Source organism: Yersinia sp. SCPM-O-B-9106 (C-191) (assembly GCF_026183365.1).
GTDB lineage: Bacteria > Pseudomonadota > Gammaproteobacteria > Enterobacterales > Enterobacteriaceae > Yersinia > Yersinia rochesterensis.
Genome location: NZ_CP110791.1, coordinates 2,477,157 through 2,591,351, shown reverse-complemented (window position 1 = coordinate 2,591,351; position 114,195 = coordinate 2,477,157). Strand labels below are relative to the sequence as shown.

Here is a 114,195-nt window from a genome sequence, read left to right as displayed (position 1 = left end):
TGCTAGTGGCTCGGCCTATTGGCTCCAAAATATATTGCGTCAAGAGTTAGGGTTTGAGGGCATCATTTTCTCTGATGACTTGTCGATGGAAGGGGCGGCTATCATGGGCAGCTACGCCGAGCGTGGGCAAGCTTCTCTGGATGCTGGCTGCGATATGATTTTGGTTTGTAATAACCGTCAGGGCGCAGTGAGTGTGTTAGATAACCTGTCTCCAGTCAAAGCAGACCAACTTACACGATTGTATCATTCTGGACAGTTTGACCGTCAGGCGTTGATGGCATCATCGCGTTGGCAGCAGGCGAATAAGGCATTAACGGCACTCAGCGAACGTTGGGATGCACATAAGTCGCGAGGATAAAAATGATCATTTATCTACATGGTTTTGATTCCAACAGCCCTGGCAATCACGAGAAAGTCCTGCAATTACAATTCATTGACCCGGATGTGCGTTTTATCAGCTACAGCACTTTGCATCCTCGCCATGATATGCAGCATTTACTGAAAGAAGTGGATAAAGCTATTCAGCAGGGCGGAGATGCCAAATCATTGATTTGTGGCGTGGGGTTAGGGGGCTTTTGGGCTGAACGTATTGGTTTCTTGTGCGGGATCCGCCAGGTTGCATTTAATCCAAATCTTTATCCGCAAAACAATATGAACGGCAAAATTGATCGCCCGGAAGAGTATGTGGATATTGCTGGTAAGTGTGTCAGTGATTTCCGTGAGAAAAACCGTGACCGGTGCCTGGTGGTGCTGTCGCGCAATGATGAAATGCTCGATAGCCAAGTGACCGCTGGCGATCTGCACCCTTATTATGAAATTGTCTGGGATGAGAAACAGAGCCACAAGTTTAAAGATCTTTCTCCTCATCTTCAGCGGGTCAAAGCATTTAAAACATTGGGTTAATGATAACCTCATTAACCGGTGTTTTGTTAAAGATTGGTTAATTGAAAAACTCATGATTCTGTGCAATTTGGCCTGAAAAAAGAGTGTCATCTGCTTTTTTCAGGCCATTTTTATGACTAAAAATCGCAAAATAGCGCTTTATCGCCCCTCCAATAGAAAATTTATAAATTGTGACTAAGCGCTAACTATTTGAATCTTATTCCAGAAAAAATCCCTATGCTGGCACTTTAATCAAAAAAAATTGATATATATCAATTTTGGTATGACCAAATAACCCTGCATGATATTCTGAGGTTAGTTTATTGAATTAGCATCAGTGAACCCTATGTTATCTAAGGATATTATTCATTTACCCTTAGCTAACAATTGGTTCACATTTAGGGGGTCATTTTGACAACGCCGAAGAAAAAAATCGTTATTATTGGTGGTGGTGCTGGCGGTCTTGAGTTAGCGACCAGTCTGGGCCATAAACTGGGCCGCAGCAAAAAAGCCGAGATTGTGCTGGTTGATCGCAACCACAGCCATCTGTGGAAACCACTGCTGCATGAAGTCGCGACCGGTTCTCTGGATGATGGTGTTGATGCATTGAGCTACCTGGCTCATGCGCGTAACCATTACTTTAATTTCCAATTGGGTTCATTAACTAACATCAATCGTGAAACTAAAACCCTTAGTCTGGCGGAAATTTGCGATGAACACGGCGATGTGCTGGTGACCCAACGCGAATTAACCTATGACATTTTAGTGGTCGCGCTGGGCAGTACCTCGAATGATTTCGGTACACCGGGTGTGAAAGATAACTGTATTTTCCTTGATAACCCGCATCAGGCGCACCGTTTCCATAATGAAATGCTTAACTTGTTCCTGAAGTATTCAGCACAACCAGGTGACAAAGGCAAAGTTAATATCGCGATTGTTGGCGGTGGGGCCACCGGTGTGGAACTGTCTGCTGAGCTGCATAATGCGGTCAAACAGTTGCATAGCTATGGTTTTGAAGGCTTGGACAATCAAGCGCTGAATGTCACATTGGTGGAGGCGGGTGAACGTATTTTGCCAGCATTGCCGCCACGTATTTCGGCTGCCGCGCATCAGGAACTGATTAAACTTGGCGTCCGGGTATTGACCAAAACTATGGTTACCAGCGCTGATGAAAAGGGCCTGAATACTAAAGACGGCGAGTTTATTAATGCAGATCTGATGGTCTGGGCGGCGGGTATCAAAGCACCTGACTTTATGAAAGATATCGCCGGGCTGGAAACCAACCGAATTAATCAGTTAGTGGTGGAGCCGACACTACAAACCACCCGTGATCCGAATATATTTGCTATTGGTGACTGTGCTTCTTGCCCACAACCTAGTGGTGGTTTTGTACCGCCGCGCGCGCAGTCGGCCCATCAAATGGCCAGCCGCTGCTACAGTAATATTCTGGCATTGCTTAATGAGCAACCTTTAAAGCCATACATTTATAAAGACCATGGTTCACTGGTATCGCTGTCTAAATTTAGCACTGTCGGTAGCTTGATGGGTAACCTGATGCGCGGTTCTATGATGGTGGAAGGCCGTGTTGCCCGTATTGTTTACATCTCGCTGTATCGGATGCATCAAGTGGCATTGCATGGCTATACCAAGACGGGCTTGATGATGCTGGTGGGCGGGATTAACCGCGTGATTCGCCCGCGTCTGAAGCTCCACTAATTCTCCTTCGTCCTTGACGTTGCAGCTGTGTTAGCGGCGCTAGTTACTCGGCCCGTCCATGGGCCTCGCCTCTGCGAGGCCGCTGCAAGCAGCGTTCAAATCGGTTCCTGACCGATTTGTCACCCGAATCACTTACTTATGTAAGCTCATCGGGATTTGCTCGCTTGCTGCCTTGCTGAAACGCCAATGATTTTGGAGAATGTTTAGATCTTTAATTTGCCGCTGCCCGTTAATACGGGTGGCGGTTTTTTTTGGCGCTAATCTAGCGCACGTTTTGCTCAAGCCATTCGCACGTAATGCTAAATTTACAGTATAAAATTCTGTAGCAATCAATCTCGCTAGTCGGATTCCTCCTAAACACATCCATTCACACCTATTATCTGAATGTTTCGTCCATTTATCTTATTGCTCGTTCGACGGACATTGTGCAGACTTCTCGATGTTTACAGATCAATGTTTACAGATCAATGTTTACAGACGGCGAGTCACGCACGCCGTCGTCCGCAAATAAGGGGCAACCCTCATGGAGGATGCCGTCAGGTTTTCGCTGTTAATGTGGGCGTCTGGGGCAAAAGCTGCGTGGTAATACTTTTAATTCGTTATTGACCTTCAGGAGGATGTCCTGTGAACAAATCAATGTTAGCAGGTGTGGGTATCGGTATTGCGGCTGCTCTGGGAATTGCCGCTGTCGCGAGTATGAATGTCTTCTCCGGCGCACCGCAATATGCACAAGTTCTTGCTGCGACACCGATTAAAGAGACGATTAAAACGCCTCGTCAGGAATGCCGCAATGTGACAGTGACGCACCGTAAGCCGGTGCAGGACGAAAATCAAATTGCGGGTTCAGTCTTGGGTGCTGTTGCGGGTGGCGTTCTGGGCCATCAGGTAGGTGGCGGCCGGGGTAAAGATATTGCGACAGTTGCTGGCGCGCTGGCAGGCGGATATGCCGGTAACCGCGTCCAAAGTAATATGCAGGACAGTGATACTTACACCACCACCCAACAACGTTGCCAAACTGTTTACGATAAGTCACAGAAAATGTTGGGATATGACGTAACCTACAAAATTGGTAATCAGCAGGGAAAAATTCGCATGGATCGTGATCCAGGCACGCAGATTCCAATCGATAAAAATGGTCAACTGATACTGAACAAACAAGCATAATACAAAATCTGTTGTCCAAGACCTTGTATCAAAAACCCGCGGTATAGTGTTAATTCTGATCGCTTAACATGATTTTTAAGCGAGTGGCATTAACATTAGCGCGGGTTTCTCACATCTGAAACCCGCGCTAACATTTTGATATTAAGCCACTCGATGCTGAGCAAATGCCGCCAGCAGTTCACTGATAAACTTCAACCGCTGTGTCCGATCACTTAAATCCTGGATAAATTTCAGTTTGGTTGGCCCTTCCAGACGGTATATCTGTGGTTGGCGTTGCAGCAAACCAATCAAATAAACCGGGTCCACTTTGTTCTTCTCACCAAATTCGATAAAACCACCGCGCTCATTACCTTCAATGCGCTTGATACCCAACTTCTGGGCCTGTTGGCGCAATTCTGCAGTATGTAACAGATAGCGGGCGGCATCGGGCAGTTTACCAAAGCGGTCAATCAGCTCGACTTTCAACTCATCAAGTTCAGTTTCATTGCGAGCGCTGGCGATTCGCTTATAAAACGAAAGCCGGATATTCACATCAGGAATAAAGTCTTCCGGCAGCAGCACCGGCATACGCATTTCAATTTCAGTCTGATTGCTGGTCAAATCTTCCAGCGACGGCTCTCTGCCTTCTTTCAGCGCATCCACCGCGCTTTCCAGTAACTCCATATACAGAGAGAAACCGATGGTGGTCATTTGGCCACTTTGATCTTCGCCTAATAGCTCACCGGCCCCACGAATCTCAAGGTCATGAGTTGCCAGGGCAAAACCAGCACCGAGATCTTCCAGTGACGCAATAGCCTCTAGCCGTTTTTTGGCATCGGTGGTCATGGCTTTCGGGTTCGGTGTGAGCAAGTAAGCATAGGCTTGATGGTGGGAACGCCCAACCCGGCCGCGCAATTGGTGCAACTGCGCCAGACCAAAATGATCGGCGCGTTCGATGATAATGGTATTGGCGCTCGGAATATCTATACCGGTTTCAATAATGGTGGTACAGACCAACACGTTAAAACGCTGATGATGGAAATCATTCATCACCCGCTCCAGATCCCGCTCACGCATCTGGCCGTGGCCGATGGCAATGCGCGCCTCTGGCACTAATTCCGCGAGCCGCTGGGTGGCTTTTTCGATATTTTCCACGTCGTTATACAGGTAATAAACCTGCCCGCCACGGAGAATTTCGCGCAGAATCGCCTCTCGCACCACCAAGCTATCATACTCACGGACAAAGGTTTTTACTGCCAGACGGCGCGCGGGCGGGGTGGCAATAATGGATAAATCGCGCATGCCGCTCATTGCCATATTCAGTGTGCGCGGAATTGGCGTGGCGGTGAGTGTCAAAATGTCGACATCGGCGCGCATCGCCTTGATTCGCTCTTTGTGGCGCACCCCAAAGCGGTGTTCTTCATCGACAATCAACAGCCCAAGATCTTGCCAGTGCAAGTCAGTTTGCAGCAATTTGTGGGTGCCGATAATAATATCGACTTTCCCTTCCGCCGCTTGTTCCAAAATCACTTGCTGCTCTTTGGCGCTGCGGAAGCGGGACATCATTTCAATCCGCACCGGCCAGGTAGCAAAACGGTCGCGGAAGTTGTCAAAATGCTGTTGCGCCAGCAGGGTGGTCGGCACCAATACCGCCACTTGCTTATTATTCGCCACCGCCAGGAAAGCCGCTCGCATAGCCACTTCGGTTTTACCGAAACCAACATCCCCACACACCAGGCGGTCCATGGCCAGTGGCCGGCACATATCACTGAGCACCGCATTGATGGCCTGTTCCTGATCCGGTGTGGTTTCGAACGGGAAGCTTTGGCAAAACAGCTGATATTGCTCTTTATCCAACTTGAACTTAAAGCCCGATTTAGCGGCGCGCTGCGCATAGATATCCAGCAGCTCGGCGGCCACATCACGCACTTTCTCGGCGGCTTTCTGCCGTGCGCGGCCCCAAGCCTCTCCACCCAATTTATGCAGCGGTGCATTATCATCTGCTCCGCCAGAATAGCGGCTGATCAGGTGTAATGAGGAGACCGGTACATAGAGTTTATCTTCACCGGCATAGGTCAATATCAGGTATTCAGCTTTAATGCCGCCCGCTTCTAAGGTGGTCAAGCCCAGATAGCGGCCAACACCGTGCTCCAGATGCACCACCGGCTGGCCGGGGCGCAACTCCGCCAAATTGCGGATCAAGGTATCGGTGTTGATGGTGCGGCGATTATCTTGACGGCGGCGGCTCACGCGCTCGCCCAGCAAGTCACTTTCGCAAATCAGCGCTAATTGTTTTTCGCTGTCGAGGAAGCCGCGTTCAGCGGCACCAATCATCAGATAATGGCCGGGTGCGCTGGCCTGAGGTAGCTCGGTTATCAACGTCGGGCTGATTTTTATCCGCGCCAGCAGGTCTTGCAGGGTTTCGCGTCGGCCCTCGCTTTCCACCGAGAACACGACGCTACCGCTGAATGACTCAATAAAGCGCCGCAGATTATCCAACGGTGCTTTTTGCTGCGCCTGTACCGCTAAATCGGGTAGCGCTTGATAATGTAAGTTGGTATTGGCAGTTTTTGCCGGTAATTCTGTCGTTTTAAACTGAACTCGTGGCCACTCTTTTAGCTCACTGAAGAGTGAATCAACCCGTAACCATAAGGTTTCTGGGGCCAGCAATGGGCGCATCGGGTCAATACGGCGGCTTTCATAGCGCTGGTTAACATCCAGCCAGAAACGCTCTGCCGAGCTTTCCAAATCACCGGTATTGATCAATAAGGTATTTTCAGGCAAGTAGCTAAAAAGTGTCGGTAAGGGCTGGCTGAAGAACAGCGGCTGCCAATATTCAATACCGGCAGGCCAAATACCTTTGCTCACTTGCTGGTAAATATGTTCTGCATCGCGGCGCACTTCAAACTGTTCCCGCCATTGGCTGCGGAATAATTCAATGGCGGCTTTATCTATCGGGAATTCATGGGCGGGCAGTAAATTTATTTGCTCGACTTCTGACAAAGTGCGCTGTGAATCCACATCAAATACACGCAAGCTATCAATGTCATCATCAAAAAAATCAATGCGATAGGGTTCTTCACTGCCCATCGGATACAAGTCAAGCAAGGCCCCACGGGTAGCGAATTCACCGTGTTCCATAACCTGATCGACACTGCGATATCCCGCTTGTTCAAGCTGAGCACGCAACTTATCCCGTGATAGATGCTGGCCTTTTTTCATCACCAAAGCATGGCCATGCAGGAATGCGTGCGGGCAAACCCGTTGCATCAAAGTATTAATCGGGAGAATAATAACGCCGCGTTCCATGGTCGGAAGGTGATACAAACAAGAAAGGCGCGCCGAAATAATATCCTGATGAGGAGAGAAACTGTCGTAAGGCAGTGTTTCCCAGTCGGAGAGGGTGTTCACCGGACGAGGGGAAAACTGCTGAATCTCATCACGCAGCCGCAGCGCCGTTTGCATATCCGGGGTAATTAACATTACCGGGCCATCATGGCGCTCAATGATTTCTGCACACTCGACGGCGCAAGCGGAACCCGTCAACTGGCCTAACTGGCGGGTATCGCCACGGCGCGTCGGCAATGAATAACGATGTTGTTGGGACATAAGCAGTTAAACAGTCTCTTTATCAGGACGAATTATCTCGGCGGCTATCCTAGCACGTGAGAAGACATAGCCACAGATTGGCGCTCTGATTTGCAATAAAAGCCGGAGATATAGGCGGTTAATGGTTCCATAAAGCGGTAGTACCCTTTATTATCCTCGATCACTTTGCTTTAGCAACAGGATCTAAACAGATTTCATGTATCAACCTGTCGCATTATTTATTGGCCTGCGTTATATGCGCGGGCGTGCATCTGACCGCTTTGGTCGGTTTGTTTCATGGCTTTCTACCATTGGCATCACTCTGGGAGTGATGGCATTGATCACCGTGCTATCTGTGATGAATGGTTTTGAGCGCGATCTGCAGAATAACATTTTGGGGCTGATGCCACAGGCGCTAATTACCACGCCACAAGGTTCTCTTGACCCGAACAAAATGCCTGCTTCATCACTGCAATCACTGACTGGCGTCACTGATGTCGTGCCATTGACCACCGCCGATGTGGTGTTACAAAGTGCGCGCAATCTAGCCGCAGGGGTGATGCTGGGCGTTGATCCTAATCAGCATGAGCCTCTGAGTGACTACCTGGTCAATGTGCACCTAAAGGATTTACAACCGGGGAGCTACAATATCATCCTCGGTGAGAAATTGGCCGGTCAATTGGGGGTTAAACGCGGTGAAACACTGCGTTTGATGGTGCCGAGTGCCAGTCAATTTACCCCTATGGGGCGTATTCCCAGCCAGCGCTTGTTCAATATTATTGGAACATTCGCCGCTGACAGTGAGGTGGATGGCTATCAAATGTTGGTTAATCAGCAGGATGCATCACGTCTAATGCGCTACCCCGCGGGTAACATCACTGGCTGGCGTTTATTCCTTTCACAGCCGCTGACCGTCGATAGCTTGAGTCAACAAGCTTTGCCCGAGGGAATGGTATGGAAAGATTGGCGCGAGCGTAAAGGCGAGCTTTTCCAAGCAGTTCGGATGGAAAAAAATATGATGGGGCTGTTACTTAGCCTGATTATTGCTGTCGCGGCCTTTAATATCATTACCTCGCTCGGCCTGTTAGTGATGGAAAAACAGGGCGAAGTGGCGATTTTACAAACCCAAGGGCTAAGTCGCCGGCAAATTATGCTGGTGTTTATGGTGCAGGGGGCTACCGCTGGGGTGATTGGTGCCTTGCTGGGTGCTGGGCTTGGCATCTTACTTGCCAGCCAATTGAACACCATTATTCCGGTTCTCGGCTTATTGATTGATGGTGCCAGTTTGCCGGTCGAGATTAACCCGATTCAGGTGACCGTGATTGCTTTATTAGCGATGGCGATTGCTTTGCTTTCAACGCTTTACCCTTCCTGGCGCGCTGCCGCCGCACAACCTGCCGAGGCTTTACGCTATGAGTAATCATCCTTTATTACAGTGCTTAAACCTGTGTAAACGCTATCAGGAAGGCCAATTGCATACCGACGTATTGCGCAATGTGTCGTTTACCATTGAAGCCGGTGAGTTGATGGCGATTGTCGGCAGTTCTGGTTCGGGTAAAAGTACCTTATTACATTTGTTAGGCGGGCTGGATTCCCCCACCTCCGGCGAAGTGATTTATCAAGGGCGCTCACTGAATCAAATGTCCTCTACCGCAAAAGCTGAGTTGCGCAATCGCGAATTAGGTTTTATCTATCAATTCCACCATTTACTACCTGATTTTACCGCCTTGGAAAATGTGGCGATGCCGCTACTGATTGGCGGTGCGAAACCGAGTGAAGCACAGGATAAAGCCCGTGCCATGTTGGCGGCGGTGGGGTTGGAAAAACGCAGCAAACATCGCCCGTCGGAGTTATCTGGCGGTGAACGCCAGCGGGTGGCGATTGCGCGTTCACTGGTTAATAATCCGTCGCTGGTGTTGGCCGATGAGCCGACCGGTAACCTTGATCAGCGGAATGCCGATAGCATCTTTAATTTGTTAGGTGAATTGAATGTTCGTCAAGGGACGGCATTTTTAGTCGTCACCCACGATCTGCAATTGGCTAAACGCATGAGTCGCCAGTTAGAAATGCGTGATGGTCAGCTACAGCAACATCTGACGTTGGTGGGGGCGCAATAGTGGCGATGGGCATGGGCGTTTCGCCACTTTCACTGTTAATCGGTTTACGTTTTAGCCGTGGTCGCCGTCGCGGCGGCATGGTATCACTGATTTCGGTGATATCTACCTTGGGTATTGCTCTGGGTGTTGCGGTGCTGATCGTCGGCTTAAGTGCAATGAACGGCTTCGAACGTGAGCTAAAAAACCGTATTTTGGCGGTGGTGCCTCATGGTGAAATTGCTGTCGTCAATCAGCCATTTAGCGGCTGGGCACAAACTTTACAGCGGATTGAAAAAGTGCCCGGCATTGTGGCGGCGGCACCTTATATCAAATTCACCGGCTTGATTGAAAATGCCACTCAATTACGTGCGGTAGAAGTCAAAGGGGTTGATCCTGAAAGCGAGCAGCATCTCAGTGCATTACCCAGTTTTGTCCTTGACCATGCTTGGGATAATTTCAAGGCCGGCCAGCAGCAGATTATTTTAGGCAAAGGTCTGGCCGATGCGCTGGGCGTGAAGCAGGGGTCATGGCTGACGGTGATGATCCCCAATAGCGACCCTGAGATGAAATTGCTGCAACCTAAGCGCATTCGCTTGCAGGTAGCGGGCGTTTTTCAATTGAGTGGGCAACTGGATCATAGCTTGGCATTGGTGCCTTTAATTGATGCCCAGCAATATCTGGATATGGGTGACAGTGTCGCTGGTATAGCCATCAAGGTCGATGATGTCTACAACGCCAACCAACTGGTGCGCAGCGCCGGTGAGGCTTCCAATGCTTATGTGTATATCAGCAGTTGGATTGGCACCTATGGCTATATGTATCGCGATATTCAAATGATCCGTACTATCATGTACTTAGCCATGGTTCTGGTGATTGGTGTGGCCAGTTTTAACATTGTCTCCACACTGGTCATGGCCGTTAAAGATAAAAGCAGCGATATTGCAGTTCTGCGCACATTAGGGGCTAAAGATGGCCTCATTCGCGCCATTTTTATGTGGTATGGCTTGCTAGCGGGGCTTATCGGCAGTGTTAGCGGGGCGGTGGTGGGGGTGATTGTTTCTTTGCAATTAACCAATATTATCCGTGGGCTAGAAAAGCTGGTGGGGCATCAATTTTTGTCGGGCGATATATACTTCATCGACTTTTTACCGTCAGAATTACACTGGTTTGATGTGGCCTGTGTGCTGGCAACCGCGTTGGTGTTGAGCTTAATTGCCAGTTGGTATCCGGCTCGTCGTGCCAGCCGTATTGATCCGGCGCGGGTGTTGAGTGGGCAATAGTTGAGTGGGCAATAGTTGAGCGGGCAAGAAAAATCTAAAAATAAGTCAAACTAACAATAATTTCTCTGAACAATCATTTCTCTGAACAATAATGGGTAAGGGCAAACTTATGTATTACGGTTTTGATATGGGTGGCACCAAAATTGAGTTAGGTGTTTTTGATGCTAACCTACAACGAATCTGGCATAAGCGGGTCCCTACGCCGCGTGAAGATTATCGACAACTACTGCAAACGTTGCAGGATTTAACGCTGGAAGCCGATGAGTTTTGTGGGGTTAAAGGCAGTGTAGGCATTGGTATTCCCGGTTTGCCAAATGCGGATGATGGCACGGTGTTCACGGCGAATGTGCCCGCAGCAATGGGCCAATCCTTACAAAGTGACCTTTCCACATTAATTGGGCGCGAAGTTCGCATTGATAATGATGCCAACTGCTTTGCACTGTCTGAAGCCTGGGATCCTGAGTTCCGTGGTTATCCTACGGTATTAGGGTTGATTCTTGGCACGGGTGTTGGCGGCGGTCTGATTGTGAATGGCAGCATTGTCAGTGGGCGGAACCATATCACCGGCGAATTTGGTCATTTTCGTTTGCCGGTAGATGCACTGGATATTCTGGGTGCCGATATTCCACGGGTGCCTTGTGGCTGTGGTCATAACGGCTGTATTGAGAATTACATTTCCGGGCGCGGCTTTGAATGGATGTATAAACACTTCAATCAGCAATCCTTGCCCGCGACTGAAATCATTGCTAACTATAATTGCGGTGAATCTAAAGCTGTGGCGCATATTGAGCGCTTTATGGATGTGCTGGCGGTATGCTTGGGCAATTTATTAACCATGCTAGATCCCCATCTGGTGGTCATTGGGGGGGGATTATCCAATTTTGAGCAAATTTATCAGGAACTTCCAAAACGTTTACCCCAGCATTTATTGCGAGTAGCCCGATTGCCACGCATTGAAAAAGCGCGTTATGGTGATGCGGGCGGCGTTCGTGGGGCGGCGTTCCTGCATTTGTCTGAGCGGTAGTTAATCAATAGCAAATAACAATACCTAAAATAGAGGCAAAAGGTTATGCGCATACGCCATCGGTTGTGTCGGTTTCGTAAGAATAAACACTTGCGGCATCAACGTTTTCGCTCCCGTATTTTTCATCGAGACAGTGCTGCAACTTCAGAAATGAAGAAGCCGTTTGTGGTGGTTCTGACGGGGGCTGGCATCTCGGCTGAATCAGGTATTCGGACTTTCCGTGCGGCGGATGGTTTGTGGGAAGAGCATCAGGTGGAAGATGTTGCGACCCCGGAAGGCTATCGCCGTGACCCTGAACTGGTTCAAGCTTTTTATAATGCACGCCGTCGCCAGTTACAGCAGCCCGACATTGCGCCGAATGCCGCCCATTTTGCACTCGCTGATTTGGAAGCGGTGCTGGGTGATAACTTTGTGCTGGTTACTCAGAATATAGATAATTTGCATGAGCGGGCGGGTAGTAAGCGCATTATTCATATGCACGGCGAGCTACTGAAAGTCCGCTGTACGCAGTCTGGTCAAGTGCTGGACTGGCCGGGTGACCTCAGTGCAGACGAGCGCTGTCATTGTTGCCAATTCCCATCGCCCTTACGCCCACATATTGTGTGGTTTGGTGAAATGCCAATGGGAATGGATGAAATTTATCAGGCGCTGGCTGAGGCTGATTTCTTTATTTCGATTGGCACCTCCGGGCATGTCTATCCCGCTGCCGGGTTTGTTCATGAATCTAGCTTGCACGGCGCTCATACCGTCGAGTTAAATCTGGAGCCTAGCCAGGTTGAGAGTCAGTTTGATGAAAAACACTACGGTTTAGCCAGCAAAGTGGTGCCAGAATATGTGCGCGAATTTTTAACCACCCGTGGCGAGAATCGCGAAGGCGACTAATTACCCTGCTTAATTGGTGCCGCAGCGTTGCTAGCGGCACTTAATCATTAATTCAAACACTCAGTGTCGTACCTATATTGCTTTTTTATTCTGACTTAAGTTTGTCTAAAACTGACCTGACGCAATATTTGATGGTGATCACTTCCCCATAATGATATTCACTATTATGAAGGTGGGAACCATGGACAAATTACTCGACCGCTTTTTCAACTATGTCTCTTTTGATACTCAAGCAAAAGCCAATGTAAAATCCGTGCCGAGCACTGAAGGGCAGCGCAAGCTGGCTCTGGCGTTGCAACAGGAGTTGCAGTCGCTGGGTTTTTCTCAGGTTAATTTGAGTGACCACGGCTGTGTGATGGCAACATTACCCGCAAATGTTTCCTGGTCGGTCCCCACGGTTGGCTTTATTGCTCATCTCGACACCTCACCCGACTTCTCGGGGAAAAATGTTAATCCACAGATTGTAGAAAACTACCGTGGTGGTGATATTGCTTTGGGAATCGGTGATGAGGTTCTGTCCCCGGTCATGTTCCCCGTCCTGCATCAATTGCTTGGGCACACCTTGATTACCACTGACGGCAAGACCCTATTAGGTGCGGATGATAAAGCGGGTATTGCAGAAATCATCACCGCCATGGTGCGCTTAAAGCACAATAATGTTCCTCATGGGGATATCCGGATCGCATTCACGCCAGATGAAGAAGTGGGGAAAGGGGCGCGTTTCTTTAATGTGGCTGAATTTGATGCCCAATGGGCTTATACCGTGGATGGCGGCGGTGTCGGCGAACTTGAGTTCGAGAATTTTAATGCGGCTTCGGTGACAATAAAAATTGTCGGTAACAATGTTCATCCTGGGAGTGCTAAAGGGGTGATGGTGAATGCACTGTCGCTGGCAACCCGTTTCCATCAGGAATTACCGGCGAATGAAACCCCTGAATGTACAGAGGGTTATGACGGATTTTATCATCTGCAAAGCATTAAGGGCACGGTTGAACGGGCAGAAATGCACTATATCGTGCGCGATTTTAACCTCGATGGATTTGAAGCTCGCAAGAAAAATATGGTGGATATCGCCAAGCGGGTTGGTAAAGGTTTACACCGTGACTGTTATATCGAAATCGTTATAGATGATAGTTATTACAATATGCGTGAGCATATTATTAAGCATCCACATATCATTGAGATAGCACAACAGGCGATGCATGATTGCGATATCACGCCTATTATGAAGCCAATTCGCGGTGGCACTGATGGCGCTCAGTTATCTTTCATGGGCTTACCTTGCCCCAATATCTTTACCGGTGGCTATAATTATCATGGTAAACATGAGTTTATAACCTTGGAAGGAATGGAAAAAGCGGTGGCGGTTATCATGAGAATTGCTGAATTGACAGCAAAACGGGCTAAAGAGTCATAAGATTATCCATCACACAAAAATGTTGAGATTAATGACAAAGCTATTGATCACGCAATGAGTGAAAGGGTAACCGCACCTCGTAGCTCTCCGGCAACTTACGTCGCCACGACCCCAATAGCACGTTTCCCTTTCATTTGACTTTGTCAGCAGTCTGATGCCCCGTTTATCGGGGCATTTTGTGTAATAAGACCGAAATATTAGTCATTAAAATACCAATAGCCGCTGTTCACCAGTGCGGTCAGCATGGCAAGGAAAGACGGATCTTCCAGCGCATCACCCAACTTCTGCGCATCAACACTGAAGTGTTGGCATAATGCATCGGCGGCTGATAAGTGCGGTGTATTAATCAATTCACCATTAGCAAAACATTGGTCACCAATACGCAGAACACGCAGGCCGGCAAGACGTTGTAATTCTTCACCTTGTTGGAGTAATTCATAGACATCCCCTGCTTGATAAGGGGGTTCTGGTGGGGCGATATCCAACTCATGGCGTGATTGAGAAATAAATTCGCCAAACCAGTTTTGGAACTCTTCCGGTTGCTGGACTAAATCGAGCATCATAGTGCGAAGTTTATCGACTTCTTGTGGCAGCACTTCAGCAGGGTGGTCCCGCAATTGCAAGTCCGGATCACTGTAACGGTAACTGCCCAACTCGCGAGAAAGCACATAGTCAGCAAAACCGCTGACCAGTTCACGGCCATTAGGTGCACGGAAGCCGACCGAATAATTCAATGCATTTTCAAGAGCATAGCCTTCATGAGGGAAGCCCGGTGGGATATAGAGAATATCGCCCGGTTCCATTTCTTCATCAATAATGGCGTCGAATGGGCCGACTTGCAGCAGGTCTGGATGGGGGCAATGCTGCTTCATTTCCGTTTTCTCACCGACCCGCCAGCGACGACGGCCCGTGCCTTGAATGATAAAAACGTCATATTGGTCAAAATGCGGGCCAACACCCCCACCAGGGACCGAGAAAGAAATCATTAAATCATCCATCCGCCAGTCAGAAAGCTTGCGGAATGGGCGCATTAAGGCGGCTGCGGGTTCATGCCAATGATCAACCGCCTGTACCAACAGCGACCAATTAGTTTCACCTAAGTGATCAAAACTCTCAAATGGGCCATGACTCACTTGCCAGCGACCCTCTTCATGGCTCACCAGGCGACTATCGACTTCATTTTCCATTGCTAGACCAGCAAGCTCATCAGGCGAAAGAGGATCAATAAAGTTTGTAAAGCCACGTTTGAGGAGGACGGGGCGTTTCTGCCAATAGCGCTGCAGAAAATCGGGCCAATCGAGATTGATTTGGTAATCCATGTTTATTCCAGGATAGGGGGTGAACTTGCCTGTGATTATAACGGATGCCTGCCATTAGTATCAGGGGTTGACGGGCAAATTTTATTAATCAGCGTGATAATCATTTTGCTGGCCAAAGGTCACCATCATCCGTGCTCCACCTAAGTGGCTTTCAGTGATGGTTATCTTACCTTGATACTGTTCAATAATTTCAGCTGCAACAGACAATCCAAGCCCTTGCCCCGGGCGTAAAGTGTCTACACGTTGGCCGCGTTGGAAAATTAATTGCCGTTTACTTTCAGGGATGCCCGGCCCATCGTCGTCAATGACAATAGTGAGCTGCTTCTCTGAGTGGAGGGCGGTTATCTCGACAAATTCCAGGCAATATTTGCAGGCGTTTTCCAGAACATTGCCCATCACTTCCATGAAGTCATTCCTTTCGCCCAGGAAAGTCACTTCAGGCGAGATATCCAACGTCAATACCACGCCTTTGCGTTGATACACTTTATTCAGCGCACTGCACAAGCTATCGAGTAGGGCAGGAACAGAATGAATTTCACGAATCAATACGTTATGTTCAGAACGCATGCTGGCCCGATGCAGATAATAACCAATTTGCTGAGAGATACGACTTATCTGCTCGAGCATGATAGGTTCAACCTCTTCAATAGTTGTTTGCTTACCGGTGCGTAAAGAGCGCAAAGTTGTTTGCAATACTGCCAGAGGCGTTTTTAGACTATGAGTCAGGTCTGAGAGTGTAGTGCGGTATTTGGTATAACGCTGGCGTTCATTGGTGAGCAAGATATTAAGATTTCGCACCAAACTTAGTAATTCACTAGGAGGATTCTCATCTAATTGTTCGCGCTCACCTTTTTCTAACTGATTGATCTGGCTGACCAGCGCCTTAATCGGTCTTAGGCTCCAATAGGCAGCAAGCCAAAGCAAGGGAACAACCAACAGTAAATTCGCTAGTAAGACATAGCTAAACCAGTTCCAAACCAAGTCTGAGCGCTGTAATTCCTGCGGGATAGTATCGACAACTACAATGGTGAGTTGCGGTAAGCGGGATGTCGCGGGATAAGTATTAACGGATATGGAGTGAGTCAACGCGCTGCTGTCAGTATCGTCATATTTTTTGAGTTGGTCTTGTGCTTTCGGATTATCACCCAGCATCATGCTACTGATATGTGTTCCGGTATCCAACTCATAAAATCCCGGTTTTTGTAACCAGCTTTTTTCGATATGAGACTCAAGTTCTGGCACATGCCGCTGACGCCACAGAATATTGCCATCTTTATCATAAATCAGAACCAGCGTTGGGATATTCAGCTCAAGCTCTGGTGGCACTGAGATACTAAGCTTATTATTTTGCCATTGGGCCAGACTGAAAAATAAGTTACTTTCGCCGCGATGTGCTCTGAATGTATTTTTATCAAAACTGACAATATAGCCGACGACGGCGACCATACCATAAGATAACGACAGCGCCAGAATGACGCCCGCTGTCGCCATAAGAAACCGTGCGCGAAGAGAGAAGGGTTTGTTATTTTTCCTGAGCATGATGTCTAGTTGGCGTCAAAACGGTATCCCTGACCACGGATGGTCGTAATCACCTCTCCTTCATGTTTTGCCTGCATTTTTTTACGCAAACGCCCCATTAATACGTCAATAGTGTGGCTTTCACGTAGTTCTGCATCAGGATAGAGTTGCAGCATTAATGTATCTTTGCTGACGACTTTTCCAGCATTACGAATAAGGGTTTCAATGATAGTGTATTCGAAAGCGGTGAGTTTAATCTGTTGCTGATTGACGCACAACTCTCGCCGTGAGAGATCAATCTGAAACGGAGGGAATTCAATCACCTGAGAGGCTAAACCAATATTGCGCCGCATTAATGCCTGCATTCGCGCAATGACTTCCTCCAGATGAAAAGGTTTGGTCACGTAATCATCGGCACCAGCTTCCAGCACTGCAACTTTATCTTGCCAACTTTCCCGTGCTGTTAGCACCAGAATCGGCAGGTTCGTCTGATGGCTGCGCCAGCGACGGATAAGGCTCAACCCATCTTCACCCGGTAAACCAAGATCAATAATGGCGATATCAGGAGCATGCTCTTGCAAGAAATAGTCTGCTTCTTTGGCGTCTTCTGCGGCGTCTACCTGATGGCCCATCTCACGCATTTGCACGGTAAGATGGTGACGCAACAAAGCATTATCTTCGACAACTAAAACTCGCATACCACATTCCTCGATAAGACATTAATCGGGTAATTTAATATTACCCGACAAATAAAAATTAAAACAGTAAGTTAGAAAGCGTAACGCAAACCTACTTGCATTGCCTGATCACTGACTTTCCAGTTATGGTAGGTATAACCCACTTCAGCCGCGAGGCTTTTTGTTAGAGCATAGCCTGTGGTTACCCGTGCTTCATGGAAGGCGCGGTCGTCATATCTGGCCAGACGGTAGGCAATGTCCAGGCTAATATCTTGTGATAATTGACTTTTGATTCCAACTTCACCGGTAGCGCTATTGTAACTATTAGTTTTTTCACCGTTTTTGCTGGCATCAAATACCATGGCGCGGCGACTGCCGCCGACCAAAGTATAAAAATCAATATTAGGTGAGAATGTCCAATGGTAGCCCAGGCCTAATACGGCCTCCGCAAGACCCCGATCACTATTGGCAATGCTGCTTATACGGCCATCAATAAACAAATCGTTATCAAAACCATAGCCACCATTAAGATAAATGCCACCCATGTCACGGTCGCCGATCTGGCTGTAATTACTCTGATTAAATTGCTTATCAAAACGTTCATTACTACTGATTGAACCATACTGCAGGCCACCCGCGACATAAGTGTAATCAGCGGCAATAGCAGTAGTACAAGTCCCTATCAGGGCGAGAGAAAGTAGTGTTTTCTTCAACATAATGAGAATAGCTCCAGTGATTGTAACGTCCTTTTGACATCATCAGTATTATCAATGACAACAGCTAAACCGGGGCTAAACAGGGGCAGTACGCGGGGAATAAGAAAAATAGGGGGTTATACAGGTGGCGTTGATTCACCACCTGTATTTGAGATTAAAGCATTACTTCAATTCATCAACCATCGTCGTGGCGCGGCCAATATAATTAGCCGGGGTCATGGCTTTCAACCGGGTTTTTTCTTCTTCCGGCAGTGCGAGACTGTCGATAAATGTTTGCATACCAGCAGCATCAACACGTTTTCCGCGAGTCAATTCCTTTAATTTTTCATAAGGTTTTTCAATGCCATAGCGACGCATGACGGTTTGGATAGGTTCAGCCAACACTTCCCAGTTATGGTCCAGTTCTTCCAACAGATGCGCTTCGTTGACTTCCAGCTTACTAATGCCTTTCATCGTCGCCTGATAGGCAATGGCGGCATAGCCCAGCCCAACACCCAAGTTACGCAGCACTGTAGAGTCTGTCAGGTCACGCTGCCAGCGCGAAACCGGGAGTTTGCTGGCTAAATGACCCAGTACCGCGTTGGACAGGCCCAGATTGCCCTCTGAATTCTCGAAATCAATAGGGTTCACTTTATGTGGCATGGTGCTGGAACCAATTTCGCCAGCGATGGTTTTTTGTTTGAAGTGATTCAAGGCAATATAACCCCAGATATCACGGTCAAAATCGATCAGAATGGTATTGAAACGCGCTATACAGTCGAAAAGTTCAGCGATGTAATCGTGCGGTTCGATTTGTGTGGTGTAGGGGTTCCAATTGATACCCAGTGAAGTGACAAAACTTTCACTGAACTGGTGCCAGTCAACTTCAGGATAAGCCACGATGTGAGCATTGTAGTTACCCACTGCGCCATTGATTTTGCCTAAAATTTCCACTTGTGACAGTTGGCGGAACTGGCGCTCCATACGGTAAGCTACGTTCGCAAACTCTTTACCGATGGTGGACGGTGTTGCCGGCTGGCCGTGAGTACGGGAAAGCAGCGGCAAATCACGATGTTGGTGAGCCAGCGCTTTAATCGAATCAATAAGCTGACGCCACATCGGCAACACCACATCCTGACGGGCGGTTTGCAGCATTAGGGCGTGCGACAGGTTATTGATATCTTCTGAAGTACAAGCAAAGTGGATGAATTCTGACACTGCATGCAGCGCTGGAACACTCTCCACTTTCTCTTTCAGGAAGTATTCGACCGCTTTTACATCATGATTCGTAGTGCGCTCAATGGTTTTGATGCGCTGTGCATCCTGTTCATTGAAATCTTGCACTATCTTATCGAGGTAAGCGTTTGCGTCGGCATCAAAAGCCGGGACTTCTTTGATTTCTGCACAGGCGGCCAATTTTTGCAGCCAACGTACTTCGACCTGCACACGGAATTTCAGCAAACCGAATTCGCTAAAGATTGGGCGCAGTGCGCTGACTTTATCGCCGTAGCGCCCATCAATAGGGGAAACGGCAGTCAGTGAGGATAATTCCATTGGTGGCAACTCCTGATAAAGAATGTCAATTATGAGCAAGAATACTCTGCGCCTGCTTAAACAGACGATTTCGCGAGAACATTAACTGCAAGCGGCTTCCGCCGACTTGTTGCCAAAGCACGGCTGAGCGGATCCCCGCCAGCAGGGTGGCACGAATTTTTGCCTGCACCAATGTGCTTTGTAAAATAGCCGGAGAGCCAATAACTTGAATGCGTGGGCCGAGAGGGCTGATAACATCGGTATAAATAGCCGCCAGCGAACTCATCATGGTTTCAGATTCGAGATCGAAATGCGCCAGTTGGCGATCAAGCTGACTGATACGGTCACCTAAGGTATTCATGGCCGATTTATTGGCATTGAGTTTTCTTTCAAGCACCATGAGGCTCAGGGTATAGCGAGTCAGCTCAGCTGCCGGCCCCTGTCGGTTGGCGTTTAACACACTTTGCAGTGTTTCCAGCCCCATTTTTAGGGATTGCTCATTACCGCCATATACCGCCAAAGTTGACGGTGGATTGGTTTGCAACAACCCACCCAGCATGGTGCTCAATGCATCATTATCGCATTGGCCTTCATGAGCCAATTGTTGAACCAAGCGAGCTGACTGGCAGATTCCTGCCAATGCCAACGTAATATCATAATAGTTTTTCGCCACGGTTACTCCTGTAAACATTCTGGTTCACGTATGGGTTGAATTAGTTTGCGGCTGAACCAATCAGCGGGTAACGCTCTTCAATAATACCGCCACCGAGGCAAACTTCGCCTTGATAGAAAACAGCCGACTGACCGGGTGTTACTGCCGCCACGGGTTCATCAAACCGAACCTCAACACGCTCGTCATCCAAAGGTGTCACGGTGCAAGGAATGTCCTGTTGACGATAACGGGTTTTCACCACACAGCGGAAAGCGGCGGTGACCGGTTCTCTATCCACCCAATGCAACTGTTGAGCAATCAGACCGACAGACATTAAACGCGGATGTTCGTGCCCCTGTGCTACCAACAGGATGTTATTGGCAACATCTTTATCTACGACATACCATGGGTCATCGCCACCTTCTTTGGTACCGCCAATACCTAAACCTTTGCGTTGGCCCAGCGTGTGATACATCAAACCCTGATGTTCACCCACATGTTGGCCATCTACGGTCATGATTGGGCCGGGTTGAGCGGGCAGGTAGCGGCCGAGGAAATCACGGAATTTGCGCTCACCGATAAAGCAGATGCCGGTAGAGTCTTTTTTCTTGGCGGTGACCAGGTCAAGTTGTTCAGCAATGCGGCGAACTTCAGGTTTTTCTAATTCCCCAACGGGGAACAGGCTCTGAGCAAGCTGTTCGTGACTTAAGGTGTAGAGGAAATAGCTTTGGTCTTTATTGCCATCAAGGCCACGTAGCAAACGGCTTTTACCCTCAACATCCTGACGACGGACATAATGACCGGTAGCAATATAGTCCGCGCCCAAGTCTTCGGCGGCGAATTCCAGGAAGGCTTTAAATTTGATTTCTTTATTACACAGAATATCGGGGTTGGGGGTACGCCCAGCTTTGTATTCTTCAAGGAACAATTCGAACACGTTATCCCAATATTCTGCGGCAAAATTGACGGTGTGCAACTCCATGCCCAGTTTGTCGCATACTGCTTGAGCATCGGCCAGGTCGGTCGCTGCAGAGCAATATTCTTCGCCATCATCCTCTTCCCAGTTCTTCATGAACAAGCCGGCAACTTGGTAGCCCTGTTGCTGAAGCAGGTAGGCGGAAACGGAAGAATCGACACCGCCGGACATACCGACGATTACTTTTTTCTGGCTGTTATCTGACATGGGAGTCTCACTAACGTAAATACCTAAAGCCCCTGCGATGGCGGTGGCGGATGATATTATCCGACTCATTGCTCAGCGCGGGTGAGGCATTATAAAAACAAGCGCCGGATTTTATCACGTTGTTTGCTTCACTGCATGGTTGTTTGCTTCACAGCATAGTTCATCCTCAGCCTGAACAAAATTAGCTGAGTAAATCAAATCTGCTGTTTATAGTGGCCAGTTAAATGAGCCAACCAGATCAAGCGAATAGCGCTCGGGCTGTTGGTAACACCGGATACTCTCAGCAACCAGTGGCGAGCGTAAATTATCTGATTGCAGTATTTCATCCGCAGTGAGCCAGTGGCAGCAGTCGATATCGTCATCTTGCGGCGCTGTGGCTACGGGCTCTTTCAGCTCAATCACAAAAGCAAAACGGAGGAACGGGGTTTTATCCGGCGCAATCCACTGATGCATACGCAAAAAAGATTGCGGGTTGGCCCGAATGCCGGTTTCTTCCCACAGTTCCCTTTCTGCGGCCTGCACCAGGGTTTCATCGGCCTCTAAATGACCCGCCGGTTGATTCCATAACTTTTTGCCGTTGATAGTTTCCTCAACAACTAAAAATTTCCCGTTAGCATGCACGACACAAGCCACAGTAACATGAGGCTTAAACATAGTTTATCTCCTTCCATTCGCCGGGCTGTAGGTCGCCTAAGCTTAAATTTCCCATACTAAAACGTATCAGACGCAGGGTAGGGAAGCCAATATGGGCGGTCATTCTGCGAACTTGCCGGTTGCGACCCTCAAAGAGGGTTATTTTTAGCCAGCTAGTGGGAATGGCTTTGCGCTCTCGAATCGGCGGATTACGCGGCCATAACCACTCGGGTTCGCTGACTAATTCGGCACCTGCGGGTAAAGTGGGGCCGTCTTTTAAGGTTATCCCGGCCCTTAACTGATTGAGCGCACCATCGCCCGGCACCCCCTCGACTTGTACAAAATAAACTTTACCGGTTTTCTGGGCGGGCTGGGTGAGCCTGGCTTGCAATTTGCCATCATTGGTTAAGACCAGCAAACCTTCGCTATCACGATCGAGTCGGCCCGCCGCATAAACATCACCAAAAGGGATAAATTCCTTCAAAGTTGAGCGCCCAGACTCATCAGTAAATTGCGGTAACACATCAAAAGGCTTGTTGAATAACAGTACGCGACGTGGGGCAATAGGCTTGACTTGTTTCGCCAGTGTCTTGGTGCTGAATCGGTTAACTTTGTGATTTTTAACAGAGAATTTATTCATGATTATTGCGATTCCGAATGATTAGCGCATTATACCTCAATCTGTTTCGGATTGGCGTGGAACGAATATTCAAGTAGTATTGACACGAATCTTACAAGGCATTAACAAAATTGCGCTGAAGGAGAGGTTGATGGAAAGCAAAGTAGTGGTTCCGGCAGAAGGTAATAAAATTACTGTCGATGCTCAGGGTAAACTGGTTGTTCCGCATAATCCGATCATTCCATTTATTGAAGGTGATGGTATTGGCGTCGATGTGACCCCAGCCATGATCAACGTGGTAGATGCTGCGGTTAAGAAAGCCTATAAAGGTGAGCGTAAAATCTCCTGGATGGAAATCTATACCGGTGAGAAATCAACTCATGTTTATGGCAAAGATGTTTGGCTGCCAGAAGAAACATTGGATCTGATTCGTGAATATCGCGTTGCTATTAAAGGTCCATTAACCACGCCAGTGGGCGGCGGTATTCGTTCTCTGAACGTTGCTTTGCGCCAACAACTCGACTTGTATGTGTGTCTGCGCCCAGTGCGTTATTACGAGGGGACACCAAGCCCGGTAAAACATCCTGAATTGACCAATATGGTGATTTTCCGCGAAAACGCTGAAGACATCTATGCGGGTATCGAATGGAAAGCGGGTTCACCAGAAGCTGAAAAAGTGATTAAGTTCCTGCGTGAAGAGATGGGTGTGAAGAAAATCCGTTTCCCTGAACAATGTGGTATTGGTGTGAAACCTTGTTCAGAAGAAGGGACTAAGCGCTTGGTTCGTGCTGCCATTGAGTACGCGATTACCAACGATCGTGAATCAGTCACTCTGGTTCATAAAGGCAACATTATGAAATTCACCGAAGGCGCATTTAAAGACTGGGGTTACCAGTTAGCGCGTGAGGAATTTGGTGGTGAGCTGATCGATGGTGGCCCATGGGTTAAAATTAAGAATCCAAACAACGGTAAAGACATCATTATTAAAGATGTTATTGCCGATGCTTTCCTACAACAAATTTTGCTGCGCCCAGCAGAATATGATGTCATCGCCTGTATGAACCTGAACGGCGATTACATTTCTGATGCTTTAGCTGCACAAGTCGGCGGTATCGGTATTGCCCCTGGCGCTAACATTGGTGATGAATGCGCCTTGTTTGAAGCAACCCACGGCACCGCACCAAAGTATGCGGGTCAGGATAAGGTGAACCCAGGTTCTATCATTCTGTCCGCAGAAATGATGCTGCGTCACATGGGTTGGTTCGAAGCTGCTGATTTGATTATCAAAGGCACCGAGGGCGCTATCCAGGCCAAGACGGTAACTTATGATTTCGAACGTTTGATGGAAGGCGCTAAGTTACTGAAATGTAGTGAATTTGGCGATGCCATTATTCAACACATGTAATTCAGCAAGTTAAGCTATATCTCACGGGGGCGTCCGCTTCCGTGAGTTTTTGTTCCCCCTCAATTACCTCACAAACTCTGCTGCAGTAAATTCAGCTAATTCTGCAACTTTGTGGATAAATCAATGAGTGAGCTGTGACCCGCCATAATAATATGAAGAAAATATTTGACTGGTCAGGTTAACTCTTTATCCTTTACGGCAAAGTTATTTAGCATATGTATTTCATTTAATCACCAGAACTTAAGAAACTATAAATATTTTTTTATTTTCTCTCTTAAAACAGAGGTTTATATTGTGACGAAGGATGTAGAAATCGTTAAAGCACGGCATCCGTTAGATAAGCAGCATATCAAACTGACTTATGTAACCCATTTTTACTGTAATCAGGGAAATATGGATTCCGTTGAGTCTTTGTTGAAGGAATATGAATCTTACCCTGACGATATTAAGGATGCGGTAGAGTTTGTCATTGTCGATGATTGCTCTCCCTTAGAGTATGAAGTAAAAGATTATGATTTGAATTTCACGTGGTTAAGAATAACCACTGATATCCCGTGGAACCAAGCGGGTTCCCGTAATCTGGGTGTCACTTATGCTAAATCTGATAAAATCATCATTACTGATTTAGACTGTTTGCTGCCAGAAGATACGCTGCGTTATCTGGTTAATGCGCGTAACCCTGGGCGCTCACTGTATCGTATCTACCGTACAGATGAAAAAACCGGCAAAGCCTACCGCGGTCATCCCAATTTATTCTTCATGTCCAGAGCTAGATTCTTCAGACTTTATGGCTATGACGAAGAGTTTGCCGGCCATTATGGTTCAGAAGATTATCGTTTTGTGAAGTTCCATAAAGATCATGGCACCACACCTCGCTATCTGCCGAAGCAATATCGCTGTATTGAGCGTAATGTTGATAGGAAGAAAAGCTACCATTCTCTGGATCGTGATTTGACGCACAATGCGCCTATTGATGATCGCAAGAAGAATGAAATTGCTCTCTTTGGTGCGGAATATGGTCATAGCCGAATATTCCTTAACTTTAATTGGGAAATCAAAAAAGTGCATTCACGCCCACCAACAGTCCCCGAACGTAAGGGCTGGTGGCGGCCATTATGGTGGTTCCGTTACCTGTTCCGTTCACTCGCGGCATAACGGCATTTATCTAAAATATTTCTCATAGCCAGTCAGTGTATACTGATTGGCTATGTCATAGATTAGGGCTGCGATACTGGGTACCAGTGTGTCACGCGGCTTCTCTTGGTTATTAATCTGAAGTGAGTGACTTATGATTTCTCCTGCTACCTTGCCCAGTTCACCGCCAGCGCATCGCTATGTTGGCATGTTATCTTGTGTAACTGCATTTTTATTAGGTATTGGTGTACCCACTTCTAATTTTATAATGAACTTGTCGATGGTATTGGCTTTAATCTGTTTACTGCTGAGCCGCGATACACGTTATGTGAAAGTTTTAGTCAAAAACCCGCTGATTTGGTTACCGGCAATTATGTTTTTGCTGCTGGCAGTATCTTTGCTATGGCAGCACAATTTGTACGGTAAAGTGATGGTCGGAAAATATTCCAAGCTGTTGTATATCTTGCCATTAGCGATGTTTTTTATTCTTTCTCGCCCACTTGCCCGCTATTTTGCCAAAGGTTTTTTATTGGCCAATGCCGTGATCCTGGCCGCCAGTCTCTGGGTCGGTGTCCTTCATATGCCGTTGGGTCATATTGACCCCTTAAATCCGACAGTATTTAAGTTACAAATCACACATAACTTCTTTATGGCATTAGCTGCGGTGATATGGCTTTCTTTAGCATTCCGCAGCCATGGGCTTAAGCGCTGGGGCTATGCGCTACTGGTGTGTCTGGCGGTCTATAACATTGTGTTTATGGTGCAGGGCAGAACCGGCTATGTTGCCTTGGTGGCTGCTTTTGGGGTGTGGGCGCTGCTGTCATTATCAACCCGTCAGCGTTTGGGGATGCTGGTGGGCGCATTTATCATCGCAGCGATCGTGCTTGTGGTGCCAAACCGTGCAGTTGAACGGCTACAGCAAGGTGTCACAGAGGTTCAAACCTGCTTGTCAGCCACCCACGAGGAGGATAAAAAATCTTGCGACAGTTCGATGGGAATGCGCACGTCATTCATACTTGAATCTGTAAGGCTGATAGAGTCAGCGCCTGTTTTAGGGCATGGCGCTGGGGGCTTTTGGCTCAGTCTTTCACAAAGCGAATATAGCATAAATCCGCATAATGAATATTTAATGCAAACTGTGCAATCCGGAATCGTCGGTTTAGCTTTATTCCTCGGGTGGATGTGGTGTTATTTCCGTTCTGCCTGGCGTTTACCAACACAGATTAGAAATGTGTTGGTGGCTTTGCTCTGTGCTTATTTGGCTTGTCACCTATTTAATTCCTTCTTACTCGACTCTTCAGAAGGGCACTTATTTATCATCCTTACGGCGATTGTGGCCAGTTATTCAGCACTGCCGCCTAAAGAACGCGAAGAAATAGAGCAAACAGAATAAAACTCGGAATAAAGAGTGTGTTAAATCTAGAGAGCAGGTGCCCACAGTGGCACCTGTTTTTTATCCATTTAGTTTGATACTTCCTGCGGCGAGCTAAAGTTTAAGTTGTTGTATCCCTCTTGAAAACCAAACAACTCAAACAACTCATAAGCCGTTGAATACATATGATAGGGCGAAAAAAACAACCAGGCAAAAAGTGAGAATAAAATCATAATGACAACCAGTAGGATTTTATCAAGTAGCACTTTTCCTCCTTATATTATTTGAGCCAATAAACTTGTCACATTGACTCATTATGTCAACTGCGCACTGTTGCATAACAATAACGTAAAACCATATTAAACGCATGGGCAGGGTTAACGAATGTTAAGTGATCTTCGTCACGAAATTGAATTGTTAACGTTAACATTGGTGATTAACATCACGAAATACACGAGATATTGTATCAATATAGAGGATGAAAAAGAGCCGAAACCAAAACGACTTTTCTGTTATGGGCATAACAGAGCTGCGTTGGCATTAAGTGGATGCTCGCTCCAATAATGGGCAAGGCAATCGGTGTATTAATCGTGATTCCCGCCTTTCAATTAAATGAAGGGCAGCTTCCCGACCAATATCATAATGAGGCTGTTGCACCGTAGTCAGTGGCGGCAGAAATAGCTCTCCGATACCGGCCATATTGTCATACCCCACTACCGCAACTTGCTGTGGGATGGTAATACCTTTCGCTAAAAGCACTTGGTAGGCCAGGAAAGCGATGCGGTCATTACCACAAATAAGCACATCAAAATCAGGTTTCCCGTTAGGGCAGTTGCGCTCTAAGAGAGAAATAACATCCTGATAATGCTCATCTCCCCACGCCAAGTGGTGCTGACGTAACTGCTCCAGTGGTAAGGTAGATTCTCGCCATGCTTTTTCCACGCCCGCGCGCCGAGCTTTTCCCGCCAGCGAACTCTCAGGAAGATAGAGACACAATGGCCGCTGATAACCTCGGCGCAGCAGCAATTTCAGCGCCTGATATTGACCATCAAAGTCATCAGGAATGTAGCTGGGGATTGTATTATTCTCGCTGACACAATTAGCTAGCACAATATTCTTATCCCGAAGACATTCAGGGACAGTGACCTGTTGTAGCCTCATTGAGGCAAAAATAATGCCATCGGGGCGCTGGGCCAGCAGTTGGTTGACCGCGCGTTCGCTGTCTTCGTGTGAAGTTAGATTGACCAGAAAGCTATTCCAGCCAAATTCGCGTGCCGTCAACTCAATGGACAGTAATATCTCGACCGAAAACGGAGTGGTGGCGGTATCGCGCGCAAGCACGGCGAGAGTCGAGGTTTTGGTGGTGTTGCCCCGCATTTTTCGGGCAAAGAAATCAGGTACATAATTCAGAGTTTCAATGGCTTGCATGACTCGCTGATAAGTTTCTGGTCGCAATTGTTCTGGGGCATTGATTGCCCGAGAAACCGTCATTAATGAAACTGACGCCAGATTTGCCACTTCTTTCAGCGAAACCATTACTTTCCTCGATAGATTATATTACCGCTTTGATTGGTTGATGATGGCTACCTGTCATTATTGATTAATAGGAGCGGCGGTATTGGCTGGTTCTATCAATAAAAAGCCCTCATGAGTGAGGGCTAGAGGCTAACAGTTGGCTTTATCATCAGCCTCATCAATCAGACCGTTGGCTATCTTGCTCGCATCAAGATAACGGGAAGAACTTAAAATCTGATTAAGTGTTTCTCGAACACTGAACAAAAATTGATCATTGTCTGACTCGTTAGCACATTCAACCATTAATGCGATAAGCAAAGCTTCATGGGCGATCAAATGATCTTCACCAGGTAAGTTTGCATCAGTGCTACCTTGCTGGGCGCGAACAGATGTTTGATTAAGTGATGACATAAAACTCCTTATTTAATAATTGAATAACCACCCGCCCACTATAGCGGGGTTTCTGTTTATTGCTATGACAGATGAATACTTTGTCATAGCATCCATAACAGATAATGTGCTGGTGGTACTCAATTGTTCAATTTATTCGTGCTGTTTCAAAGGGATATTATGGATAAGGCCCCTTATTTTACCGGGCGATAAATACGGACAGCCGCAGTTAGGCGCAAGGTACGATGAGCGAGCTCTTCTGCCGCACCGGCATATTGTTCCACCATGGCGGAATTTTGATGCGTCATTTGGTCTAATTGACCAATCGACTGGCTAATTTGGCCAAGAGCTTGTGTCTGTTCATGGGTTGAGGTGCTAATTTCACGGATTAAAGTAGAAACCTGACCGGCCTGTTGCACAATATTATCCATGGTCGCCCCGGCGTTTTGGACTAATTTACTCCCATCGCGAACCCGCTCTACGCTAGTTTCAATGAGGTGCTTAATTTCTTTTGCCGCAGTGGAGGAGCGTTGGGCCAAATGGCGAACTTCACTGGCAACCACGGCGAAGCCACGGCCTTGTTCACCGGCTCTTGCCGCTTCAACCGCCGCATTGAGTGCCAAAATATTGGTTTGGAAAGCAATGCCTTCAATCACACTGATAATATCGACAATACGATGGCTGGAATCATTAATCGTGCCCATGGTATTAATCACCTGGTGCATTAACTCACTACCACGTTCCGCCGCATGGCTGCTCATAGCAGCTAATGATGTCGTCTCATTGGCACTATTGGCGCTGTTTTGGACGGTTGCGACGAGTTGTTCAGTCGCACTGACAATATGTTGTAGATTGGCGGTAGCTTGTTCGGTCCTAACTTTTAACTCACGATTCCCTGCCGCAATTTCACTGCTGGCAGTATTAATACCATCAACCTGGCCACTGACGTCGTCTGTCAGAGAGCGGAGGTTCAATCCCAACTGATTGACGCTACGCATTAAATAGCCAATTTCATCAACACGGTTCAGTTGCACATAATCACCGGCTTGTCCTGAGGAGACATCTTGTGCTTGCTGCAAAATCGCGGCAATTGGGCGGGCGACCTGGCGTTCCAACCAAAATGAGGTGATCAAGCTACTGAAAAGGGTGGTTATTCCTAGCCCCAGCAAGGGCAAACCGGTCACTCCTATCCCCATCGCCGCCAAAGTCGGTAGCAGTGCGGCAGTCAATAATGCACCGCGCAAACGCCAACGCAGGGGCAGAGTTTGAAACAATGAAAGGAAAGATAACACGCCAGTGCGGACAATTAGCCCGCGATACAATGCAATGCGGCGTTGCTTAGCTTTGCCAGAGTTAAAATCGGCATACAGTGCTTCCGCTTGTTTAACTTCTTCGCGGGTTGGCGCAATTCGTACTGAAATATAGCCGGTCAAACGGTCTTTATGGAGCAGCGGGGTGGCATTGGCGCGTACCCAGTAATAGTCACCATTTTGACGACGATTCTTGACCAATGATGACCAAGATAAACCCGCATTCAAAGTCCGCCACATATCAGCAAAGGCCGCGGGGGGCATATCCGGGTGCCGCACCACATTGTGAGGTTGGCCCAGCAAGTTCTGATATTCAAAGCCACTGGCCTGCACAAAGGCAGCATTGGCATAGGTGATATTACCTTGAATATCAGTGGTAGACTGCAAGGTGGTATCGCGATCAATAGGATACTCCTGCCGGCTGACAGGTTTGTTCACTCGCATAATAACCTCAGTAAATGGGGGAGTTCATTTATACCGTCATACTTCAACGTTACATGTGCGTTGGCTGTTCTCGCTCACCCGAATGACTTACTTGAATAAGCTCATCGGGATTTACTCAATTGCCGCCTTCCTGTAACTCGAATTATTTAGGAGATATAACAATGGAATACAATAATTACTGAGAGTCATCGGCAGTCGCAGAGAAAACTTTATGGCATTCTTAATATAAAACATCAATTCCCTATAAAGGTGCTTTTATTCGTCTCATTGCTCTTATTTAGTGCGTTTCACTATTTATGAAAAATATGAATTTTACTTAATTCATTATTTAACCTTAATGTTAATTTGGTATTTAAAATAGCGAAATTGTAAATATATATCATATAAAACAGTTGGTTATGTTGTTTTTTGTTGAGTTGCTTAATGTTCAATTGGTGAATTTTTTAAATGAGTGTTTGTTTGCTTTTATATTTGCCTGTAATTGAGATTAAATATGTATGATTTTTATTTAAAGGTTACACGATGTGATGTTTTTTGGTGGTTTGATTTGCAATATTTGTTAATTATGAATATTACAATAATTATTTGTTACAGTTGCCCGACATATCAATCTGAGTAATATTAATTAGGAATAAAAATCCCCGCAGATGCAGAGCTAGAAAAGCTAAAAAGCGATAATGATGGCTGAATCAAAAATCATTTAAAATTAAATGACTCTTTTTTAAGTTTTCTATTTTCATCAGAAAGTCATAGATAGGTGAAAGTCGGTTAAAGTCTTTGCTCAAAATATCAAGCAGTTGCACGAAAATTTTGGGCGGAAGAGTTGATTAAGCCGCCATCGTCGATGTTGTTAACTGTTCCAGACGTTACAGTGCAAAATGAGTCTAGTCTATTCCGGGAGCTAGTTATGCTCCCGGATAATATAGCCAAGAAGGGGTTATAAACCGCGTTTTTCCATTAACAAAGCAAGGTCAATGAGGCGATTCGAAAATCCCCATTCGTTATCATACCAAGCTAGGATTTTGACCAGTTTTCCACCAATGACCAGTGTTGAAAGGCCATCAATAATAGATGACCGCGGATCGCCGCGATAATCACTTGATACCAGAGGTTCTTCGCTGTAGCCCAGAATACCCTTTAACGGCCCAGATTCACTAGCTTGACGAAATGCAGCATTAATTTCGTCAACCGTCGCTTCACGTTTAAGGTTTACGGTTAAATCGACTATAGAGACCACTGGCACAGGAACGCGCAGGGAATAGCCGGTCATTTTACCTTCAAGTTCAGGGATAACCTTACCGATTGCTTTAGCAGCACCGCTGGAGTAAGGAACAATAGAAACAGCTGCTGCACGTGCTCCTCGTAAGTCTTTTTCTGGTTGGTCATGGAGTGCTTGGCTGTTGGTATATGCATGGGTGGTATTCATAAGCCCATGTTCAATGCCAAATACCTGATGTAAAACTTGTGCCGCAGGAGCAAGACCGTTAGTGGTGCAGCTACCGTTACTGACGACTTTGTGCTTGGCTGCATCATATTTATCATCATTGACACCCATCACAATGGTCATGTCGTCGTTTTTAGCTGGAGCGGAAATGATGACACGCTTTGCTCCACCTTGGGTGATATGGACTTCTGCTTTGGCCTTTTCAGTAAAGAATCCGGTGGCTTCTATGACAATATCAACACCGACGCTACTCCACGGAATTGCAGCTGGGTCTCTTTCTGAAAAGACGCGAATTGCATGTCCATCAACCAAAATTTGGTTTTCACTCGCTTTAATATCAACATTTAACGTACCGGAGAGTGAATCATATTTAAGGAGATGAGCGAGAGTTTTGCTATCAGTGAGGTCATTAATGGCGACCACCTGAAAATCATGACGTCCCAATGCTGCACGAAGGACATTTCGACCAATTCTGCCGAATCCGTTAATACCCACTTTAACCATGATAAAAACCCCTTTATTGACTGAATTGAATTAATAATAGCTCTCAGAAAAGGGGGCGTAAATGACAACAAAAGATCAATTTATGCCATTTTGCGAGAATGGAAATGTTCACGATATTCTGTTGGCGTCAGCTGTAAGTTGCGTTCAAAAACTCTGCGTAGATTTAGACCGCGACCAAACCCAGTGACCACCGCAATTTGCTCAATACTGTTGGTTGTCTGTTCAAGGTGCTGTCTGGCAGCATTTAACCTGACTTCTTCAATATACTTTGCTGGTGTAAGACCGGTCTCCCGAGTGAATACTCGAGTAAAGTTACGCGGACTCATGGCCGCTCGTTCTGCCAGATTTTCGACGGACAAATTATGGGTGAGATTATTAGGCAACCATGCTTGAAGATCACGGATCACCCCATCATTGGCTTGATTCAGTAAATACCGACTAAACTGTATTTGTCCGCCAGGACGGCGCAGAAACATCACGAGGTCTTGCGCAATCTCTCTGGCGATATTAAATCCTTGGTCGTCTTCGACCAAAGCGAGAGTCAGATCAAAACCTGAACTGACCCCCCCAGATGTCCAGACCATGCCATCTTGAACATACAAAGGACCGCGTTCCACCATTATCCGTGGGTATTGGGTTTGCAGGGTATCAAGCAACCGCCAGTGTGTAGTGGCATGCCGCCCATCCAGTAAACCGGCCTTGGCCAGTAGAAGTGCGCCCCCACAGATCGAAACTATTCGTTCGGCATGTGGCGCTGCCAGCTTAAGCCAACTGACAACATTGCTACTTTCATCCTCTGTCAGCCCTTTGCCAGTGACCATTATTGTGTTGCGGGAAAGTGTCGGATCCAGGTCGGAAAGCCGCTGGTCAGCAAGCAAGTTTAGACCTGAAATGCCGTTTACCACGCGATGCGGTTGTGTTGTTGCAACAGTGACCTGATAGGGTGGGTTAGGAGTATCCGTTGTTCGCAGGCGATTAGCATGCATAAGAATATCGGTGACCCCTATTGCTTCAAACAGCATTCCCCCATTAGGGATGATAATCAAGAAAGTGTGCATGGCATTAATTGTTCAGTTAGCATGATATGCGACAAGTGTATCACTGGAGTGGACATGGTTGTAAATAGCGGACAGTGATAGGTTGATGCTCTATCTATTTAGTTAAGGGGGCAATACTCCCTAAGTGAAAATGACCACTTTGTTGTGACAAACCCACTCCGCATAATGACATTTAGATTTAAATTATCCTTCAAATTCATCGTGTCAGCCCGACATGATTAGATTCCCTCGTAAATGCTCCTAAATGCGAGAACAAGAAGAAAAGATAACTTGCCATTCAGTGCTGTTTATATATACAGTATTTAACAATGAAGACAGACAGCAAGACACCAATCTGCTTTTTTAATCAGATGATTGGTTTGTAAGAAGAGAAAGTTAGTGGGATAGAAAAATACAGGGAAACGGCGAAGAGTGATGGAGGACTTAGTCGGGGGAAGTCGATAATTTTTAATTATAATTAATAACTAAATAATTGTTTTTTTCATATATGTATCGTTCATTAATTCCTCTATTGTGAATTCCTTAATATCGTCTATCGCAAGTAAATTGTTGGTCTAGTCAGAGGCGCAGCATCATAAAGCGCCAGTCCGTAGCTATCGACCAGTTCATAGCTATTGATATTGTATCTATAACAAGGATTAAAAATGAAATTAGAAACATTATCTATTCATGCAGGCTATTCACCAGATCCCACCACCAGAGCGGTTGCTGTTCCCATTTATCAGACTTCCTCTTTTGCCTTTGATGATACCCAGCATGGTGCCGATTTATTTGATTTAAAAGTCGCGGGCAATATTTACTCACGAATCATGAACCCCACCAATGATGTGTTGGAACAACGGGTTGCAGCGCTGGAAGGGGGGATTGCTGCCCTGGCAGTTGCATCCGGTATGGCCGCGATCACCTATGCTATCCAGACACTTGCTGAAGCTGGGGATAATATCGTGTCAGTAGCGAAGTTGTATGGCGGGACTTACAACCTGCTGGCCCATACTTTGCCGCGTTACGGGATCGAAACTCGATTTGCCGACCATGATGATATTGAAGCATTAGAAGCATTGATTGATGACCGGACAAAAGCGGTTTTTTGTGAATCAATTGGTAATCCAGCGGGCAATATTGTTGATCTGAAAAAATTGGCTGATGCCGCCCATCGGCACGGGGTGCCATTGATTGTCGATAATACGGTCGCGACACCTATTCTTTGTCGGCCATTTGAACATGGCGCGGATATTGTGGTGCATTCATTGACCAAATATATCGGCGGCCACGGTTCCAGCATTGGTGGCATAGTGGTGGATTCCGGTAAGTTCCCGTGGGCACAATATCCGAAGCGTTTTGCTCAATTGAATACGCCCGATCCGTCTTATCACGGTGTGACTTATACCGAGCAATTTGGCGCGGCTGCGTATATTGGTCGCTGCCGAGTGGTACCGCTGAGAAATACCGGCGCGGCACTGTCGCCATTCAATGCCTTTCTGATCTTACAAGGGCTAGAAACTCTGGCTTTGCGCATGGAGCGCCATACTGAAAATGCATTGAAAGTTGCCCATTACTTGCAGAATCACCCACAAGTTAGCTGGGTTAAATATGCCGGTTTACCTGACCATCCTGAACATGAATTAGCCCAACGCTATTTTGGTGGTAAACCTGCCGCTATATTGTCATTCGGTGTTCATGGCGGGCAGGCGGCGGGGGGGCGATTTATCGATGCGCTGAATTTGATCGTACGGCTGGTTAATATTGGTGATGCCAAATCATTGGCGTGCCATCCAGCCTCCACAACTCACCGTCAGCTCAATGATGAAGAGCTTATTAAGGCGGGTGTACCACGGGATATGGTGAGGTTGTCGATTGGTATTGAGCACATTGATGACATCCTCAATGACCTTGCCCAAGCATTGGATGCGGCTAAATCATAAGACAGACGCTGAATGTGACCGGTAGCCCGAGGGTACCGGTCAAGAGTCATAGCGGAAACAATGATGGTGAAAAATTAAAGTGTAGCCAGTGTTGCAGCAATCACTTTGGCATAGGGGGTTGTTGGGCGGCCAATAAGTTTGCTCAAGGTATGGCTATCATCAAAAAGCCCACCTTTAGCCGCACCCGCATCAGAATCGGCCAGCAGGCTGGCAAAACCGTCAGGTAAACCGGCTCCAATCAGCGCTTGCTTGAAGTCAGTCTCAGATAGATTTTTGTATACGACTGGTTTGCCGGATTGGCGGGCAATTTCTGCTGTGAATTCGGCCAATGTATAGCTGTCATCACCAGCTAATTCGTAAACTTTACCGGCTTGATTTTCTTGGGTCAGCACTGTGGCGGCGGCCTCGGCATAGTCTTCACGCGCGGCAGAGGCGATACGGCCATCAGCGACCGCGCCGATGAATGCACCATGGGCTAACGCCGGTGCAATACTTGCAGCATAGTTTTCGGTATACCAGCCGTTTCTCAAGAGCACCACCGGCACGCCTGAGTCGCGCAGAAGTTCTTCTGTGGCACGGTGTTCTTCACCTAATCCCAAAGTGCTTTTATCGGCATGCAGCAAACTGGTATACGCCAACAATTTGACGCCTGCTTTTTTGGCGGCATTGATTACCGCAGTATGTTGAGCAATACGTTGTCCCACTTCACTCGATGAGATTAACAGCAGTTTATCAACCCCTTGGAAAGCAGTTTCTAATGTCGCGGGTTGGCTATAATCAGCTTTAAGTACCTGAACGCCTAACGCTGCTAAATCACTGGCCTTCTCCGGGCTGCGTACGGCGGCAATAATTTCACTGGCTGGGACTTTTTTAAGTAATGCATTGATAACAAGGCGGCCTAGTTGGCCGGTAGCTCCGGTTACTGCGATCATTATGATGCTCCAAATGTGATGTTATGCCTTTCGTACTTGAAATAGCTGGGGTTAGCTAGATTCTCGTACCCGAATCACTGACCTGAGTCAGAGCTGCGCGGTTTATTCACTGGCTACCTACCACACTAATGACTTTGGGCAAGTAGTCAGGTGACAAGCTGTTTTAAGGGACAAAAGATAATATTCGCTAAAAAACCGCTCTTGAGATCATCATATGCAATATACTAACTTTAAGTAAGTACGCACAAAAAGGTTAGTATGAAAATAATAGAATCGCCAAATTTGCCTGACACTATTTCATTTCCGGAACAAGTCCGGCGGGGAGAGTTGCTCAATGTAGATTGCCCATCAAGAGAAGTGCTCAAGCGAGTTACTAGTCGCTGGGGGGTTTTGGTACTCATTGCGTTGAGTAATGAAACCCTGCGTTTTAGTGCTCTGAGAAGAAAGATTGGTGGTGTCAGTGAAAAAATGCTGGCGCAAACATTGCAGAACCTCGAAGAGGACGGGTTTGTTGAACGTATCGCGTATCCGGTTGTGCCACCGCATGTGGAATATAAGCTAACCCCATTGGGCAAAGAGGTTCAGGAGCAGGTTGAGGGGCTGGCTCTCTGGCTTGAGGAGAATTTTCACCGCATTATGGCGAAACGACAGCAGCAGGCTGCATCATAATATTCAACATTCTCTGGTATTCAACATTCTCTGGTATTCAACAACAGCCATAGCATCGGCTCTGGCTGCTATTATTTGATATCAATCCATTACAGCGTTTTTAATGCATCAACTGACTCGATAGCCATAGAGGGGACAAACTCAGTCACACTATAATGAGCTACCGCAGTAAAAGGATCTTCTGACAATATTTTATCCAACTCTTCACGAGCGATACTTTTCACCAAAATGATACCGCCAGTACGCGGGACTTTACGGCCAGAGGCAATAAAAACCCCCTGTGCATAATACTTCTTCAACCAATCTTTATGGCTTTCGGTCAATGCTTCAACTACGTCAATAGGTTGATGATAAGTTAGGCTGACAATAAACATGCGGAGCTCCTCCAAGGGCGTATCTGTTAAAGATAAATGTCCATTCAATATAGCGTTTTGGCGCATGGCAAGCATGACTAAAGTGATAAATTCACGAAGTCAGTTCTTTAATAGCTAAATTTTGCATATTGAAAGTAATAATGATTATTTCATTTATTGTGTAGTTCGGCGTTTACTCTTAATACATTAGTTTGACTCAGTTTGCTCGATAACGTGGAGATGACAATGGCTAAGATTATTGCATGGCTTACTGGATTACCTGGGTGGCCGCTAGCATCTTTGCCTGAGAGTGATGCTACTTTTTCTCAGGCAGATGGGGCGCACTTACTGGAAACAATAAATGCGATTGGCGGGCTATATGGCATTGAATTTATTCATCATTAAATACAATCTCTATTATTCCCATACTCGGCAATTCCTTAACTTGCTGAATGATTATTAAGTGATATCTGCTTAAACCAGGATTGTACCCAGCCGGGTTTGGAGAACATAACCAAACTACCCAATGGTGGCGGCTGCTTATCATATTGCCCAGTGAAAAGCCGTAAGTCCCTGGCAAGCTCAGGCCAATTCCTTTCAATAATTCCGGTGCTATTTGAGCCGCGGTAAGATCTTGTCAGAATAGGGCAACAATACCTATCATTCCCAAAATACTGGCGCTCAGCAGTGCCGCGACTTTGCTGATGACTCATCTACTCAAAAATTATACTCAGTTGCAGTGGGCAATACCCAGCATTCGTGGTGGTTTAGCCCCGGAAGTATTAAAACGAGTAAAGGAGTATATCGGCGATCACCTTGCGCAGCCGCTGTTATTATCAGGTCTTGCTGAACAGGCGGGGCTGAGTGAGTTCCATTTTGCGACAACGTGAATTATAGCGAGTGTGTATCTCTGAGTGATATTACAGCGGGCAACTTAAATCACCTTCAGGGCAGTTGAGGAATGATTTCAATTGTGCGGTGCGTTCTTCGGTTTTATGGGTCAAGCAAGCAGAAATAATCATTGGATGTACTGACCCCCCCTCGGTGGCTGATGACTGGAAAGTACAATCCGCATCACGGTATTTTATCCAGGTCAGTTGCGCACTTTTTAATAATGGCCTTTGGCCGACAGATGTTTTGGCAAGAACATCCTTGTAAGTGCGATTAAGTTCGGCATCGGCTTTTTTATAATCTGAAGTTGCACATTGATTCATATCTTGCTGTGTTACCGCGTTTTGACAATTAAGAGCCAAAGTTTGACCGAGTGGTAATAGCAATAACGATACCAACATAATCTTCTTCTTTAGCATCATGACTCCAAAATAAGAATAACCAAAAGTAACAGACAGCCCCTCCTCGTTAAGGCGGGGCTTTGAATGATATGACATTTATTTCTTGGCCGCTGCCATAATATCTGTTTTTACAGCGGACACTTTTTTATCAGGCGACTTTTTACAGATATCAATGACTTTTGGGGTGTATACAGTATCGACCTCCTGAAAGTCTACATTGTCCCCTTTTTTATACTGTGTATCCTCATTCAGTATCCAGAAAGCCACCGGAGTCATGCTCTTTGGATTAAGATCAAGAAACTCTTTGCAGGTCATCTCTGTTGGGGTCGTGGAGGAGGCAAATACTGGCGTCATGGTGGTCAGTAGCAGTGTTGCAATGGCTAAGTTAGGTAATGATTTATAGAGCATGATTATTTCCTTATTGGGTTGTTATACTTCACAGGGTGTTATTGGTGCATAAGGATGATATTTTCTCGTTATTTAGCATGGCCTATAAATTTATATCTTGCCAATTTTATGTCTTGTTTAATAACTTAATTTAAAATTTATGCTATTATTAATTTTCATGGTACTCTTATTATCTAACTGATTTTTATGATAATATGGTTTTTTTGTTATTTTTAGATTATTACTCTGTTGTGTGGGTTGAAGATTATTAATAATCTCATTATAATAAATTATTGCATTGCAATATGCGGGCTAATAACAAGCAGGTAAATAGAAGCATATTATTCCTACAAGGATGGAGACTGCTTGTAGAGCACATTAGGCCAGATCTACACTGGGCTATTACCATGTGTTATAATTAGCTATGTTACTGTTTATACTGAGATTTAAGTTAATTATAGTTTTATTTCCATGCTGAATAACAGGTGATTTATCTTTATGTCTATACTTTCTTTTTATCATAACTGTCTGGGTTCTTTTGCCAAGAAAGTCTTTGGTAAGCGCCCCGAAGGTGAACCAGTGGAGAGAGAGAATGGGAAGAGTGAATTATCTAATCTTCAACTGGATGTATTACTGAATGCCGAGAAGCAAGTCGCTATTATTACAACCGACTTAGATAATTGTGTCACGATATATAATGTGGGCGCAGAACGAATGTTTGGTTATTCTAAGGATGAAGTCATCGGTAAGCCTATTTCTGATATATTACATATTCCAGAAAATGGTGAATTTCAAATTAAGCTGGATTATTTATTACTTAACCGCCGTGAAGCCAGTGAGTGGTATTATCAACGTAAGGATGGCGAACGTTTCTGGGGGGCGCTGAGCGTCCATGAAATAACATCCGAGAGTGGCAGTATTGTGGGTTATATCAGTGTGATTGCGGATGTTTCGGAAAGAAAAGCCTTATTGATAGAACTGGAAAAAAGCCAACAAATGATGGACAAGTTAACTAAAAACTTGCCAGCGATGATCTATGCATATTATTTAAATTCTAATGGAGAATCGTATTTTAGTTATTGCAGTGAGGGAATCAGGAAAATATTTGACCTTGTACCTGCCGATGTTTTGCATGTGCCTCAAGAGAAAAATCCATTATTTAGCCGTATTCATACCGATGACATGGAGATGTTAAAACAAGCGGTTATCACATCCCAGCAGAATTTATCCGTTTGGAGTTGTGATTTCCGTGTTGTGCTACCAGGGAAAGGAACACATTGGCTTCATGGTGAGTCTTTCCCCATGCGGCAAGATGATGGTTCGGTTATCTGGTATGGTTCGTTTTTTGATATTACAGAACTTAAACAGTCTGAATCGATCCTCAAAGCATTGTCACAAACTGATGTGCTGACGGGGGTAGCAAATCGCCGTCACTTTGATGACATCTATCAGAGTCTTTGGCTGAAAAATCAAACAGAAGGTGGCAGCCTATCAGTCTTGATGATTGATTTTGACAATTTTAAAAGCTTTAACGATCTGTATGGGCATGCCATGGGTGACGTGTGTCTTAAGTCTATTGTCGAAACATTGGCAAAGTCTATTCGTGGCGATTCAGATATTCTGGCTCGTTATGGTGGTGAGGAGTTTATTGTCTTACTCGCCCCAAGTACTCTGGCAGATGCGACCGCGGTTGCTGAGCGTATGCGTCATTCGATTGAGGAACTGGATATTCCGCACGGAATGTCACCCCATGGGCGCGTGACTATCAGTGTTGGTGTGGCCTCAGTTTCTGAACCGGGTGAACATCTGTCGGCGAAAAATTTGTCAGATGCTGCGGATAAAGCGCTATACCGAGCGAAAACTGCGGGGAAAAACCAGGTTAAAGCGGTAGAACTAAGTTGATTCGTAACATACATATGAAAAAATGTGGGGCAGGAAGATATTACTGCCCCACAAATACACATTGACGATATGATTATCGCCGATGTGATTATTACTAATATTAAAAAGCGATATCTCGCTTAGTTTGTATGGTCTTGAGCTTCCCGCAGACGTTCTTGCTCTTCAGCGATAACCGCCTGAATTTCCTCTAGTACACCATCAACATCAACGGCTTGAGTGCTTTCTGCAAACTCACCAGTCAATGGGGTTTCAGGATGCAACTTGCCATCTTCATAGAGCGCCCACATTTCTTTGGCATATTTACGGTCAAGTAATTCAGGGGCGTATTGACCATAATAATGCGTCATATTCGCCACATCTCGCTCCAACATGGCTTTAGCGTGATTATTGGCTGCAGCATTAACGGCTTGCGGCAAATCGATAATCACCGGGCCGTCTTTGTCGATTAAGACATTAAACTCTGACAAGTCACCATGAACCAGGCCCACACACAGCATCCGAACCACATAGCGGATCATTATTTCATGGTCAATCAGAGCTTGCTCTTTGCTAAAGGGAACATCACTAAGGCGAGGGGCGGCGAGGCCGTCTTCATCGGTGACCAGCTCCATAAGAAGCACGCCATCAAGACAAGCATAGGGCTGTGGCACGCGAACACCTGCATTGGCTAGCAGATACAACGCATCGACCTCGGCAGTTTGCCAGGTTTCTTCTTGCTGCTTGCGGCCAAATTTGGAACCCTTCGCCATAGCACGCGCATCACGGCTATTACGAACCTTACGACCTTCTTGATATTGAACCGCTTGCTTGAAGTTGCGGTTCTCTGCTTCTTTGTAAACTTTAGCGCAACGGATATCCTGCCCACAACGGACAACATAGACATCAGCTTCTTTGCCACTTTTTAAACGACGGATGACTTCGTCAACCAAGCCGTCATCAACCAGCGGTTGGATTCGTTTTGGAATTTTCATGGCGTCCTTGTACCCTATTTAAGCCCGCGATGGAATGGCTTTGGCTGAATTTTCCTCCAGTTTACCATTCGAGCCCATCTGCGGGTGGGTTTTTACTGTGAATCAGGCTGCATTGAACTGCGCATTATGCAGTTTGGCATAAGCCCCTTTGCGGGCGAGCAACTCGTGATGGTCACCTTGTTCAACAATACCTTCTTTATCGACCACAATAATGCGGTCGGCGTTTTGAATTGTGGCTAAACGATGAGCAATGACTAAGGTGGTTCGCCCTTGTGATAACTCAGTCAATGCCAACTGAATAGCTTGTTCTGTGGCCGTATCCAATGCAGATGTCGCTTCATCCAAAATAAGAATTGGTGGGTTTTTCAAGAAGATACGCGCAATAGACAAGCGTTGCTTCTGGCCACCCGATAATTTAACTCCGCGCTCACCAACTACAGTATCAAGGCCATCAGGCAGACTTTCAATCAGCTCATCCAAGCGAGCTTGCTGTGCCGCCGCCATAATTTCGTCATCGCTGGCGTCCAGTTTGCCATAAGCAATATTCTCACGGATAGAGCCGCCGAATAAGAAAACATCTTGCTGAACAATACCAATATTATTGCGCAATGATTGTTGGGTCATATCACGGATATTGATCCCATCAATAGTAATTGCACCGCCATCAAGCTCATAGAAGCGGGGGAGTAATGAGCATAATGTCGTTTTCCCTGCACCTGAGGGGCCGACAAATGCCACGGTTTCACCCGCACGGATTTGCAGGTTTAAGTCAGTAAAGATTTTGTTATGTGCAGAATAACCGAAACTGACATTTTGATAACAAATATCCCCCCGCAGGTGGCCCACCGGGCGTGCATTGGGCTGATCGACAATGTCGGGTAATGTATCAATCAGTTGAGTAAATCGTTTAAATCCAGCAATTCCTTTCGGATAACTTTCCAGTACCGAGGTTATTTTTGCCACCGGGCGGAAAAAGACTTCGACTAACAACAGAAAACCGACAAAACCGCCGTAACTAAGCTGGTCATTAACCACATACCAAGTGCCAACCACCATCACGATCAACTGAACCAGGCGGGTGCTGAGGTAGCTCATGGCCATGCTGGTGGTCATAATGCGGTAAGCCCGCAGTTTAGTGGTGCGGTAATCTTCGTTATCTTTGGCGAATAATTTTTTCTCATGGGATTCGTTTGCGAAAGCTTTTACGACACGGATCCCCCCAATGCTTTCTTCAATTCGGGCATTAAAATTCCCCACTTGACCAAACAATCGACGCCAGGTTTCCGTCATTTGTGCGCCATAACGGCTGACCAGATAGGTCATAAACGGCACAATAAAGATAGTGAGCATCGCCAGTGGCAGATGAACAGAAGCCATCAGGATAAAAGCGCCAATAAAAGTCATCACCGCAATGAAAAGATCTTCTGGGCCGTGATGGGCAATTTCCCCAACTTCCTCAAGGTCTTTTGTGACATGGGTGATGATATGGCCGGTCTTCATATTGTCGTAATAGCTAAATGATAACTTTTGCAGATGGCTAAATGCTTGGCGGCGCATATCGGTTTCGATGCCGACACCGAGAGCATGTCCCCAATAGTTGACTATTGCCATCAGCGCGGTATTGAGGAGATAAATCATTAGCAGGCCCGTAGCTGCCCAGACTATTAACACCCAATCTTGATTAGGGAGCAGCTTATCAATGAACAGTTTTACAGCCATCGGGAAGCTCAGTTCCAGCAGACCGGCCAAAATAGCACAACCAAAATCCAGATAGAAAAGCCCTTTATACGGGGTGTAATAAGAAAAAAAACGGCGGAGCATTAGGCATCCTTACAATTACAGAGGGAAATTACAAAACGAAATAAGAAAAAGTGATTTTCGACATTATAAATCTAAATAGTTCTTAATAGCATTTATTTTGCAGTTATTAACCGATAATAAAATTCTCATCTGTGCGAATATGCCAAAAAAAAGATAAAATCGAGTTGTGTCAGTGATTTCATAGCGAGGAGGAATGACAATGAAGTTGATGATGACGGATACCCCAGCGGCTGAAAATGTGGCAGAAGTTATGGCGGGGTTAAAGGCCTTTAACCGCAAATTTGTCGGTGATAATGGTCGAAAACCATTAGCTGTTTTTATAACGGGTGAACACGGCGAAACGTTAGGGGGGATTACCGCCTATACATTAGGCAATTACCTGAGTATAGAATTGTTATGGGTATCAGATACATTACGTCATTCAGGTGCGGGCAGTAAATTGATGCAGGCTGTAGAGCGGGAAGCAATACAACGCGGATGTAAATTTGCCCAAGTTGATACATTCAGTTTCCAGGCGAGGCCATTCTATGAAAAGCATGGCTATCAATTGCAAATGGCGCTAGAAAATGTCGTGGATGAGTATCATCGCTATTATTTGACGAAAAAATTAATGAGCTAAATTGTATTGAAATAGGGTGATAACGTTCAACTTTCATGTGGTTAAAACACTTATCGAATAGATCCCGGCTCAACTAATGTCAATCGCCTACAAATGCACGGCACCCTCTTCATAATGACTTCGTGCATTATTTATCTTGTTATACTCAAATGATGAATATTCAGCTTTTGACGGAAGCTCACATTTTCGTCGAATAACCTCTATAGGACTTAATCTTTTATTAGGTTAATCTGTTTTACATTGGATTAACTTATGTAAAGGGACACGAATATGGCGGCCTCTGCAAATAAAAAATTGTCACTGTGGTCATTAACTTCTCTAGTTGTCGGCTCAATGATAGGTGCTGGTATTTTTTCTCTGCCCGCGACGTTTGGCCGTGCTACCGGGGGCTTTGGCGCATTAATCGCCTGGATTATTGCGGGTGGGGGGATGCTGACACTCGCCTTTGTTTTCCAGACATTGGCGCAACGTAAACCCGACCTTGACTCAGGCGTTTATATTTATGCTAAAACCGGGTTTGGCGACTATGCTGGTTTTGCGTCGGCAATAGGTTTTTGGGCTGGGGCGTGTATTGGTAGTGTTTCTTATTTCGTGTTGATCAAATCAACACTGGGTGCATTCTTCCCGCTATTTGGTGACGGAAATACGCTATCCGCTGTTTTAATTGCTTCATTAATCTTATGGAGCTTCCATTTTATGGTGTTACGCGGCATCAAAGAAGCTGCGACGATTAATACCATTGCCACTTTTGCTAAAGTTATTCCGATATTTATTTTTATTATTGTTTTGGCGTTTTCATTTCACACCGATACGTTCGCTTTAAACTTCTGGGGGACTCAGTCTTTAGGGGCTGTGGGGGATCTCTCACATCTGGACGATTATGGCTATGCCGGACATGCGGCATTAGAAATAAGTGCGGGTTCTGAAACTTTGTTTTCTCAAGTTCGTAGCACAATGTTGGTCACGGTATTTGTTTTTGTTGGTATTGAGGGGGCGAGTGTTTATTCCCGCTACGCTAAAGAAAGAAAACACGTCGGTATCGCGACCGTTTTAGGTTTTATTGGTGTTTTATGTTTGTTGGTGTTGGTCACTATGCTCTCTTATGGCGTGCTGCTGCGCCCTGATCTGGCTGCATTGCGTCAACCGTCAATGGCTGGCGTGTTAGAGCATATTGTAGGGCGGTGGGGCGCCATATTTATCAGTATTGGATTGATTATTTCAGTTATGGGAGCCTATTTATCATGGACTCTACTGGCCGCCGAAGCACTCTATAGTGCAGCAAAAAGTAATATTATGCCGAGTATCTTGGCTACTGAGAATAAACACGGGGTGCCCTCGGCTGCGGTGTGGATGTCGAATATTTTTATCCAGTTATTCTTAATTGTTACGCTTTTCACTGAATATGCTTTCCAACTTGCACTTGAGTTAACCAGTTCATTGGTTCTCATCCCCTATCTCCTGGTTGCAGCATATGGATTGAAATTAGTCTGGACCCGCGAGACTTACTCTGTGGGCTCGAAAGACCATAAAAAAGATTTTATCATTGCCTTAATTGCCACGGTATATGCCATATTGATGGTATATGCGGGTGGTTTGAAATACATATTATTGTCGGCAGTGATATATGGGCCAGGAACCCTGCTATTCATTATTGCTAAACGCGAGCAGAAGAGGTCAGTATTTTCCCCCCTTGAAAAGTGTTTCTTTGCCGTGGCGCTCATTGCCGCTATCACAGCGTTATACAGTCTTGCGACCGGCATAATTACCCTGTGATAAGGTGACGATATTGAGTGATAATAGTCTGGGAACCCTAAGACTTGACTATGACTTGCAATACATTACCTATATTAATGTGTATGGGCGAGCGCCTTATTTTTACAATGGATGGGCTTGATCTATAACACAGACTACGACAGGATCGCGTTGAAAAAGCCTGCTATCAGGTTAGCGTTAGTATGATTTTTGCTAATGTTGTGCCCAATAAAACGCGATTTTTCTTATGCAGGGTCACGGCTGGTGTGTTTTCACCAGTAGGTATTGATTTGAAAAAACAACAAAATACTACCCAGAATAGTGATTATTCAACGGGAATTGGCGATGCGCAATTTGCGCTTGTAGTTTTACTGACAACATCATGTTTGCTGATTGCAATAACGTTGATTGTGATCCTATGGCTCATTTAATGCGCTATAGAAAATAGGGGAATGTATGGAAAAGAGCTTGTTTGATGACAATAAAGTTATTGCATTGATTGGTTTATTGTCGGCGGCGCTGATTGTGGTTAGCTCGATGTTTGTGATGACTTACATGGCGGATCGCCAACGCAACGAAGTACAAACCATTGATGTGCAGAATTGCTACAAAAAAGATTGAGAGAAGGTATTCGCCGGATAGCGCTCATATGCATTCAGGCGAATAATTATATTGTGGTGATTACGCTAACTTCTGATGAATAGCATGCAAGGGCAAGGCGATATTGAGGTCAATATCGGTATTTTGCCGGAAATCATAGGGGGTTATGCCGTAACGTTTTCTGAACATGTAAGTAAAGTGTGACTGTGAACCAAAGCCAAAATCCAAAGCAATATCAAAAATGGTGCTATCACTGCTGCGCAGTTGATAGACGGCACCCGCTAAACGCCTTTCCCGAATGTATTTACCTAATGATACCCCGGTCACTTCTTTAAATATTTTCTGCATATGCCAAAGCGAGTAGCCAGAGTACACCGCTAACTCTTCAAGGTAGATGACCCGCCCCAGATGGGTTTCGACCCATTTACTGAGGGCGCAGACTAACGCGAGATGATTTTCTTGTGACATTATTTAGTCTGTTTTTTCTGGTTGGGAGTAGTGCAGTATACACAACTTGAATCTAACAACACAAAACACCAAATTGGCTTCGATTGTCGAAAATCTATCATAAAGACTTTTCAGCGTGTGTTTGCAAAAGAGCTTTCTAGTGCCATAGTAAAGGAGAGAGGGGGATCTCGAAGATAAAGGCTGAGTTTGGAAAAATAGAAATTAAAAGTGATGAGGTGATCGCATGTTGATAACAGTGATTATGACTCTGATAGCGGTTGTGGGTGTAACCGTTTTTCTAAAAATGCCAGTAATGGTTCTGCACAAAGATAAAAGCGTAGGAGGTGATAAACTGTGAGACTAGGATTATTGTGATCAATATATGTAATAGCATATCCCCGAACCAGGTGATTGATAACTATCAAACCTGGTTTTTTTACGCTTTGTTCTTATCCCAATAAACTTTTCATATTCTGATTCAATGCACTGACCTGTCTATATAGGTTGTTTATTAGCCACAGGCAAGGCTCGGAATCCTTAGCAATAAAATCATTGGCATGACACGGTCGGCTAAAGAAATATGCCTATGAGCGTGATATCCTCTCACAATATTATTGTGAAGGAATTATTCATGTCTGAAATGTTCACTAATGATCAAGAATTGGTTTCTGATCTGGTTGCCTGCCAATTGGTTATCAAACAAATTCTTGATGTGATTGATATTATTGCGCCAACTGAAGTGCGGGATAAAATGTCCCATCAACTTAAAGCGATTGATTTCTCTTCACATCCTGCTGGCACTGACCCGGTCACTAAGCGCGCCATTGAGAAAGCTATTGCTTTGATTGATATGAAGTTTACACAGGAATAAATTGCCATCTGTTGTATTTTGGTCTGTACGTTCAGCACAGACCATATCCTGTGGGGTGAGCCGGGCTGGCGGTGGGTTATTCAAATACATTATTGCCAATTTTTTTCACCAATGGGCAATTGCTGACGCCAATGATGCCATTCTCTCCGTTTATAAATTGAGCGGTCGAAATGCTTCTGGCTGTTAGATATTGGCATTGTAAGCCGATGCCCGCAGCGTTTTTCTCACTGCCAATTAGCACGCCATAGCCTGAAAAGAGCAAACCTAAGTATATGATTGCTACTACTAAGAGAAGTCTGAATAAACTCATATGGTCACTTCCTGTAATTAGTTTTACTTATTATATAACAGATATGTTTAACAATTTAACTTGTAATAATGAGCAGTTTAATAGTAAAAATCCTAAACATTATTGATTTATAAAGCGAATCTGTAAAATAATCAGTAAAATAGGTTTTTAACACGGTGTCAAACATAAGTTAATGACATCTTGGCTATAAATGGTTGATGTTTAGTACAGTATAATTTAAAAAAAATGTTGAATAAGGTGCCTGATTTGAACATTAAGAAACTTGTTGCAGCGGTAGGGGTCATTGCCGTTTGTTGCTTGTTTTATCTGTTAGCCCTTGATAGCTATTGTGACCAAGGGGGAACTTTCTCTGCTGGTATTTGCACCATTACTTCGATTATTCCATGGTAAGAATAACCTATTATTCATATATATAATAACTAATGAAAACTATTTACATTGGTTATATTTATTGATTGTTAATCGTTTACCTAGGTTGATCTTTGTTACGTGGAGAGTGATAAGATAGTGCTTTCGTCATGCATGTAATAGGGTAGTCAATGTTAGATACAAATATGGGCGCAATGGGTGTTGTCCCAATTGCTTTTTCGCTGTTTACCGTCATTTTTTTCTTGATAGTTTGGTTCTTTTTGAGCCGTGCCAGCGTGCGAGCCAATGAACAAATCCGCTTGTTACAAGACATCGCCGAACAACAAAAACAGCAAACAGAATTACTAAAAGCGTTGCTAGCAAACGCAACCGGCGTCAGTGATTTTCAAAGTGACAGTGATATTGTTTCTCCTCTCGATTTTAAGGGCGTTATTCCGGAGAGATAAACTCACCGACTCTGGCGCTGCTGTCCTGCAGTGTCAGAGTGACACTAACCTCCACCTGTCATGCTTCTTTTCTCTCCGTTCCTTCGATACTCTGCTTAGCACCTCGGTGCCAGGTCACTCTTTTATTGGACAAAAATAAACTACGTTGATTGTCATAAATGTGTCTTAATTTCGCCGTAATGTAGCCTGAACTTAACAGGAGAACGGTGATTCGGATGATTAAATGGTGTGAAGAAAGTGACAGCGAAGTGAACAGAAGTATTGCGTTACTTAGCGGTGAAGATCCCGACAAGTGGTACCCGTATGGAGGCATTAAGGGTAAGGATTACTGCAAGAACCCCTCTGATGCTTGGCCTATCATCTATGCCAATAAGATTGGCCTCTATTCACCCGAAATTGATGATAATAATCAGTGGAATGCCAAAATTACCAATCCGCAAGGAGAATGGCAAGCTTATAGCCAAAGCCCGCTGCGTGCAGCGATGATCTGCTATCTACTCAGCCAGGACGTGTGATAATCCATCCCGATAATTTTCAGCAAAAGTGAATATCCCGTGAAACTCGTATAGCGGGAATGATAAACGGTAAGAAGTTTTTTGACTGCTTTCGTGGAGCTGATGATGAAACGTATCATTAAAGGTGATTCAAATTTGTCACACTTGGTTATTGCCCATGCAGCGATTGACCACCATCAAAAATCCTACGGCGAGCGGCGTCAGGGCTGGCCTTCAACTTATCTTATTCGCTACAAAAATAATCGAGTTGCCGTCGAAGTGGTCACCCGACGTCAGTCTTATGTGGCCACATTAATGATTGGCGCTCGAAATTTAAGCAAGTTATGTGGTATATCGGGATTACATCTTTGAGAGATATTCATAGTTTCAGTCAATAATACATTCTACATATATATAGCTGGCCGATTGATTTTTATCTTGTCGCCCACTAATGACCTTAATCCTTGCCGCCATCAGGTTTAAGTGTTAAAAAAACGCCGCAGATTCATTTACGAAAGGCGCTTTTTAACACGATAGTGAGTAAAAGTGCGGCAGAGGACAGGATGGAACAGCAGTTGCAGGATTCAACATTAAAACGCGGTTTAAAAAACCGACATATTCAGCTGATTGCTCTGGGTGGAGCGATCGGCACTGGGCTATTTCTTGGGATAGCACAAACTATTAAGATGGCTGGCCCCTCAGTGATACTGGGCTATGCTATCGGCGGTTTTATTGCATTCCTTATTATGCGTCAGTTGGGTGAAATGGTTGTTGAGGAGCCAGTAGCCGGTTCATTCAGTCATTTTGCCCATAAATATTGGGGTGATTTCGCCGGATTTTTGTCTGGCTGGAACTACTGGGCGATGTTTATCTTGGTCGGTATGGCCGAATTGACGGCAGTAGGTATTTATATTCAATATTGGTGGCCGGAAATCCCAACATGGGTTTCAGCCGCAGTATTCTTTGTCCTGATTAATGCCATCAACCTTGTTAACGTGCGTATGTATGGCGAAACTGAGTTCTGGTTCGCTATCATCAAGGTTGTTGCCATCATTGGTATGATTGTCTTTGGGGCGTATCTGCTGGCATCGGGATCGGGCGGGCCAAATGCTTCTGTGACTAACCTTTGGGCACAGGGCGGCTTTATGCCTCATGGCTTTAGTGGGTTGGTGATGGCGATGGCCATTATTATGTTTTCTTTCGGCGGGTTAGAAATGGTCGGCATTACTGCCGCAGAAGCTGAAGACCCACATCACAGTATTCCTAAAGCAACCAATCAAGTTGTCTACCGTATCCTTATTTTTTATATCGGCTCATTGACGGTGCTTTTATCTCTTTATCCATGGGGCAAAGTCGTGGACGGAGGGAGTCCTTTTGTGATGATTTTCCATGCCTTGGATAGCCATCTGGTAGCAACAATCCTGAATGTGGTGGTTTTGACCGCGGCATTATCGGTCTACAATAGCGGGGTTTACTGCAATAGCCGCATGCTATTTGGCTTGGCATCGCAGGGGAATGCGCCCAAATTGCTCACCAAGGTTAATCGGCGTGGTGTGCCAATTTTATCCATCGCGCTTTCAGCATTGGCGACCTCAGCCGGTGTGGTGATTAACTATGTTATGCCGGGAAAAGCGTTTGAATTATTGATGGCGCTGGTGGTATCTACCCTGGTTATCAACTGGGTCATGATTTGCCTGGCTCATTTGAAATTCCGAGCGGCTAAAGTGCGAGAGGGCGTTGAACCGCGTTTCAAAGCATTATGGTATCCCTACGGCAATTATCTGTGTCTGGTGTTTCTGATGCTGATTTTGGTCATTATGTATTTTACTGATGGGATTCAGATCTCGGTGCTGATGATGCCCGCATGGATTGCACTGTTGTGGTGCGGTTTCATGCTAACTCGCCGCAAAGGTAAGACTAATCCAGCGACAGTGACACAGTCTGATTAGGCTGTGAAATAACGCTAAAATCGCTGGGCAGAAACAAATTATGCCCAGCGATTGCTTTCTTTCGTATTACTCATGGCGCTATCTATCGTTTAAATTGTCAGCAATAAATAAGATAGGTAACGACAGTATTATAATAGCTAGAGACTATTGTTTCTTTCTGGAATCACCAAGCTAATTGAGATTAATTCTTAATAACCCAATATAACCATTTTGGAAATGTGGTTAAATGCGTTGGGAAATATATTCAATCAAAACTGCCAACGCATCCAAGTAAACAACACATTACCATTATTATAAGTGCCGGGAATATAGGTGGTTTGTAGGGCAAATTTATTATATTCAATAGACAGCAGCGGCAAGGGTAATGGAATTGGAATGTAATGATATTCATGACGTGCGGTAACACTGACAGTAAAACCGACCCCAAAACGCCAGCCGTCCATCTCCCCCGGAATCCACATCTTTTGATAGCCATAACCTATAATTGGCTCTACTTCATTGTGTGAGTCCATAAAGGCCATCGCATATACTGAATGCCAGTTGTTATTCTCATCATAGCGATACTTACCATAACCGATGCCCCAAGGACGTTCATTGTATGACTCGATCTTGTCATCATCATAAGTCCAGCGGTTGTGCCACGTATTCAATGGGATATACAGCTCTTGGTTGGGCGAATCCCACGCGAGAGAGATATTGCGCATCAGGCGTTGCCACAGATTGTCATTATCTACAGACGCTATGCTTTGTTGGTCTATGCCGGTATTGGTAGCGGGTGATTTATCTTCTGCCAGAACTGCGTTAGCCTGGCCCAGCCATAGGTTACTCAGAAAGAGCACGTTAACAATGTATTTATAATTCATGGTATAACTCTCTGATGCTGATAAGGTGAAATAAGATTTCCTTGCATCAGATAATCCTTATACCTATCAAAATTAATCACTAATAAACGTTATTCAAATGCGTAAATGTTATAGCCTAAAACCTAAACAGTTCTATAACGAGGAGGTAATACAGCATTTTAAATTGTCTTCAGAGCAGTGTAAATGTAATTCATAAAACCAAGAAATATCTTAATTTATTTTTATGACATAATGCTCTATCAGATTGAGTGATATTCCGTTGTCATAAGTTGACTAAAATGGCACGATTTTTCTTATATTTATCCGCGTTGAAGAGTGAGGGGTTTTAGTTCTTAGATGATTTTTTCTTCGTGTTTAAAATATTATTTTACTTGACATGATATGATGAAGTTTTATTAATATTTCCATTTCTCATACTTATGAATGTGTATTTATATTGGTTTTGTTTTTTTAGCATCTTGATATTTTTTTATTGTTTTTTTAGATCTCATTCTTCTTAAGTATTAAGTTAGTAAATAAGATATTTATGTATTTTATGTACAAATGGTTTTTTGTACATAATCTGAGGCTAAGTAAGGGGTTAGTCTCGTAATCTAATGGGTAATGATATCGTGGCGAGGCCGGAAAAGCAGCAAAACGGAAGGTGAGTATATTCAATTATTATATATTTAATACTAATAAATTTTATACTAACTCTGCTTTAGGTCACTGGATAGAGATGGAAACCAAGGTTTTTTTGCGTAAGAAGTATTATAAAAAGAGTTAGCTAAAATGTTAAAAACCAGTAAGAAAGCGGGATAAGACAGTATACGAAAATAGAGCAGAAAATACGATGACCTTCAACAAATTTTAGCATATTCACGCACTCTTTATGAGCAACCGTTTCAAATATGTGCGACAGGTTCACCCTTCATTAAAAATGGCTTGCCATCGAATACAGAGTATGTGATAACGCATATGGGTAAAACGAGGTACAGTTCTGTATATGTGTGGCATTTTCAGTAAAGAAGTTCTGAGTAAAGACGTTAGCGTTGAATACCGCTTCTCTGCCGATCCTTATCTTAGTGCCTCAAGCAGTAACGACTCTAGTTTGTCTATGTAAATGCCTACGGGCAAGTTAAACAATCCAAAGGAAATACTCAAGATGGCAAAGATCAAAGGTCAAGTTAAGTGGTTCAACGAGTCTAAAGGTTTCGGTTTCATCACTCCAGCTGACGGCAGCAAAGATGTGTTTGTACACTTCTCTGCAATCCAGGGTAATGGCTTCAAAACCCTGGCTGAAGGCCAGAACGTAGAGTTCGAAATCCAAGACGGTCAGAAAGGTCCGTCTGCAGTAAACGTTACTGCAATCTAATCAGCTCTTTTGCTGTTAAAAACCCGCCTTTGTGCGGGTTTTTTTGTTTCAGATGCCGCTCCGACCAAGCCGTAAGCTAAGGTAAAATAATTAATCCCGAATACTGATTACGGCCTTTGATACCAGGGTGGGTGGGATCAATTGCCTGCTGTTGGCTGGTACGGCGGAAACTGGTGTATTTGAAATGATGCTGAGCATCATCTCCACCATGTGGTGCGGCAGTACAGATAGTACAACCGCCGACCCTATCAATTTGATGAATGCCCGCGTCGCGCAACTGGTGCTCAGCTATAGCGGCCAAATTAAGGTGGCGAAATCGGGGTGAAATAATATTTTCTGCCAGTGGCAATTCGCTAACAAACCGTTCCACCAGTTCTTCATTGACCTCATAACAGCAGGAGCGGGCGGCTGGCCCAATGGCGGCAACCCAATTTGCCGGGTCGTCATCGCGGGCAATGCGCTCAACCATCCTTAAGATAATGCCATCTAACAAACCGCGCCAACCGGCGTGAACCACTGCAATGCCTTTTCCGTGCTGTTGACTGAAAATCACGGGTAAACAATCCGCCGTCAAAACGGTTAATAGAATGCCAGATTGAGTGGTGTAGAGCCCGTCAGCTTCGCCACACTCTTGTCCCGGATGTGTTACATCGACAATTGCCGTGCCATGAACCTGTTTTTTGTTAGCTTGTGATGTTTGATAGGGCCGGAGGTTATCAGGTAATAGGGCCGATTTATTGCCAAAACCATGGCAAATAGCGGAAATTCGGCTGAGTTGTGGTGAAAAATCAGTCATAGGGCTTACCTAAGGAAAAAAGATGCTGTTCAGTGTAAGCCGTTTTTTAACTTATTGACCAGCCGCCTTTTCTTTTAAATCGCTGTTAGCGAATTGTTGCAAAATAATGCATCTTGTATCATTGTTTTGGCACCTATTGATGTAATGGATAGGGTTTAATGGCTGCTATAACTCAAGCGACCATCCAGGATTGATCTCCGTGATTTCTAAACCCAAAAATGACGCCAGCAACTTTATTCGTTGGCGCTTTAGCTTGCTATGCGGCGGTATTTTACTTTCATTTTTTGGTTTACTCGCCAGAGTTGCTTGGTTGCAAATTATTGAACCTGATCCACTGGTAAAAGAAGAAGATATGCGCTCAGTGCGGGTGGTGGCCACACCGAATACACGCGGCATGATAACCGACAGAAATGGACATCCTCTGGCGGTCAGTGTGCCGGTTGAGGCTATTTGGGCTGATCCCACCAGGGTGCTGGAGAAAGGTGGCGTCAGTGTTTCGGCGCGTTGGCAGGCATTGGCTCAGGAACTCAACATACCACTTGACCAACTCAATCGCCGTATTCATCAAAATCCTAGCGCCCGTTTTATCTATCTTGCCCGGCAAGTGGAGCCGGATGTCGCTGAATATATTCAACGGCTGAAATTGCCCGGTATTGCCATAAAAGAGGAATCACGGCGTTTTTATCCTTCGGGAGATATTGCCGCGAATCTGGTGGGTTTCACCAATATTGATGATCAGGGCATTGAAGGGGTTGAAAAGAGTTTTAATTCACTCCTCTGCGGGACTGCCGGCAGCAGGGTGGTGCGGAAAGACCGCTTTGGCCGAGTGGTTGAGGATATTTCCTCGACCGATAGCCATCCAGGGCAAAATGTTGAACTCAGTATTGATGAACGGCTGCAGGTGGAAACCTCCCACGCGTTGAGCAATGCAGTGGTGTTCAATAAGGCAGATTCCGGCTCTGCCGTGGTCATTGATGTTAATACGGGTGAAGTTTTGGCGATGGCCAATTATCCGACCTTTAACCCCAATAATCGGGCTGACACTCCGGAAGAGAATTTTCGCAATCGGGCAATTAGCGATATTTTTGAACCCGGTTCGACCGTCAAACCTATGGTAGTCATGACTGCGTTACAACGTCACTTGGTTAAACCTGATGCGGTGCTGGACACTCGCCCCTATATATTAAGTGGGCATTTAATCAAAGATGTGGCGCTTTATCCTGCGCTGTCACTGACCGGCGTGTTGCAAAAATCCAGTGATGTGGGGGTGTCGCGGTTGGCACTGGCGATGCCCGCCTCTGCATTGGTACAGACCTACACCAAGTTTGGTTTGGGCCAATCGACTCAGTTAGGGCTAACGGGGGAAAGCAGCGGGCTGATGCCGCATCGGCAGCGCTGGAGTGATTTAGACCGCGCAACTTTCTCGTTCGGCTACGGTTTAATGGTGACGCCGCTGCAATTGGCCCGCGTTTACGCCACTATCGGGAGTTTCGGTATTTATCGGCCATTATCGATTACCAAGGTTGATCCACCGGTGCTGGGGCAGCGGGTATTCCCTGAAGTGCTGGTGCGCCAAGTTGAGCATATGATGGAAAGCGTGGCATTGCCCGGTGGTGGGGGGGTGAAAGCGGCGGTGCGGGGATATCGGGTGGCGGTTAAAACCGGGACAGCCAAGAAGATTGGGCCAAATGGCCAATATATTGATAAGTATGTGGCTTACACCGCCGGTGTTGCTCCCGCTAGCCAACCGCGCTTTGCTTTAGTGGTGGTGATTAACAACCCGCAGGGCGGCAAATATTATGGGGGCGCGGTGTCAGCCCCGGTCTTTAGCGATATTATGGGGCAAATTTTGCGAACTATGAATGTGGAGCCGGATGCAATCCCCGCCAATGTGATTCGGCATAGCTAATTCACGGAGTTAAACCGTGGCTTGCAACCCTATCAGCGCTTCTTTAGACTAATGCCGCGTCTGCCGGCATTTCTGGCGGTTATTAATCAGTTATCTGGGATCCAACCATGTCTTATCAGTGCCCCCTTTGTCATCAAGCCTTGCAGCAAAGTCCGCAACAGTGGCGTTGCAGCAATAATCACCAGTTTGATTGTGCCAAAGAGGGTTACGTCAATTTAATGCCGGTGCAGCATAAAGGTTCGAAGCAACCCGGTGATAGCCCTGAGATGATGCAGGCCCGGCGGGCCTTTCTGGATGCGGGTTATTACCAACCTTTGCAGCAGCGGATCTGTGAAATTCTGGATAAGGCGCTCCCACTGGATGCCACCATGCTGTTAGATATTGGTTGTGGCGAGGGCTATTATACCGCCGCAGTGGCAGACCGGTTAAATCGGCAGCGGCAGATGTCTATTTTCGGCTTAGATGTCGCCAAAGTGGCGGTAAGATACGGAGCAAAACGCTATCCTCAGGTCAGCTTTTGTGTTGCATCCAGCCATCGGTTGCCTTTTTCCCATCAAGCCTTGGATGCGGTATTGCGTATTTATGCCCCATGCAAAGCTACCGAATTAGCTCGCACCGTGAAGCCCGGTGGAATTGTGGTTACTGTCTCTCCCGGCCCACGTCATCTCTATCAGTTAAAAGCACTGATTTATGCTGAAGTACAACTTCATGACGATACGCCCGAGCATTTAGACGGTTTCTCTCTGGTCAGCAGTGAAAAATTGGCCTACGACATGAAGTTAACCGGTAAACAGAGCTTTAATTTATTGCAAATGACACCTTTTGCCTGGCGCGCATCAATTGAAACCGGACAAGGGCTTGCCGCACTGCACTCCTTTGTCTGTGAAACAGATTTTGTTATCGCGGTTCATCGCCGCCGAGAAGATCTTGAGAGTCTGGTGTTAAGCAATGACGAGAAAGAAATATAAGTGGCCGCTCGTTATTTAATAATATTCAAATAAATGACGAGCGCATAACTCCCCTGAGGGGAATGTTATTTTAATAGATATTGTAATAATTCCCTGGTGTGGGATTGATAATTAACTTAAGTCAAATTTTTAGAATATTATATTTATAATGAAAAAATTCATTTTAGATCTAAGTTTCGCCAGGTTCTTCCACCTGATTCAGTCACCAAAATAGAGGGGATAAACCGTATTTTTTCAGCAACTTGTAGCGCTAAATCAGCAACTTCCTGCTTATTCAAGATACCACTCCCGTAATTGAATTCTCCTTCAGGTAATTTATAAATTTTCTCCCTGCCGATATGGCGAGTAAACCCTGCATCAATCATTTTCTTATTAAGGGTCTCGTAATCGCCTTCCACCGCATTGTGCAAAACGACACTGACCGTAAAGTACGGCATAGTTATTTTTCCAGTTAACCAGATGATGCTATTTATATATCATACTGTTGATGCCGATATTTTGACCGGGGTCTAATTGCTGGACATACCGCTAATATAACGTTGTCGGTATCATTAGAGGAGCAGGTGACGGCGGAGGTCACCTGCGAAAGAACGCGGGTTATAGGGCAAGAGATAAGCGGTTACGGCCGGAATGTTTTGCTGCGTAACAGGCAATATCGGCCTGACGCATAGCTTGTGCCGCCGTTTCTGTTTTTTGGGTCAATGATACGGCCCCTAAACTGGCGGTAAAGGAATAAGATTGACCGTGCCAATGGAATTGGATTGAAGCTATGTCGGCGACCACTGTTTCGAGCACCTCTGTCGCGGCCTTGTTTGGGCAATTTAACAGCACGATAGCAAATTCATCCCCGCCTAAACGCGCCACAATGTCATTTTCACGCACGGCCTGTTGCATGGTTTGAGCCACCATTCGCAGCACCATATCGCCAGCTTCGTGACCCGCACTGTCATTAACATCCTTGAAATAGTCTAAATCGACATAACAGAGAATATGCTGCTCATCCTTGCCCAATTGGGTGATAGCCTGATTAAGCCGCTCTTCCAATCTTCGCCGATTAATCAAACCGGTCAGCATGTCATGATTGGCTTGATATTGCAGTTCCCTTTGTTCATGGCGCGCGCGGGTGACATCCTGGAAGACTACAACGGCACCCGTGAGTAGATTGTCACGATCGCGAATCGGTGAAATAGAACAGCGAATTTCTTGGCGTTCCCCCTGGCTCGACAACAGCTGGCTGCCCTCGGGCAATAAGGTATTACGCCCTTGAGTTAGGCACTGATTGATAGCAACTAATTGATTTTTATCTTGTAAAGGGGACCATAAAATAAAAATTTCTTCAATGGGTAAGCCGCAGGACTCATTCTGGCTTCGGCCCGTCATCTCTTCGGCTTTGGGGTTCATTAATACAACGCGCCCCTCAGTATCGAGAGAAATAATTCCCTCCTGAATGGATGACAGCACACGATGCAGTTGCTCGCGCTCTTCATAGCGCGCAATTTCACTGGCTCGCAGAGCATCTTCGCGCTGTTTCCGCTCGCTCATATCCCGGATTATTTTGGCATACCCCAGCAGTTTTCCGCTGTTGTCATGCACCACAGTAATGATGGTGACGGCCCAAAAACGGGTCATATCCTTACGAACCAGCCAGCCCTCGCGCTCCACTCGGCTGGAGGAGGCTGCCGTTTTCAGTAATTTTTCCGGTAGCCCAGCGGCGATATCCTCAGGTAAGAAGAAACAGCCGAAATGCTGGCTAATTATTTCATTGCTGGCATAGCCAATATTGCGTTCTGCGCCGTGGTTCCAGGTGGTTACCCGACCCCAGGGATCAAGCATTAAAATGGCATAGTCTTCGACGGTATCGACCATAAGGCGAAAACGTTCTTCACTGATCCGTAAAGCTTCTTCGCGCTGACGCCGTTCGGTTAAGTCACGGACAATTTTAGTAAACCCCAGCAGCTTCCCACTATCGTCATGCATGGGGTTAATGGCTACGCTGGCCCAATAGCGGATGCCATTTTTACGCACATGCCAGCCTTCAGTCTGGAAATTGCCCTCTGCAATAGCTTTCGCCAGTGATTTCTCTGGCAGGCCCGCAGAAATATCTTCGGGGGTAAACAGCAGGGCAAAATGTTCACCAATGATTTCATCACTGGTATAGCCTTCATGGCGCTCTCCACCTTTATTCCAAGTCAGAATTCGCCCATTGGTGTCTATCATGTAAATGGCGTAATCTTCGACTTCACTGATCAGATGGCGAAACTGCTCTTCACTTTTGCGCAAAGCATTTTCCCGCTGCCATTTGTCGGTCAGGTCGCGTGTAACATGTACAAAACCCTGCAAATTATTGTCTGAATCGTGCAATGCGCTGAGGGTGAGGTGGCCCCAAAAGCGTTTACCATTCTTGCGAACTCGCCAACCTTGAATCTCATAATGGCCAAACTGATTGGTGTGGCGCAGGCCCTTTGCGGGTAATTCATTGGCTAAATCTTCGGGGGTGTAAAACAGTTCGAAAGATTGGCCAATGATCTCTTCGGCGTTATAACCCGTATTGCGTTCAGCGCCATTGTTCCAGGTGAGGATATGTCCTTGGGCATCAATGATATATATGGCGTAGTCATCTACGGCTTCGATTAATAGCCGAAAAAGATGATCATCAAATGATGCCGGATGCAAAGCCATTCCTGTATTCCTTGAATTTTTTATTGAGTAGTCTGTCGCTGCACAACCCAGACGGTTTAATCTGTTATCGCGATAAATGTGATGCGCTAGTTTATCGCTAACATCGAAAATTAGGTAATAAGATTTTTATTATTATTAATAAATCTAAGGAATTCAAAAGCCTAATAGTAGTAGCGCCTATTTTCAGTAAGGCCACGGTTGATGGGCCTTGTGGCGGTCTTTTTGAAGAGTGCTATACAGTGATGAATAATGGTTTACCTCATTAATAATAGGGGAAATCAGTATGTAAATTGTATAAACAAATGACTTAAGTAGGGAATTCAGAATTAATCTCGCGTTATATAAATAAATTCTCAGAATAATTTCACTTTAGTTTCTTTCTCTACGCCTCGGACAATAACGCTACCACCAGAGATCATGTTTATCACACAATCCACCTGATTTTTTTACGAGATAAAAAATAATCTCCTCGAAGTACAGAAATGCTTGCATCGACAAGGGTTATCCGGATAATTCCGAATCCTTATAATAAGCATTCTCATTAGTAAATGATTTGTTAAAATCAGGGGTATCAATACAATGAATAAAATAACCTCCACTTGCGGGCATCAGAACCGGCTTGCCCCGCGTCTTTTGTTCGTCATGATCGGTGTCGCATTAGGGACTTTATCTGCTTCCTCATGGGCGGCCACCGCAACCAATACGGCAGCTGAAAACGTCAAAAAAACCAGCACAATCACTGACACTGCAAACACCGATGAGAGCAAAAAAAATGACACCATCACGGTCGTTGGGACGCAGGATACTTTCCGTGCCGGTGGTAATGATTTAATCCCAACCTATTTGGATGGTCAGGTCGCTAATGGTGGCCGCATTGGCTTCCTTGGGCAGCAAGATGCGCGCAATGTGCCATTCAACGTGATTAGCTATACTTCAAAAATGATTGAAGACCAGCAGGCTAATACTATTGCTGATGTGGTCAGAAACGATGCTTCAGTACAAAATGTGCGCGGTTTCGGCAATCCATCACAAAACTACCGCATTCGCGGCTATAACCTTGATGGCGATGATATCTCATTTGGTGGTCTGTTCGGCGTTTTGCCACGTCAGATTGTTTCTACCAGCATGGTTGAGCGGGTTGAAGTGTTTAAAGGTGCAAATGCCTTTATTAACGGTATTTCCCCGAGCGGCAGTGGTGTCGGCGGGATGATCAACCTCGAACCTAAACGTGCCGGTGATACTCCGTTGACTCGCGTTACGGTGGATTATGGTTCAGCATCACAAGTGGGCGGGGCGCTGGATGTGGGTCGCCGTTACGGTGACGACGATCAATTCGGTGCTCGAGTTAACGTATTGCATCGTGAAGGTGAAACGGCCATTAAAGATGAGAAGAATCGCCTAACCGCACTTTCCACCGGGCTTGATTACCGTGGTGACCGCGCTCGTACCTCATTGGATATCGGCTACCAGAAGCAAACTATTCATCATATGCGCACTAGCGTTGGTATTGGTAGCGCGACTGAGATTCCAGAGCCGCCATCATCTACTCTGAATTATGGTCAGTCGTGGGTGTATACCGATCTGGAAACGACCTTTGGTATGCTGCGCAGTGAATATGATGTTAGTCAGGATTGGACAGTATATGGCTCCATTGGTGCCAGCCGTAATGAAGAAACGGGCCAGTATGGTTCGCCAACCCTGACTAGCGCCAATAATGGTGATGCCACCATTTTTCGTATGTATGTGCCGTATGTGGCCGATTCTATTGCTGGCTTAGGAGGGGTTCGTGGCCACTTTGATACCGGTTTTATTACTCATAAAGTGAACTTGGGTTATGCGGCTAATTACCGTACGACCAAATCGGCCTATAATTACTCAGATTCCGTCAATACAAATATTTATAATCCGGGCGTAATCCCTTTCCCACCAACTGGGAGTGGCCCATATTCTGCTAGCGCTAGCCAAGATCCACAACTGACCAGCCAAGTGCGGGCATCCGGCCTTTCATTGTCTGATACCTTATCAATGATGGATGACAAAGTGTTGGTCATGTTAGGGGTACGCCGTCAGGAAGTGAGCATTCGTAACTTCGACAGTGGGGTGCCAAACAGTGCAGGTTCACTGGATGCAATGAAAGTCACGCCGATTTACGGTGTGATGGTGAAGCCGTGGGAAAAGGTTTCTCTGTATGCCAACCACATTGAAGCATTAGGGCCGGGTAAGGCTGCACCGAGTGTATTTAATGGCAAACCTGTGGTTAACAAAGGCCAAATTCCAGGAATTATTCATTCAAAACAGAATGAAATTGGCGTGAAGTTTGATAACCAGCGCTATGGTGGCACGTTGGCTTTGTTTGAGATAACCCGCCCGACTGGCACGGTTGATCCTGTCACTAACGTCTATGGTTTCTATGGTGAGCAGCGTAACCGCGGTGTTGAGTTGAATGTGTTTGGTGAGCCGGTCTTTGGTACCCGTCTGTTAGGGAGCGCCATTTGGTTGGATCCTAAACTGACGCAAACTCAGAATGGCACCCATAATGGTAATGATGCAGTGGGGGTGGCGCGTTATCAGTTAGTCTTCGGTGGCGAGTATGATATCCCAACAGTTGAAGGCTTGACGGCGACCGGCACTGTAGTACGTTCGGGTTCACAGTATGCCAATGAAGCCAATACCTTGAAGCTGAAACCTTGGACTCGTTTGGATCTGGGCGTGCGTTATACCATGCCAATGAAAGATAGCACTCTGATCTGGCGAGCAAATGTAGAGAACGTCACTAATGAACGTTACTGGGAGTCGGTTGAGGACGCTGGTGTCTATATGTATCAGGGCGACCCACGGGCATTGAAACTATCCGTCTCAATGGACTTCTAATCAGCGGTTGATGTCCGCCCGCTAAGTGGTATTTAAACCAAAAAAAAACCGCAATTCTTTTTGAATGCGGTTTTTTTTTGCGTTTTAATCTGGACGGCTTTATTTCACGAGAAAAATAAAATTGGCCGCTTATTATGCCGCGACGCGATACATATGCTCGTAAAGAATATTAAAGCCGATGCCTATTAGCACGATACCGCCGATTATTTCTGCACGTTTACCTAACAGCGGGCCAATATAACGGCCAATCAGCATCCCGAGCGTGGCCATAATCATGGTAGCTAACCCAATAGCCATGGCGGTATGAATAATATTGACTTGCAAGAATGCCAGACCAACACCAATGGCCATGGCATCAAGGCTGGTGGCAATTGCGGTCATGACCAAAACCCAAAAACTGTGACTGCGCATTTTTTCGGTTTCTTCGACTTGCTGCTTCGCACCTTCAAAAATCATCCGACAGCCCAGAATGAACAGCAGACTAAAGGCAATCCAGTGATCCCACTCCAGAATATATTGACTGGCGTATAGGCCAATGCACCAACCAATTAGCGGAGTAATTGCTTCTATCACACCAAAGATAAGACCGGTGCGCAGCGCTTCTCGAAAACGGGGTTTATGTAGACTGGCGCCTTTACCAATAGATGCAGCAAAGGCATCCATAGACATAGCAAAAGCAAGCACTAATGTTGCAGATAAATTCATAGAAATAGTCTCGGCCGGGCGGCTCCATATACACGTAACCCACCCCCAACCTAACGACGGAGCTACGTGTCTATGGTCTCGCCAACCTTACCTGGCTGCCCGTACCACGTTTCAAAAAAATGAAACGAGTATGTTGATACGGGCGTTTCTGCTTATCAATATATCGGCTAATAAATTTACTTGCTGACATATTGCACAAAAACCGGCTACTCCCCATGAACGGCGCAACCTTAACATATAAATTCCAGGACAGACAACCCCAAAAAGAATATGGCGACCTGACTGTTATTGATAATGATTTTCATTATCGAGATTTCAGAGGAAATAGCCGATATAAGCATCAGTAATGGTGTGGAAATAAGCAGGAGACGATTAGATAAGATGTGTCGGGAAATTAATCAGTTAACTGAATAATCAAAAGATTCATTTCCCCGGAATATTCTTTATGATTGATTTTCAAGGAAAAAGTTATAAATTTTTTCTAAATCATCTAATTGGTTAACCTGGATAAGTAATCTACGCTGCTCTAGCTCAATCACCAAAATACCATCTTCAGATAAATTCATACTTTTTATTCGATTATATTCAATAAAAGCATTGGCGTAGAAGAACCCGGTATTTTTAAACAGCAATTTTGGCCAGCGAATATAAGAGATATAAAATGCGATTAATGCTAAACCCACTAATAAGTATGTGGTTAAAGGCTCGCCATTCGCCATCACGTTATTGTAAACAAGAATGGCAATCAGCCCGACAAAAATTGCGCAGTCGATTTTGTTTTTACGTTTCAGGTGAATTTGTAGCCGGGTTTTGCCTTTCATTATATTCATGATGAATTCATCATAAATAGCATAAGCAAGCAGTAGGGCAATAAAAACAATGAGAATAAGATCTGTAACCGACATGCAAACACTCCCGAAATAAAAAACCGGGAGTAAACCCCCGGTTTTCGTTAAATCTAATCAGACAATTATGGTGCCAGGAAGCCAATCCAGTAACCGAAGATACCGATGGCGAAGAAGCCCATAATAATCCACAGCGCGTTAACTTTGCGGCGTAACAACCACATACAACCAAAAGTTAACAGTAAAGGTACCAAGCCCGGCATCAACTGATCCAGAATGGTTTGCACTGTGGTAACTGTGGTCTCACCCGCTTGGTTGGTTATCTTGGACACCACCACCGGTATATTGACGTGCGTCCATTTGTTAACCAAGGCCCCCATAACAAACAGGCCGAGAATAGACGCCCCTTCCGTCAGTTTTTGCAGCAGACCACCGTCCATATCACTGACGATATTGACACCTTTTTTGTAGCCATAAGCAACACCGTAATAACGGGTCAGCAAACGTACCAGGTTAAACAGAACAAAGAACAGCAATGGGCCAAGTAAACTCCCGCTCATCGCGATACCGGCACCAAGAGCTGCCAATACCGGGCGCACAGTACCCCAGAATATCGGGTCACCCACACCGGCCAACGGCCCCATCAGACCAACTTTGATCCCGTTTATTGCCGCGTCGTCAATCTCAGCACCATTGGCTTTCTGCTCTTCCATCGCCAGCGTGACACCCAAAATCGGGGCGGCAACGAAGGGTTGGGTGTTGAAGAATTCCAAATGGCGTTTGATTGCCTGCTTGCGCTCTTCTGAATTCTCCGGATACAGGCGACGAATTGCCGGTACCATTGAGAAACAGAAACCCAGCGCCTGCATACGTTCGAAGTTCCACGACCCTTGGAAGAGGTTAGAGCGGATAAACACACCGCGGATATCGGCGGGCGTGAGTTTCTTTTCACCTGTAGTTGTTTTATCAACAATCGTTGTATCAACCATTTCTCTCACCTTTTCCTAGTCTAATTCGTTATCAAGATCGTTATTGGACGGGCCAGACTGTACAACCTGAGATTTGTTGTATTTCGGGCTGAGCTGGATATACAGCAGTGCCATAACCACGCCGATAACACCGAGAGCTACCAGGTTGAAGTTGGTGAAAGCGGCGGTCACGAAACCTAAATAGAAGAATGGCATCAGGTAGCCAGCACGCATCATGTTGATAACCATGGCGTAACCGACTACGACGATCATACCACCGGCGATGTTCAAGCCACTGGTAACCACATCAGGAATCGAGCTGAGCAGCATCTGAACTTCGGATGTCCCAACAGACAAAGCAACGATCAGGGCAGGGATAGCGATACGCATCGCCTGCAAGAACAGGGCAGAAATGTGGATCCAAGTTATCGCTCGTAGGCTGCCACGTTCGGCAGCACCATCGGCGGCGTGCTGGAAAGCCACGGTAATGGTACGCACGATAATGGTTAATACCTGACCGGCGGCGGCCAGCGGGATAGCCAGTGCAATACCGGCACCGATATCTTGACCACCAGCAATAACCAGAATGGTCGAAATAATTGACGCCAGCGCGGCATCAGGTGCTACAGCAGCCCCGATGTTCATCCAGCCAAGCGCGATCATTTCTAAGGTACCACCGATAATAATACCGGTTTTCATATCACCTAAAACCAAACCTACCAAGGTACAGGCGACGAGGGGGCGGTGAAATTGGAACTCATCCAGAATGGAACCCATCCCGGCGATACAGGCAACGATGAAAATCAGCACAATCTGAAGAGTTGTGATCTCCATTGTACTTCTCCTATGACCAAAAAAGCTGTGCAAAGATAACCGAGTCCTGAAACAGAACAGGGCATAACCTTTCTATACCCGCCATACTTCAAGCTGCATGTGGTTGGCTGCTCTCACTCACCCGAATCATTGACTGGCTGCCCACTCATCGGGACTCATTCGATTGCCGCTATCCTGCAACTCAAATTATTTAAGGTGTCCGTAGTTTTCAGTAAAGCTATTTATTAAGTTTGTTAATTAAATCCATCATTTTGAGCCGGCTATCCGAAGAGACTTTTCGAACTTCCAATTCAATACCGCGAGCATTTAATTTATTAAAAGCTTCAATATCTTTTTCATCAACGGAGACGGCGTTATTCACTTGGGTTTTACCCTGACGGAATGCCATACCACCGATATTGACTGACTTAATATCCACGCCACCCTCAACCATACGCACGACATCAGTTGGGTTGGTAAATAACAGCATGACCCGGTCTTTGGCATATTTCGGATTGTTATAAACGCGAATAGCTTTTTCAACATCAACTACGTGTGCGGTTACGCCGGGAGGAGCAACCTGTTTAAGCAAGGTGCTACGCATTTTGTCAGCAGCGACTTCGTCACTGACAACAATAATGCGGCTTACGTTGGTTTCTTTGGTCCAGCGCGTTGCGACCTGACCATGAATTAAGCGGTCATCAATACGCGCCAACCCGATTTTCATATGATCATTCGGGCCTAAAGCGACGGCCGGGGCCTTGGCTTTTGGTGCAGGAGCTGTTTGTTGCGTCTCGGGCTTATCACTCTTAGTTTCAGGCGCTTTTAGTGCTTTTACGCCCTCACGACCGGTTTCTACGGCGACTGCGACCAGTTCAGCAAATGATGGATTATCATCACGCGCCATAAAGGTTTCAGCCAGCATCGGAATGTTAACCCCGGTGACGACCTCATAATTCTCTTTATCAATAGCAATTCGACTGGCGGCGTTAAACGGGCTACCACCCCAGGTATCAACCAGGAATAAGACACCTTTGCTGGTATCAAGCCCGGTCAATTTACCGTTGTATTTCTCAATCAACGTTTCGGCATTCTCACCTGGGACGAAATCGATATAAGCGACATTACTTTGCTCGCCTAAAATCATTTCAGCTGTTTTCAGCAGTTGTTCTGCTGCAGCCCCATGTGTGCCAATGATAATAGCTATACTCACTCGCTACCCCCTCTGTTAACTCAGAATTGAGTTCTCGCACGTAACAGAAAACCAGTAATCACCAACCACACTTCAGTACATATTGAATCTATTATGATAGTCACAATATCAGCGTACTGCTGACGATTTATTCGTAACGACAATGAATCGATTCAGGAACATATCTAAATGTGCTGGATGTGATTTATTTTAGTCAGTGAAAAAATAAATTATGTGACGTTGCTCAGTTATTGAGACATGTTATGAATGATTTTGCTTGTTTGGATAATTATTAAACAATCACATCAATGATATTGATAGGTTATCCGCTAACTCATTCATAGCAGTATGATTATTGTGCTTAATATTTGTGCGATCCGTGTGAATTTTGACTGATAATCTACTTTTGGCAGGGAACAAATTTTAGCCATAAAAATAAGTATTCTGATGGCTGACATCACTTAACTTGCTGAAATTTGGTTTTATCGCGTGTCAGGCCCTAAATCCGACTATGCTGTTAAAAAGATTCCTGATAAAGTTAACGGCTCTATTAATTGTCAGGAGTTAAGGGCCTCAGCTCTCCCTATGGACTGTCACCGAAGTTACTGTTTCTCTAGCGTTAACACCCAACCAGTGGGTTTAAATCTGGTTATCCAATCACGCACATTTACTGCGTATAATTTCACCCGATCTTTCTGCGTATCTATACTGACAACCGTACTGCGGCGTTTTGCTGCGTCTGTTGCCAGTCGCACATCACCTAAATCGTGTTCTTATTATCGGAGTCTGACATGGAATTTCTAATGGACCCCTCAATCTGGGCAGGGTTATTGACGTTGGTGGTACTGGAAATTGTTCTGGGTATCGATAACCTGGTATTTATTGCCATTCTGGCCGACAAACTACCGCCTAAACAAAGAGATAAAGCTCGAATTATCGGGTTATCTCTGGCATTAATTATGCGTTTGGGGCTGTTGTCGGTTATCTCCTGGATGGTCACGCTGACCACGCCACTGTTTAGTGTCGGCAGCTTTAGCTTCTCCGGGCGAGATCTAATTTTGCTGGTGGGGGGGCTGTTCTTGCTATTTAAAGCCACCACCGAGCTACATGAACGGCTGGAGGGTAACCAGCACGATGACAGTGCAAGCCGCGGATATGCCAGCTTCTGGGCAGTGGTTGCGCAGATTGTGGTGCTGGATGCGGTCTTCTCCCTTGATGCGGTGATTACTGCCGTGGGGATGGTCAACGACTTGGCCATCATGATGACGGCGGTCATTATCGCCATGGTCGTGATGCTGCTGGCATCGAAAAAACTGACGCAGTTTGTTAACGCACACCCGACAGTCGTGGTGCTGTGTCTGAGCTTCTTGTTAATGATTGGCTTGAGCCTGATTGCGGAAGGCTTTGGTTTCCATATTCCGAAAGGCTATCTGTATGCCGCCATCGGATTCTCTATCCTGATTGAGCTGTTTAACCAGATTGCGCGCCGTAACTTCATTAAGCAGGAGTCCCGCTTGCCACGGCGTCAGCGCACGGCGGAAGCTATTATCCGTCTGATGGGCGGTCGTCAGCAAGAGCCGCAACATGGTGATGCGCAGTTGGCATTGCCAGCCGAGGCCTTTGCTGAAGAAGAGCGCTATATGATTAGCGGCGTGCTGACATTGGCCTCCCGATCATTGCGCAGTGTGATGACTCCGCGCACAGAAATCTCTTGGGTAGATTGTAATCGTTCACAAGCTGAAATCCGTGAACAATTATTAGATACGCCACACAGCCTGTTCCCTGTCTGTCGTGACTCATTGGATCAGATAATCGGTGTGGTGCGAGCTAAAGATTTGTTAGTGGCGATTGAACGCGGTGGCTCTATCTGTGAGTTTGCTGCACAGACACCACCAATAGTCGTGCCTGATACCATGGACGTGATTAATTTGCTGGGCGTATTGCGCAAAGCAAAAGGGCGCTTAGTGGTAGTCAATGACGAATTTGGTGTGGTGCAAGGGCTGGTTACACCGCTGGACGTGCTGGAAGCTATTGCCGGTGAATTCCCTGATGAAGATGAAACGCCAGATATTATTGCCGATGGTGATGGCTGGTTAGTGAAAGGGGGGGCTGATTTGCACTCTCTGGAGCAGGCGCTGGATTGCCAGGAGTTGGTCAGCCCGACGGCTGATTATGCTTCATTAGCGGGCATGTTGCTGTCTCACTCCGGGCATATGCCAACGGCGGGGGATGTGGTTGAACTGCATAACCTGCGCTTTGAGATTATCGAAGTCTCAGATTACCGCATTGAATTAGTGCGTATTACCAAGCTGAGTAATGAATTGGAAGAGTAACACTCTGACAACTAAAAGAGTTTCAGCTAATGCGGGTCATCTTAAGGTGGCCCGCATTTTTTAATGGATATTCCAACGCTTTGTCATCCGTTTATTTTCATTTCATAATAATCAGCTTGAAATAATTATCCAGACAAATAACACGCATCATAATATTTGTTATATTTATTGTTTAATGTGCGAATATTCAGTTATTTATATTTCACATGATTTAAATTAAATAAATATATAAAACTATAAAAATCACAGTGATAAGAATAACAGTAAATAATGATATTTATCATAAACATGAAGTGCAGTTAAATTGCTTAATAATCAAAGTGTTGTGTTGTTGTTTTCGTATGAATTGGAAAATAAAAATATAATTATCCAAAATGGAAATGCCAACTTGATAAGTTTGGTTTATGCTTAAATTCACTTAAGTAAGGAGGTGCTCAAACAGTCATATTAATATTTACCGTGAGCTTGGGTGCATCTAAAAATCCTAATATTGCTCTGATCTATTTTGTTTGGTCTGTTATTCAAAATAGAAATTCATTTTCTGCTTTTGACACCGCACAACCTATATTTTTGTAGCACTCTACCTATTAGTGATGGAGGTTTTATGAAAAAGATAGTTTTTGTTCTTGTGTTAATGCTGTCTTCATTTGGAACATTCGGCCAAGAGACAGCTTCGAGGCAGTTTGGTGATGCATTCTCGACACCTATCGCCGCTGAGGTAAACAAAAAAGCGTGCGATACTGAATTGCCGCCCTCTGATTGGTGCTGTGAGGTATGCTGCAATCCCGCGTGTGCTGGTTGCTAGGCATAAAAATCATTACTCATCTTTCACTGTGCATAAGGGGAGCCGTAGCTCCCCTTAATGAAAACGATTTTTCAATACAATAAATTAATTACATTGCACTTTAATGGCTAAACCACCACGGGAGGTTTCGCGGTATTTAGCATTCATATCTTTACCGGTCTCAAACATGGTTTCGATAACCTTATCCAGTGAAACGCGCGGTTCACTGGTGCGGCGCATGGCCATCCGTGCAGAGTTAATGGCTTTTACCGAGGCAATCGCATTACGCTCAATACACGGCACTTGCACCTGACCTGCAACCGGGTCACAGGTCAGACCCAGATTATGCTCCATGCCAATTTCAGCGGCGATGCATACTTGAACCGGGCTTGCGCCCAGCAGCTCGGCTAGGCCAGCAGCCGCCATTGAACAGGCAACGCCCACTTCACCCTGGCAGCCCACTTCAGCACCAGAAATCGACGCATTCATCTTGTACAAAATCCCAACTGCGCCGGATGACAGGAAATAGCGGATAAAGATTTCAGGGGTAACAGGCTCGATAAAGTGGTCGTAATAGGCCAAGACTGCTGGCACGATGCCACAGGCACCATTGGTCGGCGCAGTAACCACGCGGCCACCCGCGGCGTTTTCTTCGTTAACCGCCAGTGCGAACATATTGACCCAGTCAATAACATTCATTGGGTCGCTGGACAGTTTATCCGAGGAAACTAACAGACGACGTAATGCTGAGGCGCGACGCGGCACCCGCAGCGGGCCTGGTAGAACCCCTTCGGTATTCAGGCCACGATCAATACAGGCGCGCATGGTTTGCCAAATCGCCGTAAAGTAGGATTCAATCTCTTCTTTGCTGTGCATCGCCAGCTCATTCTGCATTACCATGCCGGAGATCGACATACCGGTTTGCTCGCAGTTAGCCAGGATTTCTTCAGCGGAATTGAATGGATAAGGCATGCTAACGGCATTAACCGCGGCTTTACCGAAATGCTCTTCATCAACGATAAAACCACCACCAATTGAATAATAGGTCTTGCTAAGCACCTTTTCATCACCGGCATAGGCGTGGATCTGCATACCATTCTCATGCAATGGTAAATTATCACTGCGGAATACCATCCCGCCTTCGCGCGGGAAGTCAACTTCATGCAACCCATTGGCCAGCATCAGTTTTTGACGTAATTCCACATCCCGAATAAACGCTGGAATACTGTCGATATCCACGGTATCGGGCATGTTGCCCGCTAACCCCATAATAATGGCGATATCAGTATGGTGGCCTTTCCCGGTCAGTGACAGTGAGCCATAAACATCGACGGCTACGCGCGTGATCGACGGCATTAACCCTTGAGTGACCAGCAAATCAGCAAACTCTTTGCCGGCTTTCATTGGCCCAACAGTATGAGAACTGGAGGGGCCGATACCAATCTTGAACATATCAAAAACGCTAATCACGCTAAAACTCCTTAACAAAGCTTTTTGTTATTCCCGGTGCATATGAATGTGGCCGAGAATATCTGTATCAAGTAAAGAACCCAGTAGATAGCTGCAGGTTACTTCGTATTAAGTATTGCTATCACCGGGCCGTGTAAATTGGGTTTCTACTGGTGTTGGCGCTATCAATTTGATATCGCAACCATGACATTTCGCTACCAATGAATCATTATCACTATCAGCTTTTAACCTTACATTTTTAGTGGTTTATAGTGATGAAAGATATTTTACAGATATTTCATAACGCTGACAGGTCAGTTTACAGTTTTTTTAAAATGGTTGTGCAGAGAAAGTAGAGTAAAAATCGAGATGATGGGGTGATAGGGATCGCTTTATGCTGTAATTCAGCTTTTTTAACCGTCATGCTGTGAAGCGGGTCACTCATTACCCGCGCTATTCATATGCCTATTAGTGTCAAATACTGACCTGCTGTGCCAGACGGCGAATAATTGCCGCAGTCAGCCCCCAGATAAATTGGCTTTCATACCATGAAAGATAGACCCGGTGATTGATTCCCCCGCGATGAATATCCAGTGAATAGTAGCGCGACAATCTGAGAGCTTCACGTAAGGGAATTTCAAATAACCCGGCGACTTCTTCTTCATTACCCTGAAAGGCGATATTGGCGGGAACCAAACCGACGACCGGTGTAACCTGATAACCGCTGGAACTGTCGAGCGGAGCCAATTGCCCTAAAACATGTACCGCGGAGGTAGGGATCGCCACTTCCTCTTCTGCTTCTCGTAGCGCGGTATCAATCAGTGAAAAATCTTGTGGGTCGGCTTTGCCTCCGGGGAAAGCGACCTGGCCGGCATGTTTGCGTAAATGATCGGAGCGCCGGGTGAGCAGCAATGTAGGTTCTGGTCGGCAAACAATAGGAATTAATACCGCAGCATGGCGGCCATTGGCAGAAAAACTGCCAGGTTGAGGCCGTTGCAGCTGGAATCGGCTAATAAAGTCAGACAAAGTTTGCCCCGATTGGCTGACAAATTTGTCATTCACAAGCGGGTCATTCATCAACTTATCATTCACAGACATAGCACTCACAGAATCCACTCATTCATAAATTAACTCTTTCCCAGTAAGGGTAATATTCGGGCGATTTTATCAAATGTCTCTTGGTATTCAGCTTGTTCCTGACTGTCAGCCACAATTCCGCCGCCAGCAGAACAATATATTTTGCCGTTTTCAGTCAGTAGAGTGCGGATGGTGATATTGGTGTCCATCGTGCCACAGCAACTAATATAGCCAATGTTGCCGCAATAGGCGTTGCGGCGCTGGGGTTCCAATTGTTCGATGATTTCCATGGCCCGAATTTTCGGCGCACCCGTTATCGAGCCGCCGGGGAAGCAGGCGCGCAATAATGCGGTTGGCGGTGATTCGGTGGGCAGAATTGCGGTAATGGTGCTGACCAAATGATGCACCGCCGGGAAAGGCTCGACCACAAACAGCTCCGGTACCTGCACGGTGCCCGGCTGTGCAACTCGGCCAATATCATTGCGCAGCAGGTCAACAATCATCAGGTTTTCAGCGCGATCTTTAGTGGAATTAGCCAACCGCTCCGCTTGCAAACGGTCTTGTTCGGGGTCATCCAGCCGCGGCAAAGTACCTTTAATCGGGCGGGTTTGAATATGATGATTTTCCAACCATAGAAAACGCTCCGGTGACACACTCAAAATTGCATTTTTTTCTAAGCGAATAAAAGCCGAAAAAGGCGCTTGATTACTGCGGCTCAATGTCAGAAAAGCTTGCCATTCATCACCCTGATACTCCGCACTGAATCTTTGGGCCAAATTAATCTGATAACAGTCGCCATTGTGCAAATATTCCTGAACTTGCCGGAATTTTTCACCATATTGCTCTCGCGACATATTGGCTTGCCACCGGCTGGTTAACTTAAATGGCAAAGTGGCTTCGGGGTTTCTTTGTTGCAGCAACCACTGCAAGCGCTGTTCAGCATCGCCATGACAGACCAGTGTCAGTTTTTGCAAATGATGATCGGCAATCAAGGCCCAGTCATACAGGCCGACGGCCATGTCTGGTAAGGCGATATCTGGCTCGGCCAGCACCGGTAGTGTCTCAACCCGTCGGCCCAAATCATAACCAAATAGCCCTAATGCTCCGCCCAAAAAAGGTAGGTCAGGGTGGGGCGAAATAGCGGGAGAAAACTTATCCAATTGCTGCTGCAATAAAGAGAATGGATCTTCGAGGGAAAGCTCCTGGCCTTGCGTACTGATAATTTCTGTTTGCTCGCCCCGCGTGGTGAGAGTGACTTGCGGGTCGGCGACCAGAATATCAAAACGGTTATGGGTGTGTTCAGCAAATCCGGAGTGCAGCAACATGGCCCAAGCTTGATGGGCAAGGGGGGCGAATTGCTGGAGCAGGGCATCTGGTTGATAAGGCAAGGTTTTGCAGGTCAGGGTTTTCACACTCATGAGTCACGATTCTTTTCTTTCGGCTGAACATATTAGGCGGTAGAAAGGTATTTTCACCACCAAAGTTGGGCAAGATTAGCATAAATTACCCAGTGTTTGGGGGCTGTTCACCAGTGGCAGTCAATCCACCGTAAATAGCGATTCACTTTAAATAACAATAAACAGGTATACTGAATCAATTATATGCAGGAGATAAATCAATGTTAGCGGGTATGCCTTCACTTTCTCATGAGGAACAGCAAGAAGCTGTCGAACGTATTCACCAATTCATGTCGGAAGGAATGAGCAGTGGTGAGGCGATTGCTTTGGTCGCCGCAGAAATTCGCGAGCGGCACGAGAATGATCCACAAGCCATGCCTATCTTTGAAGATTCTGACTTTGATGAGAGTGATGAGTCTGATTATCGTCGTGATAATGAGCAGGATGCGGACGAAATAGAAGATCCGTACGAGGGATAAGCTCCGGTTTTGTGCTATTCAATGCCAATAAACCCGCCGTGATGGCGGGTTTATTCATCAGTGCCAGATTATTTACCTGTCACAACTATTTACCTGTCACAACTATTTATCAGTCACGACGACTGCGCTTGCGGCACGTTTTGCCACTTCAATCGCGCTATCAATATCATCCGCTACCGCCAACGCCACGCCCAACCGCCGTTTACCCGCAATATCGGGTTTACCAAATAAACGAATTTGCGTGTCACCGACCAAGGCGGTTTCCAACCCATGGTAAGCAATATTATGGCTGGTCAATTCGGGTAAAATAACCGCCGATGCCGCTGCGCCATACTGACGAATGGTGCCAATGGGCAAGCCCAAAAATGCGCGCACATGCAAGGCAAACTCAGACATATTTTGCGAAATCAACGTCACCATGCCGGTATCGTGAGGGCGCGGTGAAACTTCACTGAAAATAACCTCATCGCCACAGACAAACAATTCCACCCCAAATAGCCCGTAGCCACCTAGCGCCGTGACCACTTGGGAAGCAATTTCTTTCGCCCGCGCCACTGCAATATCACTCATCATTTGTGGCTGCCAGGACTCACGGTAATCGCCATCTTCCTGACGATGACCAATAGGCGCACAAAAGTGGATGCCATCAACCGCGCTGATGGTCAGCAAGGTGATTTCAAAATCAAAGTGTACCAATCCCTCGATAATCACTTTACCGCCGCCCGCGCGGCCACCTTGCTGCGCGTAATCCCATGCGGCCTGAAGTTGCTGTTCATTGCGAATCAAACTCTGGCCTTTACCGGAGGAACTCATCACCGGTTTGACAATGCACGGGTAACCTATCTCACTGACCGCCTGGCGGAATGCACTCTCGGTAGCGGCAAAGCGGTAGCTGGAGGTGGGCAATTGCAGCTTTTCGGCAGCCAGACGGCGAATACCTTCGCGGTTCATGGTCAAACGAGTGGCTTCGGCGCAGGGCACAACCTTCTGGCCCATATTCTCTAACTCAACCAGCATATCTGTGGCGATAGCTTCAATTTCTGGCACGATATAGTGAGGTTTTTCCTGCTCGACCAACTGCTTGAGCGCTGCGCCATCCAGCATGTTAATCACATGGCTGCGATGAGCAACATGCATCGCGGGTGCATCGGCGTAGCGATCAACCGCAATCACTTCCAGCCCCAGCCTTTGGCATTCAATCGCCACTTCTTTACCCAGCTCTCCAGAGCCAAGCAACATGACACGGGTGGCATTCGGGCGCAGAGCGGTTCCAATAGTCAGCATAGTTAGGTACCTACATCAGTGGGAAATTTTGACACGCGATGAATTTTACGGGCATGAGTATAAGGCAAAATGGCGACGAAAACGATTGCGTATTGGCTCTTAAGCAGAGAATCAGACCATTTTATCGGTATTGATGCGGTATAGTTCCGGCAATAGCCCTATATCTGGTATTATCGCGCCAAAATCTTGCGCTCGCCTTCAGGCCATCGCTGCCATTCCATTCCGTTATAAGAGTTACTGCCGTGAGCACAACGTCCTTTTCTTCCCTGACACTGCCTGCTGAGCAGTTGTCCAATCTTAATGAACTTGGCTATACCGAGATGACACCGGTACAGGCCGCAGCATTACCGGCCATCCTCAATGGGCAGGATGTTCGGGCAAAGGCCAAAACTGGCAGTGGTAAAACTGCGGCTTTCGGCATTGGTTTGCTGGACAAAATTGCTGTGGGTGAGTTTGTGACTCAAGCTTTGGTGCTGTGCCCAACACGTGAACTGGCTGATCAGGTCAGTAAAGAATTGCGCCGGTTAGCGCGATTTACTCAAAATATTAAAATCCTGACCCTGTGTGGCGGCCAGCCGATGGGCCATCAGTTAGATTCTCTGGTGCATGCCCCGCATATTGTCGTCGGCACTCCGGGCCGTATTCAGGAGCATTTGCGCAAGAAAACGCTGGTGCTGGATGACCTCAAAATTCTGGTGCTGGATGAAGCCGACCGCATGCTGGATATGGGTTTTACCGATGCCATTGATGATGTCATTGCCTATACCCCACCGCAGCGCCAGACATTGCTGTTCTCGGCGACTTATCCGGCGGGTATTGAGCAAATCAGTGCGCGGGTTCAGCGCCAGCCAGTCAATGTTGAAGTTGATGATGGTGATGAAGCGCCCGCGATTGAGCAGGTATTTTTCGAAACCACACGCGAAAAACGTTTGCCGCTGTTGATCTCCGCCCTCAGTCATTATCAGCCCGCTTCTTGTGTGGTGTTTTGTAACACCAAGAAAGATTGCCAGAGTGTCTATGAGGCGCTGGAGTCCCGTGGCATCAGCGTGTTGGCCTTACATGGCGATTTAGAACAGCGCGACCGTGATCAAGTGCTGGTGCGTTTTGCCAACCGCAGTTGCCGGGTATTAGTCGCAACTGATGTTGCTGCGCGGGGTCTGGACATTAAAGACTTGGAACTGGTGGTCAATTTCGAACTGGCATTTGATCCCGAAATTCATGTGCACCGCATCGGCCGTACCGGGCGGGCAGGGATGAGTGGTCTGGCGGTGAGCCTGTGTACCCCACAGGAAATGACCCGCGCCCATGCCATTGAAGATTATATGCAAATGAAACTGAAATGGACGCCAGCCGAGCAGGTAAGCCGCAGTGCTAACACCATGCTGGAACCTGAAATGGTCACCTTATGTATTGATGGTGGCCGTAAAGCTAAAATTCGCCCTGGCGACATTTTGGGGGCTTTAACGGGTGAAGCCGGTCTGACCGCCGCGGATGTGGGGAAAATCGATATGTTCCCGGTTCATGCCTATGTTGCTATTCGCAAGGCGAGTGCCAAACGGGCTCTTCAGCAGTTACAGCAAGGCAAGATCAAAGGCAAAAACTGCAAAGCCCGTTTATTAAAATAATCACAGTAGAGGGCGATGGTGGTTGCATCGCCCCGACAAATCACATTATACTGTGATTATGTACAGTAATCTGTAAGTGAAGAGGACGCGTATCAATGGCCGTTGAAATAAAATTCGTCGTGGTAAGACAGGGTGAGGAAAAAATGACTTTCACAACCAAAAAAGAAGCCGATGCCTACGATAAAATGCTGGATTTGGCTGACAATTTGTCTGAATGGTTGGCACAGTCACCTTTAACACTTGAAGAAGATCAACGCGAGGCTCTGAGCTTCTTCCTTGCAGAGAACAAAGATGCATTAGGGCAAATTCTGCGGGGTGCCCAGCCAGCGGCCTCCGCCGAGGGGCAGCCAAAAGCGAAAGTTGAAAAAATCGCATCAGAGAAAAAATCCAAACCTGATGAAAATCAAGCGGCTTAATCTGCCTGATTTCGGCAGGAAGTGAAAAAGGGATCTAAAATGAATCGTGAAATCACCTTCTTTCGCCGGTTTGAGGCGGATATTCTGGCCGATCGCAAAACGATCACTATCCGGGATAGCAGTGAATCCGATTTTCGCCCAGGGGAAACCCTGCGCGTATGTCGCAATGAAGACGGCGTATTTTTCTGCCATATTTTGGTTAAATCCGTCACTCCAATCACCTTGGATACACTGACGCAACACCATGCCGAGCAAGAAAATATGTCGCTGGATGAACTGAAAAAAGTGATTAAGGAGATCTATCCGGGGTTGGAACAGTTTTACGTGATTGAATTTACTCGGTGTTAATTAAATAGCGTTAACATATTGATTTTTAGCGCTATTCGTTCTGTAACCCCCTTTCAATCATTGTTCCAGCCAGAGGATAGAAATAATAATATCTGGAGGAATGATGAGAAAGACAGGACTCGCCTTAATAGTGGCCGTCGCTTTAGCCGGTGCCATCAGTAGTGTACAGGCCCAGGAACCGCGGGTAGCAAAAGTCCCTACTTGTACTGGGTTAAATCAATCTCAGGTTGCGACTCAAGTTAAACGTGATTTTCTACAAAATCGTATAACACGTTGGGAAGCGGATAAAAAAGGGTTGGGTACTGATAGCCCGGTTGTCTGGATTAGCGCGGTAGACATTACAGGCCAAGATGATATCTGGCAGGTTCCATTGACCGCTCGTGGTAAAAAAGGCGATAAAACCTACCAAGTGGTGCTTGATTGTAAAGCTGGCACTATCGCCTATACCTTGCGTGCTTGAGACCGCAGGGGTGGAATTAAGCTAATCACAACAGGTGCTGGCGTAAAGGTATCCTGCACCTGTTTATCATGTTGCTTATCATTGAATTACACTCTTTCAACTCAAATTTAAGCAGATGCTGCCGCTTGGCATCGACAGGTAATCGTGTCACTCTCGCGATAACGAACACTGATGGACACTTCAACTAATGACCATACCTCCAAAGGCAGATAAACGCCCTTATCCGATGACGATGCACGGTGATATCCGTACAGATGATTATTATTGGCTACGTGATGATGAGCGCACTGATGCTGATGTTCTGAACTATCTGCAAGCTGAAAATGAGTTCACCGAGTCGGTGTTGAAGCCGCTGCAACCGCTTCGCGAAACTTTGTATCAGGAAATGGTTTCCCGCATTCCGCCCCAAGAAGAGTCCGTCCCCTATACCCGCAATGGCTACCGCTATCAAACACGTTTTGAACCGGGTAATGAATATGCCATTTACGTTCGCCAACCGGTTTGGGCGGATAGTAGTTGGGAAACCTTACTTGATGGTAATCAACGCGCGGCGGAAAGCGAGTTCTACACCTTGGGGGGCCTGGATGTTAGCCCAGATAATCAACTACTGGCAGTGGCTGAGGATTTCTTATCACGGCGTCAATATGATATCCGGGTAAAACATTTACAAAGTGATAGCTGGCAGCAGGAAGTTATCAGCAATACGTCGGGTAGCTTTGAATGGGCCAATGATTCAAAAACACTGTATTACGTGCGTAAGCATGAAAAAACGTTGCTGCCTTATCAAGTCTATCGCCATGTCGTGGGCACTGACCCTGCATCGGACCAGCTGATTTATCAGGAAGCGGACGATACATTCTATGTCGGGTTGGAAAAAACCACATCTGAGCGCTTTATTGTCATCCATCTCAGTAGCACCACAACATCTGAAATTTTACTGTTGGATGCCGATCAGCACGAGCCGCTGCCGCAAATGTTCGCGCCACGCCGCAAAGACCATGAATATGGTTTAGATCACTATAAGCAGCATTTTTATTTACGTTCGAATAAAGATGGCAAAAATTTCGGTCTATATAAAATCGCCGATGCAGCTAAAGTGCCCGTTGATTTCGCTGATGAATCTCAGTGGCTACCCTTAATTACGCCAAGAACAGAGGTTATGTTGGAAGGCTTTAGCCTATTCCGCGATTGGCTGGTGGTGGAAGAACGGAGTGAGGGATTGACGCATTTGCGGCAAATTCACTGGGTCACCGATGAACAGAAGTCGGTGACTTTTGATGACCCTACCTATGTCACTTGGTTGGCATATAACCCAGAGCCAGAAACTGAACTGTTGCGCTATGGTTATTCTTCCCTGACCACGCCAAGCTCCATGTATGAACTTAATATGGATACCGGCGCTCGTCAGTTGCTCAAGCAGCAGGAAGTCAAAAACTTCACACCAGAAAAATATCGTAGTGAGCGGATTTGGGTCACCGCATCGGATGGTGTCAAAGTGCCAGTTTCATTGGTTTATCATCGTGATCATTTTGCCCCAGGCAGTAACCCGCTGTTGGTCTATGGCTACGGCTCATATGGCAGCAGCATGGATCCGGTATTCAGTGGTAGCCGTTTAAGTCTGTTAGATCGTGGTTTTGTCTTTGCACTGGCGCATATTCGGGGTGGTGGGGAACTGGGGCAGCAATGGTATGAAGATGGCAAGTTGCTCAAGAAATTAAACACATTCAATGACTTTATCGATGTTACCAAAACATTGGTTGCCAAGGGTTATGGCGATGCTAATCGTGTTTTCGCTATGGGCGGTAGTGCGGGCGGCTTGTTGATGGGCGTTGTTATTAATCAGGCGCCTGAATTATACAAAGGTGTTGTGGCGCAGGTGCCATTTGTTGATGTGGTCACCACTATGCTGGATGAATCTATCCCTCTGACGACTGGCGAGTATGACGAGTGGGGCAATCCAAATGATAAGGCCTATTACGATTACATGAAGCAATATAGCCCATACGATCAGGTTAAAGCTCAAGATTATCCGCACATGCTGGTAACTACCGGGTTGCATGACTCTCAGGTTCAATATTGGGAACCCGCAAAATGGGTCGCGAAACTGCGAGAAATGAAAACTGATGACCACCAATTATTGCTTTATACCGATATGGATTCGGGCCATGGGGGTAAATCAGGGCGCTTCAAAGCTTATGAAGATATTGCTTTGGAATATGCTTTTATTCTCTCTCTAGCTTGATTCACAAAATCGGTTATGTCAGATAATGTGTCAGGGTATGGCGCATATCTGGCGTAAGGTCGGCAATTGAGGTCAGCATCCAGCGCAGGTAGTCCGGATCTTGCCGGGCTATCTGTTCAATACTTTTTCCACGATATTTCCCGAACTTAAATGTCTGTAACAACAGCGGTTGTTGCGTCATTTCCACCATCTGCTCGGCGTTCCACCCAGAGTCTCGTATGATGCGTTGCAACAGTGCGGCGGTGACATAACAATCATACAAAGCACGATGTGGATAAAGATTATCTGGCACTGAAACATTCAGGCGCAAAGCGTAACGCAGATATTGATTACTGTGCTTAATATCAGGGTAGAGCATACGGGCGAGCTTTAAGGTGCAAATCCATTGACCACCCATCTCCGGTAACAGACCGCGGTCAAAGGGGGCGTTATGAGCGACATAATACGGGCTCCCTTGATATTTTCTAACTGCAACGGCAATTCGCGGTTTACCTTCCACCATTTCTTCCGTGATATGGTGAATTACCATGGCATCGAGACTGATTGGCCTGTCTGGGCTAACCAAGTCACTCATAGGGTTGCTCAATAATCCGTCCACCATATCGACAGACGCGATTTCGACAATACCCCCCTCCAAACCACAAGTTTCTGTATCGATGACACGAAAATACATTCTTATTCTTCCCCGTAATGCCTAAATATTAGCAACAAAAAACCCGCCTATCGTGGCGGGTTGACTGACGAGACGAAAAGTCCGTTATTCTGCGCTAGTGGAAGATGACTTTTTAGCGCGTTTCTCAGCTTTTTTCTCAGCTGGTGTTTTTAGTGGCTTTTTCTTCGCGTTCTTTTTGCTGTCCATTCCCTTACTCATGGCTTGCCTCTCTTTACCTTCGGTTAGGTTGGTACGCCCACCTATTAACCACCTAATGGGGGGGAGTTGCAAGGGAAGAAAACATGAATATACTTAATATATTGTTTAATAAAGATATTATTAAATATCAATCCCTCTTATTACGCTCCAGTACGCGCCATGTTTTGAGCTAAGACCTGAAAATTAATTAAGTTATGGTGTATTTATCACCGGTTGATGGAATTAATGTGCTGATTGGCGTAAATGTAATGTTTTATCGTTGACCCTGCGGGCTGTATAAGCTTTGATAACTTTATTGTCTCAACAAACATGGAAAAATAATGGAACAATTACGTGGGCTTTATCCAGCGTATGAACCTTACGATAGTGGCTTACTAGACACAGGTGATGGTCACCAGATTTACTGGGAACTCTGTGGCAACCCTGAGGGTAAGCCCGCGGTATTTATTCATGGTGGCCCTGGTGGCGGGATCGCGCCTTATCACCGGCAACTTTTCAACCCAAAGAAATACAAAGTATTACTTTTTGATCAACGCGGGTGTGGGCGTTCGACGCCCCATGCCAGCTTGGATAACAACACAACCTGGCATTTAGTTGATGACATTGAACGGCTGCGTGAGATGGCCGGCGTAGATAACTGGTTGATATTTGGCGGCTCTTGGGGTTCGACACTTGCGTTGGCCTACGGTGAAACCTATCCCGAACGGGTCAGTGAAATGGTTTTGCGTGGGATATTCACTCTGCGTAAAAAAGAGTTGGATTGGTATTATCAGGACGGGGCTTCCCGCTTCTTCCCCGATAAATGGCAGCGCGTGTTATCCCTGTTAGCGCCAGAAGAGCAGGGTGATGTCACTGCGGCCTATCGCAAGCGGCTGACCTCACCGGACAAAGCGGTACAATTGGAGGCCGCAAAAATTTGGAGCTTGTGGGAGGGAGAAACAGTCACTTTACTGCCAACCAAAAGCGCGGCTTCTTTCGGTGAGGATGACTTTGCTCTGGCATTTGCCCGCATTGAGAATCACTATTTTACCCACTTGGGCTTTTTGGATAGCGATAACCAACTGCTCGATAACGTCACGCGCATTCGCCATATTCCTGCGGTAATTATTCATGGCCGATATGATATGGCTTGTCAGCCACAGAATGCGTGGGATTTAGCAAAAGCATGGCCAGAGGCTGAACTGCATATTGTCGAAGGTGCCGGACATTCCTTTGACGAACCAGGGATCTTGCACCAACTAATTCTTGCAACCGACAAATTTGCTCGAAAATCCTAGCGATTCTCACCGCCAAACTCCCGCAGACCCTGGTGCGGGAGTCTCTTACTCATGACTTCATTTTGGGTTCATACGGCAAGCGAGAGAATTTATTTGATTCACTGCGGTAGTGTGCCAACCGCTGTAAAAAGTATTCACGTAGCTCATCCGGCTGTTCTCGAGCAACCATTTCAGGGATCACCGGCATATTGTAGCGCTCTTTAAATGCAACCCCAGAAGCGGCCAGATCGACATTCATTTTTGCTGTTTCTTCATCAGAAAGCTCAGCCAGATTATATCCCATTTTTCCTCTCCTTCGTGGCGCATCGGCAGTTATGGCGCAAAAGGTAATGCAGCTGGCAGATATTGGCAAGAGGCTAATGTGCCCTAATAATATCTAATTAAACGTTTTTGCAGTGAGATAATATGACCTCAAAGTCATAAGGTTATTATTTATTGAAATAAACCTCAAATAAGAATCATTCTTTTTAGTATTCTGGTGTTAATGTAAATGATTCTTATAATAATTAATCTCATGTTTAAATTTAAAAAATATGGTTAATAATCAGCTGGTTAAGTTATTTAGTGATTTTATTAAATATTAATGTGAATAGGGTGTTCTTATTTTGTTTTTAACTTGGCATAATACGCTAAGTTAATCGTTGCTTACCTGCATTATAAAAATTAGGGAATTATCATGTTGAAAACAGAAATGGCTCAGAAGCTTAATGAGCAACTGAATCTGGAATTTTACTCTGCCAATCTTTATCTACAGATGAGTGCTTGGTGCAGTGATAAAGGCTTTGAAGGCGCGGCAGCATTTTTAAAAGAGCATTCTCAAGAAGAGATGCAGCATATGCAGCGTTTATTTGAATATCTGAGCGGAACGGGCGCTATGCCGGTATTGGGTACAATCAGTGCGCCGCCGACAGATTTCGCATCACTGGCTGATGTATTCAAACTGACTTATGAGCATGAGCAACTTATTACGACTCAAATTAATGAGCTTGCCCATGTCGCAATGACCACTCACGATTACTCTACATTCAACTTCCTGCAATGGTATGTGTCTGAACAGCATGAAGAAGAAAAACTGTTCAAATCTATTCTGGATAAACTGGCGCTGGTGGGTAATAGCGGCAATTCATTGTTCTTCGTCGATAAAGATCTGAAAACCATGGCTGCACAGAGCCACGTTCAGGCGTAATTTTTTGGCTTGATTTGAACTCGCCGCAGTCTCTATCCACTCTTTAGTGGAAATAGAAATTGCGGCTTTTTATTGCCTCTTCACCATACTCGTCCCTCCCTTTTCTCTTAATTTTATTGTTTCGTGCTAACAACATGTTGTTTAGCTATGGTTTCTCGACTTGCCATATTGAAATCGTTATCATTTGCAATCAAGCTAAAAGCGCTAGCTGAGCTTAATTGCTACTCAACTATTGGTGATATTTCAATCGCCATTCATAATTTGGCGTTTTATTTTGTGCCCTACCTCACAGGTAGTGCAATTGACTGGAAGTGATAGGGGTTCGCGCTGCCAATATAGGATATGGTTGGTAGCAGACAGATTCTTCTCCCCCATCGATTAAGGGATATTATGTTTATTCGCAAAGTTCGTTCTTCATGCCGCATGCTTTCGGCACTTATTGTGTTATTTGTTGGGTTATCCAGCCAGCAAGCCTTGGCTCACGCCCACCTGAAAATTGAATCTCCTGCTGCCGATGCGACCATTGGTTCAGCGCCAGAAGCCGTGACACTGGGTTTCTCTGAAGGAATTGAATTGGGTTTCAGTGGAGTGAAAGTGACTGGCCCAGATAACAATGTTGTCAAAACAGGCGAGCTTAAATTGGACCCGGTCAATAACACACAATTAATCTTGCCGATCGATAGTGCATTGAAAGCTGGGAAATACGACGTTTCATGGCATGTGGTGTCTGTTGATGGCCATAAAACCAAAGGCACTTACAGCTTCACAGTGAAATAATATGTCTCTGGCGACTCTATTCGTTCTGTGTCGCTTTCTGCATTTTTTGGCGGTGATGCTGATGTTTGGCATCAGTGTTTTCACCGCCTTATTAGCACCAGACCGCTTTTCTTCGATACTCAAAAACCGCTTATCGCCTCTCCTTGTCTTCAGTACATTTGTGGGATTAGCCTCCGCTATCGGGCTGCTAGCTATCCAAGCTGGCATGATGGGTGATGGTTGGGCTGATACCTACAGACTAAACGTGTGGTGGGCGGTATTGGGCACCCGTTTTGGTCAGATATGGCAATGGCATCTCGGTTTATCCATATTGAGCATGTGGATAGCTTTGCTCGGCACAATCCGTGTTTATTATCGGCTGATGGTAGGCTGTTCAACGTTGCTTTTAGCCAGTCTGGCCTTTATCGGGCACGCGGCGATGCACGAGGGTGTGCTGGGATGGATTCATCAGGTCAATCAAGTTATACATCTGCTCAGTGCAGGTTATTGGATAGGATGTTTGCCCGCATTGCTGGTTTGCCTTGCATATACCCGCCATGGTGATGTTAAACGCGAAGCTATCACTACGTTAATTCGATTTTCAAGTTGGGGTCATTTGGCCGTGGCATTGGTATTGTCCACCGGAATTATTAATAGCATTATTATATTGCGTGAGACTTCTTTAACACTGACATCTGTTTATCAGATGCTATTATTCAGTAAAGTAATATTGGTGCTGTTTATGATTGTTATTGCTGTGATTAACCGCTACCTCATTGTCCCTATGTTGCGAAAATTGCCCACAAAAGCCCATTATTGGTTGGTTGTAAACAGCTGTGCTGAAATTATCCTTGGTGCAACGGTACTGCTTTTGGTGAGTTTTTTTGCGACGATGGCACCGATATAATGTGAAGTTATACCTGATAGATAGTGGCAGTAAGCTTGCATCGACGCCTCGATATACGAGAAAATCAAGGCAATCAGTTAATTGAGGATAATTAGAATGAAAGGTTTTGTGCTGACATTATCATTACTGATGTTATCGGTAAACGCTATTGCTGCCGGGAAGATAGTGACCGTCAGTAAGTTTGAGTTTGGCAAACAATGGGCATTTAATCGAGAAGAAGTGATGTTGGAGTGCCGCTCAGGCGGGGCTTTATTTGTGATAAATCCAAGCACATTAGCACAATATCCACTCAATGATGTTGCGACTGAACAGATGAAAGCGGGGCATGTCCTGGCAAAACCGTTAGATATTTTATTATTGGATGACAGTGAGAAACCGGGCCAAAAGATGAGTCTGGAGCCTTTCCAGCAGCGCGCCACGACCTTATGTCAAAAGTAAACTCGAGAATATTGGCGGACACAGATATTTGTCTCTATTTAACAGATAATTACGTTGTTCATTTTATGAACTGACTTTTATCATCCAAACTAGTTTGCAACTGTGATTAATTACTTCTGTTGCTAAGTTGGCGAAACACATGTACTCGACTATTCTTAAAGAGTATGGCTGAGTAAGCCTACGTTAATGCCAACTTTTAGCGCACGGCTCTCTCCCAAGAGCCATTTCCCTAGACCGAATATAGGAATCGTATTCGGTCTCTTTTTAACTTGTTGATTTTAATGGTATTTTTCTGTTTCTCCCGAAATCCCCCGAAATTTCCCCGAAATCCTATACTCGGCCTAAATCTCAACCCACTCATTTTTACGTGAATCCAGGTATACATTCGTCATTTTCATCGATTTGTGTCCAAGCAATTTCTGTGCAAATTCCTTACCGTATTCCGTTTCATAAAGACGCGACGCCAAGCTGCGGATCTCGTGAAAACTGGGCGGGGATATTTCATAAACCAGATCGGTTGCTTTCAATGCTTTAACAAATGCTTTGGTGAGCGAGTCCGCATTTAAGGCTCCGGGTTCTCTACCTGAATTTTTACTTGGCGAGCTGATGAGATATTCACTTTTACTGTCATTCAGGCACTTTTCTATAATTTCCCCAACCGTGGTATTCATTATTTCCAGCCGTAATGATAGCGATATCGCAATCTGCATCTTGGTTTTACTCTGGACTATCCAAAGCTTGCCGTCATGAACATCGCTTCTTTTTAATTGCCGCACATCGTCACGACGTTGGCCGGTAATCAGTGCCAGAGCCAGGCTAAGTTGAACCCAGTTCCGCTGTTGGCCAGCAGCCTCATAAATCTTGCAAAAGGCGGTATAGTCGAGCCGTTCTCGCTTAACTTTTGGCGACGGCGTGCGTGTTGCTTCCACTGGATTGCTGCTAATTAACCCATCAGCTATTGCTTCGCGAAAAACATCAGATAAAACAGAACGTAGATTTACCGCCATCGAACTTTTACCATTATCGACATAGGCATTAATAAAATCAGCAATATGCTTGGTGGTGACGGTCTCGATCGCTCTCTCGCCAAATTCTTGCTTAATATATCCGATTTGCAGGACTCTCATTTTCATGGTGTTCTCAGCCAGTTCGCGACGCTTTAATAGTTCGGAATAGCGCTTTAGCCAACTCGCTACGGTATTAACTTCAGCTTTAGCCGCAGGATTTGGGACAGGGGCTTGCAATCGTTCAAGGAGGGCAACTGGCTGAAAATTGGATTCAATATAATTATTGGCCTGAATAGCCTGAGATATGGCATCCCTCCGGGCGATTTGCCCTAAGGATATTTCGGAACCAGTTATTGGGTTACGCCAGCAAAATGATTTCTCTCTACGCCGATATGTCAGATTTCTTGGCAAATTGGCATCATACTTTTTTGGCCTCTTTGCCATGAATAATTCTCTCTATCAGTGACGAACTTGTGCTGGATGACGTTTTGAGTATTTCTTTTGCCAATCGATAGCTTTTAGGCTGAATATAAATCGCGCCTGGCTGTACCCGATATTCGCGCCCATGTTTTTCAGGTGCCGGGTAAATATTGCCACCTCGTGCCCAGCGTTGGAGTGTCTGGGATGTCGGCGGCTTACTGCGATAGGTGTCTTCAGCCCATTCTTCTAATGTCAGTAGTTTGGTCATTGGTCTTTCCTCAGTAGGAAAGGGCGCAACGATGTTACGCCCTATTATGGTCGTTTGGCCTGGGGTGGTAAGGGGCTATGAATACTAAGTAGTAAAGATTGCCAATCCTATGTTGGGGCGAGATAATAAATAAAATGGAGAAATAATATGTTCATTATTATCAATGACAAAACAGAACCTGAAATCACATGTGAGGTCAGAAATATGCTGAATTCAGATGCTAAATCGCCATTTGATGTATTTAGTGAACCCCTATCTAGTTTACTTGGACTGATGAATTATCGGTGTGAAGATCGTGAACTCGGTGTTTTACTTAATAGCGAAAATATTGTATGTGGATATTCTATTTTCTCATTAAATGAAATTCATCAATTTTATATTTCACCTAACTTTAGAAAGCAAAAATTAGGAAGAGAAATGCTTAATGAAATGAAATTAATCTTTAAGTTGAGGGGTGAAATAGTGATTAATATTCACCCACTTGATACTAGTGAAGCAAAGTGCTTTTGGAAGAGCGTCGGTGCTCATTGTGAAAATCTAAGTTCCCGGCTCTGGTGCATTCCACTTTGATATTCAAATAATATATTTATTGCTTCAGAATGATATCTGGCTGGAATGGTTTGTAGCGCTCCTTACCGCTGCCGCCACATGCGCCGCAATACGGCGACCCATCGTTGTCGTAGTAACCGCTGCCGTTGCACGCGCTGCACTTCTTCAATTTCCAGCCATAGACGAATTTCATGAAGTGGGCAGTTCGTTCGGCCTTGCGTTCGTGAAATGTAAACATCACTCACCCTCCCGCTTAGATTCAATTTCTGCAATATCTGCCGCATCAAGGAAGTCAGCGGGTATGATTGCGGCATATTCACCAGCCGACCACGATAGCGGCCCACTTTTGCGAATGACAGCATTGAGAGCATCAAAGGCCTCCTGAAGCTCTGAAGGTAATTCCCCATCATCTGATAGGTCATCGCAGAAGAGATCACTTCCGTCAATTTCACTAGGGTAGTTTGGCTTGCAGATAACAAGATCCAGTTCGTGAGGCAGCACAAGGTTTTCCATGCAGTAATCGCGCAGGTCATCGGCATCGAAGAAGAACCGATCGTCACAATTGATGGTTAATGGCTCGTTTTCCCACGGCTTGCGGGGCATCGTCTGGAAATTGACTTTCCGCTTTTCTGCGTAGCAAATTTCGCAATAGCTGTTTACTCGATAAATAGGGTGTTCGGGATTATTATGGCACTTGCGGTGAGTTGCTCCGGCGTAACGAGCCAAATTTTCGTCATTACCGAAATATCTTCCATCAGAGGAAACCCAGCCAGTGACGGTCTTAATACTCGCAGCTTCTGCTGAGTCCATCAGTATTACTTTTTCTTCGAGGTTGTTCATCAGCTATATTTCCTATATTTTCTGCCGTAGTAGTCACCAAAATTCCAGAATAAAAACTTAGTGTCAGGCGGCATGGTCGGGAATGTTCTATGCATATATTTCATCCCGATTTTTTTATACACATGCATATTTCGGACTCGATGAGTACGCATTAGTCACTCCAACAATCAATTTCTGCATCAATTGCTTCATCTATTTCCTCTGTTGTTATTTCTTCATTGAGGAAATCCAAGGCTTCTTTGATGTATTTATCGCGGTGTTTACTAAAGAAATCAGCGAATTCTGGCGACCATCCATATGTTGAGCCATTAAAATCAAACTTGGCGTTATCGCTCGCCAACTGCTCAGCAAGGCCATAGGCTGTGGTTATTGCTGACTCGCGGATATAGCCACGTAAATCCCGTTTACGCCAAATTGGTGAGGCTTTAGAATCGCAAACGTGCTTCCAGCGAACTGTCCAACGACGAATGCAACGGGAGAATAATGAGTTAGCCATGGTGCTCACCTCGCAGGTTGGCGGCGAACTGCATTAAGTCAGCCCTAACATACAAGAGAGGCTTAATAACTCCGTCGTCTTCAATGGCTGAGAATACCGACTCGTGAAATCCATCCGCAGCCAGTTCAACTCCCTGAGCCATTGCTTCGTTAAATATCTGAGTAGTAGCGGGCATTTGCTGTTTAATGATTTCTACTGCCTGATCATGATTTAAATGTCCGACTTGATGAGTATTGGCCCAGTCATTTAATTGGGTATCAGATTGATAGCTTGGAATATCAATATCTACGCCCTCTAGATTTTCCAATAACCAACCTCTGGCATCGATAAGACGCCCGGCTTGAATAAGAGCCAGTGCTGCAATAGACCCAACGACTAACCGGTTTATTAGCCATGCTCCGGATAACTCCCGTGCTGCCTTTTCTTGCAGAAGAATATTTTCAGCGGCCAGTATTTGATTCTTTTCTTCCAGATCTGCAATAGTATTTTTAGCCTCGGTATAACCCTCTAATACCACGGGCAATAGCTCTGATTCAGTTAGCAGAGCATTAAATTTAGGATGTGTGGCAACGTAGTCAGCACTAGGATCTTGGAAATTATAAATTAGGGTTTCATAAGCGCCGATGAAGCGCCAAAAGCCACCATGGCCTTGTACCAGTGAATCCCATGCAATGGCAATAAATGTGCGTTCTTCATCGCTGATGTCTTGCTCATCAAGGCGCTCCAGAAATTGCTCAGATGATTCCCTGTGCCAGCGGTCCTCGGCTGCTTCAGTTGCGTGAAATAGTTCCCTAAGAGATTTCACTTCATCTTCACTGGGCCTTGCCATTTTTACCGATATTACTTGGCTCATTGTCTTGTCCTCGCCATTAATACACCGTCAACGGGTAAACAAACATATTCAGGGGGTAAGCCCTCTTGCTGAATATCAGCAAGGCAATTGCTTTGGTCGGGATATATATATCCCTGCGACTCATACTGGCAGGGCTGAAATGTAAAACAGACGTAGAGAAACAATCCAAACATGGGATTACTCCTTAATTAAATAAAATAACCCCAGTTTGTGGGCAGGAATAAAATGAATAACTGGGGATTAACTAGGATAGTTTGGGGGTTATGAAGCTAATTCATGACAAAACTGATTTTGATTCGCTATCAAAAGTATTCTCAGCATCCTTATATTCGGTGCCCAGTATTTCAATAGCTCCTGAATCTTTTTTAGGGGTGGCCCCAGTTCTGAAGTAAATAATATCGCCATGACGGAAATGAGCTAAACCACATAAAAATAGCATGCCCCAGTCAAGGCCCAGAGACTCAAAATAAGGATCCCGATTTACCGCAGGGCCGGGAAAGTTTTCATTCCATATTTTCAGCAATGCCCGAGATTCTTCTCCTAAACCTTTTGGCGGTTTCTGTCGTGGTCTGCATGTATAGCGGGCGGTGCTATCGGGTTTTGTCCATATCGCGGGATCGCCGTAGGTTGGGGTGGACTCTGGAAATACCACGCCATAAAAACTGAAGCGATTTACATCGGTCGTGAAAATAGGTTTTGCCCCAAATAGCGCGGCGAATGCTTTACCTTTTTCCACCAATTCATCGCGTAGGCGTAATTCCTCATTCCAGGCGGCGAGGGCGACTGGTGTTGATATTTTATAATAAGCCATTAGTAACCTACCTTAGCGGCATAGGTTTTCTGCATTGACTCATTTAATGTATCCAATTCGCCATTTTCAACGAGTAATTTCCAGCTATGCCAGTTAGCAGCAATACAACTCCATTCATGACTTTCACCGAACATGAAAAGGATTTTATCCTCCAATTCAGGTACTGCTTTAATAAGTCCTATGCAGCGAATGAAATCATCTGGATCATGCGGATGAGCATAACGAGAAACGAATTTACGACTCAATATAGACGCCATATATTTGCTGCTTGCGCCTACCTTGTCACTAGCGAGCCAGCTTCCAAGTCCCATTGACGGTGTTATGCCAATGGGCTCACGTGCATATTCTGCACAAATCGAATCCACCGCGGCAATGACTACGTTCATTCGGTTGTCGGCAGGGATGTTTACATACTGTCGGTGCATTTCTTTGGTTATAGCTGCCGCTAGGCTTATTTGATTAAGTTTGTAGGCTTTCATGTTCCCTTCTTAGTGCTATGAGCGCCGGTAATTGGATTAATCACCACATCACTTTCCAATGGCCTGATGCGGATATATTTACGGGGTTTATTTTTGAGGTAGGTCAGCTTACCGGGGGTGAAAATGGCAATATCATCAATATCAAATAGGGCTGCAATCTTCCTGATAGTTTCCTGCATGTTGGCCTCGGCAGCGTGTTCCCATACTGCCGTTCGGCCTTTCTCGATTTTCATTTTTCAGCCCCAGAGAACTGACCGTTAGTTATCAGTCGTGGCTAGGGTAGTAAAGGTCGTCTGGCTCTTCATTCCAAACCAGCATACTACCGCCGTAGTACAGCGCTAAAATCAGCTTATCGAAACGGCTATAGGCTTTGATTATCTTTTTGCCGAGGGTGCCGCCCTTTACGTGGCCCGCGAACAACTCGTAAACCGGATAATCTTCATGTAATAGGGTGGCCCTTTTTTCATCATGCTGTAACGAAAGAGCTAACCGGCAATCACATTCGTAGCTGTGAGTTTTTGCTTTGCTACGATAACTGCTCCGGTCACCCGGATCAGCGTGAAGTCCAATCCACTTATGCTGGTCGCCATCGTTATCATCTATGACTACTTGAGGCGCATCCCATTGTTCTTCGCAAGCTTCTTCGCTGTTATCTTCAATGAATGCCTTCCAAAGGTCAGAGGCCATGATGAATTTAGGGATTGTTTCGCCGTTGGTAAATTCAGTCACCATTGCAGTCATTTGCTCAATAATGCCGTTGGCGATACCTGCCGTTTCCCACTTTTCACGCATTAAGCGAGTGACAAGACTGTTGTAGCGCTCCAGCTCGATGATGTTCTCAACGTTGGTAGGTAGTGCGGCTTTCATGGCGGTTTTCATGACTTTGCCGAAGTCGCTATATGAGCCGAAAGCGTCTTCAATCAAGTTACCAAAGAGTTTTTCAATGCCTTTGTCGATAATTTCGACAGCTTTCGGGCTGTTGGAAAATTCGACGCAACGCTGAGTGAGTAAGGCCGAAAGGGGCAACTCAGTAGGTTGCTGGGATACAGAAAATGTTGGAGCATCAATATAGTGAGTTTTATCGTTGGTCATTGGTCAGTCCTCAGTTTATGTTTTCGAAGTTGATTACTCATATCTGTACGTTTTTCCGCTAAAACTAAACCTCCCGAATTAACCTGTTGATAATGTCTCGTTTGGAGGGGATACGGAGCTGGTGCGCCAATTGCCATGCTTTGCGTTGGCTCTGGGTTTTATGTTCCAGCATTTTACGGATAGTGGTCACCGGAATGCCGGTATCACTGGCAATCAAGTTTTCATTGTGGCCAGCGCGGTGAAACTGATAGATAGCCAGTAAAACTTCCAATGAGTAGCGTTTACGAATACCGATATCGACCGTATTCACCTGAGATAAGCCACGCCATTGCTCATTACCGGGATAAATCGGTTTTGGCATCGGTCGGTAAGGGTTGCCACTGCGGATCTCCGCGCGGGAGCGCATTAGCCAGATGATGCAAGCGGTGTAGTCGCCCCGGTCATCTTCCTTAAAATAGCAGCCGGTGCTTAGGTTCAGTTCCTCATCCATCATGCTGCTTCCTTTTGTTTCTGCCCTGATTCCCAGTCTTTTACAATCCCAGAACATTGCGTGTGTACCTGGCGGGCAGTTGCTATCCCGAAGCCTTTGACTACATTAGCCAACATATCTGGCGTTCGACGGACAACATCAAACAAAGAATGGATCCCCGCGCGGGCCAGCAGCTCTAAATGCTGCTCTTTCAACGGGAGGGTTTCGGTAAGCACGGTTTCTGCCCACTCAGCCCGCTTAACTAAGTGTGGATGAGTAGGATCAAGCAGATCACGAATACGCTGGGTAACTGCTAGGGTGAGGCCATCCGGCCAGTTCTGTTTGAAATCATCAACCATGGGATAGACGGGTAATGCCCACTCATTGACCGAGACGATCAGGCCAATGCCGCTGGTGGAGCGAATTTCAATATGCCAGTCAATATCGTTAATGAGCTGCATATCGTAATCACCTGAGCGTAGTTTCAGCCCCCACTGGAAGGTATAAAAGTAAAATTCAGTGCCATCGCTGCCACGGTAATAGGTTGGTTCGACGTCGCCATCCATGCGTTGGATCCGCGCGGTGAGGTCAGAAACGGCATTATTCAATTGGTCATTAACATTGACCATGACAGCCAGTTTGCTGGTTTTTTCTGCCACCTCTTTTTTGTATCGCCGAATCTCTGTTAGTTGCTGGTTTAACAGCGTGCGCTTGCTCTCCAAATCATCTTTGAGGCGAACGATCTGGATTTTCATTTTTTCAGGATTTAGTGACTTCAACCGATTCACCTCAGTAGCCAACACGCGTTGGTCTGAAAGTGAAAGATTGTATTTGGCTGAAATACTGTCTCGCTGCGCATTGGCTTCAGCGACTAACAGGTCTGCATTTTCTATGCGTTCCTGCACTTGTGTTAACGCCAAGGATTTCGTGGTTAGGTCGTTTTCAGTTTTTTCTAAACGGTCGAATAAAAGGTTGTACTCGTCAGTCTCGATGTTGAGTTGTTCAATACATAGGGACTGTGCTTGGTTGAGTAAAACAGTCGCGCTCTCTATAGAGCGCTGTGCGGTGCCGGTAGTCTGCTCAATGGCAAGGTCTAGCTGCGCCCGAACTGGACGCAGGGATGACTCCAGCACACTGGCTGTGGTGGCCTGTGTGGTCATGATGGGTTACCTGTGGGATGCCTGCCGGGCAGGTGATGAAAGGTTATTGCGTGATAGAGAAATAGCGGATCCGGCCCGCTTTCACCGCGTGGTACAGGCGGTTAACTGTTTCAGTCGTAAGCTCAATTCCTGCCGCCACTAAATCAGCATCAATTTGGGCAATCCAATTAGCTGGCTTGTCTATTGCCGCCACATTTGCTGTTTTACCCAGTTGGTCAGGAAAACTCACCGAACCCGCAGGATGCAACGGCTGATGGGGAGTTACTGCTGTGATTACGGTAGCGGTTTCTGTTACGAGCGCTACGGCGGCCAGTTGCCGTTTTTTCAATTCTTCTTGTTGTTGCTCTTCTTGTTGTCGCTGCTGTTCCTCAATCTGTTTTTGCCGGGTAATGCGTTGATCAATCATCAGCGCCAGATGTTCGTGCTCAAGGGCAATTATCTGGTTGATGTCAGCAAACAGATTTTTATAAGCCGGTTCAATATCAGCAAATAACACTAAATTGGCCTGATATTTCTCACCTAATTGATTCGCGGCAATTTTGGCGCGGGCCAGTTCATCGTTGGCTGCACTCTGCAAAGAGGTGAGGGTTTTCTTGCCTTTGATAGCAGTGGCAAAATCAGCCGGGATAGTAGGTAGAGTGACAATAGCCAACTGTTTATTGATACCGACAATGTGCTCAGCAAGAGCGGCTTTTACCTTATTCAGTATTTCAAGGCGAATAGCTTCTTTGCGCAACTTAACCAGTTTTGACAGGTCTAGCCGTTTGTTGCGCATTTCATCGCGCAAGGTATCAATGGTGCGGAAAAGTAGATCAATCTGCTCAGTCTTAGACAGTGCCTGCTGTTTAATCAAATCCAGTTCTTTCTCTGCCTTTTCACAGAATTTAACGGTTTCCTCTGCATCAGCGAAGTCCTGATCGGTCACCAGATTAGTGTTGATGGATTGAATAAAGGCCAGCGCCTGATTCTGGTAAACCGTTAAATTGGATTCTTTTACTGCGCCTTCGATTTCGACCAATAAAGCGGGCAGGCGCATTAAGGCTTTGCCTTGCGGGATATCTTTGATCTCAGGGGCTGTGTAGCCGTTCAGATCCTGCTCAAACTGCTGCCAGCCCGCCAATAACGCTTCGCGGCGACCCGGTACCGGCAGATACTCCATCCACACAAAGTTATCTTCGGTACCATCCGAGACCACAAAGATCACCTTTTCGGATTCACTCACCAAAAGTTGCTGTTCTAACTGCCAGTAATACTCTGGCGGCAAATCTTTATCTTTCACCGCTTGTGCCAGTGCGGCATTCCACATTTTGTGTTCGAACAGCACATCTTCCATCATGGTCATGCCATCGAAGGAAGCCAACAAATAGCCATCATCATCGATGGCCGTGGCGGGGAATAATTCGCTGCCGATAATGGATTCTACGATGACCCGCGCCGTGGCTTCTTGCGCGTGGCCTTTATCAAACAGATTGGTTTGTACCCAATCGCTGATCTCCCGTTCTGAACCCGTGGCTTTCATGTTTAGCAATTCATCGCGGCGCATTTTACTGGAGGCGGCCATCATTACCGGAGCTTCGCTGGCGGTGAAATGGCGACTGCGTAGGGCGTGCCACTCTGGCGTGCCTTGTTGGACATTAATGATTTGCATCTTCTGCCTCCAGATGTTCGATAGTTTTGATTTGTGCCGAGGTGAGGGTGTATTTGCTTTCGATGGTGTTGATGATCTGTGCGGCGGTTTTCTTGCCTTTATTGATCAGTGTTGTCCAGTCAGCCAGTGCGCGTTGAAATTGCTCGGCACTGTATTCTGGTAGTGCCTGCGGCTGGCTTGGTTGCTGGCTGCCTTGGCTGTGTTCTTTACCTTCATTCACATCAAGACTTTTACCTTCCATTTCCTCTGCTGTTGGCTGCTGACCAATTTCCGGCCACCCTTTACGCAGTGCCTGCGCTTCGGCGCACTTGGCTAATTGCCCATAGGGGCGCTTTTTCCACATAGCATTGGGTGCTTGGGTATCGCGGCCAGCGGTCGCATAGTTTTCCAGCCAATACTCTTTCGCGCTGAACTCCACGATAGTGCCGTTAGGCATGAGTTTGCTCAGGGTGTATTTGCACCACTGAGGGAAAGTAATTTCTACTCCGTTAAAAGTTTGTGTGAGGTCAGGGCCAAACTCTGGCTCCTGCGCACCGGCATAGTTACCGGAGCGGTCTGCTTGTATGCGATATAAGCCAACTCCGGGCATCACCACATCGCGCATTTCATATTTACCACTTACCGCATCTTTCACGCTCATTGGCACTAAATGAACGGGTTTCATCAGTGGGTCTAACTGGCGGGCGCGGCAATAACTCACCGCCATGATGACTGAATCATCTTTAGCGCCAGGGTAAATACTGTTTTTCAGCGCGTTCCACGTTGGTTCGTCAATATTCAACCCCACCACGGCGGGCGGGAGATTACTGATTGTTACTGCTTGGGTGGTCATGGGTCAGCCCTCAGATTTTGACAGCGATAGCCAGAAACATGAACGCGCCTAAAACACAGGCGAAGAAGAATTTCAGGCCAGATTGTTTGGGGTAGTGGTGGATGTTGTCGCTGGTAACGCGGTGGTGGTATTGGAGTTTCTTGATGAATTCAATAGTCATGGTATGCTTTCCCATGGTTGGGTTTGGTCACTCAACCACGCTGATAATAATCCTCGTGGTTATTGTTCAGTCCTCAGTAGGTTTGCGGTTGGTCCCGCACTCCTGGGATAGCCCCGGCTTAATCGCTGGGGCTTTTCTCTTTATTGGAGTTGGTGGTTTTTCTCAGCATCTAATTCCATTGCTCGTTCTGCCTTGGCAACCCGGAGAAATATTTCCTCCTGTACCTCATCCAGATAGAGCTCCATCGCGGCGGTTTCGGTAAACGAAGCAAGCTGGCCGGTACCTGAACCAGCAACATGGCAACTATTTTTAATCGCGGATTTAAAAGCATTGAGCATTTTTGAGTGCTGACGTAGAAACTCAATTCGCTTGCCTAATTCCTCTTGCTCATCAGGATCCGAAATTAATCGGCGGTCATATTGTTCCAGCGATTGCTCAACCATTCGCTGATAGTTGTATTCATTCATAGGCCCTTCTTATTTATATAATAAAAAAGACCACATAAGTGGCCTTTAAAGGGGGGATATTAAATAATATGCTGGTTAGGTATCATTTTTAGCCGGGGGATCTGAATCTTCCTGGTTTTCAGCTGGGTCAGTATCCCTAGACGATTTTTTTATTGTTTGAACGGTTGAGATTGTTTTACCAATCCCCCAATTATTCGCACCAAGTGTTTTTCCAATATTCATTCCTTCTAGCAAATTTTTTTGATATTCACCTATCCCTAAACCAATAGGTAATTTTGCCGCTTTGATTATATCTTTAAGGTTGTTAGGTAAATCTGATGCAAGATTATATGATTTTGAAAGCTGGGCGCTAATTTCATTCCTAGCCAAATGGGCCGCTGCAGACTCACCTGCTTTGAATGCAGACATGCCAAATGCATTAGATACAGTGGTATTGTTTTGTTTGGTTAGGGGCTGTTCATTTTTTCTATCTGAATCGATTTTAGATATTTCTCTATTTGATTCTTTTATTTTACCCTTGAGACCAACTAATATATTTTCGCTTTCATTTATTTCATTTTGAAGACTTATTGATTTTTCACTGAGGGTAGATATCGTCTCATTTGCACTTTTAATCTGTTTTTCAAGTGTCTCTATCGAGAGGTTTAATGTTTCATAATGGGTATTTAATGCATCTATATTTAGTTTTGATTTACGCTGTGATTCTTCTTCCTCAGCTAATTTCGTGGCAATTTTTGCTTTTTCCAATTCTTCCGCATTGTCGCTCTTAACTTTTGATTGTGCGACATGGCTAATTGTTTCATAGGCGCGAGTTTTTTGTTTTCTAATAAAACCCTCAGAAATATTTTCATACTGTAAATGAAGGAGACGGATAGCTACGCCAAGATAAGGAAATGCAACCGCAATAATAAAGGCGGAAATTGCTGGAAGAATAAGAGAGTTAAGATGCCAAGGATCAAGTTTTCCAGCGAGAACAGCAATCCGCTCTTCAATCGGTTTATTGCTAAGAGTAACAATGAGCACTGATTGCCAATTGAAGTATAACCAGGAGAAGATAAAACAAAAGAAAAACGGATTCCGTACTCTATCGATAACGGTTTCTTTAACTGACTTCAACAGATCATTCATTAGATTAGACCGCCTAAAATAGCCATCAATTATTAAGATATTCTACTTAATTTAATGAATAAACGATAGGCGTTGACCTCCCAATATTCGCGAGTTAAATCTGAGTGCGGCACAGCCAAAGGCCCCGAAGAGTAGGGCCAAGATAAGACCTCTTATTCGCCGTCTTTCTTTTCGTTAATGCGCTGGAATGGGTAACGTTCGGTATCCGCTTTAATATTGCGGTAGAAGTGGGAGCCAATTGATTCAGCGCCGGAGAATGCCGCGTAATCATCAGCGGACACATTCTTGTAGTGATACAGGGCTGCCGGTTCACCCTTCGACTTAAAACGAATCGCCAGAGTGTTGCTAACTGGGTCATGGCCGATGCTGTGGATCTGGGAAGATTCAATCTGCTGCATGTTAATTGTTGATAATTTGCTCATTTGGGTTCCTTACAGGTAAAAAAAAGAGCCACAGCCTAAGCTGTAGCTCCGATGGTTTATTTTGCTTTCCTGCTAATTAATGCTTAACGCACGCCGCGAGGTAACTTACTGCAACCACGCATCTTCTGGCGGGCAACTGCTGCAATCCGTTTCTCTGGGTCTGCTGAAGTGCGGGGCTTGCTGGGTACGGCTGGCATATCTGGCATCGCTTTACACCGCACCAAAACTAATACTGCTTTTTCAACGCGATTACTTTCACGCTTTGCCAGCGCCTGGATATGGGCATTGCGTTTCTTTGCCATACGCTTTTGTCGAGTTGTTGTGGCCATTGGTCAGTCCTCAGTTGGTTTATGCCGGGATATTTATCCACGCCCGGCCGTGGTTCTCGCTATACCCCTACAGCAAGAAATCAGATAAAGTCTTGTCACCCCTACAGTTATTCAAGAGTGAAGTTCATGTCTGAAAGCAAAGGAATTATTGCTAGGATAAGTGAATCCATGTCCAGCGTTGGTGGAGCTATTAAAGGCGCTGTTGGCGCTGCTAGAGAAATTCAGAATTTGACAGTGGACTATGTAGTTAAAGAAAAAACACATAGTTTGCTGGATAAACTAATGGACGTTCAGATGCAGCAAATGTCTCAGCAAGAGTTATTTATAGCGGCGAAGGAGCGCATTATTGAACTCGAAAATGAGAAAAAACAACGTGAGCAATGGGATGCAGAAAAATCCAATTACTTTCTTTATGAAGTTATTACCGGGACGCTTGTTTACCGAGTTGATATATCGAAGAAGCCAGACACACCTCTTCATGATATATGTCCCTCCTGTTATGAGCATTCGGTAAAGTCGATACTTCAACTTCAAGCATCCACAACTGTTCAAGATACGCATTTTTGTCCTACTTGTAAGGTTGAATTCCGCTTCCCAAGCACTACAAAGCCGAATGAATATATTAGAGTTCCGAGTTCATCTGGTGGATGGTGATTGCAGTCTTATCACCGCTGTACCCTCATAGAAGGCACACGGGTGATCCGTGGTTTAGCCTTAGCCGTGACCGGTACACGCGGACCGTTTAGTGTCACTTAACCTGTTTGTTAAAGAGCATATCCTCACGGACGCTTAAAAGGTATAACTATACCGGTACTTTTGCAACTAAAAGATCGCTAAGTTTCGGTAATTTTTATATTGAATTGAATTTAAGGCAAAAAAAACCGGCATGTGCCGGTTAGTGGATTTGGTTTGTAGGGGATTATGACTGAAGCTGGAAATATAAAAGTACAAGGTTAGCTGCTCTTATAAAAGCAGATATCCCGCAGAAATAAGAGAATACAGACACACACTTGGTCAAGATTCTAAATGCTTTATTATTGATGGTTTTAGATACGCACCAGAGACCCCGGCCCACATTGAATATGTAGATTGCGTAAATCACTACCGCCAGAACAATGGCCCAGAAATTCCAGTCGGCAAATACGGCGAAAAAAGTAACCGCAGAGATAAAAATAAGTGCAAAAAGAAGATGGAGATATGTTTTGGCAACACTAAGTTGCCCACTACCTAATTTTGCTAACCAGCTTATTTTATCCTCTTTCGAAATTGGATGATTAACAATCATTTTATATCCTTATACTGGTTTCACATGACACACCACTGTGCCGATAATCTCACAATTGCCGTTTACTTTTACAAACCTGGCATCAGATGGATAGTCTGGATTTAATGCTTTAAGATAACGTTGGTTATCAAGTATTTGTAACTGTTTAAATGTCGCTTCGGCACTGCCTTCCATCCGGGCAATAACATATTTTCCGCTTGGTGGGTCGATTAATTCCGGATCAACATAAATAATATCGTCTGGCTCAAATCGAGGTAGCATTGATTCGCCTTCTATGCGTAAAGCGAAACTTTCCGGACTACATACAACTGGGCAAGGATAATAAACATATTCATCCCGTGGCAGCAGCGTTACTTCAGTAAATGCCCCGGCTTGTACCCAGCTAATCAATGGAACCTCTCTGGTGAGCACGTTAATCGGTGAAGCGTTATCTATTTTTATAGTGGCTTGATTGCTAGCCTCTTTCTCTCCTTTTCCTGATACCAACCAGTTTGGATTCAACTGTAAGGCTTTGGCTAACGCAAACAGGTTGTCTGCTCGGGGCTTCTGCGTCATCCCAAGCTCAATTTTGCTTATTGCCATGCGAGTAATCCCGGCTTTTGCCGCAAGATCTTCCTGCGTCATACCGAGTTCTTCACGCCTCGCCAAAAGGCGTTCACCGAAAGTGCTATATGTATTCATAGGTATAAAAGTAACTCAACTTTAGTAAACTTTGCGCTCGGTAAAGTTTCGGTATATATTCACCTTTATGGGTATAATTCTACCCTTGGATTTAAAGGTGAGAGTTTGCGATGAATTGCACTAAAACGAATTCGCTGAATGAACGCATTAAAGCAGCTGAACAGGTAATTAACCATTTCAGTAGCCCTTATCAGGCGGCGAGAGCCCTCGAGTGCTCATATGAAGCGATCAAAACCTACCGTAAACGCGGGCTACCTGAAAAGGTTGCCTTGCTTTGCCATATGTCTACGGATATCCCATACACCTATAACCCGGCCGACTATGGCCGTAACCCGGAAAACCTTAGCCTGGTTCTGACCAAACCAGCTCATCAGTAAAGATAGAGGACTGACCAATGACTATTAGCCCAAAGCGTTGGCTTGCTAACTGGAGAGCCAAACGAAAGACACAAAAAACTGTTACTCCTCTTTGCCCCCGCTCAACAAACGTAAATGGGGGGCGGAGTGTGACTTTTCAGGATCTGGAGCATCTTGGCTTAGTCGTGCTGAAAGGAAAACCTCATTGCTTGAACCATCCAGAAGGGCAGCAAAGTGAGCAAATAATTCCTGGCCCTCAGGTGAAATCTCCAGTGTCGGATGATTCATGATGGCATCCAGACTTTGCTTGATACGGAGCTTATGTTGTTCATCACTGCCGGATAGCACGGTAATGGCGACAACATCGACCAAGGCTCTAATGTAACTAAGGGAATTATCACTGGACATTGCGCCTCCGTGGCGGACTAAAAAAAGAAACGATTCATAGTTTATGTCCATGTGTGTAATCACCAAAGATATTTAAGGACTGACCAATGACCACAATTTATCAACCTGCCGGTATAACGGCAGGGGCTACGATAGCCTCTGACGTCCGGCGAGAGTTGCTATCCCGCAAAAAGGTGGGAAAGAACGGTTTACCGTTCCATGCCGTGCGTGAAGATCAGATTAAGACTCGTTGGACCGAAAGCGAAGCAGTGGCCATAAAAAGCACCGCCAATGCGCTGGAATCAAACCCCGCAGTAGAAACCAATGTGGCCGCAATTCGTGGTTTTTTGGCGATGTTTGCCGAAGCTCCAGAAATGCTGGCTCACGTCCATGCCGAATTGAAACTCGCCGGGCTGCCGGTACCCGACTGGCTGCCTGAACTCCCTATCAGACAGGAGAAATCCCAATGACTAACATCACGCCAACCACAACACAATCGGTAGAACTGATTGCCAATATCGTGGGCAAAAAGCTGGCTATTGACGGGCAGGAGGCCCGCCGTATGGCTATCACAGGGGCTTTGTCTGGTGTCACTCAGGCATTTTATTCCCGCCAACATAGTCCCTCAGATACCAAGCAGCCGTAGGGGGATCTATGACGCCATCTGAACTCATATACCAATTTGGCCGACCGATTGCTTACTACCCTGGTCTGGTTCCATATCTTGGGAGCGTAAACGCTGTCATTTTGTTCTGCCAATTCTTCTATTGGACCGGCAAAGAAACTTCAGAGTTTGGCATTTTTAAAACTACGGAAGAGATTGAATCTGAAACAGGATTGACCTACGAGGAACAACTTACAGCCCGTAAAAAGCTCAAGCAAGCGGGGGTTTTGAAAGAAACAAATAAGCGGTTAGAACACCGTATTTACTATCAGATTGATACCGACCGGTTGGATGGAATGCTATCGCAACCTATTGATAATTCACCAAATGGGGAAAGCCCATTTCGGGAAACGGGAAAACCCCAATTGGCGAACGAGGAAAAGCCCAAGCCGCCAGCAAGGGATTCCCTGACTGGCGGGCAAGGGATTCCCCATTTCGATCATACAGAGATTACTACAGAGACTACTACAGAGACTACTACAGAGAAGCGCACACGTAAGGCGGCTAAAAGTTCGGTGTTTGATTTTTCGTCTTTCCCAATGGCGGTGAGTCCAGAGATTTGGGAGGACTACCTAAAACACCGAAAAGCAAAACGAGCGCCAATGACGCAGACCGTGGTGAACATGCTGGCTAAGGAATTGAACAAAGCGGCTGCGGCTGGATGGTCGGTGGATGATGCGTTATCGGAAGCCATGGTCGCCGGTTGGCAGGGATTCAAATTTGAATGGTTACAGAATCGTAGTCGGACACAAAATCAGTACACCCCTAACGCCGGTATGAGTCGTCAGGAAGCACTGGAGGCGCACAATGCGCGGGTTGCGGATGATTTTGTCAATGATGGATGGTGAGTATGCAGGGTTTAGATGATAAACGTGAGTTCGCGGAGATCATGAAAGCCACTCTGGCGATATACGGCAGAGATGCATCGAAAGCCGTGCTTGAACTCTATTGGAATGCGTTGCTGCCCAACGATATCGACACAGTACGCCAGGCATTCAGTAACTGGCTGACCGATCCGGATCAGGGCCGTTTCTCACCAAAGCCTGCCGATATTATCCGCAATATTCAACATATTGCCGGTAAGCCCGATTGGCTTTCAGCCAATGAGGCGTGGGCATTGGCATTACCGGCGCAAGATGAGGCTAACACAGTGGTATGGACGAATGAAATTGCCCAGGCATGGAATATTGCTCAGCCCATTATGCAGGAAGGCGACAAAGTGGGGGCTCGGATGGCTTTCATTGCCGCCTATGAGCGATTGACTAAGGCAGCACAGGGGACAGGCCGAGAGCCTGAGTGGTCAGTGTCGGAGGGATGGAACAAAGAAACAGTAAAGCGCACGGTTGAGCAGGCGGTAACAACAGGACTATTGCCCAAACCTAAAGCTGAGAAATATCAGTTGTTGCTACCAGACAAAAACAATATGGGGGAGGAAGTACCCACAAAAATCCGTCATTTTTTAGACGAACTGAAAGACAAAATTAAACAGGATCAGGAGGAAAGAGCAAGAAAATGGCGCGATGAAAGTATCAGGTTACAAGAGTCTCTGGATAGCAAACACCAAGAGACATTAAAGCAAACCGCCGACCACGGTTTGCAAAATAATCAAATTACCGAGGACTGACCAATGAGCATTAATTTCAAGAATGTGTTGATTTACAAACTATCGCGCGATGTTTCTTTCGCTGATTTGGAACAGCAAATGGCGCAATTCGCATTCACACCCTGTGGTAGCCAAGATATGGCAAAAACCGGTTGGATATCGCCAACGGGTAACGAAAGCGCCACGCTAGCGCATGTGGCTAACCAGCAAATCCTGATCACATTGCAGTGTGAAAAAAAGGATTTACCTGCGCCGGTTATCGCCCGTGAGCTGGCGAGTAAAGTTGAACGCTTGGAGCAAGAGCAGCACCGTAAACTGAAAAAAACAGAAAAAGACTCGCTGAAAGATGAAGTTATCCAGACTCTGTTGCCACGGGCCTTTAGCAAATACTCTACAACATCCATCTGGATTAACGCAGGGGCTGGGTTAATCATCATCGATGCTGCTAGCGCGCGGAAAGCTGAAAATGCGTTGGTATTACTGCGCAAAACCATGGGTTCACTGCCTGTTATCCCTATGACACTTGATACCCCAATTGAACTGACGCTGACCGAATGGTTGCGCTCAGGTGCCGCGCCTGCTGGGTTTGTGCTTCAGGAAGAAGCTGAGTTAAAGGCTGTGTTGGAGCAGGGCGGTATTCTGCGCAGTAAGCATCAGGATTTAGTTAGCGATGAGATCCGCGGTCATATCGCCGCCGGTAAGCTGGTGACCAAGCTAGCGCTGGAGTGGCAGGGGCGCATTAGCTTTATGTTGTCCGACGATGGCAGTCTGAAGAAAGTGAAATACAGTGCCACGCTGCTGGAGCAAAACGACGATATCGATCGCGAGGATTATGCTCAGCGATTTGATGCCGATTTTATTCTGATGGCAGGTGAACTGGCTGCGCTGATTGCCCATCTGGTGGATGCGCTGGGTGGCGAGGCAACCAGCAGTTCATGGGTCGATTTGGACGGCGTAGAGCGAGACGATGATGATCGCTATCCCGAGGCAGTGAATTTCATCAAGACGAGAGGTAAAGCCTCAATCTCTGGGCTACAGCGTGAACTCCGCATTGGCTATAACCGTGCCGGCTGGCTGCTTGAAAGAATGCAGGCGGAAGGCATTGTGTCACAACCCACGCCAGACGGAACTCGCCAAGTGCTGGTCGGGGAGGGCGCGTAATGGTGATCAAGCCACAGGTACCCAACGCCGAAAGGGATGGCATTAACCACGATATCAGGTCGATGCGTCTTGCTGGCCGGTTAAACGAGGCCAACAGCCAGTTAAATCGGGTGATCGCTGCGGCCAGTGGGGCTGACTGGCGAACCCTGCGCGATCTCGAAAAATTATTATCTCAGATGTTCCCCGGTGAAGGTGATACCCAGACCGCCATCAGCGCACGCCTGCGTGAAATTAATCCTGTCCGTCATGGGCTGATGAAACAGGTTAGAACTGTCCGCAACGAAGATAGCGGTAAGCGGGTTTGGTTTTATCGTCTGGTTCCTACCACGCAAGGAGGCATGCAATGAGTTACCAGATTTTTATCGGTGATTGCATAGACTCAATGCGCAAGATGCCAGATCAGTCCGTTCATAGCTGTATTACCAGCCCGCCATATTATGGGCTACGTGATTATGGTGTTGAAGGGCAGATTGGTTTAGAGGAAAGCCCAGCGGCGTTTATTCAACGGCTTGTCGCGGTGTTTCGTGAGGTTCGCCGTGTTCTTCGTGATGATGGCACTTTATGGGTAAACATGGGGGATAGTTGGGGCAAAGGGAAGCAATTGAATGGTATGCCATGGCGTTTTGCCTTTGCGTTACAAAATGACGGCTGGATCCTTCGCCAAGACATTATCTGGCACAAATCCAATCCTATGCCAGAAAGCGTGCGTGACCGCTGTACCAAGGCTCACGAATATATATTTCTGTTGAGTAAGTCGAAAAGCTATTACTTCGATCATGAGGCAATTAGAGAACCATCTGTCTACAGCGGTAAAAATACCGGCGTCGGCTTTGGGCATGGCATGGATAAGAGTGACAGAAATCGCGGCAGGATTTCTGCCCGCGATAACTTCAAGCGGGAAGACAGTAAGCGAGCGGTAGTTATACCGGGGCAAAATGTGGGTACTCATCGTGCTGATCGTAAAGATACCGTCTCAGACGGTATGCGGGCAAAACGCAACGTTTGGACTGTGGCCACTCGGGGCTACAAAGAAGCCCATTTTGCTACTTTCCCGCCAGCACTAATAGAGCCTTGCGTTTTAGCTGGTTGTCCGGCAGGTGGTGTGGTTCTTGATCCATTCGGCGGTAGTGGTACTACTGCTGGCGTAGCTATCGGCAGTGGTCGTAAAGCTATTCTATGTGAGTTGAACCCAGCGTACGCTGATTTGGTTCCCACTCGTATCGAAAGCATTTTATCTGCGTACCCAGTTAAGAAGGGGTGTGCAGCATGAGATATGGATCAGTGTGCAGTGGTATTGAAGCCGCAAGCCTTGCGTGGGAGTCCTTGGGCTGGGTGCCCGCATGGTTTAGTGAAATAGAACCATTCCCTTCAGCCGTTCTGGCTCATCACTGGCCGGCCACGACTAATCTGGGCGATATGACCAAAATTGCTGAACTTGTACGTTCCGGAAAAGTAGAAGCTCCAGATATTCTGGTTGGTGGTACCCCTTGTCAGGCGTTCAGCGTTGCTGGCCTGCGTAATGGTCTGGCAGATACCCGTGGCCAGTTAACTCTTTCATATGTGGAATTAGCCGATGCAATCGACGACACGCGCCGCCAATGTGGCGAAAAAGAATCCATCATCGTCTGGGAAAACGTGCCGGGCGTTCTCAGCAGCAAAGACAACGCATTCGGGTGTTTCCTTGCAGCACTTGCCGGAGAAGATGAGCCACTTGTCCCATCAGGGAAAAAATGGACGAACGCTGGTTATGTGTCTGGACCCAAAAGAGCAATCGCATGGATCATCAAAGACGCCCAATATTTCGGAGTGGCCCAACGCCGCCGTCGTGTGTTCGTTGTCGCAAGTGCTCGAGGCGACATTAATCCCGCAGAAATATTATTTGAGTTCGACGGCCTGCGCCGGGATTCTGCGCCGAGCAGAGAAGCGGGGAAAGCAGTTGCCGCACTTACTGCAAGCGGCGTTGGAACATGTGGTGCAGATGACAATCAAGCACAAGCAGGACACCTAATCAGCAGTAAATTTGATGAGAATGGTTTGCCTCATACGGTTGGTACCCTTTGCTCTGATACTCACCCAGGTGCTTATACCGGGCAAGATGCTTATACCGGCCGCATAGTGCCTCAGGTATTTAGCTCTACTGGTGCGGGTTATTGGGCGGCTGGATGTGGAGTATTGAGAGCGAGACCGCAGGAAAGTCACGAACATCTTGCGGTTTTTAACTGGCAAGCTGGTGGTAATACATCATCGACGCTTGGACTTGGTGAGATTAGTGGCGCATTACAGTGCAACAATATACCTGCGGTTCTCTTCCCCAAGAAGCAGGAAATAATGGGTGGACAGCATCCCAATGCTGGCTTGGGCGTTGACGTCTGTCCAACGTTAACGGAAGCAATGGGGATGGGGGGCGGTCATATTCCTATCACTCATGGCCTGATCTACGCATTCAGCAGCAAAGACTACGGCGGTGATGCGACCGAAGACCTATCACCAACACTTAGGGCTGGTAACACGGAGATGAGTCATGCCAGCGGTGGTCAGCCTCCAGCAGTAGCATATGGCCTCCAATATACGCAGATTGGCAAAGCTGACACTGCAGGCCCGCAGGAGGACTTAGGGTTTACGGTTGATTCACGTTCTACCGCTGATGCTGAGGTTACTGTTCATTCAGTAAGATTGGCTAACACCAGCAGTAATGGCTGGGGCATTCAGGAAGAAGTGGCCCACACCCTCGACTGCACAGCAGGGCCAGCAGTACAGTACCAAATGGCAGTTCGCCGCCTTACCCCTCGTGAGTGTGAGCGCCTGCAGGGTATGCCAGATGACCACACGCTAATTCCCTACGGTCGTGCGATTCGCCCTGAAAAGCTGGACAAAGATTATGCCAAATATCAGATGCGCGGTGGTCGAGCGAAGACGTTTGAGGAATGTTGCGCCGCAGCATCAGATGGACCCCGCTACAAGGCTATTGGCAACAGCATGGCTGTCAATGTCATGCATTGGCTCGGGCAGCGAATTGCCGCTGCACTACCATCGCCGCTTTACGATGTCATTTATGCCGACCCGCCGTGGCAGTATGGAAGTAAACCAAATAGAGGGGTTCTTCTTGATTACCCAACAATGCCGGTTTCAGAACTATGCGCAATGCAGGTTAAGAGCATAGCCAGTCCAAATTCTGCGTTATTCATGTGGGTAACGGGCGCTATGATATCAGAGGCATTGATTGTCGGAGCTGCGTGGGGTTTTAAATTCATCCGGATCGATAAGGTATGGGAAAAGAAGAAACATACTGGTAGCCGGCACGGCGTTGTGGGGCCATGGGGAATGAATGACGCTGAATTTTTACTGTTGTTCACACGTGGCAAAGTCTGCAGCAATCAGACTGAGAGAAACCAATACACTGTGTATGAAGAGAAATATACCGGTATCCATTCCGGCAAGCCTCATTTCTTTCGTGAGCAGATCGAACGGAGATTTAAAAATGCTCGTCGTATAGAACTGTTTGCGCGGACATCATCGACTGGTTGGGATGTTTGGGGTAATCAAGCGCCTAATGCCACCAAACTGCTCCTCATTGATCCTGAGGGTGGGTTATGACAACAGCATCGCAAACTAAGTCCCCGAGAAAGAAAAAGACGGAGGTGCTGGGCGTGCTGTTACCTGGTGGTGGAATCAAGTACGCCACTGATCATGATCGCGAAACGATGAAAGGGGTGCCTGCGGGCACTCCAATTTCAATGAGTCCAATTGGCGATCGGCGCAACTTGAAGCATCACCGTAAATTCTGGAAATTGTTGGAGCTGGGTTTCTCTTATTGGGTACCGGATTGGACGTTTGTTAGTGCGCCAGAGGAATGGATAGCCCATGAGGTGGCTAAAGCAGTGGGTAGTGCCGCTGGAGATCCAGAACTCTATGAGAATGTTACGAAGTCTATTGCTCAAGCAGTATTAGACCGGGTAATCAGGCAGCGCCAGAAGAGGTTTGATGGGGAGGCGGTAAAGACCGATGCCGCCTATTTCAACCACGTCATGATCAAAGCCGGATTCTATGACCTGATGCCAAATCCAGAAGGTGGCACATTGAAACAGCGTTGGAGCATCGCGTTTGTGAATATGGATCAGGGGGCTTTTGACCGGATTTATCAAGGCGTAGCCGGTGTTATCTGGAATGAGACATTAGGCCAGCACTTTGATAACGAGTATGAAATGGAACAGGCAGTTAACCGGCTGCTGGAATATTGAGATGAAATCTCCGGCATTTAGAAGTAAAGCCCTGCGCGATTCTGCGCGGGGCCAATGCTGCACGCTCCAGATCCCCGGTATCTGTAACGGTAACCCAGAAACAACGGTACTGTGCCATTTACCCAGTTCAACCCACGGCATGGGATATAAGTCAGATGACTTCTGGGCCGTATTCGGCTGCAACTGCTGCCATGATGTTATTGATGGGCGGGTACCATATGACTGGCAGGCTGGAGAGTTTGAGGAAACAATATTAGAGGCATTGCATGCAACTCTTAGGATTTGGCTGGAGGAATCGCTGGTAACTGCTAAAGGGGGCCAGTTTGCTTAATAGCATAGATGCCATTGGCATCATCGGAACAGCAGCAAAGCTGGAAGTGCGTAACGGGAAAGTTCGTAAAGTTAACCACCAGGCGGAAACCGAGGAACAGGCCGCGCTTATTGCGTGGGCAGATAAAACCGTTATCGATGGTATCTGCATCGGGGATTATCTGATCCATATACCCAATGAGGGGAAACGTGGACCAAAGGCGGCGAGGGATGCAAAGCGGCTAGGGTTGAGAAAAGGAGTACCAGATTTGTTTCTGGCGCTGCCGCGTGGCGGGTATGCGGGCTTGTGGATTGAAATGAAGACATTGAATGGAAAGCCAACACCAGATCAAAAACAGTGGTTAAATAAAATGAATGAGATGGGCTATCTTGCAATTATAAATTTTAGTTGCGTTGAAGCCGTGAAAACGATTACGGAATATATAAATAAAAACCCAGCAAGGGCTGGGCTTAATTATTAATCTTTTTTGACCGGAGGTGGCGGTGGGGGTGCTGGCCTTGTCATTGTTGGAGGGGGCGGGTTCTTACTATTACCAATAAACTCTCGTGGACCTTCTTTAGATTTGTTAGTCATCGAGATCTCCTGTTTATTTTTTGCGGCTAGGTGGTGGCGGAGGTGGTGGTGGCTTAGCCGAATTTGGAGGTGGTGAGGGATTTATACCATCTCCAGTTCTGACTGGCCTACTCACAGGCTTTTGTTGCGACAGATTAGACATATTTTTCCTATGTATAATGTTGTTATTTGCCTTTCGGTGGCGGTGGTGGTGGGGCAGGCCTAACATTGGTTGGAGGTGGCGGATTTCGAGTAAACCCTTCATTCCCCGGCGTACGTGTCGATGACGATGGAACTGGTGGTGTTGTCTTGTTATTCATTTTGGTTCCCTATTTGTTACTTTTAGAGGGTGGAGGCGGTGGTGGTGCCGGTCTTATAGCTCTAGGTGGTGGTGGTGGATTTTTTCCCTTCTCAATTGGTGTTGGGTTGATCGGTTGATACGGAGGTGGTGTTGGTGCTTTCTTCGACATATTCTACTCCAGGCGTTTCTTGTAGAAATTGAACCCATTTTACTTGAGACACGTTAAACATCATTAGTTTTACTGTAGGCATATCGACATAAGCATGATCTTCTACCCAGCAAGGGTTTGATAGGACTATGTGTCCCTTTGATGGGTCTGAAGGCCACTCTATAGGCCAACCAAAGACTTGAGTGTCATCAGCTAAATGTAATATTACATAATTTTGATTTAGTTTAAATGTACCAAACCATTCGCAGTGAAAAGAGGTTTCGCTAGTTATCTTGCAAAAACGAAGGAAGCGATGAAACAGGTCATTATTTGCAAAAACACTAAAAATAACACCAACAATGACTGCAAAAATGTAAGCCCAAATAAGATGTGAATTACTATCCCATATTCCAAAAGATTTAAATTTACCCAAATAAATCATTACTGGTTTGATTAAATAAACACAAGCTTGGATAAACACAGTGAAGATAAGAGCTTGAATGACACGCTCAAATTGGGCTTGTTTCGGGTAGGAGGTGAAGGCATGAAATATCCATGAGCAGACAAAACCAGGCAGTAAGTATTTTAGGATTGTGAATATTTCACCGCTAATTGATTCCATTTAAAAATTCCCTTCTGAACTTAAGATGACATTTAAATATTTCACTATTAGCAATGAATGCGTTGAGCGTTGCGTTTTATGCAATGAACTATACAATCAGTGTGGGATTGATAATATCAGGACTGACCAATATGACCACTGCTATTGAACAACTTATCAAAATGCACGATCCGCGCTGCGTCAGCATAGAATCGCTGAACATTGGCCGGGGTCGTGCAGTTCTGACCAAAGACCAGATAGTAGGGACTTTTGCTACCTGCCAGCATAGCCACCCCGTTGGGTTTGATATCTTGATGACCAAATACCGTCATGATTGCAAAGCCGAGCAACGCTTACGGGCTGCTATTGGTGTGTGGCTGCATAAGCGACCGCATCCCGCGCGTGCCATTGCTGCCTGTCAGTTAGCACTGAACATGGTATTGGATAGAAATCTCCCGGCGCAGGTAGAACAAATTGCCACTTTGCTGCGGCGTTACGGCTCCCGTACTGGAATGACCAGAAAAGTCGTTGATGGGCTACAGCAGCAAATCAAATTACTGGAAAGAGATAAAGCCCAAGCACTTGATGACGGCGCTATCGCATTACGGGCAGACGAAATAAAAACCCTTCAGTCTAAAATTAAAACAGAACGTGGCGAATTGCGGGCATGGGCTAATCATCAGGCGGCGATAACGCAAGTCTGCCCCCGTTGTCACGGCGCTGGTAAAACTCTGCGGCCTCATCCCGAAACGTGTAACGAGTGCGGCGGCAGTGGCCGTATACCGCCAACAATGGAGCATCTGCGCAAATCTATGGGCATCATAGGGGCTGAGATACCCGCCGGGGAGTGGGCTGCGCAATATGCGCCTGTGGTTAAAGAATGCATGCAATGGCTATATGTAGAAGAGTCTGAGTCGGCTAAAATGCTTACAGATAGAATTAAAGCTGAAAAATAAGGTTCGGATATGACTGTTGATGAAATTCGCGTTTTGGCTGAAGTAATCGCAGAAAATATAAATAGTAGCGCATCGATTAGCTATTTGATTGGAGTTGTTGCCGTATTCACTGCCTCATTAATTGGGGCATATTTTGGCACATACTTCAAGAAAAAAGCGGAAAATAAAGCTAATGATGATCATTTCAATAAATTGAGCGAACAGCTTAGAAAGACAACAAGAGACACGGAAGAAATCAAACTTGCGCTAGCAAATAATAATTGGGTTGACCAGCAGCATTGGAGTATCAGAGAAAAGTATTATAACCAATTGATAACCCATCTTTCTAATTGGCGAGCGGCCTTAAGTGACCGAAATTCTTACTATATGACTCCAGGCTCAGAACATGACAGTTCAATAGAAGATAGTGAAGGATATAGGAAATTAGTTGAACGATGCTCTGAGTCGAGAAAAGAGGTAAAAGGATTAATAGGGCCAACGTTGATATTTCTCTCCGAAGAGACTATCGAAGCACTCAATAAGCTATTTGGAGATATATGGATGATTGAAGAAACCGTTGTCAGTGAATCAGATATCGCTATGGATAAGTTTAAGCTTATTGACTCTACGAGGAATATAATCTTAGACGAGGCACGAAGAGAATTAAGAAAGCCGGTAAATGGTATTGATC

The 114,195-nt window shown here is 46.0% G+C and carries 122 protein-coding genes, 3 pseudogenes and 1 riboswitch (2 of these 126 running past the window's edge); of the genes and pseudogenes, 63 read left to right on the top strand and 62 right to left on the bottom strand.

The annotated features are described in order from the left end of the window. The 4 genes from nagZ to OP863_RS11990 form a co-directional block, all read left to right on the top strand. A protein-coding gene (nagZ, locus tag OP863_RS12005; RefSeq protein WP_145587658.1) for a beta-N-acetylhexosaminidase crosses the window boundary here: on the top strand, positions 1-358 show its final stretch. It extends 668 nt beyond the left edge of the window; the window shows 358 of its 1,026 coding nt (coding positions 669-1,026); the start codon falls outside the window, past its left edge; it ends in the stop codon at positions 356-358. A 2-nt stretch (positions 359-360) separates the two neighbouring features. Then, positions 361-903 carry an alpha/beta hydrolase YcfP gene (ycfP, locus tag OP863_RS12000; RefSeq protein ID WP_038632300.1) on the top strand — a complete coding sequence of 181 codons (543 nt, stop codon included), beginning with the start codon at positions 361-363 and terminating at the stop codon, positions 901-903. 390 nt (positions 904-1,293) lie between these two features. After that, positions 1,294-2,598, top strand: a complete 1,305-nt coding sequence (locus OP863_RS11995) for an NAD(P)/FAD-dependent oxidoreductase (RefSeq protein WP_145587660.1) — start codon at positions 1,294-1,296, stop codon at positions 2,596-2,598. A 624-nt stretch (positions 2,599-3,222) separates the two neighbouring features. Then, positions 3,223-3,762, top strand: coding sequence for a glycine zipper 2TM domain-containing protein (locus OP863_RS11990; protein ID WP_038632304.1), 540 nt, complete (start codon positions 3,223-3,225; stop codon positions 3,760-3,762). A gap of 141 nt (positions 3,763-3,903) precedes the next feature. Here the strand turns inward: OP863_RS11990 and mfd are convergent, their stop codons facing one another. Then, the gene (gene mfd / locus OP863_RS11985; RefSeq protein WP_265525331.1) at positions 3,904-7,350 is read right to left on the bottom strand and encodes a transcription-repair coupling factor; all 3,447 of its coding nucleotides are present in this window, start codon (positions 7,348-7,350) and stop codon (positions 3,904-3,906) included. 196 nt (positions 7,351-7,546) lie between these two features. Between mfd and lolC the strand changes: the two genes are divergently transcribed. From lolC to pepT, 6 genes are all read left to right on the top strand, one after another. After that, positions 7,547-8,749 carry a lipoprotein-releasing ABC transporter permease subunit LolC gene (gene lolC, locus OP863_RS11980; protein ID WP_145587662.1) on the top strand — a complete coding sequence of 401 codons (1,203 nt, stop codon included), beginning with the start codon at positions 7,547-7,549 and terminating at the stop codon, positions 8,747-8,749. Then, complete coding sequence (gene lolD / locus OP863_RS11975; protein ID WP_038632310.1) at positions 8,742-9,446, top strand: lipoprotein-releasing ABC transporter ATP-binding protein LolD; 705 nt, start codon at positions 8,742-8,744, stop codon at positions 9,444-9,446. The genes lolC and lolD overlap by 8 nt, the downstream gene beginning before the upstream one ends. 11 nt (positions 9,447-9,457) lie before the next feature. Further along, positions 9,458-10,705 carry a lipoprotein-releasing ABC transporter permease subunit LolE gene (lolE, locus tag OP863_RS11970; RefSeq protein ID WP_265526266.1) on the top strand — a complete coding sequence of 416 codons (1,248 nt, stop codon included), beginning with the start codon at positions 9,458-9,460 and terminating at the stop codon, positions 10,703-10,705. A 109-nt stretch (positions 10,706-10,814) separates the two neighbouring features. Beyond that, positions 10,815-11,729: an N-acetylglucosamine kinase gene (gene nagK / locus OP863_RS11965; RefSeq protein ID WP_265525330.1), complete on the top strand. Its 915-nt coding sequence runs from the start codon at positions 10,815-10,817 to the stop codon at positions 11,727-11,729. A 45-nt stretch (positions 11,730-11,774) separates the two neighbouring features. After that, positions 11,775-12,611, top strand: coding sequence for a Sir2 family NAD+-dependent deacetylase (cobB, locus tag OP863_RS11960; RefSeq protein WP_145587666.1), 837 nt, complete (start codon positions 11,775-11,777; stop codon positions 12,609-12,611). 181 nt (positions 12,612-12,792) lie between these two features. After that, positions 12,793-14,028: a peptidase T gene (gene pepT / locus OP863_RS11955; RefSeq protein ID WP_265525329.1), complete on the top strand. Its 1,236-nt coding sequence runs from the start codon at positions 12,793-12,795 to the stop codon at positions 14,026-14,028. A gap of 197 nt (positions 14,029-14,225) precedes the next feature. Here pepT and OP863_RS11950 read toward each other — a convergent pair whose 3' ends face one another. The 9 genes from OP863_RS11950 to rluE form a co-directional block, all read right to left on the bottom strand. Next, positions 14,226-15,347, bottom strand: a complete 1,122-nt coding sequence (locus OP863_RS11950) for a cupin domain-containing protein (RefSeq protein ID WP_265525328.1) — start codon at positions 15,345-15,347, stop codon at positions 14,226-14,228. Between the two features lie 84 nt (positions 15,348-15,431). After that, positions 15,432-16,886 carry a two-component system sensor histidine kinase PhoQ gene (gene phoQ / locus OP863_RS11945; protein ID WP_038632319.1) on the bottom strand — a complete coding sequence of 485 codons (1,455 nt, stop codon included), beginning with the start codon at positions 16,884-16,886 and terminating at the stop codon, positions 15,432-15,434. Between the two features lie 5 nt (positions 16,887-16,891). Continuing rightward, positions 16,892-17,563: a two-component system response regulator PhoP gene (gene phoP / locus OP863_RS11940; protein ID WP_004389792.1), complete on the bottom strand. Its 672-nt coding sequence runs from the start codon at positions 17,561-17,563 to the stop codon at positions 16,892-16,894. 71 nt (positions 17,564-17,634) lie between these two features. Beyond that, a complete protein-coding gene (locus OP863_RS11935; protein WP_038632321.1) occupies positions 17,635-18,258 on the bottom strand; it encodes an outer membrane beta-barrel protein in 624 nt (207 codons plus the stop codon). Positions 18,259-18,420: 162 nt separating this feature from the next. After that, positions 18,421-19,791, bottom strand: a complete 1,371-nt coding sequence (purB, locus tag OP863_RS11930; RefSeq protein WP_050291259.1) for an adenylosuccinate lyase — start codon at positions 19,789-19,791, stop codon at positions 18,421-18,423. Positions 19,792-19,816: 25 nt separating this feature from the next. After that, the gene (hflD, locus tag OP863_RS11925; RefSeq protein WP_038632325.1) at positions 19,817-20,443 is read right to left on the bottom strand and encodes a high frequency lysogenization protein HflD; all 627 of its coding nucleotides are present in this window, start codon (positions 20,441-20,443) and stop codon (positions 19,817-19,819) included. A gap of 40 nt (positions 20,444-20,483) precedes the next feature. After that, complete coding sequence (gene mnmA, locus OP863_RS11920) at positions 20,484-21,605, bottom strand: tRNA 2-thiouridine(34) synthase MnmA (RefSeq protein ID WP_038632327.1); 1,122 nt, start codon at positions 21,603-21,605, stop codon at positions 20,484-20,486. Positions 21,606-21,812: 207 nt separating this feature from the next. Further along, complete coding sequence (locus tag OP863_RS11915; RefSeq protein ID WP_038632328.1) at positions 21,813-22,259, bottom strand: NUDIX hydrolase; 447 nt, start codon at positions 22,257-22,259, stop codon at positions 21,813-21,815. Continuing rightward, positions 22,252-22,878: a 23S rRNA pseudouridine(2457) synthase RluE gene (gene rluE, locus OP863_RS11910; protein WP_145587674.1), complete on the bottom strand. Its 627-nt coding sequence runs from the start codon at positions 22,876-22,878 to the stop codon at positions 22,252-22,254. The genes OP863_RS11915 and rluE overlap by 8 nt, the downstream gene beginning before the upstream one ends. 130 nt (positions 22,879-23,008) lie before the next feature. On the opposite strand from rluE, the gene icd reads away from it, so the two are divergent. From icd to OP863_RS11895, 3 genes are all read left to right on the top strand, one after another. After that, entirely contained in the window at positions 23,009-24,262 is a 1,254-nt protein-coding gene (gene icd, locus OP863_RS11905; protein ID WP_050291258.1) for an NADP-dependent isocitrate dehydrogenase, read from the top strand. Positions 24,263-24,556: 294 nt separating this feature from the next. Further along, positions 24,557-25,417: a glycosyltransferase family A protein gene (locus OP863_RS11900; protein WP_050291257.1), complete on the top strand. Its 861-nt coding sequence runs from the start codon at positions 24,557-24,559 to the stop codon at positions 25,415-25,417. Positions 25,418-25,568: 151 nt separating this feature from the next. Next, positions 25,569-26,789: an O-antigen ligase family protein gene (locus OP863_RS11895; protein WP_265526264.1), complete on the top strand. Its 1,221-nt coding sequence runs from the start codon at positions 25,569-25,571 to the stop codon at positions 26,787-26,789. Positions 26,790-27,308: 519 nt separating this feature from the next. Here the strand turns inward: OP863_RS11895 and OP863_RS11890 are convergent. The 5 genes from OP863_RS11890 to OP863_RS11870 all read right to left on the bottom strand — a co-directional run bounded on the left by OP863_RS11890 (position 27,309) and on the right by OP863_RS11870 (position 33,433). Next, positions 27,309-28,304 carry a LacI family DNA-binding transcriptional regulator gene (locus tag OP863_RS11890; protein ID WP_265525327.1) on the bottom strand — a complete coding sequence of 332 codons (996 nt, stop codon included), beginning with the start codon at positions 28,302-28,304 and terminating at the stop codon, positions 27,309-27,311. A gap of 129 nt (positions 28,305-28,433) precedes the next feature. Beyond that, positions 28,434-28,694, bottom strand: coding sequence for a hypothetical protein (locus tag OP863_RS11885; RefSeq protein ID WP_038632340.1), 261 nt, complete (start codon positions 28,692-28,694; stop codon positions 28,434-28,436). Between the two features lie 173 nt (positions 28,695-28,867). Continuing rightward, positions 28,868-30,427: a methyl-accepting chemotaxis protein gene (locus tag OP863_RS11880; RefSeq protein ID WP_145587680.1), complete on the bottom strand. Its 1,560-nt coding sequence runs from the start codon at positions 30,425-30,427 to the stop codon at positions 28,868-28,870. Positions 30,428-31,364: 937 nt separating this feature from the next. Then, a complete protein-coding gene (gap, locus tag OP863_RS11875; protein WP_145589475.1) occupies positions 31,365-32,375 on the bottom strand; it encodes a type I glyceraldehyde-3-phosphate dehydrogenase in 1,011 nt (336 codons plus the stop codon). Positions 32,376-32,455: 80 nt separating this feature from the next. Next, entirely contained in the window at positions 32,456-33,433 is a 978-nt protein-coding gene (locus tag OP863_RS11870; RefSeq protein ID WP_145589474.1) for a GlxA family transcriptional regulator, read from the bottom strand. Between the two features lie 644 nt (positions 33,434-34,077). Between OP863_RS11870 and OP863_RS11865 the strand changes: the two genes are divergently transcribed. Beyond that, positions 34,078-35,355 carry a bifunctional O-acetylhomoserine aminocarboxypropyltransferase/cysteine synthase gene (locus tag OP863_RS11865; RefSeq protein WP_038632348.1) on the top strand — a complete coding sequence of 426 codons (1,278 nt, stop codon included), beginning with the start codon at positions 34,078-34,080 and terminating at the stop codon, positions 35,353-35,355. Positions 35,356-35,429: 74 nt separating this feature from the next. On the opposite strand, the gene OP863_RS11860 is transcribed toward OP863_RS11865, so the two are convergent. Continuing rightward, positions 35,430-36,287, bottom strand: a complete 858-nt coding sequence (locus tag OP863_RS11860) for an SDR family oxidoreductase (protein ID WP_265525326.1) — start codon at positions 36,285-36,287, stop codon at positions 35,430-35,432. A 258-nt stretch (positions 36,288-36,545) separates the two neighbouring features. On the opposite strand from OP863_RS11860, the gene OP863_RS11855 reads away from it, so the two are divergent. Continuing rightward, entirely contained in the window at positions 36,546-36,956 is a 411-nt protein-coding gene (locus tag OP863_RS11855; RefSeq protein ID WP_145589471.1) for a winged helix-turn-helix transcriptional regulator, read from the top strand. 89 nt (positions 36,957-37,045) lie between these two features. Here OP863_RS11855 and OP863_RS11850 read toward each other — a convergent pair whose 3' ends face one another. Further along, the gene (locus OP863_RS11850; RefSeq protein WP_145589470.1) at positions 37,046-37,330 is read right to left on the bottom strand and encodes a YciI family protein; all 285 of its coding nucleotides are present in this window, start codon (positions 37,328-37,330) and stop codon (positions 37,046-37,048) included. A gap of 225 nt (positions 37,331-37,555) precedes the next feature. Here OP863_RS11850 and OP863_RS11845 point away from each other — a divergent pair, with 225 nt between their 5' ends. Continuing rightward, positions 37,556-37,714 carry a hypothetical protein gene (locus tag OP863_RS11845; RefSeq protein ID WP_186368323.1) on the top strand — a complete coding sequence of 53 codons (159 nt, stop codon included), beginning with the start codon at positions 37,556-37,558 and terminating at the stop codon, positions 37,712-37,714. A 124-nt stretch (positions 37,715-37,838) separates the two neighbouring features. Here OP863_RS11845 and OP863_RS11840 read toward each other — a convergent pair. Beyond that, positions 37,839-37,997: pseudogene (locus tag OP863_RS11840) on the bottom strand (EamA family transporter); the annotation flags it as partial. Between OP863_RS11840 and OP863_RS11835 the strand changes: the two are divergent. After that, positions 37,984-38,190 (top strand): annotated as a pseudogene (locus OP863_RS11835) (AraC family transcriptional regulator); the annotation flags it as partial. The pseudogenes OP863_RS11840 and OP863_RS11835 sit on opposite strands and share 14 nt — an antisense overlap. A 39-nt stretch (positions 38,191-38,229) precedes the next feature. Here OP863_RS11835 and OP863_RS11830 read toward each other — a convergent pair. Both OP863_RS11830 and hdeB read right to left on the bottom strand, forming a co-directional pair. Next, positions 38,230-38,619 carry a lysozyme inhibitor LprI family protein gene (locus OP863_RS11830; RefSeq protein WP_038632356.1) on the bottom strand — a complete coding sequence of 130 codons (390 nt, stop codon included), beginning with the start codon at positions 38,617-38,619 and terminating at the stop codon, positions 38,230-38,232. A 78-nt stretch (positions 38,620-38,697) separates the two neighbouring features. Beyond that, a complete protein-coding gene (hdeB, locus tag OP863_RS11825) occupies positions 38,698-39,009 on the bottom strand; it encodes an acid-activated periplasmic chaperone HdeB (RefSeq protein WP_038632358.1) in 312 nt (103 codons plus the stop codon). 477 nt (positions 39,010-39,486) lie between these two features. Here hdeB and OP863_RS11820 point away from each other — a divergent pair, with 477 nt between their 5' ends. Further along, entirely contained in the window at positions 39,487-40,890 is a 1,404-nt protein-coding gene (locus OP863_RS11820; RefSeq protein ID WP_265525325.1) for a sensor domain-containing diguanylate cyclase, read from the top strand. A 119-nt stretch (positions 40,891-41,009) separates the two neighbouring features. On the opposite strand, the gene OP863_RS11815 is transcribed toward OP863_RS11820, so the two are convergent. Both OP863_RS11815 and OP863_RS11810 read right to left on the bottom strand, forming a co-directional pair. Then, the gene (locus OP863_RS11815; RefSeq protein WP_038632362.1) at positions 41,010-41,861 is read right to left on the bottom strand and encodes a PA4780 family RIO1-like protein kinase; all 852 of its coding nucleotides are present in this window, start codon (positions 41,859-41,861) and stop codon (positions 41,010-41,012) included. A gap of 102 nt (positions 41,862-41,963) precedes the next feature. Continuing rightward, complete coding sequence (locus tag OP863_RS11810) at positions 41,964-43,682, bottom strand: ABC transporter ATP-binding protein (RefSeq protein WP_265525324.1); 1,719 nt, start codon at positions 43,680-43,682, stop codon at positions 41,964-41,966. A 199-nt stretch (positions 43,683-43,881) separates the two neighbouring features. On the opposite strand from OP863_RS11810, the gene OP863_RS11805 reads away from it, so the two are divergent. From OP863_RS11805 to OP863_RS11790, 4 genes are all read left to right on the top strand, one after another. Then, a complete protein-coding gene (locus OP863_RS11805; RefSeq protein WP_038632366.1) occupies positions 43,882-44,301 on the top strand; it encodes a GNAT family N-acetyltransferase in 420 nt (139 codons plus the stop codon). 270 nt (positions 44,302-44,571) lie between these two features. Then, positions 44,572-46,074: an amino acid permease gene (locus tag OP863_RS11800; RefSeq protein WP_145591307.1), complete on the top strand. Its 1,503-nt coding sequence runs from the start codon at positions 44,572-44,574 to the stop codon at positions 46,072-46,074. A 182-nt stretch (positions 46,075-46,256) separates the two neighbouring features. Beyond that, a complete protein-coding gene (locus tag OP863_RS11795; RefSeq protein ID WP_038632370.1) occupies positions 46,257-46,484 on the top strand; it encodes a hypothetical protein in 228 nt (75 codons plus the stop codon). A 25-nt stretch (positions 46,485-46,509) separates the two neighbouring features. Continuing rightward, positions 46,510-46,674, top strand: a complete 165-nt coding sequence (locus OP863_RS11790) for a hypothetical protein (protein ID WP_038632372.1) — start codon at positions 46,510-46,512, stop codon at positions 46,672-46,674. 60 nt (positions 46,675-46,734) lie between these two features. Here the strand turns inward: OP863_RS11790 and OP863_RS11785 are convergent, their stop codons facing one another. Next, entirely contained in the window at positions 46,735-47,121 is a 387-nt protein-coding gene (locus OP863_RS11785; protein WP_038632374.1) for a helix-turn-helix domain-containing protein, read from the bottom strand. A 610-nt stretch (positions 47,122-47,731) separates the two neighbouring features. Here OP863_RS11785 and OP863_RS11780 point away from each other — a divergent pair. After that, positions 47,732-47,971, top strand: coding sequence for a DUF2766 family protein (locus OP863_RS11780; protein WP_038632378.1), 240 nt, complete (start codon positions 47,732-47,734; stop codon positions 47,969-47,971). Between the two features lie 76 nt (positions 47,972-48,047). On the opposite strand, the gene OP863_RS11775 is transcribed toward OP863_RS11780, so the two are convergent. Continuing rightward, a complete protein-coding gene (locus tag OP863_RS11775; protein WP_038632380.1) occupies positions 48,048-48,281 on the bottom strand; it encodes a YobH family protein in 234 nt (77 codons plus the stop codon). 246 nt (positions 48,282-48,527) lie between these two features. Between OP863_RS11775 and OP863_RS11770 the strand changes: the two genes are divergently transcribed. From OP863_RS11770 to OP863_RS11750, 5 genes are all read left to right on the top strand, one after another. Continuing rightward, a complete protein-coding gene (locus tag OP863_RS11770) occupies positions 48,528-48,671 on the top strand; it encodes a PhoP/PhoQ regulator MgrB (protein ID WP_071841799.1) in 144 nt (47 codons plus the stop codon). 149 nt (positions 48,672-48,820) lie between these two features. Continuing rightward, positions 48,821-49,096 carry a YebO family protein gene (locus tag OP863_RS11765; RefSeq protein ID WP_145588353.1) on the top strand — a complete coding sequence of 92 codons (276 nt, stop codon included), beginning with the start codon at positions 48,821-48,823 and terminating at the stop codon, positions 49,094-49,096. Positions 49,097-49,311: 215 nt separating this feature from the next. Beyond that, positions 49,312-49,611, top strand: a complete 300-nt coding sequence (locus tag OP863_RS11760; RefSeq protein WP_004389880.1) for a phage protein NinX family protein — start codon at positions 49,312-49,314, stop codon at positions 49,609-49,611. Positions 49,612-49,716: 105 nt separating this feature from the next. Beyond that, entirely contained in the window at positions 49,717-49,962 is a 246-nt protein-coding gene (locus OP863_RS11755) for a DUF4060 family protein (protein ID WP_032819535.1), read from the top strand. Positions 49,963-50,153: 191 nt separating this feature from the next. Continuing rightward, the gene (locus OP863_RS11750; RefSeq protein ID WP_038632384.1) at positions 50,154-51,539 is read left to right on the top strand and encodes an amino acid permease; all 1,386 of its coding nucleotides are present in this window, start codon (positions 50,154-50,156) and stop codon (positions 51,537-51,539) included. Positions 51,540-51,787: 248 nt separating this feature from the next. On the opposite strand, the gene pagP is transcribed toward OP863_RS11750, so the two are convergent. After that, positions 51,788-52,402: a lipid IV(A) palmitoyltransferase PagP gene (gene pagP, locus OP863_RS11745; protein ID WP_265525323.1), complete on the bottom strand. Its 615-nt coding sequence runs from the start codon at positions 52,400-52,402 to the stop codon at positions 51,788-51,790. Between the two features lie 985 nt (positions 52,403-53,387). Here pagP and OP863_RS11740 point away from each other — a divergent pair. Then, complete coding sequence (locus OP863_RS11740) at positions 53,388-53,504, top strand: DUF2627 domain-containing protein (protein ID WP_002211058.1); 117 nt, start codon at positions 53,388-53,390, stop codon at positions 53,502-53,504. Between the two features lie 42 nt (positions 53,505-53,546). Further along, on the top strand, positions 53,547-53,756 hold the full coding sequence (cspE, locus tag OP863_RS11735) for a transcription antiterminator/RNA stability regulator CspE (protein WP_002221949.1): 210 nt from the start codon (positions 53,547-53,549) through the stop codon (positions 53,754-53,756). Positions 53,757-53,832: 76 nt separating this feature from the next. On the opposite strand, the gene pgeF is transcribed toward cspE, so the two are convergent. Continuing rightward, positions 53,833-54,552, bottom strand: a complete 720-nt coding sequence (gene pgeF, locus OP863_RS11730; protein WP_145588279.1) for a peptidoglycan editing factor PgeF — start codon at positions 54,550-54,552, stop codon at positions 53,833-53,835. Positions 54,553-54,751: 199 nt separating this feature from the next. Between pgeF and ftsI the strand changes: the two genes are divergently transcribed. Both ftsI and rlmA read left to right on the top strand, forming a co-directional pair. Beyond that, positions 54,752-56,461: a peptidoglycan glycosyltransferase FtsI gene (gene ftsI / locus OP863_RS11725; protein WP_038632390.1), complete on the top strand. Its 1,710-nt coding sequence runs from the start codon at positions 54,752-54,754 to the stop codon at positions 56,459-56,461. Positions 56,462-56,568: 107 nt separating this feature from the next. Then, positions 56,569-57,429, top strand: coding sequence for a 23S rRNA (guanine(745)-N(1))-methyltransferase (gene rlmA, locus OP863_RS11720; RefSeq protein WP_038632392.1), 861 nt, complete (start codon positions 56,569-56,571; stop codon positions 57,427-57,429). A 158-nt stretch (positions 57,430-57,587) separates the two neighbouring features. Here rlmA and OP863_RS11715 read toward each other — a convergent pair whose 3' ends face one another. Beyond that, positions 57,588-57,866, bottom strand: coding sequence for a hypothetical protein (locus OP863_RS11715; protein WP_038632394.1), 279 nt, complete (start codon positions 57,864-57,866; stop codon positions 57,588-57,590). A 160-nt stretch (positions 57,867-58,026) separates the two neighbouring features. Continuing rightward, positions 58,027-60,108, bottom strand: a complete 2,082-nt coding sequence (locus tag OP863_RS11710) for a PAS domain S-box protein (protein WP_145592033.1) — start codon at positions 60,106-60,108, stop codon at positions 58,027-58,029. A 579-nt stretch (positions 60,109-60,687) separates the two neighbouring features. On the opposite strand from OP863_RS11710, the gene OP863_RS11705 reads away from it, so the two are divergent. Then, positions 60,688-62,979, top strand: coding sequence for a TonB-dependent receptor (locus OP863_RS11705; protein ID WP_265525322.1), 2,292 nt, complete (start codon positions 60,688-60,690; stop codon positions 62,977-62,979). Positions 62,980-63,111: 132 nt separating this feature from the next. Here OP863_RS11705 and mntP read toward each other — a convergent pair whose 3' ends face one another. The 5 genes from mntP to manX all read right to left on the bottom strand — a co-directional run bounded on the left by mntP (position 63,112) and on the right by manX (position 67,523). Beyond that, positions 63,112-63,684, bottom strand: a complete 573-nt coding sequence (mntP, locus tag OP863_RS11700; protein ID WP_050291253.1) for a manganese efflux pump MntP — start codon at positions 63,682-63,684, stop codon at positions 63,112-63,114. Positions 63,685-63,694: 10 nt separating this feature from the next. Next, positions 63,695-63,911, bottom strand: a riboswitch (yybP-ykoY riboswitch). A gap of 216 nt (positions 63,912-64,127) precedes the next feature. Beyond that, positions 64,128-64,589 (bottom strand): DUF986 family protein, encoded by a 462-nt coding sequence (locus OP863_RS11695; RefSeq protein WP_145588273.1) that lies wholly within the window; start codon positions 64,587-64,589, stop codon positions 64,128-64,130. Positions 64,590-64,654: 65 nt separating this feature from the next. Continuing rightward, a complete protein-coding gene (locus OP863_RS11690; RefSeq protein WP_038632404.1) occupies positions 64,655-65,518 on the bottom strand; it encodes a PTS mannose transporter subunit IID in 864 nt (287 codons plus the stop codon). A gap of 15 nt (positions 65,519-65,533) precedes the next feature. Beyond that, complete coding sequence (locus tag OP863_RS11685; RefSeq protein WP_004701713.1) at positions 65,534-66,331, bottom strand: PTS mannose/fructose/sorbose transporter subunit IIC; 798 nt, start codon at positions 66,329-66,331, stop codon at positions 65,534-65,536. Positions 66,332-66,548: 217 nt separating this feature from the next. After that, on the bottom strand, positions 66,549-67,523 hold the full coding sequence (gene manX / locus OP863_RS11680) for a PTS mannose transporter subunit IIAB (RefSeq protein ID WP_265525321.1): 975 nt from the start codon (positions 67,521-67,523) through the stop codon (positions 66,549-66,551). Between the two features lie 770 nt (positions 67,524-68,293). On the opposite strand from manX, the gene OP863_RS11675 reads away from it, so the two are divergent. After that, positions 68,294-69,835: a TerC family protein gene (locus tag OP863_RS11675; protein ID WP_038632408.1), complete on the top strand. Its 1,542-nt coding sequence runs from the start codon at positions 68,294-68,296 to the stop codon at positions 69,833-69,835. Between the two features lie 604 nt (positions 69,836-70,439). Continuing rightward, positions 70,440-70,640, top strand: a complete 201-nt coding sequence (locus tag OP863_RS11670; RefSeq protein ID WP_071841716.1) for an ST-I family heat-stable enterotoxin — start codon at positions 70,440-70,442, stop codon at positions 70,638-70,640. Positions 70,641-70,724: 84 nt separating this feature from the next. On the opposite strand, the gene OP863_RS11665 is transcribed toward OP863_RS11670, so the two are convergent. The 3 genes from OP863_RS11665 to pabB all read right to left on the bottom strand — a co-directional run bounded on the left by OP863_RS11665 (position 70,725) and on the right by pabB (position 74,563). Further along, on the bottom strand, positions 70,725-72,089 hold the full coding sequence (locus tag OP863_RS11665; protein ID WP_265525320.1) for an L-serine ammonia-lyase: 1,365 nt from the start codon (positions 72,087-72,089) through the stop codon (positions 70,725-70,727). Between the two features lie 453 nt (positions 72,090-72,542). Beyond that, complete coding sequence (locus tag OP863_RS11660; RefSeq protein WP_038639469.1) at positions 72,543-73,145, bottom strand: CoA pyrophosphatase; 603 nt, start codon at positions 73,143-73,145, stop codon at positions 72,543-72,545. Positions 73,146-73,195: 50 nt separating this feature from the next. Then, positions 73,196-74,563 (bottom strand): aminodeoxychorismate synthase component 1, encoded by a 1,368-nt coding sequence (gene pabB / locus OP863_RS11655; protein WP_265525319.1) that lies wholly within the window; start codon positions 74,561-74,563, stop codon positions 73,196-73,198. A gap of 200 nt (positions 74,564-74,763) precedes the next feature. Here pabB and OP863_RS11650 point away from each other — a divergent pair, with 200 nt between their 5' ends. Then, positions 74,764-75,021 (top strand): YoaH family protein, encoded by a 258-nt coding sequence (locus OP863_RS11650; protein WP_038632414.1) that lies wholly within the window; start codon positions 74,764-74,766, stop codon positions 75,019-75,021. Between the two features lie 102 nt (positions 75,022-75,123). On the opposite strand, the gene purT is transcribed toward OP863_RS11650, so the two are convergent. Beyond that, on the bottom strand, positions 75,124-76,305 hold the full coding sequence (purT, locus tag OP863_RS11645; protein WP_038632416.1) for a formate-dependent phosphoribosylglycinamide formyltransferase: 1,182 nt from the start codon (positions 76,303-76,305) through the stop codon (positions 75,124-75,126). Positions 76,306-76,547: 242 nt separating this feature from the next. Between purT and dbpA the strand changes: the two genes are divergently transcribed. The 5 genes from dbpA (at position 76,548) to OP863_RS11620 (ending at position 81,396) form a co-directional block, all read left to right on the top strand. Continuing rightward, a complete protein-coding gene (gene dbpA / locus OP863_RS11640; RefSeq protein ID WP_038632418.1) occupies positions 76,548-77,930 on the top strand; it encodes an ATP-dependent RNA helicase DbpA in 1,383 nt (460 codons plus the stop codon). Positions 77,931-78,025: 95 nt separating this feature from the next. Further along, a complete protein-coding gene (locus OP863_RS11635; RefSeq protein WP_038632420.1) occupies positions 78,026-78,346 on the top strand; it encodes a YebG family protein in 321 nt (106 codons plus the stop codon). Positions 78,347-78,385: 39 nt separating this feature from the next. Then, the gene (yqfB, locus tag OP863_RS11630) at positions 78,386-78,694 is read left to right on the top strand and encodes a N(4)-acetylcytidine aminohydrolase (protein WP_145588263.1); all 309 of its coding nucleotides are present in this window, start codon (positions 78,386-78,388) and stop codon (positions 78,692-78,694) included. A gap of 103 nt (positions 78,695-78,797) precedes the next feature. After that, a complete protein-coding gene (yebF, locus tag OP863_RS11625; RefSeq protein WP_186368386.1) occupies positions 78,798-79,154 on the top strand; it encodes a protein YebF in 357 nt (118 codons plus the stop codon). A 187-nt stretch (positions 79,155-79,341) separates the two neighbouring features. Further along, on the top strand, positions 79,342-81,396 hold the full coding sequence (locus OP863_RS11620) for a S9 family peptidase (protein ID WP_038632426.1): 2,055 nt from the start codon (positions 79,342-79,344) through the stop codon (positions 81,394-81,396). 13 nt (positions 81,397-81,409) lie between these two features. On the opposite strand, the gene exoX is transcribed toward OP863_RS11620, so the two are convergent. Then, positions 81,410-82,069: an exodeoxyribonuclease X gene (gene exoX, locus OP863_RS11615; RefSeq protein WP_265525318.1), complete on the bottom strand. Its 660-nt coding sequence runs from the start codon at positions 82,067-82,069 to the stop codon at positions 81,410-81,412. A gap of 518 nt (positions 82,070-82,587) precedes the next feature. Between exoX and pip the strand changes: the two genes are divergently transcribed. Beyond that, entirely contained in the window at positions 82,588-83,544 is a 957-nt protein-coding gene (gene pip, locus OP863_RS11610) for a prolyl aminopeptidase (protein WP_038632429.1), read from the top strand. A 49-nt stretch (positions 83,545-83,593) separates the two neighbouring features. Here pip and OP863_RS11605 read toward each other — a convergent pair whose 3' ends face one another. Then, complete coding sequence (locus OP863_RS11605) at positions 83,594-83,827, bottom strand: DNA polymerase III subunit theta (RefSeq protein ID WP_004389928.1); 234 nt, start codon at positions 83,825-83,827, stop codon at positions 83,594-83,596. Positions 83,828-84,220: 393 nt separating this feature from the next. On the opposite strand from OP863_RS11605, the gene ftnA reads away from it, so the two are divergent. The 4 genes from ftnA to OP863_RS11585 all read left to right on the top strand — a co-directional run bounded on the left by ftnA (position 84,221) and on the right by OP863_RS11585 (position 86,831). After that, positions 84,221-84,730, top strand: coding sequence for a non-heme ferritin (gene ftnA / locus OP863_RS11600; protein WP_038632439.1), 510 nt, complete (start codon positions 84,221-84,223; stop codon positions 84,728-84,730). A 390-nt stretch (positions 84,731-85,120) separates the two neighbouring features. After that, the gene (yobA, locus tag OP863_RS11595) at positions 85,121-85,507 is read left to right on the top strand and encodes a CopC domain-containing protein YobA (RefSeq protein WP_145509676.1); all 387 of its coding nucleotides are present in this window, start codon (positions 85,121-85,123) and stop codon (positions 85,505-85,507) included. 1 nt (position 85,508) lies between these two features. Beyond that, positions 85,509-86,393, top strand: coding sequence for a copper homeostasis membrane protein CopD (gene copD, locus OP863_RS11590; protein WP_265525317.1), 885 nt, complete (start codon positions 85,509-85,511; stop codon positions 86,391-86,393). Positions 86,394-86,489: 96 nt separating this feature from the next. Beyond that, entirely contained in the window at positions 86,490-86,831 is a 342-nt protein-coding gene (locus OP863_RS11585) for a YebY family protein (RefSeq protein WP_038632445.1), read from the top strand. 341 nt (positions 86,832-87,172) lie between these two features. On the opposite strand, the gene OP863_RS11580 is transcribed toward OP863_RS11585, so the two are convergent. Then, positions 87,173-88,282 carry a site-specific integrase gene (locus OP863_RS11580; protein ID WP_265525316.1) on the bottom strand — a complete coding sequence of 370 codons (1,110 nt, stop codon included), beginning with the start codon at positions 88,280-88,282 and terminating at the stop codon, positions 87,173-87,175. Continuing rightward, positions 88,257-88,526: an excisionase gene (locus OP863_RS11575; RefSeq protein ID WP_265525315.1), complete on the bottom strand. Its 270-nt coding sequence runs from the start codon at positions 88,524-88,526 to the stop codon at positions 88,257-88,259. Before OP863_RS11575 ends, OP863_RS11580 begins: the two co-directional genes overlap by 26 nt. A 147-nt stretch (positions 88,527-88,673) precedes the next feature. Between OP863_RS11575 and OP863_RS11570 the strand changes: the two genes are divergently transcribed. Beyond that, complete coding sequence (locus tag OP863_RS11570; protein ID WP_265525314.1) at positions 88,674-89,096, top strand: GNAT family N-acetyltransferase; 423 nt, start codon at positions 88,674-88,676, stop codon at positions 89,094-89,096. Between the two features lie 16 nt (positions 89,097-89,112). On the opposite strand, the gene OP863_RS11565 is transcribed toward OP863_RS11570, so the two are convergent. The 17 genes from OP863_RS11565 to OP863_RS11485 all read right to left on the bottom strand — a co-directional run bounded on the left by OP863_RS11565 (position 89,113) and on the right by OP863_RS11485 (position 100,261). Beyond that, positions 89,113-89,313: a hypothetical protein gene (locus OP863_RS11565; protein WP_145551605.1), complete on the bottom strand. Its 201-nt coding sequence runs from the start codon at positions 89,311-89,313 to the stop codon at positions 89,113-89,115. Continuing rightward, positions 89,313-89,915 (bottom strand): hypothetical protein, encoded by a 603-nt coding sequence (locus tag OP863_RS11560; protein WP_265525313.1) that lies wholly within the window; start codon positions 89,913-89,915, stop codon positions 89,313-89,315. Before OP863_RS11560 ends, OP863_RS11565 begins: the two co-directional genes overlap by 1 nt. A gap of 151 nt (positions 89,916-90,066) precedes the next feature. Continuing rightward, the gene (locus tag OP863_RS11555; protein ID WP_265525312.1) at positions 90,067-90,411 is read right to left on the bottom strand and encodes a hypothetical protein; all 345 of its coding nucleotides are present in this window, start codon (positions 90,409-90,411) and stop codon (positions 90,067-90,069) included. Beyond that, the gene (locus OP863_RS11550; protein ID WP_265525311.1) at positions 90,404-91,264 is read right to left on the bottom strand and encodes a hypothetical protein; all 861 of its coding nucleotides are present in this window, start codon (positions 91,262-91,264) and stop codon (positions 90,404-90,406) included. Before OP863_RS11550 ends, OP863_RS11555 begins: the two co-directional genes overlap by 8 nt. A gap of 274 nt (positions 91,265-91,538) precedes the next feature. Next, entirely contained in the window at positions 91,539-92,075 is a 537-nt protein-coding gene (locus OP863_RS11545) for a hypothetical protein (RefSeq protein WP_265525310.1), read from the bottom strand. After that, positions 92,075-92,554: a hypothetical protein gene (locus OP863_RS11540; RefSeq protein ID WP_265525309.1), complete on the bottom strand. Its 480-nt coding sequence runs from the start codon at positions 92,552-92,554 to the stop codon at positions 92,075-92,077. The genes OP863_RS11545 and OP863_RS11540 overlap by 1 nt, the downstream gene beginning before the upstream one ends. Further along, positions 92,551-92,787 carry a hypothetical protein gene (locus tag OP863_RS11535; protein ID WP_265525308.1) on the bottom strand — a complete coding sequence of 79 codons (237 nt, stop codon included), beginning with the start codon at positions 92,785-92,787 and terminating at the stop codon, positions 92,551-92,553. The genes OP863_RS11540 and OP863_RS11535 overlap by 4 nt, the downstream gene beginning before the upstream one ends. 31 nt (positions 92,788-92,818) lie before the next feature. Then, positions 92,819-93,646, bottom strand: a complete 828-nt coding sequence (locus OP863_RS11530) for a hypothetical protein (RefSeq protein WP_265525307.1) — start codon at positions 93,644-93,646, stop codon at positions 92,819-92,821. 64 nt (positions 93,647-93,710) lie between these two features. After that, positions 93,711-94,139 carry a hypothetical protein gene (locus tag OP863_RS11525; RefSeq protein ID WP_053012630.1) on the bottom strand — a complete coding sequence of 143 codons (429 nt, stop codon included), beginning with the start codon at positions 94,137-94,139 and terminating at the stop codon, positions 93,711-93,713. Then, positions 94,136-95,275, bottom strand: coding sequence for a coiled-coil domain-containing protein (locus OP863_RS11520; protein ID WP_265525306.1), 1,140 nt, complete (start codon positions 95,273-95,275; stop codon positions 94,136-94,138). The genes OP863_RS11525 and OP863_RS11520 overlap by 4 nt, the downstream gene beginning before the upstream one ends. 43 nt (positions 95,276-95,318) lie before the next feature. Beyond that, the gene (locus OP863_RS11515; RefSeq protein ID WP_265525305.1) at positions 95,319-96,923 is read right to left on the bottom strand and encodes a YqaJ viral recombinase family protein; all 1,605 of its coding nucleotides are present in this window, start codon (positions 96,921-96,923) and stop codon (positions 95,319-95,321) included. Continuing rightward, entirely contained in the window at positions 96,910-97,755 is an 846-nt protein-coding gene (gene bet, locus OP863_RS11510) for a phage recombination protein Bet (RefSeq protein WP_265525304.1), read from the bottom strand. Before bet ends, OP863_RS11515 begins: the two co-directional genes overlap by 14 nt. Before the next feature lie 10 nt (positions 97,756-97,765). Next, entirely contained in the window at positions 97,766-97,915 is a 150-nt protein-coding gene (locus tag OP863_RS11505; RefSeq protein ID WP_186369230.1) for a hypothetical protein, read from the bottom strand. Between the two features lie 140 nt (positions 97,916-98,055). Beyond that, positions 98,056-98,382 (bottom strand): hypothetical protein, encoded by a 327-nt coding sequence (locus OP863_RS11500; RefSeq protein WP_265525303.1) that lies wholly within the window; start codon positions 98,380-98,382, stop codon positions 98,056-98,058. Positions 98,383-98,457: 75 nt separating this feature from the next. After that, on the bottom strand, positions 98,458-99,510 hold the full coding sequence (locus OP863_RS11495; RefSeq protein ID WP_265525302.1) for a hypothetical protein: 1,053 nt from the start codon (positions 99,508-99,510) through the stop codon (positions 98,458-98,460). A gap of 152 nt (positions 99,511-99,662) precedes the next feature. Continuing rightward, entirely contained in the window at positions 99,663-99,932 is a 270-nt protein-coding gene (locus OP863_RS11490) for a KTSC domain-containing protein (RefSeq protein ID WP_265525301.1), read from the bottom strand. An 83-nt stretch (positions 99,933-100,015) separates the two neighbouring features. After that, entirely contained in the window at positions 100,016-100,261 is a 246-nt protein-coding gene (locus OP863_RS11485) for a hypothetical protein (RefSeq protein WP_265525300.1), read from the bottom strand. A gap of 126 nt (positions 100,262-100,387) precedes the next feature. Between OP863_RS11485 and OP863_RS11480 the strand changes: the two genes are divergently transcribed. After that, positions 100,388-100,915: a hypothetical protein gene (locus OP863_RS11480; RefSeq protein WP_050878761.1), complete on the top strand. Its 528-nt coding sequence runs from the start codon at positions 100,388-100,390 to the stop codon at positions 100,913-100,915. Positions 100,916-101,180: 265 nt separating this feature from the next. Here OP863_RS11480 and OP863_RS11475 read toward each other — a convergent pair whose 3' ends face one another. Both OP863_RS11475 and OP863_RS11470 read right to left on the bottom strand, forming a co-directional pair. Continuing rightward, positions 101,181-101,546 carry a hypothetical protein gene (locus tag OP863_RS11475; RefSeq protein WP_265525299.1) on the bottom strand — a complete coding sequence of 122 codons (366 nt, stop codon included), beginning with the start codon at positions 101,544-101,546 and terminating at the stop codon, positions 101,181-101,183. Positions 101,547-101,555: 9 nt separating this feature from the next. Next, entirely contained in the window at positions 101,556-102,170 is a 615-nt protein-coding gene (locus OP863_RS11470; protein WP_265525298.1) for a LexA family protein, read from the bottom strand. Between the two features lie 167 nt (positions 102,171-102,337). Between OP863_RS11470 and OP863_RS11465 the strand changes: the two genes are divergently transcribed. Further along, a complete protein-coding gene (locus tag OP863_RS11465) occupies positions 102,338-102,604 on the top strand; it encodes a hypothetical protein (RefSeq protein WP_265525297.1) in 267 nt (88 codons plus the stop codon). Positions 102,605-102,685: 81 nt separating this feature from the next. On the opposite strand, the gene OP863_RS11460 is transcribed toward OP863_RS11465, so the two are convergent. Then, positions 102,686-102,991: a hypothetical protein gene (locus OP863_RS11460; protein ID WP_057634122.1), complete on the bottom strand. Its 306-nt coding sequence runs from the start codon at positions 102,989-102,991 to the stop codon at positions 102,686-102,688. 86 nt (positions 102,992-103,077) lie between these two features. Here OP863_RS11460 and OP863_RS11455 point away from each other — a divergent pair, with 86 nt between their 5' ends. The 12 genes and pseudogenes from OP863_RS11455 (at position 103,078) to OP863_RS11400 (ending at position 111,427) form a co-directional block, all read left to right on the top strand. Then, a complete protein-coding gene (locus OP863_RS11455) occupies positions 103,078-103,440 on the top strand; it encodes a hypothetical protein (protein WP_265525296.1) in 363 nt (120 codons plus the stop codon). Further along, complete coding sequence (locus OP863_RS11450; RefSeq protein ID WP_032466294.1) at positions 103,437-103,616, top strand: hypothetical protein; 180 nt, start codon at positions 103,437-103,439, stop codon at positions 103,614-103,616. The genes OP863_RS11455 and OP863_RS11450 overlap by 4 nt, the downstream gene beginning before the upstream one ends. A gap of 8 nt (positions 103,617-103,624) precedes the next feature. Then, the gene (locus tag OP863_RS11445) at positions 103,625-104,482 is read left to right on the top strand and encodes a hypothetical protein (protein WP_265525295.1); all 858 of its coding nucleotides are present in this window, start codon (positions 103,625-103,627) and stop codon (positions 104,480-104,482) included. Positions 104,483-104,484: 2 nt separating this feature from the next. Continuing rightward, a complete protein-coding gene (locus OP863_RS11440; RefSeq protein ID WP_265525294.1) occupies positions 104,485-105,258 on the top strand; it encodes a hypothetical protein in 774 nt (257 codons plus the stop codon). Positions 105,259-105,261: 3 nt separating this feature from the next. Then, positions 105,262-106,161: pseudogene (rdgC, locus tag OP863_RS11435) on the top strand (recombination-associated protein RdgC); the annotation flags it as partial. Beyond that, positions 106,138-106,398, top strand: coding sequence for a DNA translocase FtsK (locus OP863_RS11430; RefSeq protein ID WP_265526262.1), 261 nt, complete (start codon positions 106,138-106,140; stop codon positions 106,396-106,398). The pseudogene rdgC and the gene OP863_RS11430, both read left to right, overlap by 24 nt. Continuing rightward, positions 106,398-106,745, top strand: a complete 348-nt coding sequence (locus OP863_RS11425) for a hypothetical protein (RefSeq protein ID WP_265525293.1) — start codon at positions 106,398-106,400, stop codon at positions 106,743-106,745. The genes OP863_RS11430 and OP863_RS11425 overlap by 1 nt, the downstream gene beginning before the upstream one ends. Beyond that, positions 106,742-107,668 (top strand): DNA-methyltransferase, encoded by a 927-nt coding sequence (locus OP863_RS11420; RefSeq protein WP_265525292.1) that lies wholly within the window; start codon positions 106,742-106,744, stop codon positions 107,666-107,668. Before OP863_RS11425 ends, OP863_RS11420 begins: the two co-directional genes overlap by 4 nt. Next, entirely contained in the window at positions 107,665-109,992 is a 2,328-nt protein-coding gene (locus tag OP863_RS11415) for an MT-A70 family methyltransferase (protein ID WP_265525291.1), read from the top strand. The genes OP863_RS11420 and OP863_RS11415 overlap by 4 nt, the downstream gene beginning before the upstream one ends. Then, complete coding sequence (locus OP863_RS11410; RefSeq protein WP_265525290.1) at positions 109,989-110,636, top strand: DUF1367 family protein; 648 nt, start codon at positions 109,989-109,991, stop codon at positions 110,634-110,636. Before OP863_RS11415 ends, OP863_RS11410 begins: the two co-directional genes overlap by 4 nt. A 1-nt stretch (position 110,637) precedes the next feature. Beyond that, complete coding sequence (locus OP863_RS11405) at positions 110,638-110,967, top strand: DUF1364 domain-containing protein (protein ID WP_265525289.1); 330 nt, start codon at positions 110,638-110,640, stop codon at positions 110,965-110,967. Next, entirely contained in the window at positions 110,960-111,427 is a 468-nt protein-coding gene (locus tag OP863_RS11400; protein ID WP_265525288.1) for a VRR-NUC domain-containing protein, read from the top strand. The genes OP863_RS11405 and OP863_RS11400 overlap by 8 nt, the downstream gene beginning before the upstream one ends. Positions 111,428-111,930: 503 nt before the next feature. Here the strand turns inward: OP863_RS11400 and OP863_RS11395 are convergent. After that, positions 111,931-112,590 carry a DUF6338 family protein gene (locus OP863_RS11395; RefSeq protein ID WP_226719281.1) on the bottom strand — a complete coding sequence of 220 codons (660 nt, stop codon included), beginning with the start codon at positions 112,588-112,590 and terminating at the stop codon, positions 111,931-111,933. 131 nt (positions 112,591-112,721) lie between these two features. Here OP863_RS11395 and OP863_RS11390 point away from each other — a divergent pair, with 131 nt between their 5' ends. Together OP863_RS11390 and OP863_RS11385 are read left to right on the top strand one after the other, a co-directional pair. Next, positions 112,722-113,525 carry a TIGR02642 family protein gene (locus tag OP863_RS11390; RefSeq protein ID WP_265525287.1) on the top strand — a complete coding sequence of 268 codons (804 nt, stop codon included), beginning with the start codon at positions 112,722-112,724 and terminating at the stop codon, positions 113,523-113,525. 9 nt (positions 113,526-113,534) lie between these two features. Next, a protein-coding gene (locus tag OP863_RS11385; RefSeq protein ID WP_265525286.1) for a hypothetical protein crosses the window boundary here: on the top strand, positions 113,535-114,195 show its 5' portion. 20 nt of this gene lie beyond the right edge of the window; 661 of the gene's 681 nt are visible here — the first part of the coding sequence; its start codon is at positions 113,535-113,537; its stop codon lies beyond the right edge, outside the window.

Excerpts from the sequence above, each read along its gene's own strand:
- ycfP (WP_038632300.1), top strand. The coding sequence starts at position 361 with ATGATCATTTATCTACATGGTTTTGATTCCAACAGCCCTGGCAATCAC.
- mfd (WP_265525331.1), bottom strand. The coding sequence starts at position 7,350 with ATGTCCCAACAACATCGTTATTCATTGCCGACGCGCCGTGGCGATACC.
- lolC (WP_145587662.1), top strand. The coding sequence starts at position 7,547 with ATGTATCAACCTGTCGCATTATTTATTGGCCTGCGTTATATGCGCGGG.
- lolD (WP_038632310.1), top strand. The coding sequence starts at position 8,742 with ATGAGTAATCATCCTTTATTACAGTGCTTAAACCTGTGTAAACGCTAT.
- lolE (WP_265526266.1), top strand. The coding sequence starts at position 9,458 with ATGGGCGTTTCGCCACTTTCACTGTTAATCGGTTTACGTTTTAGCCGT.
- nagK (WP_265525330.1), top strand. The coding sequence starts at position 10,815 with ATGTATTACGGTTTTGATATGGGTGGCACCAAAATTGAGTTAGGTGTT.
- cobB (WP_145587666.1), top strand. The coding sequence starts at position 11,775 with ATGCGCATACGCCATCGGTTGTGTCGGTTTCGTAAGAATAAACACTTG.
- pepT (WP_265525329.1), top strand. The coding sequence starts at position 12,793 with ATGGACAAATTACTCGACCGCTTTTTCAACTATGTCTCTTTTGATACT.
- OP863_RS11950 (WP_265525328.1), bottom strand. The coding sequence starts at position 15,347 with ATGGATTACCAAATCAATCTCGATTGGCCCGATTTTCTGCAGCGCTAT.
- phoQ (WP_038632319.1), bottom strand. The coding sequence starts at position 16,886 with ATGCTCAGGAAAAATAACAAACCCTTCTCTCTTCGCGCACGGTTTCTT.
- phoP (WP_004389792.1), bottom strand. The coding sequence starts at position 17,563 with ATGCGAGTTTTAGTTGTCGAAGATAATGCTTTGTTGCGTCACCATCTT.
- OP863_RS11935 (WP_038632321.1), bottom strand. The coding sequence starts at position 18,258 with ATGTTGAAGAAAACACTACTTTCTCTCGCCCTGATAGGGACTTGTACT.
- purB (WP_050291259.1), bottom strand. The coding sequence starts at position 19,791 with ATGGAATTATCCTCACTGACTGCCGTTTCCCCTATTGATGGGCGCTAC.
- mnmA (WP_038632327.1), bottom strand. The coding sequence starts at position 21,605 with ATGTCAGATAACAGCCAGAAAAAAGTAATCGTCGGTATGTCCGGCGGT.
- OP863_RS11915 (WP_038632328.1), bottom strand. The coding sequence starts at position 22,259 with ATGTTTAAGCCTCATGTTACTGTGGCTTGTGTCGTGCATGCTAACGGG.
- rluE (WP_145587674.1), bottom strand. The coding sequence starts at position 22,878 with ATGAATAAATTCTCTGTTAAAAATCACAAAGTTAACCGATTCAGCACC.
- icd (WP_050291258.1), top strand. The coding sequence starts at position 23,009 with ATGGAAAGCAAAGTAGTGGTTCCGGCAGAAGGTAATAAAATTACTGTC.
- OP863_RS11890 (WP_265525327.1), bottom strand. The coding sequence starts at position 28,304 with ATGGTTTCGCTGAAAGAAGTGGCAAATCTGGCGTCAGTTTCATTAATG.
- OP863_RS11885 (WP_038632340.1), bottom strand. The coding sequence starts at position 28,694 with ATGTCATCACTTAATCAAACATCTGTTCGCGCCCAGCAAGGTAGCACT.
- OP863_RS11880 (WP_145587680.1), bottom strand. The coding sequence starts at position 30,427 with ATGCGAGTGAACAAACCTGTCAGCCGGCAGGAGTATCCTATTGATCGC.
- gap (WP_145589475.1), bottom strand. The coding sequence starts at position 32,375 with ATGGTTAAAGTGGGTATTAACGGATTCGGCAGAATTGGTCGAAATGTC.
- OP863_RS11870 (WP_145589474.1), bottom strand. The coding sequence starts at position 33,433 with ATGCACACTTTCTTGATTATCATCCCTAATGGGGGAATGCTGTTTGAA.
- OP863_RS11865 (WP_038632348.1), top strand. The coding sequence starts at position 34,078 with ATGAAATTAGAAACATTATCTATTCATGCAGGCTATTCACCAGATCCC.
- OP863_RS11860 (WP_265525326.1), bottom strand. The coding sequence starts at position 36,287 with ATGATCGCAGTAACCGGAGCTACCGGCCAACTAGGCCGCCTTGTTATC.
- OP863_RS11855 (WP_145589471.1), top strand. The coding sequence starts at position 36,546 with ATGAAAATAATAGAATCGCCAAATTTGCCTGACACTATTTCATTTCCG.
- OP863_RS11850 (WP_145589470.1), bottom strand. The coding sequence starts at position 37,330 with ATGTTTATTGTCAGCCTAACTTATCATCAACCTATTGACGTAGTTGAA.
- OP863_RS11845 (WP_186368323.1), top strand. The coding sequence starts at position 37,556 with ATGGCTAAGATTATTGCATGGCTTACTGGATTACCTGGGTGGCCGCTA.
- OP863_RS11830 (WP_038632356.1), bottom strand. The coding sequence starts at position 38,619 with ATGCTAAAGAAGAAGATTATGTTGGTATCGTTATTGCTATTACCACTC.
- hdeB (WP_038632358.1), bottom strand. The coding sequence starts at position 39,009 with ATGCTCTATAAATCATTACCTAACTTAGCCATTGCAACACTGCTACTG.
- OP863_RS11820 (WP_265525325.1), top strand. The coding sequence starts at position 39,487 with ATGTCTATACTTTCTTTTTATCATAACTGTCTGGGTTCTTTTGCCAAG.
- OP863_RS11815 (WP_038632362.1), bottom strand. The coding sequence starts at position 41,861 with ATGAAAATTCCAAAACGAATCCAACCGCTGGTTGATGACGGCTTGGTT.
- OP863_RS11810 (WP_265525324.1), bottom strand. The coding sequence starts at position 43,682 with ATGCTCCGCCGTTTTTTTTCTTATTACACCCCGTATAAAGGGCTTTTC.
- OP863_RS11805 (WP_038632366.1), top strand. The coding sequence starts at position 43,882 with ATGAAGTTGATGATGACGGATACCCCAGCGGCTGAAAATGTGGCAGAA.
- OP863_RS11800 (WP_145591307.1), top strand. The coding sequence starts at position 44,572 with ATGGCGGCCTCTGCAAATAAAAAATTGTCACTGTGGTCATTAACTTCT.
- OP863_RS11795 (WP_038632370.1), top strand. The coding sequence starts at position 46,257 with ATGATTTTTGCTAATGTTGTGCCCAATAAAACGCGATTTTTCTTATGC.
- OP863_RS11790 (WP_038632372.1), top strand. The coding sequence starts at position 46,510 with ATGGAAAAGAGCTTGTTTGATGACAATAAAGTTATTGCATTGATTGGT.
- OP863_RS11785 (WP_038632374.1), bottom strand. The coding sequence starts at position 47,121 with ATGTCACAAGAAAATCATCTCGCGTTAGTCTGCGCCCTCAGTAAATGG.
- OP863_RS11780 (WP_038632378.1), top strand. The coding sequence starts at position 47,732 with ATGTCTGAAATGTTCACTAATGATCAAGAATTGGTTTCTGATCTGGTT.
- OP863_RS11775 (WP_038632380.1), bottom strand. The coding sequence starts at position 48,281 with ATGAGTTTATTCAGACTTCTCTTAGTAGTAGCAATCATATACTTAGGT.
- OP863_RS11765 (WP_145588353.1), top strand. The coding sequence starts at position 48,821 with ATGTTAGATACAAATATGGGCGCAATGGGTGTTGTCCCAATTGCTTTT.
- OP863_RS11760 (WP_004389880.1), top strand. The coding sequence starts at position 49,312 with ATGATTAAATGGTGTGAAGAAAGTGACAGCGAAGTGAACAGAAGTATT.
- OP863_RS11755 (WP_032819535.1), top strand. The coding sequence starts at position 49,717 with ATGAAACGTATCATTAAAGGTGATTCAAATTTGTCACACTTGGTTATT.
- OP863_RS11750 (WP_038632384.1), top strand. The coding sequence starts at position 50,154 with ATGGAACAGCAGTTGCAGGATTCAACATTAAAACGCGGTTTAAAAAAC.
- pagP (WP_265525323.1), bottom strand. The coding sequence starts at position 52,402 with ATGAATTATAAATACATTGTTAACGTGCTCTTTCTGAGTAACCTATGG.
- OP863_RS11740 (WP_002211058.1), top strand. The coding sequence starts at position 53,388 with ATGTGTGGCATTTTCAGTAAAGAAGTTCTGAGTAAAGACGTTAGCGTT.
- cspE (WP_002221949.1), top strand. The coding sequence starts at position 53,547 with ATGGCAAAGATCAAAGGTCAAGTTAAGTGGTTCAACGAGTCTAAAGGT.
- pgeF (WP_145588279.1), bottom strand. The coding sequence starts at position 54,552 with ATGACTGATTTTTCACCACAACTCAGCCGAATTTCCGCTATTTGCCAT.
- rlmA (WP_038632392.1), top strand. The coding sequence starts at position 56,569 with ATGTCTTATCAGTGCCCCCTTTGTCATCAAGCCTTGCAGCAAAGTCCG.
- OP863_RS11715 (WP_038632394.1), bottom strand. The coding sequence starts at position 57,866 with ATGCCGTACTTTACGGTCAGTGTCGTTTTGCACAATGCGGTGGAAGGC.
- OP863_RS11710 (WP_145592033.1), bottom strand. The coding sequence starts at position 60,108 with ATGGCTTTGCATCCGGCATCATTTGATGATCATCTTTTTCGGCTATTA.
- OP863_RS11705 (WP_265525322.1), top strand. The coding sequence starts at position 60,688 with ATGAATAAAATAACCTCCACTTGCGGGCATCAGAACCGGCTTGCCCCG.
- mntP (WP_050291253.1), bottom strand. The coding sequence starts at position 63,684 with ATGAATTTATCTGCAACATTAGTGCTTGCTTTTGCTATGTCTATGGAT.
- OP863_RS11695 (WP_145588273.1), bottom strand. The coding sequence starts at position 64,589 with ATGTCGGTTACAGATCTTATTCTCATTGTTTTTATTGCCCTACTGCTT.
- OP863_RS11690 (WP_038632404.1), bottom strand. The coding sequence starts at position 65,518 with ATGGTTGATACAACGATTGTTGATAAAACAACTACAGGTGAAAAGAAA.
- OP863_RS11685 (WP_004701713.1), bottom strand. The coding sequence starts at position 66,331 with ATGGAGATCACAACTCTTCAGATTGTGCTGATTTTCATCGTTGCCTGT.
- OP863_RS11675 (WP_038632408.1), top strand. The coding sequence starts at position 68,294 with ATGGAATTTCTAATGGACCCCTCAATCTGGGCAGGGTTATTGACGTTG.
- OP863_RS11670 (WP_071841716.1), top strand. The coding sequence starts at position 70,440 with ATGAAAAAGATAGTTTTTGTTCTTGTGTTAATGCTGTCTTCATTTGGA.
- OP863_RS11660 (WP_038639469.1), bottom strand. The coding sequence starts at position 73,145 with ATGAATGACCCGCTTGTGAATGACAAATTTGTCAGCCAATCGGGGCAA.
- pabB (WP_265525319.1), bottom strand. The coding sequence starts at position 74,563 with ATGAGTGTGAAAACCCTGACCTGCAAAACCTTGCCTTATCAACCAGAT.
- OP863_RS11650 (WP_038632414.1), top strand. The coding sequence starts at position 74,764 with ATGTTAGCGGGTATGCCTTCACTTTCTCATGAGGAACAGCAAGAAGCT.
- purT (WP_038632416.1), bottom strand. The coding sequence starts at position 76,305 with ATGCTGACTATTGGAACCGCTCTGCGCCCGAATGCCACCCGTGTCATG.
- OP863_RS11635 (WP_038632420.1), top strand. The coding sequence starts at position 78,026 with ATGGCCGTTGAAATAAAATTCGTCGTGGTAAGACAGGGTGAGGAAAAA.
- yqfB (WP_145588263.1), top strand. The coding sequence starts at position 78,386 with ATGAATCGTGAAATCACCTTCTTTCGCCGGTTTGAGGCGGATATTCTG.
- yebF (WP_186368386.1), top strand. The coding sequence starts at position 78,798 with ATGAGAAAGACAGGACTCGCCTTAATAGTGGCCGTCGCTTTAGCCGGT.
- OP863_RS11620 (WP_038632426.1), top strand. The coding sequence starts at position 79,342 with ATGACCATACCTCCAAAGGCAGATAAACGCCCTTATCCGATGACGATG.
- exoX (WP_265525318.1), bottom strand. The coding sequence starts at position 82,069 with ATGTATTTTCGTGTCATCGATACAGAAACTTGTGGTTTGGAGGGGGGT.
- pip (WP_038632429.1), top strand. The coding sequence starts at position 82,588 with ATGGAACAATTACGTGGGCTTTATCCAGCGTATGAACCTTACGATAGT.
- OP863_RS11605 (WP_004389928.1), bottom strand. The coding sequence starts at position 83,827 with ATGGGATATAATCTGGCTGAGCTTTCTGATGAAGAAACAGCAAAAATG.
- ftnA (WP_038632439.1), top strand. The coding sequence starts at position 84,221 with ATGTTGAAAACAGAAATGGCTCAGAAGCTTAATGAGCAACTGAATCTG.
- yobA (WP_145509676.1), top strand. The coding sequence starts at position 85,121 with ATGTTTATTCGCAAAGTTCGTTCTTCATGCCGCATGCTTTCGGCACTT.
- copD (WP_265525317.1), top strand. The coding sequence starts at position 85,509 with ATGTCTCTGGCGACTCTATTCGTTCTGTGTCGCTTTCTGCATTTTTTG.
- OP863_RS11585 (WP_038632445.1), top strand. The coding sequence starts at position 86,490 with ATGAAAGGTTTTGTGCTGACATTATCATTACTGATGTTATCGGTAAAC.
- OP863_RS11580 (WP_265525316.1), bottom strand. The coding sequence starts at position 88,282 with ATGGCAAAGAGGCCAAAAAAGTATGATGCCAATTTGCCAAGAAATCTG.
- OP863_RS11575 (WP_265525315.1), bottom strand. The coding sequence starts at position 88,526 with ATGACCAAACTACTGACATTAGAAGAATGGGCTGAAGACACCTATCGC.
- OP863_RS11570 (WP_265525314.1), top strand. The coding sequence starts at position 88,674 with ATGTTCATTATTATCAATGACAAAACAGAACCTGAAATCACATGTGAG.
- OP863_RS11565 (WP_145551605.1), bottom strand. The coding sequence starts at position 89,313 with ATGTTTACATTTCACGAACGCAAGGCCGAACGAACTGCCCACTTCATG.
- OP863_RS11560 (WP_265525313.1), bottom strand. The coding sequence starts at position 89,915 with ATGAACAACCTCGAAGAAAAAGTAATACTGATGGACTCAGCAGAAGCT.
- OP863_RS11555 (WP_265525312.1), bottom strand. The coding sequence starts at position 90,411 with ATGGCTAACTCATTATTCTCCCGTTGCATTCGTCGTTGGACAGTTCGC.
- OP863_RS11550 (WP_265525311.1), bottom strand. The coding sequence starts at position 91,264 with ATGAGCCAAGTAATATCGGTAAAAATGGCAAGGCCCAGTGAAGATGAA.
- OP863_RS11545 (WP_265525310.1), bottom strand. The coding sequence starts at position 92,075 with ATGGCTTATTATAAAATATCAACACCAGTCGCCCTCGCCGCCTGGAAT.
- OP863_RS11540 (WP_265525309.1), bottom strand. The coding sequence starts at position 92,554 with ATGAAAGCCTACAAACTTAATCAAATAAGCCTAGCGGCAGCTATAACC.
- OP863_RS11535 (WP_265525308.1), bottom strand. The coding sequence starts at position 92,787 with ATGAAAATCGAGAAAGGCCGAACGGCAGTATGGGAACACGCTGCCGAG.
- OP863_RS11530 (WP_265525307.1), bottom strand. The coding sequence starts at position 93,646 with ATGACCAACGATAAAACTCACTATATTGATGCTCCAACATTTTCTGTA.
- OP863_RS11525 (WP_053012630.1), bottom strand. The coding sequence starts at position 94,139 with ATGATGGATGAGGAACTGAACCTAAGCACCGGCTGCTATTTTAAGGAA.
- OP863_RS11520 (WP_265525306.1), bottom strand. The coding sequence starts at position 95,275 with ATGACCACACAGGCCACCACAGCCAGTGTGCTGGAGTCATCCCTGCGT.
- OP863_RS11515 (WP_265525305.1), bottom strand. The coding sequence starts at position 96,923 with ATGCAAATCATTAATGTCCAACAAGGCACGCCAGAGTGGCACGCCCTA.
- bet (WP_265525304.1), bottom strand. The coding sequence starts at position 97,755 with ATGACCACCCAAGCAGTAACAATCAGTAATCTCCCGCCCGCCGTGGTG.
- OP863_RS11505 (WP_186369230.1), bottom strand. The coding sequence starts at position 97,915 with ATGACTATTGAATTCATCAAGAAACTCCAATACCACCACCGCGTTACC.
- OP863_RS11500 (WP_265525303.1), bottom strand. The coding sequence starts at position 98,382 with ATGAATGAATACAACTATCAGCGAATGGTTGAGCAATCGCTGGAACAA.
- OP863_RS11495 (WP_265525302.1), bottom strand. The coding sequence starts at position 99,510 with ATGAATGATCTGTTGAAGTCAGTTAAAGAAACCGTTATCGATAGAGTA.
- OP863_RS11490 (WP_265525301.1), bottom strand. The coding sequence starts at position 99,932 with ATGAGCAAATTATCAACAATTAACATGCAGCAGATTGAATCTTCCCAG.
- OP863_RS11485 (WP_265525300.1), bottom strand. The coding sequence starts at position 100,261 with ATGGCCACAACAACTCGACAAAAGCGTATGGCAAAGAAACGCAATGCC.
- OP863_RS11480 (WP_050878761.1), top strand. The coding sequence starts at position 100,388 with ATGTCTGAAAGCAAAGGAATTATTGCTAGGATAAGTGAATCCATGTCC.
- OP863_RS11475 (WP_265525299.1), bottom strand. The coding sequence starts at position 101,546 with ATGATTGTTAATCATCCAATTTCGAAAGAGGATAAAATAAGCTGGTTA.
- OP863_RS11470 (WP_265525298.1), bottom strand. The coding sequence starts at position 102,170 with ATGACGCAGGAAGATCTTGCGGCAAAAGCCGGGATTACTCGCATGGCA.
- OP863_RS11465 (WP_265525297.1), top strand. The coding sequence starts at position 102,338 with ATGAATTGCACTAAAACGAATTCGCTGAATGAACGCATTAAAGCAGCT.
- OP863_RS11460 (WP_057634122.1), bottom strand. The coding sequence starts at position 102,991 with ATGTCCAGTGATAATTCCCTTAGTTACATTAGAGCCTTGGTCGATGTT.
- OP863_RS11455 (WP_265525296.1), top strand. The coding sequence starts at position 103,078 with ATGACCACAATTTATCAACCTGCCGGTATAACGGCAGGGGCTACGATA.
- OP863_RS11450 (WP_032466294.1), top strand. The coding sequence starts at position 103,437 with ATGACTAACATCACGCCAACCACAACACAATCGGTAGAACTGATTGCC.
- OP863_RS11445 (WP_265525295.1), top strand. The coding sequence starts at position 103,625 with ATGACGCCATCTGAACTCATATACCAATTTGGCCGACCGATTGCTTAC.
- OP863_RS11440 (WP_265525294.1), top strand. The coding sequence starts at position 104,485 with ATGCAGGGTTTAGATGATAAACGTGAGTTCGCGGAGATCATGAAAGCC.
- OP863_RS11425 (WP_265525293.1), top strand. The coding sequence starts at position 106,398 with ATGGTGATCAAGCCACAGGTACCCAACGCCGAAAGGGATGGCATTAAC.
- OP863_RS11420 (WP_265525292.1), top strand. The coding sequence starts at position 106,742 with ATGAGTTACCAGATTTTTATCGGTGATTGCATAGACTCAATGCGCAAG.
- OP863_RS11415 (WP_265525291.1), top strand. The coding sequence starts at position 107,665 with ATGAGATATGGATCAGTGTGCAGTGGTATTGAAGCCGCAAGCCTTGCG.
- OP863_RS11410 (WP_265525290.1), top strand. The coding sequence starts at position 109,989 with ATGACAACAGCATCGCAAACTAAGTCCCCGAGAAAGAAAAAGACGGAG.
- OP863_RS11405 (WP_265525289.1), top strand. The coding sequence starts at position 110,638 with ATGAAATCTCCGGCATTTAGAAGTAAAGCCCTGCGCGATTCTGCGCGG.
- OP863_RS11395 (WP_226719281.1), bottom strand. The coding sequence starts at position 112,590 with ATGGAATCAATTAGCGGTGAAATATTCACAATCCTAAAATACTTACTG.
- OP863_RS11390 (WP_265525287.1), top strand. The coding sequence starts at position 112,722 with ATGACCACTGCTATTGAACAACTTATCAAAATGCACGATCCGCGCTGC.